This is a genomic window from Thalassobacillus sp. CUG 92003 (assembly GCF_013618635.1).
Classification (GTDB): Bacteria; Bacillota; Bacilli; order Bacillales; family Halobacillaceae; genus CUG-92003.
Genome location: NZ_JABLSJ010000003.1, coordinates 1 through 115343, shown reverse-complemented (window position 1 = coordinate 115343; position 115343 = coordinate 1). Strand labels below are relative to the sequence as shown.

At 44.9% G+C, this 115343-nt stretch carries 105 protein-coding genes and 1 pseudogene (1 of these 106 running past the window's edge); 78 read left to right on the top strand and 28 right to left on the bottom strand.

Annotated elements, in window-relative coordinates; translation table 11 throughout:
- From HOP45_RS20965 to HOP45_RS20650, 10 genes are all read left to right on the top strand, one after another.
- On the top strand, positions 1-139 hold the 3' end of the coding sequence (locus tag HOP45_RS20965; protein WP_181347888.1) for a LytTR family transcriptional regulator DNA-binding domain-containing protein. 905 nt of this gene lie to the left of the window's left edge; only the last 139 of its 1044 coding nucleotides appear in the window; its start codon lies off the left edge, out of view; its stop codon occupies positions 137-139.
- Positions 140-277: 138 nt separating this feature from the next.
- Complete coding sequence (locus HOP45_RS05330; RefSeq protein ID WP_181347887.1) at positions 278-1126, top strand: ABC transporter ATP-binding protein; 849 nt, start codon at positions 278-280, stop codon at positions 1124-1126.
- On the top strand, positions 1123-1833 hold the full coding sequence (locus HOP45_RS05325; RefSeq protein WP_181347886.1) for an ABC transporter permease: 711 nt from the start codon (positions 1123-1125) through the stop codon (positions 1831-1833). The genes HOP45_RS05330 and HOP45_RS05325 overlap by 4 nt, the downstream gene beginning before the upstream one ends.
- A gap of 74 nt (positions 1834-1907) precedes the next feature.
- A complete protein-coding gene (locus HOP45_RS05320) occupies positions 1908-2564 on the top strand; it encodes an AraC family transcriptional regulator (protein ID WP_181347885.1) in 657 nt (218 codons plus the stop codon).
- A 474-nt stretch (positions 2565-3038) separates the two neighbouring features.
- Positions 3039-3368 (top strand): PadR family transcriptional regulator, encoded by a 330-nt coding sequence (locus tag HOP45_RS05315; RefSeq protein ID WP_181347884.1) that lies wholly within the window; start codon positions 3039-3041, stop codon positions 3366-3368.
- Positions 3365-3766, top strand: coding sequence for a permease prefix domain 1-containing protein (locus HOP45_RS05310; RefSeq protein ID WP_181347883.1), 402 nt, complete (start codon positions 3365-3367; stop codon positions 3764-3766). The genes HOP45_RS05315 and HOP45_RS05310 overlap by 4 nt, the downstream gene beginning before the upstream one ends.
- Before the next feature lie 11 nt (positions 3767-3777).
- Positions 3778-4410: a hypothetical protein gene (locus tag HOP45_RS05305; RefSeq protein ID WP_181347882.1), complete on the top strand. Its 633-nt coding sequence runs from the start codon at positions 3778-3780 to the stop codon at positions 4408-4410.
- Between the two features lie 19 nt (positions 4411-4429).
- Positions 4430-5197, top strand: a complete 768-nt coding sequence (locus HOP45_RS05300) for a LysE family translocator (RefSeq protein ID WP_219914493.1) — start codon at positions 4430-4432, stop codon at positions 5195-5197.
- Positions 5198-5216: 19 nt separating this feature from the next.
- Complete coding sequence (locus HOP45_RS05295; RefSeq protein WP_181348161.1) at positions 5217-6194, top strand: glycerophosphodiester phosphodiesterase family protein; 978 nt, start codon at positions 5217-5219, stop codon at positions 6192-6194.
- Positions 6195-6221: 27 nt separating this feature from the next.
- On the top strand, positions 6222-6350 hold the full coding sequence (locus tag HOP45_RS20650; protein ID WP_255437498.1) for a hypothetical protein: 129 nt from the start codon (positions 6222-6224) through the stop codon (positions 6348-6350).
- Between the two features lie 104 nt (positions 6351-6454).
- Here HOP45_RS20650 and HOP45_RS05290 read toward each other — a convergent pair whose 3' ends face one another.
- Positions 6455-8041 carry a BCCT family transporter gene (locus HOP45_RS05290; RefSeq protein ID WP_181347881.1) on the bottom strand — a complete coding sequence of 529 codons (1587 nt, stop codon included), beginning with the start codon at positions 8039-8041 and terminating at the stop codon, positions 6455-6457.
- A 406-nt stretch (positions 8042-8447) separates the two neighbouring features.
- Here HOP45_RS05290 and HOP45_RS05285 point away from each other — a divergent pair, with 406 nt between their 5' ends.
- The 12 genes from HOP45_RS05285 to HOP45_RS05235 all read left to right on the top strand — a co-directional run bounded on the left by HOP45_RS05285 (position 8448) and on the right by HOP45_RS05235 (position 20362).
- A complete protein-coding gene (locus HOP45_RS05285) occupies positions 8448-8603 on the top strand; it encodes a DUF1540 domain-containing protein (protein WP_181347880.1) in 156 nt (51 codons plus the stop codon).
- Between the two features lie 779 nt (positions 8604-9382).
- On the top strand, positions 9383-10498 hold the full coding sequence (hisC, locus tag HOP45_RS05280; RefSeq protein WP_181347879.1) for a histidinol-phosphate transaminase: 1116 nt from the start codon (positions 9383-9385) through the stop codon (positions 10496-10498).
- A gap of 16 nt (positions 10499-10514) precedes the next feature.
- A complete protein-coding gene (gene pdhA / locus HOP45_RS05275) occupies positions 10515-11579 on the top strand; it encodes a pyruvate dehydrogenase (acetyl-transferring) E1 component subunit alpha (RefSeq protein WP_181348160.1) in 1065 nt (354 codons plus the stop codon).
- Complete coding sequence (locus HOP45_RS05270; RefSeq protein WP_181347878.1) at positions 11576-12577, top strand: alpha-ketoacid dehydrogenase subunit beta; 1002 nt, start codon at positions 11576-11578, stop codon at positions 12575-12577. Before pdhA ends, HOP45_RS05270 begins: the two co-directional genes overlap by 4 nt.
- Positions 12578-12599: 22 nt before the next feature.
- Positions 12600-13835 carry a dihydrolipoamide acetyltransferase family protein gene (locus HOP45_RS05265; RefSeq protein ID WP_181347877.1) on the top strand — a complete coding sequence of 412 codons (1236 nt, stop codon included), beginning with the start codon at positions 12600-12602 and terminating at the stop codon, positions 13833-13835.
- A gap of 106 nt (positions 13836-13941) precedes the next feature.
- Positions 13942-15375: a Na+/H+ antiporter NhaC gene (nhaC, locus tag HOP45_RS05260; protein ID WP_181347876.1), complete on the top strand. Its 1434-nt coding sequence runs from the start codon at positions 13942-13944 to the stop codon at positions 15373-15375.
- Between the two features lie 36 nt (positions 15376-15411).
- A complete protein-coding gene (locus HOP45_RS05255) occupies positions 15412-16272 on the top strand; it encodes a CE1 family esterase (protein ID WP_181347875.1) in 861 nt (286 codons plus the stop codon).
- 188 nt (positions 16273-16460) lie between these two features.
- Positions 16461-17195: a fumarylacetoacetate hydrolase family protein gene (locus HOP45_RS05250; protein WP_181347874.1), complete on the top strand. Its 735-nt coding sequence runs from the start codon at positions 16461-16463 to the stop codon at positions 17193-17195.
- Between the two features lie 19 nt (positions 17196-17214).
- The gene (locus HOP45_RS05245) at positions 17215-17952 is read left to right on the top strand and encodes a fumarylacetoacetate hydrolase family protein (protein ID WP_181347873.1); all 738 of its coding nucleotides are present in this window, start codon (positions 17215-17217) and stop codon (positions 17950-17952) included.
- Positions 17953-17967: 15 nt separating this feature from the next.
- Positions 17968-18348, top strand: coding sequence for a 5-carboxymethyl-2-hydroxymuconate Delta-isomerase (locus HOP45_RS05240; protein ID WP_181347872.1), 381 nt, complete (start codon positions 17968-17970; stop codon positions 18346-18348).
- 305 nt (positions 18349-18653) lie between these two features.
- Positions 18654-18770 (top strand): symporter small accessory protein, encoded by a 117-nt coding sequence (locus tag HOP45_RS20960; RefSeq protein ID WP_370457952.1) that lies wholly within the window; start codon positions 18654-18656, stop codon positions 18768-18770.
- Positions 18767-20362, top strand: coding sequence for a sodium:solute symporter family protein (locus HOP45_RS05235; RefSeq protein ID WP_181347871.1), 1596 nt, complete (start codon positions 18767-18769; stop codon positions 20360-20362). Before HOP45_RS20960 ends, HOP45_RS05235 begins: the two co-directional genes overlap by 4 nt.
- Positions 20363-20584: 222 nt before the next feature.
- Here the strand turns inward: HOP45_RS05235 and HOP45_RS05230 are convergent, their stop codons facing one another.
- Entirely contained in the window at positions 20585-21493 is a 909-nt protein-coding gene (locus HOP45_RS05230; protein ID WP_181347870.1) for a LysR family transcriptional regulator, read from the bottom strand.
- Between the two features lie 207 nt (positions 21494-21700).
- On the opposite strand from HOP45_RS05230, the gene hpaE reads away from it, so the two are divergent.
- From hpaE to hpaI, 6 genes are read left to right on the top strand one after another with little or no spacing between them, the layout of a single operon-like run.
- Positions 21701-23218 (top strand): 5-carboxymethyl-2-hydroxymuconate semialdehyde dehydrogenase, encoded by a 1518-nt coding sequence (gene hpaE, locus HOP45_RS05225; RefSeq protein WP_181347869.1) that lies wholly within the window; start codon positions 21701-21703, stop codon positions 23216-23218.
- A 21-nt stretch (positions 23219-23239) separates the two neighbouring features.
- Positions 23240-24715, top strand: a complete 1476-nt coding sequence (gene hpaB, locus HOP45_RS05220) for a 4-hydroxyphenylacetate 3-monooxygenase, oxygenase component (RefSeq protein ID WP_181347868.1) — start codon at positions 23240-23242, stop codon at positions 24713-24715.
- A gap of 11 nt (positions 24716-24726) precedes the next feature.
- A complete protein-coding gene (hpaD, locus tag HOP45_RS05215; protein WP_181347867.1) occupies positions 24727-25707 on the top strand; it encodes a 3,4-dihydroxyphenylacetate 2,3-dioxygenase in 981 nt (326 codons plus the stop codon).
- Between the two features lie 21 nt (positions 25708-25728).
- Positions 25729-26187: a flavin reductase family protein gene (locus tag HOP45_RS05210; RefSeq protein ID WP_181347866.1), complete on the top strand. Its 459-nt coding sequence runs from the start codon at positions 25729-25731 to the stop codon at positions 26185-26187.
- Between the two features lie 26 nt (positions 26188-26213).
- Positions 26214-27089, top strand: coding sequence for an FAD synthetase family protein (locus HOP45_RS05205; protein ID WP_181347865.1), 876 nt, complete (start codon positions 26214-26216; stop codon positions 27087-27089).
- Between the two features lie 47 nt (positions 27090-27136).
- On the top strand, positions 27137-28051 hold the full coding sequence (gene hpaI, locus HOP45_RS05200; protein WP_181348159.1) for a 2,4-dihydroxyhept-2-ene-1,7-dioic acid aldolase: 915 nt from the start codon (positions 27137-27139) through the stop codon (positions 28049-28051).
- Positions 28052-28180: 129 nt separating this feature from the next.
- Here the strand turns inward: hpaI and HOP45_RS05195 are convergent, their stop codons facing one another.
- The 3 genes from HOP45_RS05195 to HOP45_RS05185 form a co-directional block, all read right to left on the bottom strand.
- Positions 28181-28534 (bottom strand): DUF2200 domain-containing protein, encoded by a 354-nt coding sequence (locus tag HOP45_RS05195; RefSeq protein WP_181347864.1) that lies wholly within the window; start codon positions 28532-28534, stop codon positions 28181-28183.
- A gap of 168 nt (positions 28535-28702) precedes the next feature.
- Positions 28703-29137, bottom strand: coding sequence for a universal stress protein (locus HOP45_RS05190; protein ID WP_181347863.1), 435 nt, complete (start codon positions 29135-29137; stop codon positions 28703-28705).
- A 133-nt stretch (positions 29138-29270) separates the two neighbouring features.
- Positions 29271-31259 carry a YjhG/YagF family D-xylonate dehydratase gene (locus HOP45_RS05185; RefSeq protein ID WP_181347862.1) on the bottom strand — a complete coding sequence of 663 codons (1989 nt, stop codon included), beginning with the start codon at positions 31257-31259 and terminating at the stop codon, positions 29271-29273.
- 314 nt (positions 31260-31573) lie between these two features.
- On the opposite strand from HOP45_RS05185, the gene HOP45_RS05180 reads away from it, so the two are divergent.
- The 11 genes and pseudogenes from HOP45_RS05180 to gucD all read left to right on the top strand — a co-directional run bounded on the left by HOP45_RS05180 (position 31574) and on the right by gucD (position 45378).
- On the top strand, positions 31574-32851 hold the full coding sequence (locus HOP45_RS05180; RefSeq protein WP_181347861.1) for an extracellular solute-binding protein: 1278 nt from the start codon (positions 31574-31576) through the stop codon (positions 32849-32851).
- A gap of 69 nt (positions 32852-32920) precedes the next feature.
- Positions 32921-33889: a carbohydrate ABC transporter permease gene (locus HOP45_RS05175; RefSeq protein WP_255437497.1), complete on the top strand. Its 969-nt coding sequence runs from the start codon at positions 32921-32923 to the stop codon at positions 33887-33889.
- Positions 33890-34711 carry a carbohydrate ABC transporter permease gene (locus HOP45_RS05170; protein ID WP_181347860.1) on the top strand — a complete coding sequence of 274 codons (822 nt, stop codon included), beginning with the start codon at positions 33890-33892 and terminating at the stop codon, positions 34709-34711.
- A gap of 40 nt (positions 34712-34751) precedes the next feature.
- Entirely contained in the window at positions 34752-36338 is a 1587-nt protein-coding gene (locus tag HOP45_RS05165) for a glycoside hydrolase family 43 protein (RefSeq protein WP_181347859.1), read from the top strand.
- A gap of 40 nt (positions 36339-36378) precedes the next feature.
- Positions 36379-38484, top strand: a complete 2106-nt coding sequence (locus tag HOP45_RS05160) for a glycoside hydrolase family 52 protein (RefSeq protein WP_181347858.1) — start codon at positions 36379-36381, stop codon at positions 38482-38484.
- Positions 38485-38505: 21 nt separating this feature from the next.
- Positions 38506-39180 (top strand): annotated as a pseudogene (locus HOP45_RS05155) (ThuA domain-containing protein).
- Positions 39177-40307 (top strand): Gfo/Idh/MocA family protein, encoded by a 1131-nt coding sequence (locus HOP45_RS05150; protein WP_181347857.1) that lies wholly within the window; start codon positions 39177-39179, stop codon positions 40305-40307. Before HOP45_RS05155 ends, HOP45_RS05150 begins: the two are co-directional and overlap by 4 nt.
- Before the next feature lie 16 nt (positions 40308-40323).
- The gene (locus HOP45_RS05145; protein WP_219914490.1) at positions 40324-41505 is read left to right on the top strand and encodes a Gfo/Idh/MocA family protein; all 1182 of its coding nucleotides are present in this window, start codon (positions 40324-40326) and stop codon (positions 41503-41505) included.
- 167 nt (positions 41506-41672) lie between these two features.
- Positions 41673-42446: an IclR family transcriptional regulator gene (locus HOP45_RS05140; RefSeq protein ID WP_181347855.1), complete on the top strand. Its 774-nt coding sequence runs from the start codon at positions 41673-41675 to the stop codon at positions 42444-42446.
- Between the two features lie 66 nt (positions 42447-42512).
- Entirely contained in the window at positions 42513-43415 is a 903-nt protein-coding gene (locus HOP45_RS05135) for a fumarylacetoacetate hydrolase family protein (protein ID WP_181347854.1), read from the top strand.
- 502 nt (positions 43416-43917) lie between these two features.
- Positions 43918-45378, top strand: a complete 1461-nt coding sequence (gene gucD / locus HOP45_RS05130; protein WP_181347853.1) for an alpha-ketoglutaric semialdehyde dehydrogenase GucD — start codon at positions 43918-43920, stop codon at positions 45376-45378.
- 80 nt (positions 45379-45458) lie between these two features.
- On the opposite strand, the gene HOP45_RS05125 is transcribed toward gucD, so the two are convergent.
- The gene (locus tag HOP45_RS05125) at positions 45459-46637 is read right to left on the bottom strand and encodes an ROK family transcriptional regulator (RefSeq protein WP_255437496.1); all 1179 of its coding nucleotides are present in this window, start codon (positions 46635-46637) and stop codon (positions 45459-45461) included.
- 208 nt (positions 46638-46845) lie between these two features.
- Here HOP45_RS05125 and HOP45_RS05120 point away from each other — a divergent pair, with 208 nt between their 5' ends.
- From HOP45_RS05120 to HOP45_RS05055, 14 genes are all read left to right on the top strand, one after another.
- Complete coding sequence (locus HOP45_RS05120) at positions 46846-47964, top strand: M24 family metallopeptidase (protein ID WP_181347851.1); 1119 nt, start codon at positions 46846-46848, stop codon at positions 47962-47964.
- 29 nt (positions 47965-47993) lie between these two features.
- Positions 47994-49328 (top strand): xylose isomerase, encoded by a 1335-nt coding sequence (gene xylA, locus HOP45_RS05115; protein WP_181347850.1) that lies wholly within the window; start codon positions 47994-47996, stop codon positions 49326-49328.
- A 156-nt stretch (positions 49329-49484) separates the two neighbouring features.
- Entirely contained in the window at positions 49485-50984 is a 1500-nt protein-coding gene (gene xylB, locus HOP45_RS05110; RefSeq protein ID WP_181347849.1) for a xylulokinase, read from the top strand.
- Positions 50985-51452: 468 nt separating this feature from the next.
- Entirely contained in the window at positions 51453-52829 is a 1377-nt protein-coding gene (locus HOP45_RS05105) for a YjiH family protein (protein WP_181347848.1), read from the top strand.
- Positions 52830-53216: 387 nt separating this feature from the next.
- Positions 53217-54155, top strand: coding sequence for a DMT family transporter (locus HOP45_RS05100; RefSeq protein ID WP_181347847.1), 939 nt, complete (start codon positions 53217-53219; stop codon positions 54153-54155).
- A 66-nt stretch (positions 54156-54221) separates the two neighbouring features.
- Positions 54222-55133: a CBASS cGAMP-activated phospholipase gene (locus HOP45_RS05095; RefSeq protein ID WP_181347846.1), complete on the top strand. Its 912-nt coding sequence runs from the start codon at positions 54222-54224 to the stop codon at positions 55131-55133.
- A gap of 366 nt (positions 55134-55499) precedes the next feature.
- Positions 55500-57419: a 1,4-alpha-glucan branching protein GlgB gene (gene glgB / locus HOP45_RS05090; protein WP_370457950.1), complete on the top strand. Its 1920-nt coding sequence runs from the start codon at positions 55500-55502 to the stop codon at positions 57417-57419.
- The gene (locus HOP45_RS05085; protein ID WP_181347844.1) at positions 57409-58569 is read left to right on the top strand and encodes a glucose-1-phosphate adenylyltransferase; all 1161 of its coding nucleotides are present in this window, start codon (positions 57409-57411) and stop codon (positions 58567-58569) included. Before glgB ends, HOP45_RS05085 begins: the two co-directional genes overlap by 11 nt.
- A 16-nt stretch (positions 58570-58585) precedes the next feature.
- Entirely contained in the window at positions 58586-59692 is a 1107-nt protein-coding gene (gene glgD, locus HOP45_RS05080) for a glucose-1-phosphate adenylyltransferase subunit GlgD (RefSeq protein WP_181347843.1), read from the top strand.
- 92 nt (positions 59693-59784) lie between these two features.
- Positions 59785-61215 carry a glycogen synthase GlgA gene (glgA, locus tag HOP45_RS05075; protein ID WP_181347842.1) on the top strand — a complete coding sequence of 477 codons (1431 nt, stop codon included), beginning with the start codon at positions 59785-59787 and terminating at the stop codon, positions 61213-61215.
- 24 nt (positions 61216-61239) lie between these two features.
- Positions 61240-63657, top strand: coding sequence for a glycogen/starch/alpha-glucan phosphorylase (locus HOP45_RS05070; RefSeq protein WP_181347841.1), 2418 nt, complete (start codon positions 61240-61242; stop codon positions 63655-63657).
- A gap of 42 nt (positions 63658-63699) precedes the next feature.
- Positions 63700-65619 carry a glycoside hydrolase family 13 protein gene (locus HOP45_RS05065; RefSeq protein ID WP_181347840.1) on the top strand — a complete coding sequence of 640 codons (1920 nt, stop codon included), beginning with the start codon at positions 63700-63702 and terminating at the stop codon, positions 65617-65619.
- 193 nt (positions 65620-65812) lie between these two features.
- Positions 65813-66712 (top strand): formyltetrahydrofolate deformylase, encoded by a 900-nt coding sequence (gene purU, locus HOP45_RS05060; protein ID WP_370457948.1) that lies wholly within the window; start codon positions 65813-65815, stop codon positions 66710-66712.
- Between the two features lie 121 nt (positions 66713-66833).
- Complete coding sequence (locus HOP45_RS05055; RefSeq protein WP_181347838.1) at positions 66834-67739, top strand: RluA family pseudouridine synthase; 906 nt, start codon at positions 66834-66836, stop codon at positions 67737-67739.
- A 60-nt stretch (positions 67740-67799) separates the two neighbouring features.
- Here HOP45_RS05055 and HOP45_RS05050 read toward each other — a convergent pair whose 3' ends face one another.
- From HOP45_RS05050 to HOP45_RS05035, 4 genes are all read right to left on the bottom strand, one after another.
- The gene (locus HOP45_RS05050; RefSeq protein ID WP_181347837.1) at positions 67800-69332 is read right to left on the bottom strand and encodes an AbgT family transporter; all 1533 of its coding nucleotides are present in this window, start codon (positions 69330-69332) and stop codon (positions 67800-67802) included.
- A 149-nt stretch (positions 69333-69481) separates the two neighbouring features.
- Positions 69482-69625: a hypothetical protein gene (locus HOP45_RS05045; RefSeq protein WP_181347836.1), complete on the bottom strand. Its 144-nt coding sequence runs from the start codon at positions 69623-69625 to the stop codon at positions 69482-69484.
- Positions 69626-69952 carry a hypothetical protein gene (locus HOP45_RS05040; RefSeq protein WP_219914489.1) on the bottom strand — a complete coding sequence of 109 codons (327 nt, stop codon included), beginning with the start codon at positions 69950-69952 and terminating at the stop codon, positions 69626-69628. It abuts the gene before it with no gap.
- Positions 69953-70033: 81 nt separating this feature from the next.
- On the bottom strand, positions 70034-70795 hold the full coding sequence (locus tag HOP45_RS05035) for a VCBS repeat-containing protein (protein WP_181347835.1): 762 nt from the start codon (positions 70793-70795) through the stop codon (positions 70034-70036).
- Between the two features lie 192 nt (positions 70796-70987).
- Here HOP45_RS05035 and HOP45_RS05030 point away from each other — a divergent pair, with 192 nt between their 5' ends.
- From HOP45_RS05030 to HOP45_RS05005, 6 genes are all read left to right on the top strand, one after another.
- On the top strand, positions 70988-71665 hold the full coding sequence (locus HOP45_RS05030) for a GntR family transcriptional regulator (RefSeq protein WP_181347834.1): 678 nt from the start codon (positions 70988-70990) through the stop codon (positions 71663-71665).
- Positions 71666-71696: 31 nt separating this feature from the next.
- Positions 71697-72722 (top strand): TRAP transporter substrate-binding protein, encoded by a 1026-nt coding sequence (locus tag HOP45_RS05025; RefSeq protein WP_181347833.1) that lies wholly within the window; start codon positions 71697-71699, stop codon positions 72720-72722.
- Positions 72723-72735: 13 nt separating this feature from the next.
- The gene (locus HOP45_RS05020) at positions 72736-73242 is read left to right on the top strand and encodes a TRAP transporter small permease (RefSeq protein WP_181347832.1); all 507 of its coding nucleotides are present in this window, start codon (positions 72736-72738) and stop codon (positions 73240-73242) included.
- Complete coding sequence (locus tag HOP45_RS05015) at positions 73227-74507, top strand: TRAP transporter large permease (RefSeq protein WP_181347831.1); 1281 nt, start codon at positions 73227-73229, stop codon at positions 74505-74507. Before HOP45_RS05020 ends, HOP45_RS05015 begins: the two co-directional genes overlap by 16 nt.
- 23 nt (positions 74508-74530) lie before the next feature.
- Entirely contained in the window at positions 74531-75538 is a 1008-nt protein-coding gene (locus HOP45_RS05010; protein WP_181347830.1) for a proline racemase family protein, read from the top strand.
- Positions 75539-75684: 146 nt separating this feature from the next.
- On the top strand, positions 75685-76140 hold the full coding sequence (locus tag HOP45_RS05005) for a cupredoxin domain-containing protein (RefSeq protein ID WP_181347829.1): 456 nt from the start codon (positions 75685-75687) through the stop codon (positions 76138-76140).
- Between the two features lie 197 nt (positions 76141-76337).
- Here the strand turns inward: HOP45_RS05005 and HOP45_RS05000 are convergent, their stop codons facing one another.
- A complete protein-coding gene (locus tag HOP45_RS05000) occupies positions 76338-76682 on the bottom strand; it encodes a hypothetical protein (protein WP_181347828.1) in 345 nt (114 codons plus the stop codon).
- Between the two features lie 81 nt (positions 76683-76763).
- Between HOP45_RS05000 and HOP45_RS04995 the strand changes: the two genes are divergently transcribed.
- From HOP45_RS04995 to HOP45_RS04970, 6 genes are all read left to right on the top strand, one after another.
- Positions 76764-76850, top strand: coding sequence for a helix-turn-helix domain-containing protein (locus HOP45_RS04995; RefSeq protein ID WP_181348156.1), 87 nt, complete (start codon positions 76764-76766; stop codon positions 76848-76850).
- Between the two features lie 405 nt (positions 76851-77255).
- Positions 77256-78482, top strand: a complete 1227-nt coding sequence (locus tag HOP45_RS04990) for a CynX/NimT family MFS transporter (protein ID WP_181347827.1) — start codon at positions 77256-77258, stop codon at positions 78480-78482.
- A 62-nt stretch (positions 78483-78544) separates the two neighbouring features.
- Positions 78545-78871 (top strand): YnfA family protein, encoded by a 327-nt coding sequence (locus HOP45_RS04985; RefSeq protein WP_181347826.1) that lies wholly within the window; start codon positions 78545-78547, stop codon positions 78869-78871.
- Between the two features lie 21 nt (positions 78872-78892).
- A complete protein-coding gene (locus HOP45_RS04980; protein WP_181347825.1) occupies positions 78893-79681 on the top strand; it encodes an alpha/beta hydrolase family protein in 789 nt (262 codons plus the stop codon).
- Between the two features lie 24 nt (positions 79682-79705).
- On the top strand, positions 79706-80638 hold the full coding sequence (locus HOP45_RS04975) for a phosphotransferase (protein ID WP_181347824.1): 933 nt from the start codon (positions 79706-79708) through the stop codon (positions 80636-80638).
- Positions 80622-81413 (top strand): SDR family oxidoreductase, encoded by a 792-nt coding sequence (locus HOP45_RS04970; RefSeq protein ID WP_181347823.1) that lies wholly within the window; start codon positions 80622-80624, stop codon positions 81411-81413. The genes HOP45_RS04975 and HOP45_RS04970 overlap by 17 nt, the downstream gene beginning before the upstream one ends.
- Before the next feature lie 67 nt (positions 81414-81480).
- Here the strand turns inward: HOP45_RS04970 and HOP45_RS04965 are convergent, their stop codons facing one another.
- The gene (locus HOP45_RS04965; protein ID WP_181347822.1) at positions 81481-84534 is read right to left on the bottom strand and encodes an efflux RND transporter permease subunit; all 3054 of its coding nucleotides are present in this window, start codon (positions 84532-84534) and stop codon (positions 81481-81483) included.
- A 332-nt stretch (positions 84535-84866) separates the two neighbouring features.
- Here HOP45_RS04965 and HOP45_RS04960 point away from each other — a divergent pair, with 332 nt between their 5' ends.
- Both HOP45_RS04960 and HOP45_RS04955 read left to right on the top strand, forming a co-directional pair.
- Positions 84867-85571 carry an ABC transporter ATP-binding protein gene (locus tag HOP45_RS04960; RefSeq protein ID WP_181347821.1) on the top strand — a complete coding sequence of 235 codons (705 nt, stop codon included), beginning with the start codon at positions 84867-84869 and terminating at the stop codon, positions 85569-85571.
- Positions 85561-86946: an ABC transporter permease gene (locus tag HOP45_RS04955; protein WP_181347820.1), complete on the top strand. Its 1386-nt coding sequence runs from the start codon at positions 85561-85563 to the stop codon at positions 86944-86946. Before HOP45_RS04960 ends, HOP45_RS04955 begins: the two co-directional genes overlap by 11 nt.
- 281 nt (positions 86947-87227) lie before the next feature.
- Here the strand turns inward: HOP45_RS04955 and HOP45_RS04950 are convergent, their stop codons facing one another.
- The 7 genes from HOP45_RS04950 to HOP45_RS04920 all read right to left on the bottom strand — a co-directional run bounded on the left by HOP45_RS04950 (position 87228) and on the right by HOP45_RS04920 (position 93648).
- Entirely contained in the window at positions 87228-87608 is a 381-nt protein-coding gene (locus HOP45_RS04950) for a RidA family protein (RefSeq protein ID WP_181347819.1), read from the bottom strand.
- 156 nt (positions 87609-87764) lie between these two features.
- Positions 87765-88814, bottom strand: coding sequence for an SDR family oxidoreductase (locus HOP45_RS04945; protein WP_181347818.1), 1050 nt, complete (start codon positions 88812-88814; stop codon positions 87765-87767).
- Positions 88815-88852: 38 nt separating this feature from the next.
- Positions 88853-89650, bottom strand: coding sequence for an alpha/beta fold hydrolase (locus HOP45_RS04940; protein WP_255437495.1), 798 nt, complete (start codon positions 89648-89650; stop codon positions 88853-88855).
- Between the two features lie 270 nt (positions 89651-89920).
- Entirely contained in the window at positions 89921-90952 is a 1032-nt protein-coding gene (locus HOP45_RS04935; protein WP_255437494.1) for a C40 family peptidase, read from the bottom strand.
- Positions 90953-90973: 21 nt separating this feature from the next.
- Positions 90974-92038, bottom strand: coding sequence for a dipeptide epimerase (locus HOP45_RS20955; RefSeq protein WP_181347816.1), 1065 nt, complete (start codon positions 92036-92038; stop codon positions 90974-90976).
- A 19-nt stretch (positions 92039-92057) separates the two neighbouring features.
- Positions 92058-93224, bottom strand: a complete 1167-nt coding sequence (locus tag HOP45_RS04925) for a DUF819 family protein (protein WP_181347815.1) — start codon at positions 93222-93224, stop codon at positions 92058-92060.
- A 106-nt stretch (positions 93225-93330) separates the two neighbouring features.
- A complete protein-coding gene (locus HOP45_RS04920) occupies positions 93331-93648 on the bottom strand; it encodes a DUF3870 domain-containing protein (RefSeq protein ID WP_181347814.1) in 318 nt (105 codons plus the stop codon).
- Positions 93649-93913: 265 nt separating this feature from the next.
- Between HOP45_RS04920 and HOP45_RS04915 the strand changes: the two genes are divergently transcribed.
- The 3 genes from HOP45_RS04915 (at position 93914) to HOP45_RS04905 (ending at position 96082) form a co-directional block, all read left to right on the top strand.
- Entirely contained in the window at positions 93914-94843 is a 930-nt protein-coding gene (locus HOP45_RS04915; protein WP_181347813.1) for an alpha/beta hydrolase, read from the top strand.
- Between the two features lie 65 nt (positions 94844-94908).
- Positions 94909-95505, top strand: a complete 597-nt coding sequence (locus HOP45_RS04910; RefSeq protein ID WP_181347812.1) for a class I SAM-dependent methyltransferase — start codon at positions 94909-94911, stop codon at positions 95503-95505.
- A 76-nt stretch (positions 95506-95581) separates the two neighbouring features.
- Positions 95582-96082: a GNAT family N-acetyltransferase gene (locus tag HOP45_RS04905; RefSeq protein WP_181347811.1), complete on the top strand. Its 501-nt coding sequence runs from the start codon at positions 95582-95584 to the stop codon at positions 96080-96082.
- A 97-nt stretch (positions 96083-96179) separates the two neighbouring features.
- On the opposite strand, the gene HOP45_RS04900 is transcribed toward HOP45_RS04905, so the two are convergent.
- The 6 genes from HOP45_RS04900 to HOP45_RS04875 form a co-directional block, all read right to left on the bottom strand.
- On the bottom strand, positions 96180-96665 hold the full coding sequence (locus HOP45_RS04900; protein WP_181347810.1) for a DinB family protein: 486 nt from the start codon (positions 96663-96665) through the stop codon (positions 96180-96182).
- A gap of 771 nt (positions 96666-97436) precedes the next feature.
- Complete coding sequence (locus HOP45_RS04895; RefSeq protein WP_181347809.1) at positions 97437-98474, bottom strand: Gfo/Idh/MocA family protein; 1038 nt, start codon at positions 98472-98474, stop codon at positions 97437-97439.
- A gap of 11 nt (positions 98475-98485) precedes the next feature.
- The gene (locus tag HOP45_RS04890; protein ID WP_255437493.1) at positions 98486-99463 is read right to left on the bottom strand and encodes an ABC transporter permease; all 978 of its coding nucleotides are present in this window, start codon (positions 99461-99463) and stop codon (positions 98486-98488) included.
- On the bottom strand, positions 99432-100970 hold the full coding sequence (locus HOP45_RS04885; protein ID WP_370457945.1) for a sugar ABC transporter ATP-binding protein: 1539 nt from the start codon (positions 100968-100970) through the stop codon (positions 99432-99434). The genes HOP45_RS04890 and HOP45_RS04885 overlap by 32 nt, the downstream gene beginning before the upstream one ends.
- Positions 100971-101141: 171 nt before the next feature.
- Positions 101142-102095, bottom strand: coding sequence for a substrate-binding domain-containing protein (locus HOP45_RS04880; protein ID WP_181347808.1), 954 nt, complete (start codon positions 102093-102095; stop codon positions 101142-101144).
- 123 nt (positions 102096-102218) lie between these two features.
- Positions 102219-103208 (bottom strand): LacI family DNA-binding transcriptional regulator, encoded by a 990-nt coding sequence (locus HOP45_RS04875; protein WP_181347807.1) that lies wholly within the window; start codon positions 103206-103208, stop codon positions 102219-102221.
- 235 nt (positions 103209-103443) lie between these two features.
- Between HOP45_RS04875 and HOP45_RS04870 the strand changes: the two genes are divergently transcribed.
- The 5 genes from HOP45_RS04870 (at position 103444) to HOP45_RS04850 (ending at position 109797) form a co-directional block, all read left to right on the top strand.
- Entirely contained in the window at positions 103444-104412 is a 969-nt protein-coding gene (locus HOP45_RS04870; RefSeq protein WP_181347806.1) for a sugar phosphate isomerase/epimerase family protein, read from the top strand.
- Positions 104413-104832: 420 nt separating this feature from the next.
- On the top strand, positions 104833-105885 hold the full coding sequence (locus HOP45_RS04865) for a C45 family autoproteolytic acyltransferase/hydrolase (protein ID WP_181347805.1): 1053 nt from the start codon (positions 104833-104835) through the stop codon (positions 105883-105885).
- A 108-nt stretch (positions 105886-105993) separates the two neighbouring features.
- Positions 105994-107067, top strand: coding sequence for a CdaR family transcriptional regulator (locus tag HOP45_RS04860; RefSeq protein WP_181347804.1), 1074 nt, complete (start codon positions 105994-105996; stop codon positions 107065-107067).
- A gap of 190 nt (positions 107068-107257) precedes the next feature.
- Positions 107258-108382, top strand: a complete 1125-nt coding sequence (locus tag HOP45_RS04855; protein WP_181347803.1) for a glycerate kinase — start codon at positions 107258-107260, stop codon at positions 108380-108382.
- A gap of 59 nt (positions 108383-108441) precedes the next feature.
- On the top strand, positions 108442-109797 hold the full coding sequence (locus tag HOP45_RS04850) for a GntP family permease (protein WP_181347802.1): 1356 nt from the start codon (positions 108442-108444) through the stop codon (positions 109795-109797).
- Positions 109798-109927: 130 nt separating this feature from the next.
- Here HOP45_RS04850 and HOP45_RS04845 read toward each other — a convergent pair whose 3' ends face one another.
- The 3 genes from HOP45_RS04845 to HOP45_RS04835 form a co-directional block, all read right to left on the bottom strand.
- Positions 109928-110863 carry a bile acid:sodium symporter family protein gene (locus HOP45_RS04845; RefSeq protein WP_181347801.1) on the bottom strand — a complete coding sequence of 312 codons (936 nt, stop codon included), beginning with the start codon at positions 110861-110863 and terminating at the stop codon, positions 109928-109930.
- Between the two features lie 370 nt (positions 110864-111233).
- Positions 111234-111632, bottom strand: a complete 399-nt coding sequence (locus HOP45_RS04840) for a M67 family metallopeptidase (protein WP_255437513.1) — start codon at positions 111630-111632, stop codon at positions 111234-111236.
- A gap of 14 nt (positions 111633-111646) precedes the next feature.
- Positions 111647-112783, bottom strand: coding sequence for a hypothetical protein (locus HOP45_RS04835; protein WP_181347799.1), 1137 nt, complete (start codon positions 112781-112783; stop codon positions 111647-111649).
- A gap of 303 nt (positions 112784-113086) precedes the next feature.
- Here HOP45_RS04835 and HOP45_RS04830 point away from each other — a divergent pair, with 303 nt between their 5' ends.
- The 3 genes from HOP45_RS04830 (at position 113087) to HOP45_RS04820 (ending at position 115247) form a co-directional block, all read left to right on the top strand.
- On the top strand, positions 113087-113632 hold the full coding sequence (locus HOP45_RS04830) for a hypothetical protein (RefSeq protein ID WP_181347798.1): 546 nt from the start codon (positions 113087-113089) through the stop codon (positions 113630-113632).
- A 15-nt stretch (positions 113633-113647) separates the two neighbouring features.
- Positions 113648-113968, top strand: a complete 321-nt coding sequence (locus tag HOP45_RS04825) for a hypothetical protein (protein WP_181347797.1) — start codon at positions 113648-113650, stop codon at positions 113966-113968.
- Positions 113969-114056: 88 nt separating this feature from the next.
- The gene (locus HOP45_RS04820) at positions 114057-115247 is read left to right on the top strand and encodes a coiled-coil domain-containing protein (RefSeq protein WP_181347796.1); all 1191 of its coding nucleotides are present in this window, start codon (positions 114057-114059) and stop codon (positions 115245-115247) included.
- The last annotated feature ends 96 nt before the right edge of the window (positions 115248-115343 follow it).

Sequence of the window (115343 nt, the reverse complement as noted above, 5' to 3'; positions counted from 1 at the left end):
CAATTTGCAGAAGGTTCGGGAAGTCGTGACATGGACACGCAATAGCTACAGCTTGATTCTTGATGATCAGAAGAAATCCGAAATCCCTTTATCCAAGTCAAAAATGGCCGAGTTAAAAGGAATGCTCGGCTTAAATTGAGCTTCATTCATAGCATAATTGATACCATTTAACCTCTTGGCTTCTCCGTTCACGGGGAATATGCTGTCTTTTGTGGCTGTCTCCTTTACGCTAAATGTGTAGCAAAAACAGACGCAAGACAAAGGGGAGAAGGTATGAATGGACTCAATTATTACAGTCAGTTCGTTAGTGAAAGTATTCGCGAACCAGAAGGCGTTGGAAGATGTGAATTTTAATGTTGGGCATGGCGAGATATTTGGTTTTCTCGGACCGAGTGGATCGGGTAAAACAACGACCATCAAAATTTTGACGGGTCAGCTACATCCAACTGATGGCAAGGCAGAGGTGTTCGGGGTGCCGACGTCAGCGTTGAACAGTCCGTATTACCGGAAAAAGTTCGGCGTCCTTACGGATAACAGCGGTTTATATGAGCGGTTGTCCATATTTGATAACTTGAAGCTATATTGCGATTTGTATGATGTGCCAGTCCGGCGAATTGATGAAGCGTTGGATATGGTGAACTTGAAGGCCGAACAGAAAAAAATCGTTTCAAAACTTTCGAAGGGGATGCTGCAACGGGTACTCTTAGCCCGGACATTATTGCACGAACCTGACCTGTTATTTTTGGATGAACCAACGGCAGCACTTGATCCCGCCAATTCGCAGCACATCCATGAAGGCTTAAGGCAGTTGAACGCAAAAGGAACCACCATCTTTTTAACGACGCACGATATGCAGGAAGCAGAGGACTTGTGCGATCGTGTCGCCCTGTTAAATAAGGGGCGCGTGCAGCTGCTTGATCAACCAAAAGCGCTGCGCCGGCAATTTTCCGATGCTACTGTGACAGTGGAGCTGCGTGACGGCAGAGCGATCATCTTATCTACAGGTCCTGAAGCGGCAGAGACCATGCATACGCACATGGTTAACAACGAAGTCGCGGCGATTTATACAAACGAACCGACACTTGGGGATATTTTTGTAGAGGTAACAGGGAGGGAACTCATATGACTTACTCATTAAGACGGGTCTACGCCATTTTTCAAAAGGATTTAAAAGACGTACTGAAAAATATGTTCATAACCACGAGTCTGCCTGTTCCGCTCGTATTTGCTTTGATTGCAAGCAGGGACCCCAACCCGCCAGTCGAGGCCCATTTCATGTTCATCAATTTGGTATTAGTTATGATCACAGCGTTCCTGCAAAGTGCCATTATTGCTGAGGAAAAAGAAAAGAATACACTCCGCGGCCTGATGCTCTCCCCGGCAACGACCCTTGAAATTTTGAATGGCAAAAGTCTGCTCACCTTTGTTTTCACCATCGTGACGATTATGGTGGGAGCTGCGATTTCAGGTTATGAACCTGCCAACCTATGGCTCGTAGCAGTCGCCTTTTTGTTCTCTATCTTCTTTTACCTTGCATTGGGAACGCTAATCGGGTTGTACACGAAATCAATGATGGAAGCGTCTGTTCTGCTTATGCCTATCTTATTGGTGTTCGGCTTCGGAACGATGCACAGGGCATTTATAGAAGAGTACGCGTTTCTGTCATTCACGGAGTACTTCCCCAATATCCAGCTGTTAGAGTTGGCAGAGAATGTTCAAACAGGTGCGGGGATAGCTGACGTATGGCCGGCGCTTACCATTATTCTCGCTTGGAGCATCGTGATGTTCTTGCTCGTCATCATCGTATTTAAAAGGCGAGAAATTGATGAATAAATGGACATCGTGACATGTTTTTCTTGTACGATGTACTAGAGAAGATTTCAACATGGTTATGAGGAGGGGCAGGAATGGATGTTTCAGGTGAAGACGTATTGCATATATTAAATGGCCAGGTTATGTATGATGAGTTTAAGCGTAGTAAAAAGATGAATTCAGATTATGCTCCATTTAATGAAGCGATGTGTGTAAACGCCACGACAAAGCATGTATTTAGTGAGGAATTCATAGAGACACGAGCACTCGGCCATAATGACTCAGTTGAAGGCTATATGAACAAGGTCATTAGCCCGTTAAATCATCTCTTCAACGCCTCATATGAATGTATTGTGTTATGGTTTGGCGACGATATGTTTTGTCAAATGAACCTGCTGACACTTCTCGCTTATCTGGAACAATCCAATTACAAGGGCACCGTTTTATACAATCGTTTTAGAGAAGATGAATGTGAAGTGAAACAAATCGAACTTGAATTAGGTCATTATCATACTGTCTATGCAGACGTCTTATTACATCACAGTAAGCCTTCAGTTACAGTAGATCCAGTTATGCACCAGGCAATAGAGCTATACTTCATGATGCTGAAAGATGATAATCCAGTTATGCAGTATATCCAGGAGCATAAACATGTATCGACTGATGAATTGATCGAGAGGTTGATTGCCCGTTTTCCCACAATAGGATACGGAGATGTACAATATAAAAACCTGATTAATAGAATTAAATAAATCATCTTCTTATGGCATTAAACTCGACCTGGAATTGGCTCTGGTTGCAGTATTGGCCAGCAGCCAAAATATCGATCTTCGTGCACCAGATATCGGTCTAATTCTCGATATATCGGTCTCGGCGCTCCATATATCAGTCAAAGTTTAACACCGAGGTACCAGCAAAACTGGGCGGTCAAGTCCGTGAATTTGTATCGGCAAAACGTGATCGATTATTTCCTTGGTAATGACGCTAAAAGTAAAAAGGAGAGGGCAACTGGTAATGAATATTGCAGTGATGGTAGCAGTTTTCATTTGTATATTTTCTGGCGCATTTTATTCAATGAAAAAGAAGAAATAATTGAGCTCCCCTCTTGGTCAAGCTAAGAGGGGATTTTTTGTAAAAAAAACTTCGCAAAATTACTTTGACAGATAGAGTAGTTAACGGTATGATTACTCTATCAGGTAGAATAGTTAAAACAAGGACGTGTCAATGTGATAAGAAGTGATATTATCCGTGGTCATTTGGACTCGATTATTTTGCGTTTGGTCTTAGAAGAGGATCGTTATGGATATGAAATCTCAAAAGAGATCAGTTCGAGGACCGACAATCGTTTCCAAATCAAAGAAGCCACCTTGTATGCAGTCTTTCAGAGGCTGGAGAAAAAGGAATTGATTGAATCTTATTTCGGGAGCGTATCAAAAGGCGGGAAACGAAAGTATTACCGGATCACCACGCTCGGGAAAGCCTATCTCAAAGAAACGGCAGAAGAGTGGAAAGAAACGAAAGATATTATCGATCTATTTATGGAGGGGTTAAGTTGAAACAGTTAACACAGCATGTTCAAGCATTGTTTAGAGATGTTCCTGAGAGTGAGCAAAAAGAAGCTGTCAAACAGGAAGTGTTGCAGAATATGGAAGAAAAAGTGTGGGACTTGATGGACCAGGGCAAGACCGAAGAGGATGCGATCAATAAGACCATCGTGGATTTCGGCGATGCCAGTGATCTTACCAAAGAACTTGGTGTGAGCCTCCCCGTCAAAAAAGATATGTCCAAACTGAATCTGTGGTATTCGATTTGGGGCAGTTCCTTGATCATCGCATTGTTTGTTTTCATAAATTTCTATTATACGCCTGATGTGATTTGGTTCGTCTACCCGACCTTTGCGGTGCTGTGGTGGCCCCTGTCGATGTATTTCTATTGGAAACGGACGAATGATTAAGGAGGCATGACATGAAAAGAACTGACTTCAGTTTTGTTGCAGCAGGAAGCGTGATGACGATTGTATTTTTAATCACGGTCAATGTGTTGACGAGTACGACCCATATGTGGTCGATTTACCCTGCGATTGCCCTGCTACTATTCCCGATCGGGGTTTACAGCATTAATAAGAAGCGGTATACGCTGTTTACTTTATGGGCCAGTCTGTTGCTTATAGCGTTTCTGATTTTTGAAAACTACCGGGACACCCCGGATTATCCCTGGTTTTTATACGCTGTTTTCCCGCTGGCGGCTGCGCCTATTTTGGTCGGGTTAAGGAAGCGTGTATCTTCTTTAGGGTTAGCCATTATCATGAGTTTGAGCACCATAATCTATTACGTCAGCTTGAATATGTTCCTTTCGCCGCAACATCCTTGGGCGATGTTTCCGGCGTTTGCGGTGTTATGGTGGCCGCTTGCCGTGTACCACACTCAACGACGCACCTATTTTAGATTTTCGCTTCACGCTACCTTGTTATTAGGCGTGTTTTTCATTCTTGTGAATGCGGTATTTTCGCCTGATGCGATTTGGGCGGTCTATCCGATTTTTGGCGTACTTTGGTGGCCATTAAGCATGTACTTTTTCGTTCATAAACGTGCGGCTTGAATCGAGAAGATAATGCGTTATGATAAGGTCAGATGCCAAAAGGAGGGATCGTATCAAAACAACGTATTTAATATCAGGAGTGTTTCTCGTTTTGTTTGCTTCAGCCGTTTTCGTCTTAGAAACGGTCCACCTGACGCCTGCAGATCTGATTACGGGCGTGCATTGGTCAGCTTTGATACCGGCTTCTTTCCTCATGGCTGCGGTTCCGGGAGCGAATCAAATTTTATCCTTAAGGAATGGCATGAGAAAAGGGACGAAAGTGGCCATCATAGCAGTGACAGGACGATTTACAGCCTTTACCCTGATGATCATTGCAGTGGCGTTTGGATTAAGTGCGATCTTGCAAGCTTCCACAGTCGTCTTTAATATCCTGAAATGGGCCGGCGTTATTTATTTAGGCTGGTTAGGTATTAAAACGATTGTATCGAGCCGCCATCAGTATGAACATGATGGAGCTGCGTCTAACGAACAGGTTGAAACGTCGAGTGCCTGGGTGTTTGCTAAACAAGAATTGTTCGTGGCCGCTGCGAACCCGAAGGCATTATTGCTGTTTACGGTTTTTCTTCCTCAATTTATCGACGTGAAAGGCGGCGAAATCGGAGCGCAAATATTACTTGTTGGCGCGACCTATATTGCGATTGAATTCGTGTGTGCATCGGTTTATGCTTTGATTGGCGGGAAGCTGCGGACAATTGGCTTGAGTGGGAAAGTCAAACGACAATTGGATCGTGTAACAGGAGGCGTCATGATTGCACTCGCAGCCTGGCTTTCCACCGAACGAAAATAATGAAGAAGCCGGTGACCTGATGAAACGCTTGAAAAAAATCGTGAAGTTCGCCGTCATCGGTTTGACGGTGATGGCTGCTTTTATGTACCTGAATAACAGTTCGTTGTTTACAGAAGCAAGCGATGGGGAGCCGCTTCTCTTAGCTCATCGTGGCATGCATCAGACGTTTCCAATGGAAGGGATAACCGGGGAGACGTGTACAGCAGAACGAATTTATGAGCCGGACCACCCTTACCTGGAAAACACCATCCCTTCAATGGAGGCAGCTTTCGAAGCGGGAGCTGACATCGTCGAATTTGATATTCAACGGACGAAGGATGGCCAGTTTGCCGTGTTCCATGATTGGACGCTGGATTGTCGGACAGATGGAACAGGTGAAGTCAGGGCTCATACCATGGAAGAACTGAAGAACCTGGATGTCGGTTATGGCTACACAGCTGATGGTGGGGGAAGTCACCCGTTTCGCGGTAAAGGAGAGGGTATGATGCCTTCACTAGAAGAAGTGTTCACGGCTTTTCCGGAAGAATCGTTTTTAATTCATATTAAGAGTGATGACCCTGCCGAAGGTGAGCAGCTGGCAGAATTTCTTTCATCATTTCCAGAAGATCGGCTAGAACAATTAGCCGTTTATGGAGGCGATCAACCGATACGAAGCTTACAAGACGCCATGCCTGAACTGCGTGTCATGTCGAAAGCGACGCTAAAAAGCTGCTTGCTTCCACACATAGCTGTGGGCTGGACTGGCCATGTGCCCTCTGCATGTGAAGACACTCAAATTCATTTGCCTGAAGCCTATGCGAAGTGGATGTGGGGATGGCCGGATGTTTTCATCAATCGTTTGGAAAAGGCAGGGACACGTGTGATTGTAGTCGCAGGCGATGGTGGCTGGTCAGAAGGCTTTGATACGATGGAGGATCTTGATCGGCTGCCACCAGATTTTGATGGCGGAATCTGGACGAATCGGATTGACGTGATTGCGCCGGTTGTAAATGAATGATTCGTTGAGGTGATTCATATCAGTGGAATGGAAGTTGTATATATGGAGAAAGAAGAGAAAAAGCTTACATTGGAAGAATTGCTGGAGCAGTGCGAAGGGGAGAACCCTCATTTAGGATACTTTGACGATCCACCGGTCGGAATAGAACTTATCTGAAAAGAAAGCACCTCGTCAATACTGAGTTGCCCCACATGATGATATAACCGCATAGCAAACAAATCGCCCTCTCTTGAATGAGAGGGCGATTTGTATACAAGTTTTTAGATGGAATGGTCATTGTTGTTTTCGATTTGTTCTCTAATTTCACGTTGCCGATCTTCTTCCTCTTGTCGCCGGGCTTCGCGGTAATCTTCCCGAATCGCTTTCAGTAAGGAGATGCTGGCGACAAAGAGAACGATGGAAAATGGAAGTGCCCCAATTAATGATGCTGTCTGCAGCCCTTCTAAGCCAGCGCTGATGATCAATACGGTAGCGAGTCCCGCAATCAGAGTGCCCCAGATGACTTTGACAATCATGGAAGGATTCGTGTCGCCATTCGAACTCATCATGCCGAGAACGAACGTTGCCGAGTCCGCGGATGTGACCAGGAACGTGAACAACAGACAGATGGAAAGGACCGATAATATCGTGCCTAACGGTAAATGATCGAGCATCGCAAAGAGGGCTTTCGTTTCGTCCTGCGCTACGATGCCAGCTATATCCGTTCCTTGGAAGAGATCCAGATTAACGGCGGTGCCGCCGAAGATGCCGATCCAAATAATACCGATTAGCGGAGGCGAGACCATGACACCGAGGACAAATTCACGGACTGTACGTCCCCGGGAAATACGGGCCACGAACATCCCAACGAATGGCGCCCAGGCGATCGTCCAAGCCCAGTAGTAAATCGGCCAGTCTTGCACCCAGGTGCTGTCAGTATATTGATCCATCCTGAGGCTTGCCTGGAAAAAGTTTTGAAGATAATCCCCGACACCCATCGTGATGGTTTCTAAAATGAAGCCGGTCGGACCGATGAATAAGACGGCGACCATAAGGAACAAGGCGATTCCAAGGTTTGCGTTACTTAAGTATTTAATGCCTCGATCAAGCCCTGAAAGCGTCGAGACCATAAAGAAGAGGAACATGGCAATAACAATAATGATTTGCGTAGGCGTTCCGGATGGGACATTGAACACACTTCCCAGACCGCTGTTGATTTGAAGAACGCTTAACCCCAAAGTTGTCGCCACGCCCATTACCGTGGCAATAATGGCGATAATATCAATGGTGTTTCTGAGCGGTTTTTTACCTGTATCACCTATTACTGAATTCATCGTGTCACTGATCAGGCTGCGTTCTTCCTGACGATAGATAAAATAGGAAAGCGCTAAGCCCACAAACGTAAAGGAAGCCCATTGGTGAATCCCGTTGTTGAAAAAGGCGTTCCACATGGCAACTCTTGCTGTTTCGGCTGTTCCGGCTTCCAAAGTTGCATCAAACGGGGGAGGCGAGCCGAAGTGTGTCATCGGTTCAGCGACACCCCAGAATACGATGCTGACACCGAAACCACAACTGAATAACATGGCAATCCATGTAAAAAGCGGGTATTTTGGTTTCGCGTCATCCCCGCCGAGTCGAATTTTGCCATACTTACTGAAGGCTAAATAAAAGTTAAAAACAATAATAAAGAGCACAAATACTAAGTAAAACCAGCCAAACGTTCCAGCAATAAAATCGTAAATGCCGGTAGCCTGTGAGGCAAGTGTTTTCGGCGCAATGCCGCCCCATAATGCGAACAGAAAGATGATGCTGAATGAAACCCAGAAGATGCTGTTCATAAATTTAAATCTGCTCTTGTTTTGATCCATTACGATGTCTCCTTTTTTAAAATGGAATGCATGCATTAAAATTGGCCTATGTAGTCTTGAAGACGTCTAAACTTAAGTCGGGTATCAACTCCTATCTATTTTGCTATATCTATACCCGGTATTAAAAAAATTCATGTCGGTAAAATAAAAATTATTCTGAAAAATGTCTGATGTTAGGAAGACAATAGGGTCGAAATGTCATATTGTTCGCTCAAGCTAACTAAAGGAGGAAAAATTATCTATATGATTCGTTTAGTGAAACGCATAAGCAAGAAGTAGGTCTAAGCAAAGAGGTGAGTCCACTCAGATACACGATGTCGCTGGAGGAGAAAAGTTGGTAACCATGCCCTCCTCGTATCAATCCTTTTCAAATTGCGAACAATAACAATCGAGGGGGTGTTTGAAAATGGCTAAGGATGTATTATGTGAAGTTCATAACTGCAAATACTGGGCTCACGGCAATAAGTGTACGGCAGACGCGATTTATGTAGTCAGCCATACTGGAAATCAAGCCTCTCATAGTGAAGAAACAGACTGTAAGACATTTGAACAAAAAGCCTAAATAAAAAAGGGCAGCCCCAAACGGCTGCCCTTTTTTATACGCTATACTGATTCATTCCCCACATTACAAGCACCTCCGGATCCCATACCATGAAGGTGGTACTGACGACAGAAACAACAGCATCATTTCACAACCGTTGTTAAGTCTTTAAGACTGTGTATTTACTCGTACTTCATTTACTTACTCTCTCTATACGTGGCTGATCAAGACGGCGCCGCTTTTGGAGGGTATTGCGATTTTCAGGCTACCTCAATCGTGAAAATTGTATTGGTATTCTCTAGCCATTGTTAAGATGCATTCCACTATACTGAGGGTTCGTTTATTTCCTTTTTGAATGGATTGGATTTGAAACTGCTAGACCCCGCAGGGAGTGATAACGACCGAGAAGGCTCGCCGGTCCCCCGCAGGAAAGCGAGTTGTTTCAAATCCAAACCTATTCCTTATTAGGTAACGAACCCCGCTATTTCCTACCTGTTTGCTTCATTAGTCTAAATATCATATTCAAGAAACGGGCTTTTCTCAAAATCGGATATATAAGCTAAGCCACAGTATATAAATTTCGTATAACAACAATATGATTTAACGATATTTCAAACAGTCAAATTAAGCAGAAAGCCACGCTTTATAAGGCTTACCGTTAACAAATCCTCCTTTTCTCAGCCAAACGGTTTAGCACGTGAAAGTGTTGTTGCTTTAAATGATGTTCTTGAGAGAAAATTTGGATAATTCTAAACTGAAGATAGTGTCTATTTTTTACAGTCGAGAAGGGGGTAGTCAAAATGATTCAACCACGTCCTGAAATAGAAGGCATTTCCATGTACTCACCAGGAAAGCCGATTGAAGAACTGAAGCGGGAAAAAGGCCTGACCCATGTCTATAAAATGGCGTCCAATGAAAATCCGTTTGGTTTTTCTAAGCTCGCAGAAGAAGCGATGAAGCATGAAATGGCAGAAATCACCCGCTATCCAGAAACAACATCACCGTCTTTGGCCATCAAATTAGCGAACAGGCTGGATATATCTCGGGATCAGCTCCTGTTTGGCAGCGGTTCCGATGAAATCATTCGTCTCTTGACCCGGACGTTCCTTAATGCCGGAGATGAAGTGGTCATGGCTGGGGTAACCTTTCCCCGGTATAAAACGAATGTGCTGATTGAGGGTGGAAAGCCGATTGAAGTTGATATGGTGAACGGCACCCACGATTTAGAAGCAATGGCGGAAGCGATCACTGCGGAGACGAAAATCGTGTTCGTCTGCAATCCGAATAATCCCACAGGGACCATCGTGGAGAAAAAAGCATTGCGCCAATTCATTGAGCGCGTCCCTGATCATGTTTTGCTCGTCATGGATGAAGCATACTACGAATATGCCGATGATGAAGCGTATTTAGAAACCCTTCCGATGCTCAATGATCATCCCAATATGGTGATTTTACGCACGTTTTCCAAAATATACGGGCTCGCTGCTTTACGCATCGGGTATGGCATCATGCATCCTGACCTTGTCGGCCATCTGTTGAAGGTCAAGGAGCCCTTTAATGTGAATCGGTTAGCTGCCGCGGCTGCATCCGCTTCGCTGGATGATGAAGGATTTGTTGAAGATACGATCCGAAAAAATCAGGAAGCGCGCGATTATCTCATCCGTTCGTTTTCCAGAATGGGGCTATCGTATTTTCCGACCCAAACGAATTTCATTATGGTTGATACGGGTTTTCCTGCTGAAGAGGTGCATGAACATCTATTAAATCAAGGCATTATCATTCGACCTGGCCATTTGATGGGGTATCCCACGATGATTCGGGTGACGATGGGTCTGCCGGAAGAAAATGAAGCATTTATCACCCAACTGGACGCATTTTTGCAAACAAAACGTTCGGCAAGCAAGGAAACGCGATAGGAGGATGACGATGAATATGGAAGAGCAATTTCCAATATGGCAATATGTTACCGAAGAAGGGGAGCTTGTGCAGCCTGAGATTGACATCGATGAAGCGGTCAGTCGAGCGTTTTATCAGTATATGAGCCGGGCTCGTATGATGGACCAGAAATGTGTAAACCTGCAGCGGCAGGGCCGTATAGGAACGTATGTCCCGTATGAAGGTCAGGAAGCAGCTCAAGTTGGCAGTGCCCTGGCTATAGAAGACGGTGATTGGATGTTTCCTACTTACCGCGATCATGCAGCGACGATGACGCATGGCCAGTCTTTACACAACTTGTTGCTCTATTGGCGTGGCAGGTTGGAAGGAAGCGTGCCGCCTGAAGGTAAGAATATCTTTCCGCCTGCGGTTCCGATTGCTTCTCAACTCCTTCACGCAACGGGTGTGGCCTGGGCTGAAAAGAAAAAGAACAGCGACCGGGTTTCGATTGTGTATTTCGGGGATGGGGCAACGTCTGAAGGCGATTTTCACGAAGGTCTCAATTTTGCAAGCGTTTTCAAAACGCCGACCATTTTTTTGAATCAGAATAATGGTTATGCCATCAGTGTTCCAGTCGAGAAGCAAATGAACTCTAAGACGATCGCACAAAAAGGACTCGGCTATGATATCCCAAGTCTGCGCGTGGACGGTAATGATATTCTTGCTGTCTATTATGAAACGAGAAAAGCGGTTGAACGGGCCAGGCGCGGAGATGGGCCGACATTGATTGAGGCCGTAACCTGGCGCTACGGCGCTCATACAACAGCAGATGACCCGTCGAAGTATCGGGATCAACGTGAGAGCGAAGAGCGGCGCAGCTCTACGGATCCGTTGATGCGACTCGAGCGGTTCATGCGCAAGCAGGGCTGGTGGAGTGACGCTTGGAAAGAGGATATGGAAGCTGGTATTACCGAGGAAATTAATCAGGCTCTAAAAGACGTTGATCGTCACCCCAGATCTGAGGTGGATCAATTGTTCGACAATGTCTTTGCCAAGCCGACGTGGACGATTGAAAAGCAACGTCAGCACCACACCAACATAAATGAGGGGGCTAAGTCATGACGACAGTAGCAGCAGACGTAAAAAAACTGACGATGATCCAGGCGATTACTGATGCGATGAGGACCATGTTGGATGAAGATGATAGTGTCCTTGTGCTCGGACAGGATGTGGGGATCAATGGCGGGGTCTTTCGGGCCACGGAAGGCTTGCTGAACGAGTTCGGCGAGGATCGTGTCATTGATACACCGCTAGCGGAATCGGGAATTGTCGGGACCTCGGTAGGTCTTGCGGTAAACGGGTTCAAACCGATCGCCGAGATGCAATTTTTCGGGTTCATTTACCCTGCTTTCAATCAATTGATGACGCATGCGACGCGCATGAGGCAGCGGTCGCTTGGGCGTTATACTGTACCGATGGTCATCCGAGCGCCTTATGGGGCAGGGGTGAAAGCACCGGAGATTCATTCTGACAGTGTTGAAGCATTGTTCACCCATATTCCTGGACTCAAGGTGGTAACGCCATCGAACGGATACGACGCCAAGGGCTTGCTGATTGCCAGTATAGAAGACCCGGACCCGGTTCTGTTCATCGAGCCGATGCGTTGTTATCGTACCGGACGGACTGAGGTGCCGGCTGAAAAATATACCATTGAACTCGGTAAGGCCAAAACCGTGCGGGAAGGCGACGATGTTACGGTGCTGACGTGGGGCGCGATGGTGAATGATACCATGAAGGCCGTTGAACAGTGGGAAAAAGAGCATCAAGCGACATGTGATGTCATCGACCTTCGCACGCTTTATCCGCTGGACCGAGACACGATTAAAACATCAGTGGAGAAAACCGGGCGCGTTGTCATTGTCCATGAAGCTCCGGAAACAGGCGGCGTTAGTGGTGACATCCTATCTGTCATCAATGATGAAGCGTTATTTTATTTGAAAGCACCGGTGCAAAAGGTGACAGGCTTCGATACACCTGTCCCTGTCTATTCCTTAGAGAATGAGTATTTGCCAAGTGCTCGTAAAATAACCTGGGCTATCGAAGAGGCCTTACATTACTAAGCTGCATGAGGGGGGATATCTGATGGAAGTGAAATTGCATGATATCGGAGAAGGGATGCACGAAGCGGAAATTCTCCATTATTACGTCAAACCTGGCCAGAATGTAAAAAATGATGAACCGCTGGTCGAAATTCAAACGGACAAAATGACGGCAGAACTGACAGCACCGTCAGACGGAGTGATTGAGGAAATCAAATTTGCGATTGGTGATGTTGTAGAAGTGGGCACGACCATTCTTTTTTTGCGTCCGGCCAACGAAAACGATAAGCAGACGATGGTTTTGAATGAAGACAAACGTCAACAGCCGAATGCGGCGCGAGACGATCGACCGCAGACTGGTACTAACCCGCACAAGGCCGATCATCCTAAGAAACGTGTGCAGGCACCTCCTCACACCCGCCGGATCGCTCGTGAGAATGGAGTGGATATTGAGCAGGTGACGGGTACGGGGCCATCAGGCAGAATTACGGATGACGATGTTTACGCGTTTATGAAAGCAAAAGCGCAGTCTGTGAGCGAATCTGTCGGAGAAGCACAGCCCAAACTGGAAGCGGAAAAGCCGGCACAACCCAACGAATATATTCCCTTTCGGGGACGACGTAAGCAGATTGCTAAAAAAATGACGCAATCACTATTCACGGCGCCGCATGTCACGCATTTTGATGAAGTCATGATGTCAGACCTTTTACACATGAAACAAGCTTTAAAAGAAGATGGGGAATCGATCTCAGTGGCCGCTTTCTTCATCAAAGCCATTCAATGGGCGCTGCAGGAGCACCGCATTTTCAATTCCAGGTTGAACGAGGAAGAAGGGCGAATTGAACTCGCCACCGAGGTCAACATCGGTCTGGCCACGGCTACAGAAGACGGGCTGATCGTGCCAGTCTTAAAGCGGGTGGACCAAAAAACGATCAGCGAGATCCACACAGAAATGAAAGAGTTGACCACGAAAGCGAAAGAAAACCGCTTAGCTCATTCGGATATATCCGGCGGAACATTTACGATCAGTAATGTTGGCCCGCTCGGCAGCACAGGTGCCACCCCGATTTTGAACTACCCGGAAACAGGACTGATGGCATTTCATAAAACGAAACGCGCGCCTGTTGTCATTGATGAGGAGATTGTCATTCGTGATATGATGAATCTATCCTTTACCTTTGATCATCGGGTGGCTGATGGGGCACAAGCCGCTGCCTTTGCGAACAGCTTTATTCGCTACATTCAGCAGCCTCATCACATGATGCTGAAGTTGGTTTAATGGCTGAGACCGGCACCACGAGAGCACTCAACAGGAGAGGTGTAGTGTTTATCTCATCAATCAGGGGCATGGCTCCTGATTGAATCAAATTTTGAGGAGGCGTATCGTGGAAAAAAGAACCCCTTCGTTTTCGATGTCCCTTGCTGTCTTATGTTTGGTGATTGCTATTTTGGGTGTCAGCATTCTTGTATATGGGGCAGCTCCCCATATTCCAATTGTCCTTGTCGCTGTGGTCGTGGCTTTGTATGGCTTCAAGCTGGGGTGCTCCTGGAAGGATCTTGAGAAGGCGGTGACAAGAGGCGTCTCGCATGGCGTTCCAGCCATTTTAATTTTGAGCCTGATCGGCATCCTGGTCGGTGTCTGGGTGTTGAACGGGACGGTTCAAACGATTACATACTACGGGCTTCATGTCCTCTCACCATCGCTGTTCCTCGTCTCGACAGTGTTAATCACGGCTATTGTGGCCACTATGACCGGCAGTTCGTGGAGTGCCATCAGTACGATTGGTATCGCCCTTATGGGGGTAGCTTACGGCATGGAAATATCACCGGCTATGACAGCTGGAGCGATCGTCTGCGGGGCCATTTTCGGGGATAAGCTCTCCCCGTTGTCAGACACGACCAATCTGACCGCGGCCACAGCCAAAGTCGATATTTTCGTGCACATCAAACATATGCTTTGGACAACGATTCCGAGTCTGATCATTACGTTGCTCATTTTTGGCGTCATCGGCTTCATGACGAATCAAGATGCTGCCAGCACCGAGAATGTGGCCGCAATGATCACGACGCTTGAAAATGAGTTCATGTTGACGCCAGTTGCTCTTATATCGCCGTTACTGATTATCATTTTGGCGTTTCGGAAAGTGAATTCCATCCCGGCGCTTGTCATCGGGTTGGTCGCAGCAGTTGCGACCACTTTTTACACCGTACCAGGGGTTTCATTTGGGGAAATAATGAATACGGCTCATTTCGGCTACACAGCTGATACGGGTGATGAAGCGATTGATAGTCTATTGTCGCTCGGTGGGTTAGACAGCATGCTTTTCGGGGTATCGTTGATTTTGATCGCCTTATCATTTGGAGGCATCATACGTGAAATCGGCATTGCGCATGCCATCATTTCAGGAATGCGTGATTTCCTGAAAAGCCGCGGAAACGTGATAACCTCGACGGTCCTTTCGTGTCTTGGGATCAACATAGCCGTTGGGGAGCAATACTTATCGATTATTTTACCGGGCCAGATGCTAGAGGACAGTTATGAACATGCGAATCTTCATCCGAAAAACTTATCCCGAACCTTAGAGGACGCAGGCACGATTATTCATCCGCTGATTCCATGGGGGGTAACCGGGGCGTTCATCATGACGACATTGAATGTGGGCGTCGGGTATATTCCGTTCACGTTCATCAGTTTCATTACGCCGGTCATAGCCATTATCTATGGTTACACAGGCTTCACGCTCACACCGCTCGAAAAAGGCAAAGTGATTTCGTACGAAGAAGGTTGGGCGGAGCAAGAAGCATCCTCGGAAAGATAATAGCACAGACTTGAGGGAGTTTGAGGGGAGATCACAATGAAGACCTACACACAGACATTGGCCACAAAGGACGGTCAGCGAACCTTTTATTACGCCTGCCCGGATGATGTGACGAGGGGGGAGCGCCTGCCCCTCGTTTTCTGTTTCCACGGAGCGGGCAGCAGTGCCAAGGAACACATGGCGATGACACGCTTTCATCACAAAGTGGAAGAAGAAAACATAATTGTGGTGTTTCCAGAGGCAATCCAATTGGATGCCCAAAAACGCATGTCAAAACAATGGAATGAAGGTCGGGCGAAAAATCCAGTCTTTCAACACGGCATTGATGATGAACAGTTTGTCATGGATATGATCGACTTTTTTAAAGACACCATCAATGTGGATGACAAGCGAATTTTTGTCACAGGCTTTTCGAATGGTTCGGCCTTTTCGCTGAAGCTAGCGCTGCGCTATCAAGATGTCTTCGCTGGAGTGGGAGGGGTCGCCGGACCTGTAGTCAAGGATAGTGCTGAACGAACAAATTGGCGAAGACCGATGCCTCTCATCTTTTTTATGGGAGAAAAAGACCCTGTCGTACCTTATGACGGGGTTTTTCACCCGCCTTACGTGATTGATCAATTGCTTTCAGCAGAAGAGACAGCTGCGCATTTCGCACAATCTTTGACAGCCCCGCTTCAGAAGCGGGTGGAAGAATTAGACGCGGCAGGTCCTGGTTTTAAGCAGACCTTTTCCGGGCGAGAAGGTGATGCGGTTGTTTTTTACTCAATGGAGGAGGCTGGTCATACGTGGCCGGGCGGGCCAATGGCGCAGGAAACAGCTTATACAGGGAAAGTGAATACCCAATTGGATGCAACGTCGTTAATGTGGGAGCATTTGAAGGAAACAGCTGTGCCTTAGCCACAATAGCTTCGGGTGGCTGGGAAAACAACTCGCTTTCCTGCGGGGAACCGGCGAGCCGCCTCAGTCGCCTATATGATTTTCATATGATTGAGCTATGCTTTACATATTTTTCATCTATCAAGTCGAGTGTTACGTTTTAATTATTGAAGTAGTCTGAAAAATCAACCGATGAGGAGTGAAGTCAGATGCCAGTCGTACGCGCTCATCGAAGCGGCCGTTTACAAGCGGACTTTTTCGAAGTTGAAGAAATAAAATTGCTCCACAATAAAGACGTGTGGAATCCGCCTGTAACGGGTGCCGTGTATGGGACTCTGTTGAACTATCAAGGCACCTTGGATCAAATGGGAGCTGACTTGGATGAACCGCCTTATCAATCCCCTCCAAAAGCCCCGATCCTGTATATGAAGCCAGTTAATACGTTGATCGGTCATCTGGCGAACGTACCGATGCCGGAAGAGGAAGAGCAGTTAGAGGTAGGTGCAAGTATCGGGATTGTAATCGGAAAAAAAGCGACGCAAGTCAAGGCCGATCAGGCACTGGATTACGTGGCCGGCTTAACGATTGTCAATGATGTCAGCATCCCTCATGAGAGCGTCTTCCGGCCTGCGGTAAAAGAAAAAGCACGGGATGGATTTTGTCCGATCGGACCCTGGGTTATGGGCCTTGATCATATTCCTGAGCTTGGCCAATTGACCATCAAAGTCTACGTGAACGGAGAATTGATGCAGCATAACCATACGAGCAATTTGGTCAGGGCCATTCCTGATCTGCTGCAGGATGTTACCGAATTTATGACGTTATATGAAGACGATGTACTTATGGTTGGCGTACCTGAAAATCCGCCCCTCGCTAGAGACGGAGATACGGTGCAAATTGAAATTGATCCGATCGGGGTTTTGAAAAACAAAGTGACGAAATAGCAGATAGGGGGTATCACGTATGAAAACCGCACATGTCGCTTATGGCGGCGATATTCATAAAGCGACGTACGAGCAGGACAACACGATTCGATTGGACAATGGCCAGCATGTGGCTGAGGAGGACGTTGTCTGGCTTCCGCCTCTCGAACCGAAAACATGCTTCGCCTTAGGCTTGAATTATTTTGATCATGCTAGTGAGCTTGATTTTAAAGCCCCGGAGGAGCCGCTCGTATTCTTGAAAGGGCCGAACACCTTCATCGGCCACCTTGGGTACACGAAGCGACCGGAAGATGTGACCCATATGCATTATGAATGTGAGCTGGCCGTGATAGTCGGCAAGCAGGCGAAACATGTTTCAGAAAAAGATGCCTATGATTACGTCTCCGGGTATACGATTGCCAATGATTATGCCTTTCGCGATTACTTAGAGAACTATTACAGGCCAAACCTGCGGGTGAAAAACCGGGATAACAGCACACCCCTCGGGCCCTGGTTTGTTGATGCTGAGGATATATCTGACCCGATGAAATTACAGATACGCACCTATGTTAATGGAGAAAGTGTGCAAGAGGGGTCAACGCAGGATATGATTTTCGGTGTGCCTCAACTGATTGCCTATTTAAGCGGATTCATGACCTTAAATAAGGGCGATGTCATCTTAACGGGGACGCCGAAAGGAACTGTTGACACGAAAGTAGGCGATAAGGTCATAACAGAGATTGAAGGCTTAGGCGCGTTAAGCAATACCATTATTTAAAGGAGGAGGGTCCACGTGCCGCACGTCATCATCGAATATACCGATAACTTGGAAAATCATACGGATATCCAGCATCTCCTGAAAAAAATCAACGATATGCTCATGACGAAATCGGAGACATTCCCAGTCGGCGGCATCCGCAGCCGTGCCCACAAAGTGAGTCATTATCAAATAGCCGATGGTGCTGAAAATGACGCCTTTGTCCACGCTGAATTAAAAATCGGCAAGGGCCGCAGTGAAGCTGAAAAGCAAAATGCCTGTGACCAGCTATTTGCGGTAATCAACGATCACTTCGAAACGTATGCCAGCGACCATTATGTAGCTTTATCCCTGGAATTAACAGAGTTTCAACACGCGACGTATAAATCCAACAACATCCATAAACGTTTTAAATAGTGAGGCGAAGAACAACTCTCTTTACGCGTAATGCGGCTGGAACAATATTAAATGAAACATAATGCCGAACGATTCAGTGAATTGTTCGGCATTTTTATGTCGCATCCGCTTTTTCGTATACCTTTTTTGTTAGGTGAACCAATGTTTTTTATATTTATCAAACGTTTTATTCGGTGATAGGCTAAAGTTGTTTCATATTTCTGAAAAATTACAGGTTTTTATGAAAGCGTTTACTTAGGTGGTTTGTTACTATTGTTGCTGTTTGCCACATCCGTCTTATTTCAAGCACATAAAGGAGGAGAAGCATGCTTGGCTTTCAGGATTTTTGGGTTGGATTTGTGTGGTTCGGGGTCATTTTGGCTCCGATTGTGTGTGTAGCCTATGGTGCGGTGATGTGGAATAGAGGAGGGGAGGAAGAGTGAATGTAGCCATCTTAATTCCGTTGTTAATCCTCTATATCGGCATTATGTCGGCCCTGGCTTACTACGGCTACAAGAAAACGGTCACCCAGGAGGATTTTCTTGTCGGAGGGCGCAATACGAACCCGATCATCATGGCGTTGTCCTACGGCGCGACGTTTATCAGTACGTCGGCCATGGTCGGGTTCGGTGGGGTGTCTGCGGTATATGGCATGGGGCTGTTATGGCTCGCCTTCTTGAATATTGTCCTCGGCATTTTCGTGGCGTTTGCGGTGTTCGGCAAGCGAATCAGAAAAATGTCGACCAAGTTGAATGCCACCACGTTTCCCGGCTTTCTCGGTAAGCACTATGATTCCAAATTTATCACGGTGTTTTCAGGTCTGATGATCTTCATCTTCATGCCGGCTTATACGAGTATTGTGTTGATCGGAGGCGGGCGATTTTTACAAGAATCGCTAGCAATCAATTTCAACGTGGCTTTACTAGGGTTGGCCGTCATTGTGGCTGCGTATGTCATCTCGGGCGGTATTAAAGCTGTGATGTATACGGATGCTTTCGGGGCGACCATTATGCTGGTTGGTATGGCGATCTTCCTGTTTGTGACTTACCAGGCGGTTGGCGGGCTGGTTGAAGGGCACCAGGCGTTGAATGCTATGAAAAGTATGGTGCCGGAAGAGATGGCTGCAGATGGTCATAATGGTTGGCTCAGCATGCCCGCGTTCGGTTCGCCGATGTGGTGGACGCTAGTCAGTACGATGATTTTAGGCGTTGGCATCGGCGTGCTGGCTCAGCCTCAATTAGCGATGCGCAGCATGACCGTTTCGAGTGATAAGTCTCTGTATCGCTCCGTCATTGTGGGTGGGATTTTCATCTTTTTCATGGCCGGTGCGGCTTACATGATCGGGCCGTTAAGTAACGTTTATTTTATGGAAACGACCGGTCAATTGGCAATAGGAGCAGCAGAAGGTAACACGGATCTAGTCATCCCTCGGCTTATCAGCGCATTAATGCCCGATTGGTTCGTCTATCTGTTTACGCTGACGTTGATTTCGGCAACCTTGTCCACTGTCAGTTCGTTGATTCATGTTCAATCCTCTGCATTTGGGGAAGATATTCTGAAAAGCCTGGGGGTCACCTCCGTTTTTAACGGCAAGATCAGTCCTGCACGTTTAGGTGTTATCGTCGGGGTCATTCTGGCTGTTGTTTTAGCTTACGGTTTACCAGGCGGCATCATCGCTCAAGCGACTGCTTTCTGGTTCGGCATTTGTGCAGCGGGCTTTTTACCGGCCTTAACAGGCGCTCTATTTTGGAAGGGGGCATCTAAAATGGGAGCAAAAGTCAGCATCATGGTCGGATTTTCAGTCAGTGTGTTTGGGTTCCTATTTTTAAAAAGCTCGCAATCAACCGCATTCGGTCTCTCCCAAGCATTATTTGGTAAAGATTATTTGCTTCCATTTCCGTGGACGCATATTGACCCGCTCATTTATTCCCTTCCGCTTTCAACCCTTGTGTTTGTTGGCATCAGTCTCATCTCCAGCTCTAAGTCGCGTCAGGTAGAACGTGACTGGGAGGAAAACGTCAAAGCGACGCAATAATACAAGGCGGTACCACCGGAGGGGTGGCACCGCCTTGTTGTTTGCTTAGGAAATTATAAGATTTGGGCTCTGTGGATAACACATACCTCATAAGCCACGTCCGGCTCCAGCGCCCAGCTCCTCGCGACACAAGCAACCCCCCTGCGGAAGGAAAGACCACCTTCCTCACGGTGTTTTGCTTATGCGTGTCGGAGCTCCCGGTGCGCTTGCGCCTTTGTTCGATCATTCAGTGTGATTGGGCAAAGTGTACTGATCTTGAAACATGTGAATCAAGCGCTGGGAAGCTTTCGTTAAATAGCGATCTTTGTGCCAGATGACGACAGACTCGGCTCTAACAGTCGCATCAGCTAAGGTGTAACGCTTTATATTTTGGAACGAAAAGGCATCCAGAGTGGATTCCGGTACGATGGTCGCCCCGATTCCTTTAGCCACTAACGAAAGCAGCATAGTGGCATCAGGACATTCACAGAGGATGTTCGGCTCAATACCATGATGCCGGCATTCGTCTACTATTAATTCAAACTGCCCCCGACCGCTGATACGGTGAAGCAGCATCAACGGCATATCGGCTAAATCTTCGAACTTAATGGCTTCACGGTCATCGCGCGTTAAGTGCCAGGAATCGGGTGCCACAAGAATATAGGGTTCTGAAGGGAGCGGGAGGATATCGAATTCTTCTGACTGCAAAGGAAGCCGGACGACAGCGAGCTCGATGTCTCGATTTTTAATGCATTCCTCAAGGTAATAGGTATCCCCTTCGCGAAGTTGATAAGACATGTTCGGATGCTGGGCCTTGAATAAATGCAAGGCGCCATTCAAATACGAGAAGCAGGACTTGGTTGAACCGATATGCAGCTTTCCGCGCATGCCTTCACTCGTCTCGCGCACTTCCACCAGCGTTTCATCAAAATCGGTCAGCAGACGCCCAGCTTTTTCATATAAGATCTCGCCTGCTTTTGTTAATTCCAATTTGCGGCCATGACGATCGAACAATTTCAGATTCAACTCTTCTTCCATCAATTTAATTTGTTGGCTCAAAGGCGGCTGGGCCATATGTAATTTTCTTGCGGCTTTCGTCACTTGCTGTTCGTCGGCGACTGTTCTAAAATATCGTAGCTGTTTCAAGTCCACGATAAAACCTCCTTCTTTCATGCCTGTTCGATTTATCCATATCTTTCGCATATACAAAATAAATTTAATAGATATTTTCTATATATTTAAGGGTGTGATAAGTTGAATATACAAAGTTTATCGAAAATTTGCAAATCTTTATGAAAGGGTTTGCATTTTTAACACGTAAAAAGAAAGCGCTATCAAAAACGAATGAGGAGGTTTAGCATGAGTGAAATCAATTTATCAGTCGAGGCAGCTAAAGGTTACGTCGCCCAGATCGATGATGTGAAGTTGTATATTGACGGTTCGTTTGTCGAAGCAGAATCACAAGAACAGTTCGATAACATCAATCCTTATACGAATGAAAGGATCAACGCTGTTGCCTCCGGTGGAAAAGCCGATATCGAAAAAGCTGCCAAGGCGGCTAGAAAGGCCTTTAACGGAGAATGGGGCAGCATGTCGCAAAATGAACGCTTGGGTTATGTGAATAAAATCGCGGATTTGATTGATGAACATGTTGAGGAACTTGCGCCTTTAGAGGCCCATGACACCGGTCTTCCGATTAGTATTACAAAAAAAATGGTGAGCCGCGCGTCAAAGAATTTCCGCTTTTATGCTGAAATGGTTTCCAGCCGCATGGTCGGAGATGCTTACCAGGTAGATGATGAGTTTCTGAATTACACCATCCATAAGCCGGTGGGGATTGCCGGGCTCATTACTCCGTGGAATGCCCCGTTTATGTTAGAAACTTGGAAAATCGCCCCTGCATTAGCGACGGGGAACACCGTCATTTTGAAGCCGGCAGAATGGTCGCCTCTGACGGCCAACAAATTAGCTGAAATCATTGATCAGGCGGAACTTCCTGACGGTGTATTCAATGTCGTGCACGGCTATGGGGAGAAAGCCGGGGCTGCTCTGGTCTCCCATGAAGATGTCGAACTTATTTCGTTTACAGGTGAAACGTCAACCGGCTCTGAAATTATGCGCAATGGGGCTGATTCCTTGAAGCGTTTTTCAATGGAGTTAGGAGGCAAATCCCCGATCATAGTATTTGATGATGCGGATTTGGACCGAGCCCTGGATGCGTGCACGTGGGGTATTTTCTCGTTTAACGGCGAGCGCTGTACAGCCAATTCCCGACTCTATATCCATGAAGATGTGGCGGAGGATTTCATCAAAGCGTTAAAAGATCGCGTTGATAATATCCGCGTAGGAGACCCGCTGAGCGATGACACTCAAGTTGGGCCCCTGATCCATACGGCACACTATGAAAATGTCAGCCGCTACCTGCAAGTTGCAAAAGAAGAAGGATGCGAGGTGTATCAGGGCAACGTGCCGGAAGCGATGCGGAATGGCAATTTTATTCCCCCGACATTGTTACTCAACGCCGATCATTCGATGCGAGTGGTCAAGGAGGAAATCTTCGGTCCGGTTCTTGCTGTCATGACGTTTAAAGATGAAGCGGAAGTGATTGAATTGGCGAATGATGTCCGATACGGACTTGCCGGATATGTGTGGACGAAGGATATCCAGCGAGGGCACCGGGTTTCACAATCCGTTAATGCTGGTATGTTGTGGATCAACTCGCAAAATGTCCGCGATTTGCGTACACCTTTCGGCGGATCGAAACATAGCGGTATCGGCCGCGAAGGCGGGTATTACGCATTTGAATTTTATACAGAAATGCAAGTAGTCCATGTGGCTCTGGGTGATCACCGGATTCCACAATTCGGGAAAAAATAATTCACGTAGGAGGATGGTTGTATGCCTGCAAAGACAGGAGCCGAATACATTGAACGATTGAAGCAAGCCAATAACAATATTTACATTCACGGAGAACGCGTCGAGGATCCGACGACGCATCCAGCTTTTCGAAATGTGATCAATTCCATGGCAAAACTTTATGATAAACAATATGAAAAACCGGAGAAAATGCTGTACACATCTCCTCAGACAGGAGACAAAGTCGGGATGACCTTTTACCGGCCGGAAACGATTGAGGATTTGGTTAAGCGAAGTGAGGCTATCCAGGAGTGGGCCCGGATCTCAGGCGGCATGATGGGGCGATCCCCTGATTATTTGAACGCCGAAGTGATGGCGATGGGAGTAGCGAATGATCTGTTCGCTGAGGATGATCCCATGTTTGCCCAGAATGCGAAAAACTTTTACGACTATGCAAGAGAAAACGATGTGAGTTTGACCCATACCTTGATCCACCCCCAGGTGAACCGGGAAAAAGCCCAGCATGAGCAGAAGGATGCCAATGTTGCCTTACACTTAGTGGAGAAACAAACGGATGGCATTATCGTTGACGGGGCACGGCTGCTTGCTACGCAAGGTGGGATTACAGATGAAATCCTCGTCTTTCCTTCCACGGTCAAAAAGTCAGGAGAGCTCGACGATCCGTATTCACTGGCTTTCGCTGTGCCTAATAATACGCCGGGATTGAAATACTTCAGCCGCGAATCGTTCGATCACGGGCAGAATGAGTGGAACCACCCGCTCAGCAGCCGGTTTGAAGAAGGCGATGCGATCGTTTATTTTGACCATGTCTTTGTACCTTGGGAGCGCGTATTTGTTTGCGGCAACTCCTCGATTTGTAACCGGACCTTCTTGGAAACAAATGCAGTTGTGCATATGTCCCATCAAGTAGTCGCTAAAAATATCGTGAAGACAGAATTTGTCTTAGGTGTCATCTTGAGTGTGATGGACGCCATCGGCATTGATAAGTTCCAGCATGTCATGGATAAAGGGACCGAAGTGATGCTCATCTTGGAAAATATGAAATCGCATCTCTTTAAAGCCGAACACAATGCAAAACCAGATAAGTGGGGTACGATGACGCCCGATTTTGAAGCGTTGAATGCAGCACGAAACTGGTACCCGCGCGTGTACCCACGTATTGCGGAAATTTTGCGGATTCTCGGCGCCTCTGGCATGATGGGTATTCCGACAGAAGCAGATTTCCATAATGAAGACATTGGGCCGCTTTTAGACCGCGCCCTTCAGTCTAAGAATCTCCAGGGCTATGAACGTGTGAAACTATTCCGTCTCGCCTGGGACGTGACGATGAGTGCGTTTGGCAGCCGGCAGACGCATTATGAATATTATTTCTTCGGGGATCCAATCAAAATGGGGATGACGTACTTCGAACAATTTGATAAAGAGCCTTACAAGGCTTACGTGCAGGAGTATTTAAACTCAATCAAGTCGTCCAAACCTGACTTTACTAAAGTGTGAGGAGTGGGAGCGTGAACTTTGACATTATTCGGTGCGGAAGAGCGGTTCTTCATGTGACTAATTTAGAACGATCAAAGAAATTTTATGACACGTTAGGGTTCATTGAAACAGATTGCGATGACCAGCATCTGTATTTAAGAGGGATCGAAGAACACAATCACCATAGCTTGCTGCTCAAAGAAAAAGAAACGCCGGCGCTTGAAGTGATCAGCTATAAGGTTCGGACTGAAGACGATTTGGATCGATTGGCTGCAAAGGTCAAGCACGACGGTTTTGATGTGAAATGGCTTGAAAAGGGAGAACAGGCAGCGATCGGAAGAGCATTTCGTTATCAGGATATCTCTGGTCTGCCGGTTGAATTTTATGTCGAAATGGAGCAAGTAGACCGGAAACTACAGCAGTATCATCTTCATAAGGGAGCGAAAGTCCAGCGGATCGATCATTTCAATTGCATGGTCTCCGACGTGGAGAAGGCCCATAATTACTACATTAACGATTTAGGGTTCGCCTGCTCCGAATACACAGCTGGTGAAGAAGATAAAGTTTGGGCTTCCTGGCTTCATCGTAAGCCGAGTGTCCATGATGTCGCTTATATGAATGGAGCGGGACCACGGCTTCATCATGTCGGTTTCTGGCTGAAAGATCCGATGAGCTTGATTGATGGCTGTGATGTATTGGCTTCAATCGGTTATGGTTCCAGTATTGAAAGGGGACCGGGCCGCCATGGGCTTTCCAATGCGTTCTTCCTTTATTTAAGAGACCCTGATGGCCATCGAATCGAACTGTATAATGGGGATTATTTAACGAGCGATCCAGACTTCAAACCGATTCGCTGGGATTTGGATGATCCGATGAGGCAGACGTTTTGGGGGCATGAAGCGCCGGATAGCTGGTTTGACGAAGCGACCCACGTATTGAATGTCCACTCAGGCGAAAAGGTAACGACAAAAGCGGCCAAATTAAAGAAACGGAAACCAACGTTCGTGATTTAAAAACTAGATGAGGTGATGAATATGGATGATCGTATGTTCAGAACAGCTATGGGAAAATTTGCTACAGGGGTGACCGTGATTGTCTCCGAGTACAATGACGACATACGTGGCATGACAGCCAACGCTTTCATGTCTGTTTCCCTTGATCCGAAACTCATCCTCATTTCCGTCGGCACAAATGCGAAAATGAATGAAACCATCCAGAACTCGCAGCAATTTACGGTGAATATATTATCAGGGTCGCAAAAAGAGCTGTCCATGATTTTTGCCGGACAGATCAAAGAGGAGCGCGAGGTGGCGTTCGAGCAATTTGAGGGCATGCCCGTCATCGAAAATTCATTAGTCAGTCTAGCGTGTAATGTCTATGATTCTCACCGAGCAGGCGATCACATTCTTTATATTGGCGAAGTGCTCAATTTGAATGTCCAGGACGGGGAACCGTTAGCGTTTTATGAGGGCAAATACAAGCAACTGACGTAAATGCATGAAAGGGAAGGGGGAGTATGATGAAACACATCTATGTGGATTTTCCCATTCAGGAAGAAGTCAAAGCATCCAGTGAACCGTGTGTCATGGCAATGGGTTTCTTTGACGGCGTTCATTTGGGGCATCAGGAAATCGTCAAAACGGCTAAAAAGAAAGCAGACGAAAAAAACGTAAAATTAGCTGTCATGACCTTTTTTCCTCACCCTTCCTCTGTCATTCCGAAAGGGGAAAAGGTGACGCGCTATTTGACGCCGTTATCGGTTAAAGCGGATCGATTTGCCAGCCTGGGCGTCGACATCATGTATATCGTCGAATTTAATGAACGTGTGGCCAAAATTCCGCATGATCAGTTCGTCGAGGATTATCTGTGCGGATTGCAGTGCCGTCATGCTGTTGCTGGATTTGATTATAAATACGGCTTCAAAGGTAAAGGCGATATGGGCCAGTTAAGCACGGACAGCAAAGGGAGATTCGATGTCACCACCGTATCGAAGTTTACTCAGCAGGGGCGTAAGGTGGGATCCACATTGCTCCGGGAATTACTTGCAACAGGTCGCGTGGAGAAAGTCAAAGACTACTTAGGAAAAGATTATGAAATCGAGGGCACTTTGAGTGGAAAAGGAAGAGAAGTTGACATGACCTTGGATGATACCTATTTTCTGCCGTGTCGCGGAACGTATGAAGTCACGCTTTCAGATGGAACCTTTCAATCCAAAGGCTCGTGTGAGATTCATACAGCCGAGCACCAGAGCCACCTGACCATTAAATTGTTCAATGATTCCTATGTAGGGACCGTCCACTCCGGTTCACTCACCTGGAATGATTTTATGGCTGATTTTCATATGCAGGCGTTCCATGCGCAGCGGGATATGATGGAATCAGAAGCAACCCTATAGCGGTTAAAGAAGAATAAGTCATTTTTGCAAGGAGGATATGAATGACAATCGAGTATGCGGAAATTAAATCTAGACTGAGAGGATCGGTCACACCGGTGATCACTCCCTTTCAGGCCGATGGTGAAATTGATTTTGATGCGTTTAAGGCGTTAATCGAGTACCAGCTGGAAAATGGCACGCACGGCATTTCGGTAACGGGAACTTCAGGAGAACCCAGCTCGTTGACAATTGAAGAACGCGAGCTCGTGATGAAGACAGCACATGATACGATAAACGGGCGTGTGCCGTTCGTACCTGGTACAGGATCAACGAATCACCAGGAAACGATGCGGTTGACGAAGAAAGCCGAAGAAATAGGGGCCGATGCGGCGATGGTGATTGTGCCGTATTATAACAAGCCGAATCAGCACGCGCTCTACAAACATTTCAAGACAGTGGCCGATTCTGTAGACATTCCAATCATCATCTACAATATTCCGGGGCGCACGGCGCAAAACCTTCACGTCGATACGTTAGCCCAGTTAAGTAAAGATTGTCCCAACATTATCGGGGTGAAGGAATCCAATAAAGACTTTGAGCATGTCAATCGCGTTTTGCTTAAATGCGGGAGGGACTTCCTGCTTTTCTCGGGTATCGAATTGCTTTGCTACCCGATGCTCGCAATTGGCGGGGCAGGGTCTGTCAGCGCGACGGCCAACGTCCTGCCGGGTAAAGTGGCCCGCATGCACGATGCGTGGTTTGAGGGTGATGTGGCTACAGCGCAAAGTCTTCACTATGAGCTCATGGAATTGAATGATGTCTTGTTCAAAGATACCAACCCTGCCCCCGTCAAATCAGCGCTCGGGATGATGGGGAAAATCAATCCACATCTCAGATTGCCGATGGACGTACCATCTGAAGCCTTGCAAAATGAGATACGGGATACGCTGACAAAGTACGGTATCGCCTTGCAGCATGTCTAAAGCCTTCCTATATAATTGAAAAAAGGGCACAAAAAAATGCCGATCGCTGACATCAGTTCGGCATTTTTTTGTGCCTATAAAAGCGTTCTATGATCGCTTCGCTAAAAAACACAACAACCTCTTTACGTATTATGATTTCCGCAAAATCTTCTCCATCGTTTTCCCTTTTGCTAGCTCATCAATCATTTTATCCAAATAGCGAATTTCCTGCATGGTTGGTTCCTCGATGTCTTCTACCCGTAAACCGCAGATGACCCCTTTGATCATGGTCCGTGAAGGATTCAGTTGGGGAGCTTCCTCAAAAAAGGTCTCAAAGTCTGTCTTTTTTTCCAGTTGCGCTTCTAACGCTTCTTGGCTATACCCTGTCAACCAACGGATGATTTCATCGACTTCCGCTTTCGTACGACCTTTCTTTTCTGCCTTGGTTACATAATGGGGATAGACACTAGCGACACTCATTGTATAGATCTTATGTTTGGCCACGAATCAGTCTCCTTATCATGAGTATTTCATTACCTATGTCTCAATTATACCATTCCGGCGGGTACACATTTCGATGATCGTGTGAAACCGCAGCATGAAGCGTCAATAAAATAACCCCGTCCCGTTCAAGACAGGGCGGGGTTTAAAAATTATGACCATAGTAAGGCGTTATTTCATGACTAAGACCGGGCACGTGGCATTCTGTACAATACTGTTGCTGACACTGCCAAGGAAAATTTTCTTAACATTGCCAAGCCCGCGACTTCCTACAATAATGAGATCCATATCGTTTTCTTTCGCATAGTTACAAATGCTTATGCCAGGATTGTCATCCGGGTTTCCGACGACAACGTCTGTATGGACCTTCGTAACGTCTGTGTCGAATTCCTCTTTAATATGATTCAGTTGATCCTGGGATTCTTGGGCAAGTTCATCGCCAATGCTTCGTGAAATGGCCTTATTCGTCACTGGCCCAGTCGATTTGATGATAGAGATGACGTGGACTTCGGTGTCAGGAAGTTCCGATGCTTGCTTCATAGCTTCTTTGACAGCGTTTCGGCTTAAATTAGACCCGTCATACGCAACAAGTAATTTTCTGGTCATCATTTACCCTCCATTTCATCAAAATAGTGAAATGTTCTCACTCCTATTTTATCATACTGAGCGAAAAAAATCCGCATTTATAAGAGATAATCAAGAAGAGAGCAGCCGACGACCACTGTTTTTTACTACCTGTTTATGTTTGTGTTTTTTCGCGCTTCAAAGCGTGTTCGCCGGCCTCCAAAACATCGATGATGCGGTCGACATCATACACACTCCCGCGCCAGGTGCCCCCGCTTACTTTTTGCAAAGCAGCCCATAAGCGGGTATCATCAGGCAATTGCTCTGACGGGCGGATCTCCTCATTTTGTGGGCGATCAGCTAAGATGCTGCCACCTGTTGCAGGGTCAACCGGATGATCGTGCGTGCCCAGAAAATGAATACTCCCGGTCAGTTGGTGTGTGTCGATGGACACTTCTACGACATCTCCATTTTTTAACTTGCCTATCGGTCCGTTTGCTAACCCTTCCGGTCCGATATGCCCGATGCAGGCCCCGGTGGATACACCGGAAAAACGAGCATCTGTGAGTAATGTAACGTATTTCCCGTAAGACAAATGTTTCAAGGCTGAAGTGAGTTGATACGTTTCTTCCATTCCTGTTCCTAGAGGCCCGCAGCCTGTTACGACCATAATGTCACCTTTATGAATGTCCCCGTTTCGAATGGCTTCAATGCCTTGTTGTTCACTTGTAAATACTTTGATCTCGTTCTTGTGATAATACACGCCGTCCTCATCCAGCATGGCTGGATCGATGGAGGTGGATTTAATAATGGCGCCTTCTGGTGCGATATTGCCTATCGGAAAGGTGATGGTAGAGGTCAAGCCTCTTTCTTTGGCTTTCTCCGGCGATAAAATGACATCTTCAGCCCGAATATGATCGGCTGCTTCCAGTCGTGCTTTCATTTGTTTTCGTCTATCCGAATGTTCCCACCATGCCAGGTTCTCACCTAATGTTTCACCCGTAACGGTTAATACGTCCAAATCCAGCAGGTTAAGATCCCTTAAATGAAGCATCACTTCAGGAACGCCTCCTGCTAAATAAGCACGGACAGTCGGGTGGTAATCCGGTCCATTTGGGAGAACGCTTACAATTCTCGGAGTCTTGCGGTTAACATCGATCCAATCTTCTACAGTCGGTATATCACAGCCTGCTGCATGGGCTATGGCTGGAAGATGGAGCAGAAGGTTGGTTGAGCCTCCGAAAGCAGCGTGGACGACCATGGCGTTCCGTACGGCCGCATTCGTCACAATGTCCTTCGTCTTTATGTTTTGGTTAACCATGTTAATGACAGCACGGGCGGAGTGCTTAGCCATTTCTTTCCAAATATCTTGGCCTGAGGGTGCTAAAGCCGCATGGGGGATAGAAAGCCCGAGCGCTTCTCCGACCACTTGAGCTGAAGCCGCAGTCCCTAAAAATTGGCAGCCGCCACCGGGTGTGGCGCAAGCTCGGCAGCCCAATTCTGCAGCTTCTTTTAGCGAGAGTTCATCATTTGAATAACGTGCTCCGATTGTCTGGACTTTTCCGGCATCTTCGCCAATTGCGGGAGGGAGCGTTACGCCACCTGGTATGACAACGGTGGGGAGTTCGTGCATGGATGATAAGGCAATCATCATCGCAGGCAACCCTTTGTCACAAGTGGCAATGCCAATGACAGCTTTGCGGGTGGGCAATGAACGAATAAGTCGTCTGTAAACTTGGGCGGCATCATTTCGGTAAGGAAATGAGTCAAACATGCCGGTCGTTCCTTGAGTACGGCCATCACAAGGGTCGCTTACGTAAGCGGCGAACGGAAGCCCCTGAAACTGACTCACTTCTTGAGCTGCTTCTTTCATCAACATATCGACTTCCCAATGGCCGGTATGGTAACCGAGAGCAATAGGATCGCCGTTGCTGTCTTTCATCCCGCCTTGTGTACTTAAGAGCAATACTTGCTGGCCATCAAGATTGTTCGACTCCCAGCCCATGCCCACATTTTGGGACAACCCAAAAATATCACCGCTTGGTGAATGCCTCAACATATAATCCGTCAAAGGCAGTGAGCCTGATGGGCCCGAAGCTTTCGTGTCAATTGAACTGATATCCGTGACTGATAACTGCATCAAGTCTTCTAAATGATCACGCATGTTAACCCTCCTGAAAGTATGATGAATTTAGATCGTAATATGTTCAATAATTATGAATTTTCACACGCTATCTGTCAACTATATAAAACATAGTTTGATAATATAAAACAAAATAGAATGATAGCGATTTCAAAATACTCTTGCTATTATAAATTCTATAAGTTATTATGACATTAACCAATTAGTTTATCCAATGAACAAACTTAGTTTTGTGAATAAATGGTCCTAAAGGAGGTGGGTTGGAGGAGCCCATTGATGTGTAGAGGTATTTGCATTTTCGTTTTATGTAAACGCTAACAAAAGGAGAGGATTTAATGTTTAAACGAACGATGGGGCTATTAGCGATGATAGCACTTCTCTTTACGACAGCCTGTACGAACTCAGGCGGCGATTCATCAAGCGGTTCGTCAGAGGGTTCGGACACGCTGACCATGTGGCATATTGAAACAGGGGAATCAGAAAAAGCCCTTGAAGATGCCGTTAAACGATTTGAAGAATCGCATGACGGTGTCAATGTGAAACTGGTCAGGCAAGAGAATGATCCATATAAGACAAAATTATCGGTAGCCATGGGCGGCGGTTCCCCTCCTGATGTCTTTCACTCCTGGGGCGGGGGCTGGCTGGAAAATTTCGTGAAAGCCGATCAAGTTAAAGATATTTCCGAGGACATTGACACGGAAAACTATTTACCTTCAGCTCTGACACCTGCTGAATTTGATGGTAAAAACTATGGCGCACCACTGGCCATGGACATTGTACCGGTTTGGTATAACAAAGACATGTTTGAAGAGTATGGATTAGAAGAACCGGAAACATACGAAGAACTGTTATCGATCGTGGAAACACTGAGATCTAACGATATTATTCCGTTTTCACTTGCCAACCAATCTAAATGGCCAGGTTCCTTCTATTACATGTATTTAGCGGAACGGATTGGCGGACCTGAATTGTTTAACGAAGCATTCAACCGTGAAGGGCGAGGCTTTGATGATGAGGCTTATGTTAAAGCGGGTGAAAAAATCCGGGAACTTGTCGAAATGAACGCTTTTCCTGACGGCTTTAATGGGATGAACTTCGATACCGGGCAATCAAGGCAGCTTATGTATTCTGAGGATGCGGCCATGATTATTCAAGGTAACTGGATGCTAGGGACCACCAGAGCGGACATGCCTGAATTTGAAGAGAAGCTTGGATTCTTTATGTTCCCTTCTATTGAGGGAGGTCAAGGATCTAAACAAGATATCGTTGGTGGTGTGAGTCCGGTTTTCTCTGTCTCTAAGAAAACCGATAACCCTGACCTTGCCGCTGAACTCGTCAACGAGCTGACAAGTAAAGAAACGGCTCAGCAGCTCGCCAATGATGACGGAGCCATTTCAGCCGTTAAAGGTGTTGAATATGAAGATGAATATGTGCAGGAAATCAATACAGTACTCGAAGAAGCAGAATACATGCAGACTTTCTACGATCAGACGCTTCCACCAGAAGTGGCTGAAGCGCACCTGGATACGACTCAGGCTCTATTCGGCCAATCGATGACACCGGAAGAAGCAGCGAAAGAAGTGGAAGCCAAGGCTAAAGAAGTACTTGAATAATTCTATGAAAACTACATCAAGTAGATTGCTACTTGATGTAGTTTTCACATCATAGGCGAGGTGACAGGCTTGCAAAATAGTGCAAATAAATTAAATGCTGATGACGATCACGTTTACAATCCCCCGAAACCTGGTCGGTTATCAAAGCCTAAGAAATCGAGAAAAAAGCAGGATTTCTGGGTCATCATTGGCTTCTTAGCTCCTGCTATGGTCATATATGCCCTGTATGTTATCTATTCCATCGCGATGACCTTTTATTATAGTCTGTTTGAATGGACGGGCATTGATAGCACGTTAGTATTCAAAGGGCTGGAAAACTATATCACGCTGATGAGTGACGGCGTTTTTTGGACCTCATTACAAAATAACTTTTTACTTGTAGGTGCTTCATTATTCACTCAACTGCCGATCGGTTTGATCATGGCACTGTTATTGTTCAGTCCCGTAAAAGGCATGAGATTCTTCAGGTCCGTTTACTTTATGCCATTTTTGATGTCGACCGTTGCGATCGGTATATTATTCATCTATATCTATGACGGTAACTTTGGCATAATCAACCAATTTCTTGGTCAAATTGGGCTGGAATCGTGGCAACGAGGCTGGCTTGGGAATGAAGAGACTGCGATATGGGCGGTCATAGCCACGGTCTGTTGGCAGTTTGCTCCTTTTTATATGGTATTGTTCCGGGCAGCTATTGTGGGGATCCCCGAAGATCTCTATGAAGCAGCTGATATAGATGGGGCGAGTCCTCGAAAAAAATTCATCCATATTACATTACCCTTGTTAATTCCGACCATCATTACCTCATCGATTCTGTCTATCATTGGATCCTTGAAGTATTTCGATTTGATTTATGTCATGACCGATGGCGGCCCGAATAATTCTACAGAACTTATGGCGACGTATATGTATGAACAGACTTTCACCAATTTCAATATGGGGTACGGAAGCAGTATCTCGTTTACGATGTTCATCATCGCCTTTATTGTAACAGCGTTCATTGTCTTATTTGACCAAAAAAGGAAAGGGGCGAACTAAATGTTAAAGAAATTGAGACAAATTCCACTATATATGCTAGCTATCATACTCTTAATATTTACGGGGCTTCCATTCCTTATTATGGTGAGCGCCTCGTTCAAAGATCAGATGGAATTCATGAGTTCTCCTTGGGCCATTCCTGAAGAGTTTTCATTTGCCAATTACAAATTGTTGATTGAATCGGATTTTTTCCGTTTCTTCTTTAATAGTGTGCTCGTATCGGTCATTTCTGTTGTAGTCGTGATCATTTTGGCTGCGATGGCAAGCTACCCGTTAGCACGCATGAAATTTAAATTGAATCGACCGCTCTTTCTGTTGTTTTTAGTTGGCATGATGATCCCGATTCATACGACGTTGATTCCGATCTTTCTGCTAACGAAAAACCTCGGGTTGTACGATACGATTTGGGCACTCCCTGGCCCGTATATTGCGTTTGCTCTTCCCGTTTCCATCGTCATCTTCACTCAATTTCTGCAAGACCTGCCGAAGGAGCTTGAGGAATCAGCTAAGATGGACGGGTGCGGTCACTTTCGATTATTTTGGCGAATTTTATTTCCGTTACTGACACCTGCTGTAGCAACGGTCGCCATCTATAATTTCATTCAAATATGGAATGAATTCGTTTTCGCTCTCGTGCTGACAAATTCAGAAGGGAATGCAACGTTGCCGCTTGGGTTACGCGAATTCTACGGGCAGTTTTCAGTTAACGTGCCCGGTATCATGGCTGCCTTGACATTAGCAAGTCTGCCCTTACTCCTTGTCTACCTTGTGGCCCAGGAAAAAATCGTTAAAGGGATTGCCGCAGGATCCGTTAAAGGCTAATGCCTGTCTAAGCTTTTCGTATTAAAGAAGGGAGATGCTTATGAGCTCAATTGAGAACCCTATTTTGCCTGGTTATCACCCGGACCCTTGCATGATAAGGGTGGGGGAGGATTACTATATTGCGACGTCGACATTCGAGTGGTTTCCGGGCGTTCAAATTCATCACTCGAAAGATTTGATCAACTGGAAACTCGTTTCCTATCCTTTGACACGACCTTCACAGTTGGACATGGATGGAAATATTGATTCGGGCGGTGTATGGGCACCTGCCTTGAGTTACTCAGAAGGAATGTTTTATTTGATCTATACGGATGTGAAAAGCAGACGTGGGGCCTTTAAAGATACACATAATTATATGGTGACCTCTGAAAACATCACAGGACCGTGGTCTGATCCGATTTATTTAAACAGCAGCGGCTTTGATCCATCTTTATTCCATGATGAAGACGGCTCGAAATGGGTATTGAACATGATATGGGATCATCGTAAAGGAACCAACTCATTCGCTGGAATCGCCCTTCAGGAATATTCGGTCGCTGAAAAGAAACTCGTCGGTCCCGTCCGCAATATTTTTAAAGGTACAGATTTGGGCGTCACTGAGGCGCCTCATATTTATAAGCGTAACGGCCGTTATTATCTCGTCACGGCAGAAGGCGGTACGGTCTATAATCACGCGGTGACGATTGCGCGCTCCGATGATTTGACGGGTCCGTACACAGTGGATCCACAGAATCCTGTCTTGACGTCCGATCGAACTCAACATGACATGCTGCAAAAAGCGGGACATGCTAGTCTAGTGGAAACCCAAACCGGCGAATGGTTTATGGCGCATTTATGTGCGCGCCCTGTTAAAGATGGCAAATGTATTCTGGGAAGAGAAACAGCTTTACAAAAATGCTATTGGACAGATGATGGTTGGCTGCGCGTAGAAGGCGGGCCGCATCCTAAAACGACTGTTCCCGCTCCGGAATTAGCTCTTTTCCCGTTTGAACAAGAGGATTCGATCGATGAGTTCAATGGATCGCATCTGAATTTACATTGGAATGCTTTAAGAAGACCCTTTACGGAAGATTGGGTCTCGTTACAGGAACGAGACAACCACCTTCGTTTGAAAGGGCAGGAGTCGATGAGTTCGCTTCATAAGCAAAGTCTTGTGGCGAGAAGGCTGGAAAGTTTTCAGGTGAATGTGGAAACGAAGGTCGATTTTCACCCTGACCATTTTCAACAGATGGCGGGTCTGATTTTCTATTATAACACCACGGATTATGTCTATTTAAGAATCACGCATGATGAAGCGGACGGGTTGGTGTTAGGCATCATCCAAACGAAACACGGGGAATATGATGAAATTTTGCAGGAGGATATCAGTCTGCCGGAAGCGCCTTATTATTATTTGAAAGCCGTCTTAAACAATGAATGGCTGACATTCTATTATTCGCTAGACGGGGAGACATGGCATTTGGTGGCGCAAGGTATTGAGATCACGCACTTATCTGACGATGATGCCGATCTGATTCGATTTACAGGCACTTTTGTCGGCATGTGTGCGCAAGACTTGAGCGGCCAGAGCAAACATGCCGATTTTGATTACTTTATGTATCAAGAGCTTCCTCAGCCGCAAGCATAAGCCCGCTTCAGTGAAAATTAGCAAAGTGGAGGTTTATTAAATGGACAATCAATTCTTTAATGCCCATCATTCACCCATTGGCGCATTCGCCAGTTTTACGCTTGGGTTTAAAGGAGCAAGCGGAGGACTGGGGCTGGAGTTAGGCGAGCCAGCCAACGAGAATGTGTACATAGGTTTGGAAACGAGGGAAGGTGGCCGCTACCAGGCGTTCCCATTCTTTGGCGACCCCTCGGAAGACTTGGCAAGGTTTGCCGTCGGGAATGACCAGACCGCATCAGATGAAGAGCTCATTCATCATTTTGCCGATGAAGAGATCGAGCGGGAATTTCGGTTAGGGACGGATGCTTGGAAGGCAGGAGACTTAGAGTTCAAAGTCTATTCGCCCGTTTCCTCTGTTCCGGACCCTGAAACAGCGGATCAGGAGCACCTTAAAGCTGCCATACTCCCTGCTGTATTCGCTGAGGTAACGATAGATAATCGAGAGTGCGGCAGATCCCGGAAAGCTTTTTTCGGCTATCAGGGGGAAGATCCATATTCGGCGATGCGGCGATTAGATGATGTTACGGACGGGGAATTGACTGGTATTGGTCAAGGCAGGCGCACGGCTATTGTAACGGATAACCCGGACGTCGTTTCGGGTCTTGGTTTCACAATTGATAAGGTCGTGAATGCCACCCATGCATTCAACTTAGGGTTTGGACTCGGCCTTTGCGGCGGCCTGATTATGGAGGCCGCTCCTTATGAAAAGAAAACCTTTCAATTTGCGATTTGTTTTTATCAGGGTGGCTATGCAACAAGCGGACTGGATACGTCCTATTACTACACGCGGTATTTTGCTGATATAGAGGATGTCGCACGCTATGCTTTAGCCCATTTTCATGAACTGAGTGCCCGTTGTGAGGCGAGCAACAAGCTTTTAGAACGGGACCATTTGTCCGAGGCGCAAACGTTCATGATGGCGCATTCCATCAAGAGTTATTATGGCAACACCCAATTTTTGCATGAGGACGGGCGGCCGCTCTGGGTCGTGCATGAAGGTGAATACCGTATGATGAACACCTTTGACTTGACGGTCGATCAGTTATTTTTTGAGTTGAACATGAACCCCTGGACAGTCAAAAATGAATTGGAGCTGTTCATAGACCGGTACCGCTACGAGGATGAGGTGAAATTTCCAGGAGAGGATACGCTGCACCCTGGCGGTATAAGTTTCACACATGATATGGGCGTAGCGAATGTGTTTTCTAAACCTGGACGCTCAGCTTATGAATTTGCCGGGATCGACGACTGTTTTTCGTTTATGACCCATGAAGAATTAGTGAATTGGTTGTGTTGTTTCACGGTATATGTGTCTGCCACTGAGGATAATCAATTTGCTGAAAAACATGTATCCGTAGTGAAAGAAGCGTTCCGCAGCATGTTGAACCGGGACCACCCTGATCCTGAGCAGCGAAACGGAATGATGGCACTAGACAGCTCGTACACCGAAGGCGGGGCTGAAATCACCACGTATGATAGTCTCGACGTGTCGCTCGGGCAGGCTCGGAATAATATCTATCTGGCAACGAAGTGCTGGGCGATGTATATTGCCTTGGAAAAACTCTTTCTCTCCTTTGGATTAGACACGTTATCCCAGCAAGCTTGTGATCAATCGGAACGATGCGCTGCAACCATCGCCGGCGAAATGACGGAGGAAGGCTATATTCCGGCTGTGATTACAGAAGGCAACCATTCCAAGATCATCCCGGCGATTGAAGGTTTGATCTTTCCATATTACACAGGGTGTCGCGAACACTTGAGTGAAGATGGTAAATTCGGTTTTTTAATAAAAGCGCTGAAAAAACACACCCAAACCGTATTGCAGCCCGGTGTTTGTTTATTCCCTGATGAAGGGTGGAAACTTTCATCCACGAGTGATAATTCCTGGTTGAGTAAAATTTATCTTTGTCAATTCATTTACCGGGAGATTCTGCAATTCCCTTGGGACGAACAGGGAGAAGCGGCCGATCGGGCTCATGTCCGTTGGCTGACACACCCCGAACACTCATATTGGAGTTGGAGCGATCAAATTATCGCAGGGAACATATCTGCCAGTCGTTATTACCCTCGCGGCGTAACGAGCATTTTGTGGCTGCAGGAGGGTTAAGAACGATTCAACGCGGAAGGAGTGAGTCTTATAAAACAGGCATTGATTTTTCAGGGCGGTTGGGAAGGGCACGAGCCAGCTGAAGTCGCAGAGATTCTAGCCCGTATATTAAGAGAGGAACATTTCGACGTTAAAGTGACCGATACACTCGCTACGTTAGAAAATGATAACTTATCAAGCTATGATTTGATTGTGCCGAATTGGACCCAAGGTGAAATTTCGGACAGTCAATTATCCCCTTTATTGGATGCCGTAGCTGGCGGAACCGGGTTAGCCGGTTTACATGGAGGGCTGGGGGATTCATTCCGAATGGCCACTGATTATCAATTTATGGTTGGTGGTCAGTGGGTGGCTCATCCCGGCGATGATCACATTACCTATACCGTGAAAATAAGTGATCACGACCATCCGCTTACCAAAGGGATGGAAGATTTCATCGTGACATCGGAACAATACTATATGCATATCGATCCGGCGATACAGGTGCACGCCACCACAACGTTCCCGGTCGCTGAAGGGCCGCACCAGCCGAATGGAGAAGTGGAAATGCCGGTTGTGTGAACAAAAAAATGGGGAAAAGGAAACGTCTACTATTGCTCCTTAGGTCATGTAGCCGACATCGTGCGGATGCCGGAAGTGACGAAGTTGATGAGGAATGGCTTCAATTGGGCCGTTAGGAAAGAGGGGAAATTATGACGAAGCTGAAGGCGGGTTTGGTGGGATGTGGCAACATAAGCGATATTTATCTGCAAAACGCCGGGGATTTCGAGACGTTTACAATCACAGCATGCGCTGATTTGGATGTTGATAGAGCGGAGGAAAAAGCCAGGCAGTATCAGCTTCCGAAAGCGTGTACGACAACACAACTTATGGAGGATCCCGATTTAGATTTCATAATTAATTTGACGATTCCCTCTGCCCATGCGGATGTGGCGTTAGCTGCTTTAGAAGCGGGTAAACATGTATATGGGGAAAAGCCTTTAGCTGCCACACGTGAAGAAGCTGAACAGATGGTGGAAATGGCCGAGCGCAAGGGTTTGTTGCTTGGCAATGCACCGGACACATTTTTAGGAGGAGGCATCCAAACATGCCGGACATTACTGGACGAAGGGGCGATCGGGAGACCTGTCTCCGCCAGTGCTTTTATGATGTTACCTGGACATGAGCATTGGCATCCTGACCCGGCTTTTTATTACCAGGCGGGCGGCGGTCCAATGTTTGATATGGGGCCCTATTACCTCACGGCTCTCGTATCCCTGTTAGGCCCGGTAGCCAGAGTAACTGGATCTGCTAAAATCACGCACAAGGAACGTACCATCCAGAGCCAGCCGAAGCGGGGACAGACCATTCAAGTAGAGACCCCGACGCAAATTAATGGTGTACTCGACTTTGAAAACGGGGCTGTTGCCTCTATTATCACCAGCTTCGATACATGGCATCACCAGCTGCCGCACATTGAAATCTATGGAACAGAAGGCAGCATGTCCGTGCCGGACCCTAACCAATTTAACGGGCCGGTCTACGTAAGGAAAGCCAAGGAACCGGACTGGCAAGAATACCCGTTGACACACGGTTTCATAACAAATAGCCGCGGGCTTGGCGCAGCTGAATTCGCTCATGCTATCATCCATGGCGAAACGCCGCGCGCAAGCGGCATGATGGCTGCTCACGTTCTTGACGTCATGCATGGGATTCAAATTGCTTCCGAAAACGAGCGGCATTACCACGTTCAGTTTACGTGCGATCAGCCCAAGCCCTTGCCACCAGGCCTTAACAAGGACAACTTGAGCCGTTTGTTATACCGGGAAAGGACGCCGGAGTAATCGGAAAGGGGTGTGAATGGTTGTGAAAAAAGATGAAATCAGAATAGGAATGGTCGGCTATCAATTCATGGGAAAGATGCATAGTCACGCTTACCGTGATGTCCCGTTTTATTTTGATACCGATGCTGTGCCTGTATTGCAAGCTATCGCTGGAAGACAAGAAGGAGCCGTAAAAGAAGCAGCCGATCGAATGGGGTGGGTAAGCTATGAAACTGACTGGCGCAACTTGATTGAGCGCGATGACATTGATGTTATAGATATAGTTACGCCTAATCATACCCATGCCGACATAGCGATTGCTGCAGCAGAAGCGGGGAAGCATATTATTTCAGAGAAGCCACTTGCTCTGACCCTGGAAGATGCGAAGGCCATGCATCAGGCGGTGGAGAAAAACAACGTCGTCCATATGATTTGCCATAACTATCGTTTCGCCCCGGCGGTCCAGTATGCAAAACAGCTTATTGAAGAAAATGCGTTGGGCAGAATCTATCATATTCGGGCCAATTATTTACAAGATTTCATTATGGACCCATCGTTTCCGCTCATTTGGCGGTTGAAGAAGGAAGTATCCGGTACCGGTGCTCTCGGGGATATAGGCGCTCACAGCATTGATCTAGCAAGATTCCTAGTCGGCGAGATGACCGAGGTTTGCGGGATGATGGAAACGTTCATTGACGAGCGTCCCCTGGGCGAAATGAGTGGCGGATTGAAGGCTTCCTCGGATTCACAAGAATACGGGGAAGTGACAGTTGATGACGCGACAGCATTTCTGGCAAGATTTGAAAATGGAGCGATGGGAACCTTTGAAGCGACCCGGTTTGCGAACGGCAATCGCAATAAAAACAAGTTTGAAATTAACGGAGAAAAAGGGTCTGTGCGCTGGGATATGGAGAACATGAATAATTTGGATGTGTATTTTTCAGATGCCCCTCTAGGTCTGCAAGGCTTCAAAACAATCAATTGTACCGAAGAAGCACATCCTTACGCAGGCGCTTATTGGCCGCCTGGACACATCATTGGCTATGAGCACACTTTCATTAATTTAATGTACGAATTCGTGAAGGGTATTTCCAGCAACCGAGCTCCTGAACCCCATTTCGGGGATGGTGTTAAAAATCAGGCTGTCATGGAGGCAGTGGAACGTTCCGCAGCTACGAAACGTTTTGAAGACGTGCATGTCTCGTTTGGTGGCAGCTAAGTTCGATAACGTCGTTTAAGATTATTGACTGACGATTGCATAATGGATAGTTTTAAAGATAGTTGTCAGAATAGTCCAACTTGACTGGCGATTAATCTGGATATATATTGGACCTATTATCATAAAAAATTCTGAAACGAACGATATAAACATGAAGGAGTTTACCAATGCCTATTATCCAATCGGTCGATCGAGCATTCAAGATAATAGACTTATTCGACGACTTGAATCCAGAATTAAAAATCTCGGAGATTAGTACGAAACTGGAATTGAATAAAAGCACCGTCCATTCACTGCTTAAAACGTTGAAAGAACACGACTATGTAAGACAGGATCCGGAAACAGGAAAGTATAGTTTAGGGATGAAGCTAGTCGAACGCTCCAATTTTCTCATGAATAGCATTGACGTGCGTTCCATTGCAAAACCAACCCTGATCGAACTTTCTGTCGACACCGGACTGGCTGTCCACCTCGTTGTCTTAGATGGTAAGACTGGTGTTTACATTGATAAAGTGGAAAGCCCAACGGCCATCATCGGTTATTCCCGCGTTGGCAGGCGCGTTCCGATCCATTCGAGTGCTGTCGGAAAAGTGCTTGTCGCGTATCAATCGCACGATGTTCAACAGGATCTTCTCGCAAACTATGCGTACCATCAACAGACATCAAATACGATTACAACGGCTGACGCTTTTCATGCTGAACTTCACCGTGTGCAGGAGAACGGATACGCCATGGACGCTGAAGAAAATGAACCGGGTGTGACGTGTCTGGCCGTCCCGGTTTACGATCATGACCGGAACGTAACGGCTGCTATCAGTATTTCAGCTCCATCTACGCGTTTAGCAGGAGAAGAAACAGAGCGCATCATCGCCAAGCTAAAGCGTACAGGACTCACCATATCTGAAAAACTAGGTTATCCATCTACTTTTATGCACGTTTAAAAAGTAGATTGTTTTTCACCTATATAGCAAAACGAAGTTTTATAATATAAAACGAGAGGTGATGGAATGAATATAATCAAATTTATTAATGACGATGGCACCCGCCAATTGGCAGCTGTGACAGAGACGAACGACATATGGGCATTGCCCTACGATGATTTTCTGGAGGTGATCGAACAATCGACCGAACGAGATGAATCGTGCCTGAGCTTGATTAACCGAGCTATTCAAGATGCCCTTCCGCTTGATTTTAAACTGGAGGAACTGAACCTTACACTCCCTTTGAATGCTTATGAAGTGTGGGCGTCCGGCGTGACCTATTTCAATAGTAAGCAAGCCCGTAATTATGAAGCTTATGAGGGAGAAGAAGTGAGTGGTTCGTATTATGACAAAGTATACAGTGCCGCTCGTCCGGAGCTATTCATGAAGTCGACGAATCGGAGGACGATCGGGCCCAATGAACCGGTCTACTTGCGAAATGATTCCAATTGGCAGATTCCTGAGCCTGAACTGGGCTTAGTGCTGCGGCAAGATGGCGAGGTGGTGGGCTATACAGTAGGGAATGACATGAGCAGTCGGGACATTGAAGGGGAAAATCCGCTCTATCTTCCGCAAGCAAAGATCTGGAAGCATTCCTGTTCATTCGGTCCGTCCATTCGGCTGGCTGAAACGGTTGAAAATCCTTACTATCTGACCATTACGTGCAAAATTATCAGGAATGGTGTGCCGGTGTTTGAAGACTCAGCTAGCACATCGCAATTAAAACGGAAATATGACGAGTTAGTCTCGTATTTAGGCCGTGATAATGAACTGTTTGATGGCACAGTGTTGTTTACCGGAACATGTATCATCCCGGCAAATGATTTTACGCTGGAGCAAGGGGATGTGGTGGAAATCACCATCCCTGAAGTGGGCACGTTAAGCAACCCTGTCGAAGAATTGGTTAAGCCAAATAGCACCACCGTCTAACGTTGTTGAAGTATTATTCGATGGTAGGGCAAGTTTAGATAACACTAGATTTCGAGATTTAATAGCATGTTTGGTGCGGAAGTAGCGATTTTCTTTTTCGCGGGCGTGTGACGAGTCTTCTAAGCCTGTTGCCTATGCGGGGATCAACTTGCCCTTTGCTTTTTCCACAATTTAACGAAACCACTTATGTAAGGTCCTGTATTATGGCGAGGGGCCATTATGCAACACAGAACTATTTTCTACGCAGGGTATAAAAGGTTTCCCCCCTTTAGAAGGGGCATTTCTGCAAATATTGGAAGGGTTGGCTGGGAAATGACGAGACTCCCGCGGGAGAAGGAGCTCGGTGAGACCCCACAGGGAGCGAAGCGACTGAGGAGGCTCGCCGGTTCCCCCGCAGGAAAGCGAGTTATTTCCCAGCCAACCCAGGTCCTCATACCATAAAGGACCCAACCAAACTTGAAGGTAACAAAAGACAAAATCTAATTTTAGGAGGAATATTGTTATGAAAACGACAGCAGAAACTCAGAAGTATTTGAATTTTATTAACGGAACGTGGAGTAAGTCTCATTCAGATGAAGTAATCGAAAGCACCAACCCTGCTCATCCAACCGAGAAGATAGGGTATATTCAAAACTCGACGAAAGAAGATTTAGAAGAAGCGATTATCGCAGCCAAGACTGCTCAAACCAAATGGAAGAAAATGACCGGCGCTGAACGAGGCAACATACTGTATAAGGCCGCTGACCTTTTGGAACAGAACAGCGAGGACATAGCAAGGACGATGACACAAGAGATGGGCAAAACATTTCCGGAAGCCAAAGGCGAAACAGCCCGTGGTGCAGCGATTTTACGGTACTATGCAGGAGAAGGGATGAGAAAAGAAGGGGACGTTATTCCCTCGACTGATAGCGCGGCTCTCATGTTCTCCAAGCGTGTGCCACTCGGTGTTGTCGGTGTGATTACGCCATGGAACTTCCCCGTGGCCATTCCGCTTTGGAAAATGGCACCGGCTCTGATCTACGGCAATGCAGTCATCTTGAAACCTGCCACAGAAGCTGCCGTAACAGCAGCTAAAGTTATCGAATGTCTGGAGAAAGCCGGCTTTCCTTCTGGCGTAGTTAATTTAGTGACAGGGAAAGGATCTGTCATTGGCCAAGGACTTGCAGAGCATCATAATGTGACAGCTGTTACCTTCACAGGTTCAAACAAAACCGGGAATCACATTGGTCAGACGGTTGCAGCAAGAGGCGGCAAGTACCAATTGGAAATGGGCGGAAAAAACCCCTTGATTGTGGCGGATGATTGTGATGTCGACTTGGCCGTTGACGCGGCTATCAGCGGTGGTCTGAAATCGACCGGTCAAAAATGTACGTGCAGCAGCCGCGTAATCGTTCAGGAAGGCATCTATGAAACGTTCAAGCAAAAGCTGGTAGATAAAATGAGCCAAATTAAGGTAGGCGATGGGCTTGAAGAAGACTCCTTTATGGGGCCATGTGCTACCAAAGAGCAGTATGATAACGTCCAGCGCTACATTGAAATCGGCCAAAAAGAGGGAGCAGAGCTGATTTGGGGTGGAAGCACCCTTCGTGATAATCAAGACGGCTATTATTTAGAGCCGACGTTGTTTGATAATGTCACGAGTGAGATGACCATTGCACAGGAAGAAATCTTCGGCCCGGTTCTCACGTTAATGAAAGTGTCCAGTGTTGAAGAGGCCATAGAATTGGCTAACGATGTAGAGTATGGGCTGAGTGCTTCTATATTTACGAAAAACATTGATCAAATCCTGTCATTCATCGATGATATTGAAGCAGGGTTGGTCCGAGTCAATTCAGAAACGGCCGGTGTAGAATTGCAAGCACCATTCGGGGGTATGAAAGCCTCCAGTTCGTATTCCCGCGAACAAGGTGAAGCTGCGAAAGAATTTTTCACGACGATTAAGACCGTGTTTGTAAAAGGATAAACCATCAACGCTAGAAAGGCTGACTCATATTAAAGGTCTGACCCCGTCATGCGGGCCTCAGACCTTTACGCGTCAGCCTTTTAATTTGTTTGTGCGACCCCGCTCTCCAGGAACTGCTGTGTGCTAAAAGCCGCCATCCCGAAAGGAGCAGCGTGGGTGGATAAATGCGAGAAGGTAACTTCAATACCTTCCTGGTTGAACTCCTTTGATTGCAGCTGGATCGATTGGCAAATGGTCGGTTCTAGCCACTTTTGGGCCATGCTTAAACGATTGCCGATGATAACCTGCTCGGGATTAAACGTGTTGATCATATTAAGAATACCAACGGCGAGATATTTGCCGGCTTGTTCGAAGAGTTGGATGACCGCTTGATTCCCTTGTTCAGCAAGGTCAACTAAGTACTCCAGCGTGATCGGCTGAGGGTGGTCAGTAAATAATGACTTTGCTTCGTTTAGAATCGCCTGCTCGGAAGCATAGAGTTCCCAGCATCCGTGGCGCCCGCAGCGACATTGTTTGCCATCGAGGTCGACCACCATGTGCCCAATTTCACCGGAGAAGCCTTTCAGCCCACGGTACAACTCATTATTTAAAATGAGACCCGCACCAATTCCAATACCTGCGCTGATATAGATCAAGTTATCATGTTCTTGAGCGGTCCCGAAGAGTTTCTCCCCATAGGCACCGGCATTAGCTTCATTCTCGATTAGGATCGGGATCGAAAAATCCTGGGCCAACTGTTCCTTTAACGGGACGTTTTCCCACATAAGGTTTGGGGCAAGCAAGACATTGCCATCATGGTCCACGATACCCGGCACACCGATGCCAATGCCGACGATGCCGTTCGGACTTTCCGGCGCAACCGTTATCAATGTATGAATCATGTTTTTGATGTGACGAATAATATCCTCTGACGATAGGGTCTCCAAGGTAACTTTTCTTTCTTCCACGATCTGACCTTTTAAATCGGTCAGCACGCCAAGTAAATAGTTGACCCCTAAATCAAGCCCGATCGAATAACCTGCGAGTTGATTAAAAAGTAGAATGACAGGTTTGCGCCCTCCACGGGATTCTCCCATTCCGGATTCACTGATGAGTTGTTCTTCGATCAATTCGCTTACCAGTGACGAGACCGTGCCGCGGTTCAATCCAGCTTTTTGAGAAATTGCAGCGCGAGAGATCGGGGCATGGTTTCGGATCATTTTTAAGACGATCGATTTATTGATTTTCTTGACTAGTTTTTGGTTGCCTGTTTCTGGCATTTGTAACTCTCTCCTCATTGTATAGCTCATCTCCTTATAATTATAAACACTATGATTTAGAACTTCATTGGTTAGCGTGATATTTTTACTATTTTTATTATATACTTTGTTCATTAGTTAGACAAACAAAGAAGATTGATGATATAATGCACACTATAAACCAAAAGATGCTTTGTGAACATAAAAAGAAGAGAGAGGAGGGGATTTTTTGAAAGCGCTAACAGGAGCGGGTGAGGATATAGCTATTAAATTGAATCGTTTAAGAAGTTATATGAAAGAGGAGGGCCATGAGGGTGTCTTATTGCAACGTAAAGATAACTTTGCCTGGTTGACGAGCGGAGGCTTTAATGGTGTGCCTCAAAACAGCGACGCCGGAGAATGCGGATTATACATTACGCAGGAGCAAGTCTGCATCGTCACCAACACCATTGAGAAACCTCGTGTTACAGTCGAGGAACTCACCGGGTTATCCTATGACACTATCGAATATCCCTGGTACGAAACGATGGAAGACGGACTGATTCAAGCTGGGGTAAAGCATCGAGTGGCTTCAGATCTGCCGCTTGGCCAAATTGACCATTGCGTCGTTAATCTCGCTTCATTACGTTATGCCTTAACTACGCTTGAGGTGGAGCGTTTGCGATCGTTAGGCGCTAGAACCACTGCCATCATGGAAACCTTCTGTATGAAACTTACGCCTGGTATGACTGAAGTGCAGATAGCAGGCGATTTGAACAGAGCTTTCATGCACGAGGGGCTAACACCAACTGTTACCTTAGTAGGGGCGGACGAACGTATAGATCAGTACCGCCACCCTGTCGCAACGAAAAAGCCATTCTATCAAAAATGTATGGTCATTGCGTGTGTGCAGGCGTACGGTTTGACTGTCGCCTTAACCCGAATCGTCCATGCGGGAAGACTACCGGACTCGCTTAGGAAAATCCATGAACACACTGTCTGGATCGATGCTGAACTGATAGCGGCCACAAAACCAGGCGTGCGCGCTTCCCAACTCTTACATACTTTGAAAACAGCGTATCAAAGGGTTGGCTATCAAGATGAATGGATGCGCCATCATCAAGGAGGGGCGATTGGGTATGAAAACCGTGATTATTTGCTCACACCTTCAAGCACATTTGAGGTGCAGCAATGGCAGCCCTACGCCTGGAATCCCTCCATAACAGGAACTAAATCAGAGGACACGATGCTCGTTAACGGTAACGATAGTGAGATCATCACATCCACACAAACAACAGACTGGCCGATGATAACAGTCGAAACATCCAATGGGACAAAGATTGAGAGACCCGCGATTTATCAACTTTAATCTTTAAATATGATAAGGAGGAAACAGATATGGGATACTTTGATCATATCAACACAATTCAGTATGAAGGAGCGCAATCGCTAAACCCCTTTGCCTTCAAACATTACAACCCGGAAGAAAAGATCGGCGGCAAGACAATGGAAGAGCAGCTTCGTTTTTCGATCGCTTACTGGCATACGTTCACAGGGGACGGATCTGACCCGTTTGGTGCCGGTAACATGCAACGGCCATGGGATCATCTTCAAGGGATGGATTTGGCCAAAGCACGCGTAGAAGCGGCTTTTGAACTGTTTGAAAAATTGAACGTTCCTTATTTCTGTTTTCACGATGTGGATATCGCACCAGAAGGTCATTCCTTGGCTGAAACGAATCGTAACCTTGATGAAATTGTCTCCATGATTAAAGACTATATGAAATCAAGCAATACCAAATTGCTATGGAATACGGCCAACATGTTCAAGCACCCTCGCTTTGTCCATGGCGCAGCTTCCTCGAACAACGCTGATGTTTATGCGTATGCAGGCGCTAAAGTGAAAAAGGGGCTGGAACTGGCCAAGGAACTGGGTGCCGAAAACTATGTGTTCTGGGGCGGCCGTGAAGGGTACGAAACCTTGCTCAATACCGATTTGAAACTCGAATTGGATAACTTAGGGCGTTTTTATCATATGGCATTGGATTATGCGAAAGAGATCGGTTATAACGGACAATTCTTAATTGAACCCAAACCACAGGAGCCCACAAAACATCAGTACGACTTCGATGTGGCGAGCGGCATGGCTTTCTTACAAAAGTACGACTTGTCCGATCATTTCAAGTTCAACATTGAAGCTAACCATGCGACACTGGCAGGGCACACCTTTGAGCATGAACTGCGCTATGCCCGGATAAATGGAATGCTAGGATCTGTCGACGCCAACCAGGGCGACACGCTGCTCGGATGGGACACGGATGAATTTCCGACTGATTTATATTCAACAACGCTTGCCATGTATGAAATTCTGAAAAACGGCGGACTTCATCAAGGCGGATTGAATTTTGACGCCAAAGTACGCAGAGGATCATTTGAAGCTGATGATCTGCTACATGCCCATATAGCCGGCATGGATAGTTTTGCAGTTGGCTTGAAAGTTGCCCATCAGTTGATTGAAGATGGCGTACTGGATGATTTCGTATCGGAGCGCTACAGCAGCTTCACACAAGGCATCGGTCAACAAGTCGTGGAAGGGAAAGCTGATTTTCACGTCTTGGAAAAACATGCGCTTGAATTAGGAACAATTGAAAACCATTCCGGCCGTCAAGAATGGCTGAAAGCTGTCATTAACCAGTATTTATTGAATGTGAATGCTGATGGTGGTTTGAAGTAAAAGAAGGAAGCGCCCCAAGAGGTTATGTGGGGCGCTTATTACATCTTAGGCTCTGAAAAGTTGCAGTGCTGATGTTGCAAAATAAAGGGTCCCCGATTATCTCAACATTATGGAATAAGCACTGCCGTTTTTTAAGAAACGAAAGGGAGGATGAGCATGAGCTATGTCATTGGGGTCGATCTAGGTACGAGCGCCGTGAAGGTGCTGTTGATGAATAAACAGGGCGAAATCAAACAAGAGGTGTCTAAATCGTATCCGTTGATCCAGGAAAAGTCAGGCTACAGTGAACAGGATCCTGATCAATGGGTAGAGAAAACCGTAGAAGCTTTGCACGAACTCGTTTCACAATTTAATGAACCGGTTTCGACAATTGAAGGCCTCAGTTTTTCCGGGCAAATGCACGGACTCGTCTTATTAAATGAAAATCAAGAGGTCATCCGACCTGCCATTCTATGGAATGACACGCGCACGACCCGTCAATGTCAGGCGATTTATGACACAATCGGAGAAGACCAATTATTAGCGATTACCAAAAACCCGGCACTGGAGGGCTTCACACTTCCCAAGCTGTTATGGGTTAAAGAACATGAACCTGATCATTACAATCAAGCGTCTACATTCTTACTTCCAAAAGATTATGTGAGGTTCCGTTTGGCCGGGATGATTCACAGTGAATATTCTGATGCAGCCGGGACGCTGATGCTTGATGTTGCTCATAAAGAATGGAGCCAGACGATTTGCGAGGCATTTGAGATCGATGCGGCTCTTTGTCCGCCATTAGTGGAATCAAGTGAGCGTGTCGGAACCCTGACGCATGAAATAGCTGATAAGACAGGCTTGTCGGCAGCTACCAGTGTGTTTGCCGGCGGAGCGGATAATGCTTGCGGCGCCATTGGCACTGGGATTTTATCAGAAGGGAAGACGTTTTGCAGCATCGGCACCTCAGGCGTCGTCTTGTCGTATGAACATACAGGAGACCTTGATTTTGCAGGCAAAGTCCATTATTTCAACCACGGCAAGACCGATGCTTACTATACAATGGGGGTCACATTGGGGGCCGGGTATAGTTTGAATTGGTTTAAAGAGGTTTTCGCTGAACACAAAAGTTTTGAGGATTTAATGCAAGGAATTGGTGATGTCCCCATCGGAGCGAAAGGACTCCTCTTCACCCCCTACCTGGCAGGAGAGCGAACCCCTCATGCTGACGCAGCAATACGCGCAAGTTTCATAGGTATAGACAGTTCCCATCAATTAACAGATTTCGTCAGGGCTGTCGTTGAAGGCATCACATTTTCACTAAACGAATCATTGGAAATTTTCCGAGCCAACGGAAAATCCATTGATCGAATTATTACATCAGGCGGAGGCGCTAAAAACGAAACGTGGCTGCAAATACAGGCTGATATCTTTAACGCCACAATCGTCCGGTTATCCAGCGAACAAGGGCCTGGAGTGGGAGCAGCTATGCTCGCCGCTTACGGGTGTGAATGGTACCCTTCGCTGGAAGCATGTGCTGACGTTTTCACTCATGAAAAAGAAGAAATTGAACCGATTCCTGAACATGTAGAACGCTATCAGCAACTCTATCAACTGTACCAGGACATTTACGCCCAAACGAAAGATCTCAACCATCGTTTAGCTGATTTCAGACAATGATCTTCACAGGTCTTACAATTAATATAGAGCAGTTTCAGCTTGTAGAAAGCTTATCGTTTTCTACAAGCTTTTTTTGTGAACACGGTCAAAATTTGATATATCGGTCTGATCGCAGCGGATATCGGTCGAAGTGCCCCGGGTATCGGTCCGCCAGCCGATATATCAGTCAACGCGCCCCATATATCGTTCGCCCGAGACCACATATCGGTCCGCGACTCTTATATCGGTCCAAAACCAGATATATCGGTCCGCCAGCTGATATATCAGTCAACGCGCCCCATATGTTGGTCGCCCCAGTTATAAACAGTTCCCAGTTCAAAAACATAATCAACTTTCTAAATTATTAATGAATTCCAATTCTATCGTTGAATTTTTATACATTAAAATGTATCATTTATAAAATAGATAGCGTAATTATCGTTGCAATCATATTTTTATTCATTATTATGCAAAAAACGGAGGATATGTATGGAACTAGAAAATCACGAATCAAACGTCTCATCATCTTACACATCAACGCAATTATTGAAAGTCATCCTGCCCTCGCTCGTCGGGGTTCTGCTGTTTCTTGTGCCCATTTCGGTGGATGGCAGTGTAACGATCGGACTCGGCATCTTGGCGGATGGGCTTCAAGCTGCTATATCAGACTTCATTCCTTTATTTATGACGAGTGTCCTCTTTGCATCAGCCCTTGGCAGTGTGGCCATGAAGAGTATCAAGGCACCTGCTATTAGAGGAAACAGTTTTTTAGCTGGTTTATTTGATGTAGGTCTTCTTTGGATTATCTTGAGATTTGCCGGGGCTATTTTTGCCGCTATGACCCTTGCAGGAGTGGGGCCGGAGGTTATTACGTCTGAATTGACGGGCGGTGTCGTCCTTTATGATTTGATTCCGGTATTAATGGTATGGTTTTTATTTGCAAGTCTATTCATGCCGTTACTGCTGGAGTTCGGATTGATGGACTTTATCGGGACTGTTGTACGAAAAGTCATGCATCCGTTGTTTAAATTGCCCGGACGCTCGTCTGTGGATGCGATGGCTTCCTGGATGGGAAGCGGGACGGTCGGGGTCTTATTGACGACCCAGCAGTATGAAGGTGGTTATTATTCAAAGCGGGAAGCATCGGTAGTGGCAACGAACTTTTCGATTGCTTCAATTGCCTTCAGCCTTGTGATTGCTAAATTCATAGGAATCGATCACTTGTTTGTTGAGTTTTATTTTACCGTGGTTATATGCGGAATCGTAGCTGCTATCATTTGTCCGCGTATCCCGCCTCTTTCGTTAAAAAAGGACACGTATTACGAGCCAGTCGGAAAACAAATCAATGAAAAAGTGCCAAACGGAGTCTCTACTATTCGTTGGGCTCTTGATCGGGCAGTTCATAAAGCTGATCAAGTAAAAAGTGCTGGCGAAGTTGTCCGCAAAGGATTATTCAATGTGGCTGATATTTGGCTGGGATTGATTCCACTCGTTATGGCGTTAGGTACGGTGGCCTTGATATTGGCTGAATTCACACCGATCTTTTCGTTTATTTCGTATCCGTTTATTCCATTGTTAAATGTATTGAACATTCCTGAAGCGGAGGCAGCGGCTCCTGCTATGATCGTCGGGTTTGCCGATATGTTCCTTCCTGCAGTGGTGGGTAGCGGGATCGAATCGGAGCTCACGCGGTTTATTATCGGTGTGCTGTCCTTGACACAGCTTATCTATGTATCGGAAATCGGGATCTTGTTGATCAAATCGAATATTCCGATTAACCTATTGGAATTGTTTATCATCTTTCTGCAACGGACGATTATTACCCTCCCCGTCGCAGCCTTGATCGCTCATCTCTTTTTCTTTTAGCCCTATCAAACGTTGTCTCGTCGCTTTGGTTTGTTTATTAAGCGAGGCTAGGAAATTCTGGAGAATCCGTCTGCGGTTGATATACAATTTGTCAAAGGGAAAGCGGGTCTTTTAGGGGGGGGGATCTCATTTATGAAGGGGTGGCTTTGAAACCGCGAGACTCCCGCGGGAAGAAGGAGCTCAGGGAGACCCCGCAGGGAGTGATAGCGACTGAGGAGGCTCGCCGGTTCCCCGCAGGAAAGCGAGTGGTTTCAAAACCACCCCTCTCCTTTTACTGTGACGGACCCTAACATACCCTTCTTGAAACAGCAGAATAGCTTTATGGAAGAAAGTAATTGTATAATACAATGCACGAGACTGCTAAAGCGCGAGAAAGAGATGATGGAATTGTCGAAACCGTTGATATATACGTTGTTGTTCTTCGTCATGATGGTATGGGGATTTAATGTCATTGCCATTAAAGTGTTAGTCGAAAACTTTGCTCCCGTCACCATCACAGCTTTTCGTATTTTAGTAGCCGGAATCGTGGTAATGGGATTCTTAGCTGCGAAAAAAGAATTTCGCCGCCTCACCTGGTCCCAGTTCGGTTTTATTACGCTTGGTGCTATGACGGGAATATTGGGTCATCATTTTTTCTTGGCTACCGGTCTTACGGCTACGAACGCTTCTAACGCGGGGCTGATCTTAGGGCTTGTTCCGTTGATGACGGCGTTATTTGCTATTCTGTTTTTAGGTGACCGTTTGACGGTGTTAAAATCGCTCGGTATTGTCTTTGGCCTGGCAGGTGTAGCCTTTATCGTATTGAACGGCACGGGCAGTCTGGGCAGCATTTCCCGTGGTGATGTGTATGTGTTCCTGGCGGTGGTCACGCAAGCCATCAGCTTTATTACAATTAAGCGGGCCACGCAAACGATGGATGCCCGATTGGTGACGGGCTGGATACAGATGATTGGAGCGCTTTTTTTATTTGCCGTCAGTTTTCAAATGGAACCGGAAGGCATGTCCAGTTTGACCAGTGCGCCACTGGGGGTATGGAGTGTCTTCTTTGCGTCCGCCCTGTTGGCAACAGCGATGGGCCACATGGTCTATAATAAAGCGATTCATCAGATAGGAGCGGGCGAGACCGCCATTTTCATTAATCTGACGCCTTTTTTCTCATTGACTGGGTCATATGTCTTTTTAGGAGAAACCATTGTCGTTGAGCAGCTGATTGGGTTCATCTTTATTGTGTTAGGTGTCGTATTAGGCACAGGCGCTTTAGAGAAGAAACAACCTAAAGCCCCCTCCTTGCCTGACTCAGAGGAGCGTTCGCACGCAGCGAATTAAATAAAAGTTATGATTGCCGACTGTAACGGGCAGACTGTGGGAAAACCGTGGAGTCAGGTGAATATCATGAAAATGCTTTGTATCGATGGTGGGGGCATCCGAGGTGTGATGCCCATCGCTATATTACAAGCGATGGAAAAAGAATTTGGTCGGCCGATCAGTGAACAGTTTGATGTAATCGCTGGCACCAGTACGGGCTCTATCATTGCTGCATCAGCAGCGGTCAGTAAAAGCATGGAGGAATTGCTCGGCCATTATCAAACATACGGCAGAAAAATTTTTGTCCGTCAGGCTAAACTGGGGCTTTTCAAAAGTGTCTACAGTGACCGATATTTGCGTCGTTTGCTTAAGCAATCTTTCGGCGAACTCACGCTATTCGATATTCAAAAGCCGTTGTTTATTCCCGCCGTGGATATCACCCATGGACAGCCTTACGTGCATCGGTCCAACTGCGGTCACCCTGATAATGAGAATTTATCAACTAAATTGTGGGATGCGGTGCTTTCGTCATGTTCAGCTCCGATTTATTTTCCGCCTAATAATGTAAACAACGACTACTTGTCGATTGATGGTGGGTTGTGGGCGAACAACCCGTCCCTGGTGTGTGTAACAGAGGCGGTGCATTATTTTAACGAACCCTTAGCCGACCTCCATATTCTTTCGCTCGGCACAGGTAAGCAGAACATTAACTTTGCAGTGAGTCATGAGAAATACTGGGGATTGAAGCAATGGCTCCCTTTCCAGCTTCCGTCGATGAAAGTCACCCCTAAACTGTTGGATTTGTCACTTAATCTTTCGTCGGAATCCGTTTCTTATCAAAGTAAGCTATTACTGGGGGAGCGTTATTTGCGAATTAATGAGGAGCTAGGAGACGAAGTGACGTTTGATGATGTGACGGCCATCGATGAGCTGATTGAACTTGGCGCTCAAGCATTCAAACGCAGCCGTTCAGACATTGAGCAGTTTTTGAAGCGATGACTGTTGCAAGATTAAGATGAAAAGTGGCAAACCAAAACATATGGATTTTAAAGTCCTGAAGTGTTTTGGTTTTTTTATTGTCGTGAGTTAAGACATTTATGTCGAATGGTGGTTTCAAAGACGCTTAAATTAACCAATTTTTCCAAAAGGTTTTAAAGCTAAGCACAAAGGAAAAATGAACTATAATACAGAATAATGAATATCTATTCATTTTATCGTCAAACATGGATAGCGCTTTCTTGAGCAATTACGACACAAATTCGCAAAATTAGACAAAAATTTTCAGAAATTTATGACAAAATGCAATTGTGATAATGGCTGTAAGCACTTATGCTTGTTATAAGAAGACTTAAGGGGAGTGATAGTGTGTTAGATGACGCAACGTTAGAACATGATATTTATTTATTTCACCAAGGAAATCTCAGGTATAGCTATCAGCTTCTCGGGGCGCATATTACGACACAGGACGGAGAAAAGGGCGTGCGATTTTCAGTATGGGCGCCGAATGCTGAACAAGTGAGTGTTGTAGGTGTTTTCAATAATTGGGACGGAAGAGAGCATCCCATGAAAAAAGTCAATGAACATGGTATTTGGCAGAGGTTCATTCCCGGTCTAGCGACTGGTGCTGTTTATAAATATGAAATTTTAACACCTCATGGTCATTTGCGCTTGAAAGCAGATCCTTATGCGTTCTCAAGTGAGTTGCGGCCAGATACGGCGTCTGTGGTTTTCCCTTTAGAGGGATATCAATGGGGAGACGAGCAATGGTTGAAGAGGCGTGAGCAGATGAATGTGTATGAATCACCTGTCTCAATTTACGAACTGCATTTAGGGTCTTGGAAAAATATCGAAACGGAAGTCTATTATACATATCGTGAATATGCGGAAATGGTCATTCCCTATGTGAAGGAACTTGGCTATACGCATATTGAACTGTTGCCTTTGACAGAGCACCCTTTTGATCGGTCGTGGGGCTACCAGGCGACAGGGTATTATGCAGTGACGTCCCGGTATGGGAGTCCAGATGATCTCCGGTATTTTGTCGATCAATGCCATCAAAACGGAATCGGCGTGATATTAGATTGGGTGCCCGGCCATTTTTGCAAAGATGATCACGGTCTCAGACGGTTTGATGGTGAGCCAATTTACGAATATGAAAACCCGAGTAAAGCGGAAAAAACACAGTGGGGAACGCTGACGTTTGATTTTTCCAGGAATGAAGTTCAGAGCTTTTTGATCTCCAATGCCATTTATTGGCTGAACGAATTCCATTTGGACGGGTTGCGAGTCGATGCGGTAGCCAGCATGCTGTACCTGGATTTCGGGAAGGAAGCAGGCGATTGGGAACTGAATGAACACGGCGGCCGCGAGAACATCGAGGCTGTGCATTTTATAAAAAAAATGAATGAAGCGATTTTTGAAGAAGTGCCGAATGTCCTCATGATGGCTGAAGAATCGACCTCCTGGCCGTTGGTGAGTGCACCGACTTACATTGGCGGACTTGGTTTCAATTATAAATGGAATATGGGTTGGATGAACGATATGCTCACCTACATGGAAATGGACCCCATCCACCGTAAGCACCACCACAATCTTATTACCTTTTCATTGTACTATGCTTTCTCAGAAAACTTTGTATTACCGATTTCTCATGATGAAGTTGTTCATGGTAAGAAATCGTTATTAAATAAAATGCCGGGTGATTACTGGCAGAAATTTGCCAACCTCCGTGTTTTCTTAGGCTACATGTTTGCTCACCCTGGTAAAAAGCTGTTGTTCATGGGGAGTGAATTCGGTCAATTTGATGAGTGGAAAGATCTAGAGGACCTGGATTGGGAATTGCTTGAGTACGAGGCCCATTCTGCCACCTTCGATTACGTCAAGCAGCTCCATCAGCTGTATCAGGATATGCCGGCTTTATGGGAACTCGACCATAAAGAAGATGGCTTTGCCTGGATAGACCCCAACAATGTGGAGCAGAGCATCGTGTCGTTTGTAAGAAATAGCAGGTCTTCCGGGGATCAGCTCGTAGTTGTGTGTAATTTCACGCCGGTTGTGTATCACAGTTACAAAGTTGGTGTTCCGAAACAAGGACGTTATAAAGAAATCTTCACAAGTGATGCGACTCATTTTGGCGGATCTGGGCAGATCAATGGGTTAGAAATGGAATCGGTGCCGGTGCCGTGGCAAAGTCAGGACCAGCACATTACCATGACGATCCCCCCGCTCGCGATCAGCGTATTAAAAAGAACTTCTTCACAAAAGGAGGAGAACCATGAAAAATAAAGAATGCGTGGCAATGCTGTTAGCAGGTGGTCAAGGCACGCGATTAAAGTCGTTAACGAAACAAATTGCAAAACCTGCTGTGTATTTTGGGGGGAAATATCGCATCATTGATTTTCCGTTAAGCAATTGTACGAACTCGGGTATCGATACCGTCGGGGTGTTGACCCAATACGAGCCGTTGATTTTGAATGACTATATCGGCATCGGGTCGGCCTGGGATTTGGACCGAAAGCACGGTGGCGTCTCTGTGCTGCCGCCCTTTATGCAATCTGAAGGCGGCGACTGGTATGCCGGAACGGCGAATGCCATTTATCGCAATCTCAAATTTTTGAACCAATATGAACCTGAGCATGTGCTGATTTTGTCAGGTGACCACATTTACAAAATGGATTACAGCCATATGCTTGATTACCATAAAAACACAGGGGCTGATGCGACGATTTCAGTGCTCGAAGTTCCCTGGGAAGATGCCAGCAGATTCGGAATCATGAATACCGATGAGAACGGTCAAATCGTGGAATTCGATGAAAAACCGGAATACCCCATGAGTAATCTGGCCTCAATGGGTGTCTACATTTTCCGGTGGGATGTTTTGAAGCAATACTTGATTGAAGATGAAGAAAAACCTGGTTCTTCTCATGACTTTGGCAAGGATATCATACCGGCCCTTCTGCAGGATCAAAGGCTCTTAATGGCTTACACCTTCGAAGGCTACTGGAAAGACGTCGGTACGGTTGAGAGTTTGTGGGAAGCGAATATGGATTTGTTGAAAGTGGAATCCGAACTGAATTTAAATGATTATGCTTGGCGCATCTATTCTAAAAACCCCAACCAGCCTGCGCAATTTATTGCGCCCTCGGCTAACGTGCGAAATGCCTTGATCAATGAGGGGTGTCGCATTTATGGCACGATTGATACCTCGGTTATTTTCTACGGGGTACACATTAAAGAAGGTGCAATTGTTAAGGACTCTGTGATTATGCCTAACGTAAAAATTGGACGCAATGTCCAGATTAACCGGGCAATCATAGCTGAAGGAAGCGTCATTGAAGAAGGCGCGATAGTGGGCGATCCGGCCCCGACAAGTGACATCACGTTAGTTGCTGAAGAAGGCACGGTCATGGCAAAAAGTTATGTGACCAATAAATAATCAGGGAGGCCGATCCATGGATCGTATAGCTGGGATCATTAATTTAGATCATGAAAAAGATGTTTTAGGGGAATTGACGTATTTTCGGTGCGGGGCGGCTGTGCCGTTCGCCGGCCGTTACCGTCTGATTGATTTTGCAATCTCAAACATGACGAATTCCCGGATTGAATCGGTTGCTGTCTTCGCTCGTAAGAAATACCGCTCGCTGATGGATCATCTAGAGCAAGGGAAAGCGTGGGATTTGGACCGGAAATGGGGAGGTCTGTTTATTTTACCCCCGGATTGGAATGATCCGACAGATATTTCTCAAGGCGATCTCCAGCACTTTCATAACAATATCGACTTTATCAATCGAACCTTAGCGGATTATATATTGGTCACGGGTTCACAGAGTATCTGCAACATCAATTTTCAGGATGTATTAGCGGCTCATAAAGCATCTGAAGCGGATGTGACGGTCGTTTATAAGCAGGTAGACGAGCTTTATCCTGAACACCGTTTAGCGCATAAGCTCAGCATTGATGATGATCAAAATGTGATCGCCATACACAATGATCATCAGAACAGAAATGTGTATATGGACATGTATATTATCGAAAAGCATTATATGTATGATCTGATTGAAGAATGTATTGCGCATGGCTGCTCGAATTTCTTTTTGGATGGGATCAAGGGGAAACTGCCGGATATTAAGATTCATGCCTATGCGTATGAAGGCGAGTACGCTTTAATCAATTCGGTGGAAAGCTATTATCGGCATAGTGTCAGGATGTTGGACGAACAGGAGCATGATGGGTTATTCAAAGAGGATGCTCCGATTTTTACCAAGGTGAAAAATGAAGCCCCTTCTAAATATTCACCTGACTCGACCGTAACCAATTCGCTGGTGGCAAACGGTTGTATCATCGAAGGGCATGTAGAGGACAGCATTCTTTTTCGCGGCGTAAAAGTCGGGAAAGGGGCCGTTGTCAAAAACTCAATTATCATGCAGCGTTGTGACGTTGATGGGAAAGCAGTCCTCGAAAATGTCATATTGGATAAAAATTGTACGATTACAGAAGGGCGTACATTAGTCGGAGCACCAGAGAAGCCGTTTGTCGTCCCCAAGCGGAAAACAATGTAAAAACGTAAGAAACGGACTGTCTGAACTGCTATTCTGACAGTCCGTTTGTGTAAAAATATAAATGTGATCAGTTTGAAGGAGAGGGGAAATACGTGAATATATTAATGATTGGCTCAGAATGTACACCGTTCATCAAATCCGGAGGCCTTGCTGATGTGCTTGGCTCATTGCCGCATGCACTTCGGGAACAGGGCGATGACGTCCGTGTTGTGCTACCTAAATATGAAGAAATGGATGATGAGTGGAAAGAGCAACTCACCCTATTGGACACAATGTCTGTAGAACTCGGATGGCGTAACCAATATGCCGGAATCGAATATATAGAATACAAAGGGATTCCGGTGTATTTCATCGATAATGAGTATTATTTTAAACGCTCGAATCTTTATGGCTATGATGATGAGGCGGAACGATTCGTCTTTTTTAATCGTGCTGTTATGGAAATGATAAGTAGGCTCGATTGGCGGCCGGACATTCTTCATTGCCATGATTGGCAGACAGGATTGATTCCGGTATTTCTCCATACGCATTACCATGATCACCCCTTGTACCAGGGTATGAAAACAATCTTCACCATCCATAATTTAAAATATCAAGGCATCTTCGATGATAGTGTTTTGTATGATCTGATGGGGCTTGATGAGCACATGATGAACGTTGACGGTTTAGAGTATTTCGGTGATGTCAACTTCATGAAAGGGGCGTTGAACTTCGCTGACACCATTACAACAGTCAGTGAAACTTACGCAAATGAGATTCAAACCCCCTATTATGGGGAAAACCTAGATGAAGTCTTACGCAAACACGCTAACCGCCTGGTGGGCATCGTAAATGGGATTGACACCCAGGATTTTAACCCCGTCAATGACCAAGCATTAGCATTTCCATATCGAAGCGCGCTAACAAAAAAACAGCAAAATAAAATGTGGCTGCAAAATGAATTGGGGCTCCCTATCCGGGAAGACGTCCCCATGATCGGGATAGTTTCCCGGCTTGTGGAGCAAAAAGGCTTCGACTTGATTGGACGGGTATTAAATGAATTGTTACATGAGGAAGATATCCAGGTGGTGGTTCTTGGAACCGGGGAGTACCATTATGAACAATTGTTTATGTGGGCTCAAGAGCAGCACCCGTCCAAAATGTCAGCTAATATCACGTTTAGTGATTCTTTATCACGTCAAGTTTATGCAGCGAGTGACATGTTTTTAATGCCATCCCGATTTGAACCGTGTGGCATCGGTCAGATGATTGCGCTACGCTACATCACGGCTCCGATTGTTCGTGAAACAGGGGGATTAGTCGATACAGTCATCCCGTTTGTTGAGGAAACTGGGGAAGGTAACGGGTTTACCTTCGCTCACTATAATGCCCATGATATGTTGTTTACCATCCGTCGTGCACTCGAATGCTACCATGATCAGGACGTTTGGAAACAGCTCGTTAAGAATATCGTCAAAACACAATTTTCTTGGAAACGCTCTGCTCAAGAGTATCAGAAGGTGTATGAAACCACCTTCATGTAATGCAGCAGGAATGGAGGAAACGTAATGTTCAGCGATAAAGAGGGGTTCAAGGAAGCATTTTCGCATAAGCTTACAGCTTTGCTGGGAAAAAATGTGGAAACGGCAACAGAAGTGGATGCATATAAAGCGCTTGGATCGCTGGTTCGTGACCATATCAGTCCGGATTGGCTTTACACCAACCAGCAGAACGCCTCGTTAGGTAAGAAACAAGTCTATTATTTTTCAATGGAATTCCTGATGGGTCGATTATTAGGCAATAATCTGCTTAATATGCAAGCTCTTCATCTCGTTAAAGAAGGTTTAGCGGAGTTAGGAATCAATTTCTCAAGTTTGGAAGAAGAAGAAAGCGACGCAGGATTAGGTAATGGTGGACTGGGGCGTTTAGCTGCCTGCTTTTTAGACTCTTTGGCTTCATTGGGGCTTGCAGGTCACGGATATGGGATCCGATATAAATACGGCATGTTCGACCAACATATCAAGAATGGCTACCAAGTCGAACTCCCCGATTCTTGGTTGTCTCATGAGTTCATTTGGGAAGTGCGACGAGCAGAAGAGGCGGTTAATGTGCGATTCGGGGGATATGTTTCCAGCCGTGAAGATGACCAGGGCTGCCTCCATTTTGAACATCGAGATTATGAACAGGTACGCGCAGTGCCGTACGATGTTCCCGTGACGGGTTACGATAACCGCACTGTCAATACGCTGCGGTTATGGTCCGCAGAACCTACAGTCGAAGATACCTTGATAAGGGCATCCAAGCAGCATCATTTCGGGGATTTCCTGGACCATCAGCGTTCATTAGAAACCATCACCGAATTCTTATATCCGGATGATTCGCATGAAGAAGGCAAAAAGCTGCGCCTGAAGCAAGAATATTTTCTCGTTTCATCCGGCGTGCAAAGTATCATGCGTGATTTTGAACAACTAGAACGCCCATTGACTTCCTTCCCAGATCACGTTGCTATCCATATCAACGATACCCATCCCGCCCTGGTCATTCCGGAACTTATGCGCCTATTACTTGATGAAAAACACCTCGGTTGGGACGAAGCGTGGACAATTACCCAGGCGTCCGTCTCGTACACGAACCATACGACACTAAGTGAGGCGCTTGAAACGTGGCCTGTAGGAATGGTGCGCGAACTGCTGCCACGGATATTTATGATTATCGAGGAGATGAACGAACGTTTTTGTCAAGGTCTATGGAAAGCGTACCAGGGAGATTTCGACCGGATTGCCAGCCTTGCGATTATTGCAGACGGTCAAGTGAAAATGGCGCACTTATCAATTGTCGGCAGTCACAGCGTCAATGGTGTGGCTAAACTCCACACTGATATTTTAAAGAACAGGGAAATGAAAATATTTTATGAAACCTTCCCCGAACGTTTCAATAATAAAACAAACGGTATTACGCATCGACGCTGGTTAATGCATGCGAACCCAGATTTAGCTGATTGCATCAGTGCGTCAATCGGAGACGCTTGGAAGTCGCACCCTTATCGCTTGTCTGATCTCTTGAAGCACCAACATGATCCCGCCTTATTAGATCGTATTCACACGATCAAGCAGCACAACAAAGAAAAATTAGCCGCCTGGATTCATGAACACAAAGGCATCAGTATTGACCCAACCTCCATTTTCGACGTCCATATTAAACGCCTGCATGGTTATAAACGCCAATTGCTGAACGCCCTGCATATCATGCACTTATATAATGAAATCAAATCGGGGCAAGCGGCGGGCATGGTTCCGAGAACATTCATTTTTGCTGCAAAAGCCGCTCCGAGCTATCATTTTGCGAAAAAGGTAATTAAGTTGATCAATCGAATCGCTGAAGTGGTCAGCCGTGATCATGATGTGAACGATAAACTGAAAGTTGTTTTCCTGGAGAACTATTCTGTCTCACTTGCCGAACGCATTATTCCCGCCACCAATGTCAGTGAACAAATTTCTACAGCCAGCAAAGAGGCTTCAGGGACAGGGAACATGAAACTGATGATGAACGGGGCCGTCACGCTTGGGACAATGGACGGGGCCAATGTCGAAATCCATGATTTAGTCGGAGATGACAACATTTACACGTTTGGTTTGAGCTCAGAAGAAGTACTCGAATATTATAAGAACGGCTCATATCAGCCGCAGAAGCATTATGACACGGATAAGCGCTTGCGCCATACGTTAGATCAGCTTGTTCATTATAGTGCGTTCTCCCGGGGTGAAACCGAGTTTCAGGATTTACATGATTCTCTGCTCCGTCATCAAGATGAATTTTTCGTGTTAAAAGATTTTGATAGCTACGCTTTAACCCATTCTCTCATTAATGCAGACTACCAAAATACGCGAGAGTGGAGCAAGAAAAGTTTGGTTAATATCGCATGTTCCGGAGCTTTTTCGAGTGATCGTACGATTCAGGAGTACGCAAAAGACATCTGGGGTATATAACCTCTTAAGACAGGTCGTTGTTTTGAAGGAGGCCATTTAACGATGAAAGAACAGGATATTTACCATAATAGCTTTGAGTTGTCTTATAGAGAGCCTTTCGGTGCTGCACCGAAGGGCTCGAACGTTTCACTGAGCATCGATGTGAACAGTCATTTCCAGGTGTCCCATGTCATTCTTCATTACATTCATGACAGAACGGATGAGGCCGCTACAAAAGAAATGGACCTTTATAGTGAACAGCATCAGCTTTATTCCTACGAGACTACCGTAACGATGCCGACAGAACCGCAGCTCATCTGGTATTTTTTTGAAATTGTATTGGCGGATAAGACGCTCTATTACGGCCGTGAGAATATTGAAGAAAGCGGGGAGGGGCGCATGTATGATCATGTGCCGCCTTCCTGGCAGATTACTGTATATGACCCGGGATACGAGACCCCAAAGTGGTGGAAGCATGCCACCATGTATCACATATTTCCCGACCGTTTCCATCGCCTGAATGCCCCGCAACTCGATCAGGCCCCGAAATCTAGCTTGATGCACAGCCACTGGGAAAATGACCCTATTTATATTAGGAACGAAAACGGTGATGTCGTGCGTTGGGATTTTTTTGGAGGCACGTTGCAAGGGATCATTCACAAGCTTGATTACATTCGCTCTCTCGGGGTGGATGTCATCTATCTGAACCCGATTTTTGAAGCGGAGAGCAACCACCGCTATGATACCGGAGACTACCATCAAATAGATCCCTTGCTTGGCAGCAAAGCAGACTTCGAAGAGTTGATTAGCGAGGCTGTAAAGCGCAACATCGAAATCATGCTCGATGGGGTTTTCAATCATACCGGGAGCAACAGCATATATTTTAATGAACGGGGCGAGTATGACTCTGTAGGAGCCTATCAGTCGACCCAATCGCCTTATTATCCCTGGTATACGTTTTACAATCATCCTGACGAATATGAATCGTGGTGGGGCGTAGGTACGTTGCCCACCGTGAAAAAAGAGAACGAAAGCTTCCAAAAGTTCTTGATCCATGATGATGATAGTGTGATCAAAACATGGCAGCGTTCCGGTCTCAACCATTGGCGGCTGGATGTTGCGGATGAATTGACCGATGATTTGATCAAGCAGATCTATCGACAGTTAAAATCGGTCGATGAATCTAGTGTGCTGTTAGGTGAAGTGTGGGAAGATGCTTCAAACAAAATCGGCCATGGCAAACGCCGCGAGTATCTATTCGGAGGCGTCCTTGACTCCATCATGAATTATCCCTTCCGGAAACTGCTGCTAGGTTTTATGACTGGGGAAGTTGACGCCTACTTTGTACAGCGCAGGCTGCTGACATTAAGTGAACACTATCCGAAGCACTATTTTTACGCAGTCATGAACATGTTATCCACGCATGACGTGGCACGTGTTAAAACGCTGCTAACCCAAGCTTTGCCGACTGATTTCACGGAAGAAGATCAGATGGCAGCTGTGTCTGACCAAGTGAAATCGCTCAGTTTATGGCTCTACGCATTTCCAGGAGTCCCATCGCTTTACTACGGAGACGAGGCGGGCGTCACAGGCGGATCGGATCCTGATAACCGTAAGCCGTTTCCGTGGGGAAGAGAAGAACAGGAATTAGTAGCATGGTATCAACAGATTGGCCAATGGCGAAAGGATCACGTTGCATTACGGACGGGAAGTTGGCTGCCTCACGCCCTTCATAAAGATGTGTTCGGTTTTGAACGGTGGACACTCAACGGAGTCGATACGTTCGGTGATCCCGCGAAAGATGAACATATGCTATTTCTGACAAACCGCCATCTCCACGATTCACGCAACATCACTTTGAATGTCCGCAAAGGGAAGTGGCAGGACGTGAATAATAAGAAACGCATATTTAAAGCAAAAAAAGGAGCGTTGACACTCACACTAGCGCCGCGGGAGACACTTCTACTTCGACATATGCATTGAAAGAACCGATTTTCCTAATAAGCTGGAAGGAGATAAAACTCCGAACTGATTTTGACGAATGGTCCGGAGTGTTGTCTTTCATGCAGTTATGGTTTCATGATTTTGAAGGCTAAACCTTGTAAGCTATGTCTTTAAATTCGGACGCTATTATTCTATAATATGAGGCAATATTATGAAGAGAAGGAGACTTAGTGTGGCATCGAATCTACCAAACCATATCAATACATTCCAAGAAAGCCAGCAAAATCGTGGCCGTTTGCTGATCAGCTGCCCCGATCAGCCTGGTATCGTCTCGGCCGTCTCCACTTTTTTGGCTGAAAATAATGCAAATATCATAGAGTCCAATCAATATTCCACCGACCCCAGTGAAGGGACATTTTTCATGCGCATTGAATTTGAATGTCCTGAACTCCCGACGAAAGAAGACCAGTTAAAAAAGGAATTCCAGTCAATCGCAGAAACGTTTGCCATGGAATGGAATATTCGTTTCGTTTACGATATAAAAAAGACCGCCATTTTTGTTTCGAAAGAGCTTCACTGTTTACGTGAACTGCTCTGGGAATGGCAAAATGGAGACTTGATGACCGATATTGCATGTGTCATCAGTAACCACGAACATGCCAGAGAAATTGTGGATTCATTCGGCATCCCGTTCTATCACATTCCGGCGAGTAAAGAAAACCGGGCCGAGGTGGAAGCAAGGCAACTCGAACTGTTAAGAGCGTATGAGGTGGATCTGATTGTTTTGGCCCGTTACATGCAAATTTTGACGCCGGATTTCGTTGCCGCCCATCCGTTTCGAATCATCAACATCCATCATTCGTTTTTACCGGCCTTCGTGGGAGCGAACCCTCATAAACGCGCATTTGAACGCGGAGTGAAATTGATAGGGGCAACCTCTCATTACGTCACGAACGAACTTGACGAAGGACCGATTATTGAGCAGGATATCATGCGCGTCGATCACCGTGATGATGTGAAGAGCTTAAAGAAAATCGGTCGTTCAATTGAACGGACTGTGCTGAATCGCGGTGTGAAGTGGCATTTAGAGGATCGTATGATTGTGTTTGAGAATAAAACCATTGTGTTTTAATCCTTTTGAGCGTTCTGTTTAAGTGGACAACCCCTTTTTAGAAAGTTCTTCCCCAGTGGGAGACCTTGTGTTAAAGTAGTCCTAATGCGCTATGATCCCGATTAAAGGAAGGTCCTCATTCATGAAAAATAAGCAACAGCATCAAAAACGCCAAGCAAATCAGGCGCTGCAATACACGGTTCAAGAATCTTCGGAACTGCTCCCTTTTTTATTGAGTGTTTTATCCAGCCGAAGTCGTAATTCAGTTAAATCCGTTCTAAGACGGGGGCAAGTCTCAGTCAATAATAAAGTGGAGACAGCTCACAACTGTCAACTTAAGCCCGGCCAAACAGTGAAGGTCCAAAAAGATAAATCATTCAAGCAGTCCCCGTTAACGGGGCTCACGATCTTGCATGAGGATGATGACCTCATCGTTGTCGAGAAAGAGGCAGGGTTACTTTCGATGGCATCGCCAAAAGAAAAAAACCGGACGGCCCATAAGTACTTGATGGATCATGTTCGACTTCAAAATCCTGGTAACAGAGTGTTTATTGTTCACCGACTCGATCGTGATACATCCGGGGTGATGATGTTTGCTAAAAATGAGCATACAAAACACAAACTGCAGAACGCTTGGACAGACAAAGTAAAAGAACGGACGTATGTCGCGCTGGTAGAAGGCAAAGTCAAGAAGCGAGAAGGTAAGGTTTCCTCTTGGCTGAAGGAAAGCAAAACATTGAAAATGTATTCCAGCCCTAAAGAGGGTGATGGCGAGCACGCTGTCACACACTACAAGGTGCTGCAATCCAGCCCGTCTTATACGTTATTGGAGATTCATTTGGAAACAGGTAAGAAGAATCAAATCCGTGTGCACATGGAAGATTTGGGTCATCCGATTGCAGGCGATAAAAAATATGGGGCAAAAGGTAAGGGAATTGGACGGCTCGGCCTCCATGCTCGCGTGCTGGCGTTTTATCACCCCACTACAGGGAAATTCCTGCGCTTTGAAACGAAGACACCGAGCATTTTCTTGAGCAAATCCAAATAAATAGAAAAAAACAAGGTATCGGCGCTATGAGCAGCCGATACCTTGTTTTCATTGGTCCTGTTAATAATGGATAGGTGCACCTGGTCCCAAGTCAATACCTAACAGCATCCAGACAATCAGTAAGAGTGTCCAGGAAATTAGGAAAAAGATCGTGTAAGGGAACATGACTGAAATCAGCGTACCGATTCCCATTCGTTTATCGTACTGTTGCGTAAAGGCAATAATAATCGCGAAGTAGGTCATCAGCGGGGTGATGATATTCGTTGTTGAGTCTGCTACGCGATAAGCCATTTGAGTAAGTTCCGGAGAATAACCGAGCTGCATCATGATTGGCACGAATACAGGTGCCATCATTGCCCACTTGGCAGAGGCGCTGCCAATAAATAAGTTAATGAACCCAGCTACTAGAATGAACCCGATAATCAGGGGGATGCCGGATAGATTAACAGATTCTAAGAATTCAGCTCCGTACACGCCGATAACCAGTCCCATATTCGTCTCCGAAAAGTAAGCCACGAACTGACCGGCAGTAAAGGCAAGCACGATAAACATTCCCATAGAAGCCATCGTATCGGACAATTGATCAGCGACATCTTTATCGTTACGAATATTTTTCGTAGCAATGCCGTAAAACAGGCCGGGGATAAAGAAAAGAATGGCCAGAATCGGTACTAAGGAATCCATGAAAGGCGATTGGATGATTGATTCGATAAACCCGCCTTCATCCCCTCGCAATGGGGCATTGGACGGTAAAATGAGCAGGGAAGTCAAAATTAAGGAAACTGCGATTGAAATAGCTGCCCATTTCAACCCCTTTTTCTCATCAGCTTCAAGTCCTTTCAATTCTTCACGATAGTCTCCCTGATACTCTCCAAGTCGTGGCTCAACGAATTTTTCTGTAACCCAGGCCCCGACAAATGTAAGCAGGAAGACAGATACAATAATGAAGTAGTAGTTCATACTAATATTCATGTTTTCAGCGTAGGCCGGGTCAATAATGGAGGCGGCATCAATTGTGAGTTCACCGAGTAATGCGTCTGTCGCTGACAGGAATAAGTTAGCACTAAAACCAGCTGAGACACCGGCAAAAGCTGCAGCCAGTCCAGCTAAAGGATGTCGCCCAAGAGCAGCAAAAATCACCGCACCCAGCGGAGGCAGCACTACATAACCTGCATCAGAAGCGACACTGGACATTACACCAGCAAAGACTAGACCTGAAGTGATCAGCCGTTGAGGGACCGAAAGCACGAAGCCCCGGAGGCAGGCACTGATCAAGCCTGTCCGCTCTGCTAGTCCAATGCCGAGCATGGTTACAAGTACAACACCTAAAGGTGCAAAGCCTATGAAGTTATCGACCATACTAGAAAAGAGGTATTGCACGCCCTCAGCATTTAATAGGTTTTTAACTTCAACCATTTTCCCTTCTTCTCCTGGGTGTTCCACACTGATTCCAAGACTAGAGACCAAAGCTGATAAAGCGATTACAACTAATGCTAAAATAGCAAAAAGCGTGACAGGATGAGGAAGCTTGTTGCCTACTTTCTCAATCCCATCAAGAAATTTTTGAAACAAGCCATTTCGTTTTGATTCCAAGCTTGATAGCCCCTTTCGTGTATCATGATGTTATGACGATTCCTAGTATAAAGTGTCAAACCCATAAATTAAATATGATTACAAAAAGTAGAAATTTTGACTCAGTTCTGAATTATGGTACAGATAGAGGCTGGAAATTCAAAAGGAGATTACGATGGGTATGGGGAATTGGTGATCTCACTTAAGTTGACAGATCCAAATATAAGTAAAAAAAGAAAAACGACCAACAAGATACTGCTAATAAACCCATCACCATCGAAGCCATAATAGTCATCATTTTGTTGTCTGCTCATCTAATTGTCTCCTTTATCCAATCTTTGCTGAAAGGCTTCGAATATATCATCAATGGTTAGATCACCGTTTTCATCCAGAAATTCAGCTAAAGCATTGCTTTTATTTTTTTCCTGCGTTAAGAATTTACCTAACAATGTGACTTGCACAACGGGGGAGCCGCGATACAATTCCACAGAATCTACTTTTAATTTGCCCGTAAGTAATAAAGCAGCAGCAACGATGTCCAGATTTTTTCCGTTGAATAAATCATGAATGGAAAAATCTTTGGGAGGACGGGGCTGTGAGCCATTTTTTCGTCTTCTGTTGTGTTCATTTTTGCCATACATCGTAAAGAAGCACCCCCCCCTTTGATCATAATATGTTCGGAGGGGTGCCTTGTGAGAGTGATGTCTATAGAGGTGAAAAATTTATGCTGAAGGGTCAGCTCCGAGCACAGCTACATACTGGTTATCATTCACAACGTCAAACTGTTGATGATTCCAGCTGAGTGTCGTTTGGACCAAGCCAAGCTGATCAGCACTGTATTGCCCCGCTATTGGCTGAATGGCATATAGCTCGTAAATGCCGTCCCCCTGAAAATCGATGGGATAAAGCACGTTCAGCACAGAAACCCAGCCTTCAATCGGTTGTTTCAGTGTGCCATTCGGGTTATAAATTTCCGATAAATATGCTTCCCCTCTTGTACTAATGTCGATAATAAACACTTTGTCTAGTGTTTCGCTGACGATTTTAACCCGGTAATTAGGGAGATACGTGACCGAGTATTGATAGGTATCATTGAATACTTCGTAATCGAACAGAAGGGCGGGTTGATTATTTAAAAATGAATACACATAGTAAAAACCGAATCCACCGCTCCCGCCTGAGTTAATGCTGATTAAAATATCGTCTACGCGATCGCCCGTAAAGTCCCCAAGAAATAATTGAGGGTCGTATCCGCCATTTGACTTTAAAGGAACGCTATAAAAAAGATTTGTCCGCCCGTCTTGGATAATCAAAGTAATATGATCGATATATGGACTTTCGGTACCATAAGGTTTCTGTCCGACTAAATAAACGAGGTCAGGCACCCCGTCCCCATTCACATCCCCTTGAGCAAATGCAGAAATGTAGGTGTTCCCGTTGGCTGGTTCAGGACTCTGCCTCCTGTTATAAGGTAAGTGGTACATATTAGCCTCCGATCTTAATCTCCATGTATAAGAGATTGCATGAAGTGTGTTAGTGCATTCTATGCCAAAAGTAGGCAAATGGAAATATTTAATTGTAGAAATTTTGTGAAAAATAATTGAACTGGGATACAGTATCCCTTAAACTAAGAACTGGGATACAGTATGTCAATAAAAATGGGAGGTGGGGTAGCAGTGAGCAAAATTAATAGTTTATCCATTCGGGAAAGTGTTTTCGAGCATATTCGCAAAGAAATATTGAATCAGAATTTAGAGCCTGGGGAAAAATTAATCGAGTCTGAACTGGCGGCAGAATTAGGTGTGAGCAGAACACCTATTAGGGAAGCCCTTCACAAATTGGAGCTGGAAGGACTGGTTGCCATATTTCCCCGAAGGCACTGTCAAGTTGTTGGCGTAACCCATGAATCAATTAAAGAAATACATTTAATCCGCTCTCAACTTGAGCCATTAGCGGCACGTTATGCTGTTAATAATCTTTCAAATGAAGACTTAAAGTATCTGGAGTCTTTGGTTGATAAGTCAGTCAAAGCATCAGAATTAAGAAATGTAGAAGAGTTAGTAAAGGTCAATGATGAGTTCCATCAAACCATCACGAAGGCTTCCAATTTACAACGCATTATCAAAATATTAGAGAACATGCACGATTATGTAGTGTCCTTCCGTTACTCCTTTATGGCAAGGGAAGAGTTGGCTGAAAGATCTATAAATGAACATAGAGCGATCCTACATGCCTTAATGGAAAGAGACAAAGAAAAAGTAGAAGAGCTTGCATATAAGCACCTGAAAGGTATTTCAGAGTATGAAGACGTTATCTACGAAGACATGAAGAGGTCAATTCACAATCATGACTAATTTAAATTTTGGGGAAGGGGAGAACTACGGTATGAAGGTGAACAAGCGTATTGTAATAACTTTATCGACTTTATTGGCGCTATTTCTTGTACTAGCAGGTTGTTCTTCTGGAGGCGAAGGTAATGCATCTAATAATTCAGATTCTGTTACCTTGAGTTTTGCTTATGAATTGCCAGAAGATCACCCATGGGGGCATGGAGCTGATAAATTCAAAGAGATCGTTGAAGAAAAAACTGACGGGGCCATAAAGATTGAATTGCACGGCAATGGGCAATTAGGGGGTTCAGGGAGAGAAATCCAAGAAAGTGCTAAAGTAGGCACAATCGATATAGGAATCTCTTCTACACCTATGGCTCAGCTCAATCCATACATGAATATTTTTTCACTTCCATACATCTTTGAAAGCCGTGAACATGCCTGGGAAGTACTCGACGGTTCTATAGGGGACAAAGTGGGGAGTAAATTGGAAGAACAAAACCTTAAACACTTAGCATACTGGGAGGATGGCTTCAGACAGGTGACGAATAACACGCGTCCGATTGAGTCACCAGAAGATTTTGAAGGTTTGAAGATACGTGTCCCAGAAAGTGACGTCCGTTTAGAAACTTTTAAGGAATTAGGAGCAAGTCCATTACCGATGTCATGGTCAGAAGTATTTACGGCTCTGCAGCAGGGAACGATTGATGGACAAGAAAATCCATTATCCGTTATAGAAAGCGCTTCTTTTTATGATGTTCAAGATTATTTAACGATTACCAACCACGTTTATTCACCAGCTACACTTTTTATAAATAATGATACGTGGGAAGGCTTATCTGAGGAGAATCAGCAGATCATTATTGAAGCAGCAGAAGCGGGCAGAGATTTAAATAGGGAACTTAACAAAAAACAAGATGAAAAATTAATAAAATCATTAGAAGAAAAAGGCATGCAAGTATCTGAGATTGACGAGGTGAAGCCATTTCAAGAAAAGACGAAACCAGTATGGGACATGGTTGTGGAAGAATTGGGGGACGATGCCGAAACAATGATTCAAGAAATAAATCAAAATGAATAAAGGTTGATACGCGATGAAAAAAATCAGATTATTTACTTTTTATTCTATAAAGTATCTCAACATAACAATGATGTTTACAATGTTTATTATTCTACTTCTGCAAGTTATCACCAGGAAATTCTTAGATACTCCTTTATCATGGCCAGAAGAATTATCTCTTGTAACAATGATATGGATTACGTTTTTTGGAGCTTATCAATGCACAGTGGAAGAGAGTCATTTGAAAATGGACTTTCTCCAGAGTAAAGTTCCTGAGCGTTTGAAGCCTTTTATTCTTGTTACATCTAAGTCAGTTGTATTAGTTTTTCTTGGTGCTACCTGTTTTTGGGGATTTTCATTTATTCAAAATGTGGGTAGTTTGACCATGCCTGTAACCGGACTTCCTATGTGGGTGCCCTACCTCATTATTTGGATAAGCTGTATGTTAATGTTCATTGAATTCACTTTTCAAATATTAGGCCATATCTCCTCAGGATATAGTCATCGGGAGGAGGATGAAGAAAAATGCTCCCAGTCTTAATGTTAATCGTCATCTTAGCATTGCTGGCTATCGGCGTCCCCATTGCATTTACATTGGGAGTCACAGCATTATTGTTCCTTGTAGTTAATGCTGACATATCACTTGGTCTCGTTTTACAGCAATTGTACTTAGGCACGAACAGTTTTCCTTTGTTGGCGATACCCTTATTTATGTTAGCAGGCTCTTTGATGAATCATGGGGGAATATCAAAACGGTTAATCAATTTCGCCCTCTCGATCATTGGTATGGTTAGAGGTGGACTAGGAATGGTTAATGTTATGGCCTCCGTATTTTTTGGGGCTATAACAGGAACAGCCGCGGGCGCTTCAGCTGCTGTAGGGCAAATTATGATCCCTGCCATGAAGGAAAAAGGGTATTCAGCAAGTTTTTCAGCTGCAATAACCTCAGCTGGCTCCTCATTAGGGATTGTCATACCGCCGAGTGTTCCAATGATTCTTTACGGGTCAATATCAGGACTGTCAGTTGCTAACCTATTTCTTACAGGTGTTCCTATAGGTATCGCTATTGCCATTGGTTATATGATTGTGGTTTATATTATCTCAATCAGAAAGAATTACTCATACACTGAACAACCTTTTACTTTTAATCTTTTTTTCAAAACGTTCATTGGCGCATTGCCGGCGTTTTTAGTACCGGTTGCGATATTAGGTGGTATTATGAGTGGCTTTGCTACTCCTACCGAATCCGCTGCCATAGCAGTGTTGTGCGGGATAATAGCAGGGGTTATTTATAAAGAGTTAACCTGGAAAGGTTTTATAGACGCCCTGAATGAAAGTGTCATCAATACTGCTCTTGTCATGTTCATTGTTGCTACGGCCAAAATTTTAGGGTATTCATTTTCAGCATTAGGTATAGGCCAACAAATGCTAGCCCCACTGATGCAAAATTCCGAAAGTCCGATTATTTTGATGTTGATTGCAAGTTTGATTCTCTTCATTGGCGGGTTTATATTTGACGGTACTGTAATGGTGCTCGTTATAGTCCCATTGTTCTTGCCATTAGTACAAGCAACAGCTATTGATCCGCTACAGTTTGCAATGGTCGTCATCATCGTGTGGGCAATAGGTCAGCAAACTCCTCCTGTAGCTAGTGGTTTATATATTACCACTGCCATTGCCAAGGTGAGTATGCTTCAAGTAAGTCGATACAACATATGGTTTATATTAGTCTTGTTCTGCGCGTTAATGGGGATGATTTATTTCCCTGGAGTAATGCTATATATTCCTAATTTATTAATTCAATAGCTAAGCATAAGGAGATGTTATATATGAACTTTTCAAACGTTATACAAACAATTGAAACCCATACATTCGGAGAACCTACCAGAATAATAAATGGGGGATTAATGAAACTTAAAGGAACAACTGTTGCAGAGCAAAGAGATTATATGGCTGAAAATTATGAATGGTTCCGTAATGCGCTAATACAGGAGCCGCGTGGTCACAGGGATATGTTCGGAGCTGTTTTACTTCCTCCCGTAACCGAGGGGGTAGACTTTGGCGTCATCTATATGGATAACACGAATTTCTTAAATATGTGCGGCCATGCTACCATCGGAGTGGCAACAGCCATAGTTGAAACTGGCTTAGTGGAAGTCACTGCTCCTGAAACCGAATTAGTATTGGAGACGCCTGCAGGACTGGTGTATCCAACAGTGAAAGTAAAGAACAATCGCGTAGAAGCGGTAAGCTTTAAAAATGTACCAGGGTTTCTTGAACGTAAAGACGTAATAATCGAAGATAAGGAATTGGGTAAAATTACTGTAGACATCAGTTTTGGGGGGAATTATTTTGCCTGGGTTGATATTGATCAATTAGGTGAACAAATCCATGTTACCAATGGTTCAAAGTTAAAAAGGTGGGCTAAAATTATTAAGGACTTGGTTAATGAAGAGATATCAGTGAGCCATCCTACAAAACCATATATTAATAAAGTCGATATCGTTACATTTTACGGAAAACCAACCTTACCAGAAGCAACTTATAAAAATGTACATGTTTTCAGTGATCGCCAAGCAGACCGTTCCCCAGGAGGGACTGGTACTACTGCGATGGTGGCAAGAAAAATTGGAAGGAATGAACTTGATTTGGGTGAAGAGATTTATTGCGAAGGTTTTGTAGGAGGTATATTCAAAGGTAAAGCAATTGAACATACTAAACTTGGTGATAAGGATGCGGTTGTTACTGAAATTACTGGTTCCGCATTTATTACAGGGTTTCAAAATATATTAATCGATCCTAATGATCCTTTCAAACATGGGTTTATAGTAGATTAAATAATAACAAGTACAATCAAAGCAAAGGAATGACTCACGTCGTTCCTTTGTTTTTTGTTATTTTCCCGTAGAGGGTTAAGAAAGTAGACAAGTTCTCCTGGTTTCGTTGCATATACTTTATGTAACAAAACGGAAGGGAGAGTAACATGAGGATATTCTATTGGTCGCGGCGGAAGCTTCTTGTAGCGTTTGGGACATTACTTATAGGAATTGCAGCATTCTTTATATGGGGAGGAGGGGGCGACAAGCCGGTTACGACCTTTTCTGAAACGGCTAAACCGGGGGATCGTGTCATTAACCTTGTGACAGGCGAATTCAAAGCAAAGACGGCAGATGGCAAAGAAATCGAAGCATATCGCTGGGATCCCGGCACCATTTTTGTGGAGAAGGACGAGCCGTTCACATTAAGCATCTTTGGTGTTAACGGCAAAGAGCACCCTTTCGTTATTGAAGGGACAGATGTGAAAGGTGTCGTTAAGCAAGGTGAAGAGACCTTGATCGACTTAAAATTTAAGAAAGAGGGCATCTATCGATTAATCTGTACCACCCATGCCAACATCGAGTCAAATGGGCCGATGATTGCTTATATTGTGGTGGATTAGGTGAACTACATGATTACAAAGATTAAGGGGCCGGGGCAAAACTGAATTAAACACAAAAATGCCGAATTGTTCGGCATTTTTGTGTTTAAGAAAGGTGTTCCAGGACGGCTCCGTCAAAACACGTCGCTTTTCATGGGCGCGGCTGAGTTTCCTCCAAATACTGTTTTTCCTGCGGGGTGATTAGGGCATCTTAGAGTTTAATTCCTATTCAATGTGAAAATATCCCCAAATAAAAATAAAGGAGACAGAACAACACCTAACTCACTTATAGAAGGATTGATATCTAACCAGCTAAAATGTATTAAAACTGATCCAATTAACACCCCAACAAGCAGAGTTCGAATTTTGATTCTCAGTTCATCATGTTTAATTCTATAAACAAAATCACTGGCTCCAACTATACCAACGAATGCCCAAATAAACGAAAATAAATTGGAAGGAAAAGAAGCTAAAGGAAAAAAGAAAATCAAGAACAACCCAACACATACAAGCATCATACTTAGCCTTAACCAATTAACCATTGAGTAGTGATAAGTAAACACGCTGAAACGTCCTCCTTATATCTTCATATTTGGCGTGAATATCTTATTGAGATGTAATTTTCGTCTTCAGTAACGAAACGATTGCTTCTCAAAAATCTTGCCAAAATATGCGAAGTACTAGAGTGTGACATTACAGACATTTTGGACCTTAAAAAGAGCCTTCTTTAACCAGAAATGTATTTGGCAATTAAACCATGTATAAAATGGCAACATATTTTTTGCATTTAAAAAGACCTTTAATATATCACCGATGTATAAAATGACGGATATTGAAGGTTTTTTATTGATGGTATTTGTTAGAGGTATTCGGGCTGTTTCCATTATGTCTGAGGGGGGTCCGAGGAAATAATCGCTTTCCGTGGGAACTCCTGATTGAGTAGTTGGGCAACGAATTGATTCTATTAGTAAATACAGATGCGCTGGAGATAGTTAGCTCTTATGTGGGATATAGAATTGATTTTCCAAGAAAAAGCTGTTAAACATATGGCTGTTAGTGATTTGAACATAAAATGTGACGACCTATCCAATATGGGTTACGATAAGATTTAGAATAGGGAAAGGAAGTTCGGTTTTATGTTTTCTTTTGGAAACGCTGCGAGTAGACATGATCGATTTATACATAAACCCGCTGTGAAACATACATTGTTGATTATGGGCATTATATTGGTGGCTTTTAACTTAAGGCCGTCTATAACAGCAGTTGGTCCCTTAATTGGAGTAATACGGGATGATCTTGGTATTTCTAATGGAATGGCGGGCTTGTTGACCACGCTTCCATTGCTGGCTTTTGCTCTTTTGTCGGCTCTCGCGCCACGGATTGCGATGCGGTTTGGAAATGGGTTTGCGATTTTAATCGGCGTGACAGCGATTGGGACGGGCATTCTTGTTCGTTCGGTAGAAATGACCTTCACGTTGTTTTTTGGCACCATTTTAATTGGTATTGGAATCGCCATCGGGAATGTCCTCTTGCCGGGTATTGTAAAAAAGAATTTTCCTTTGAAAGTGGGCTTGATGACAGGGATTTATTCTATTTGCATGAGTGGTTGGGCGGCGATTGGTTCAGCTGTTAGTGTTCCGCTGGCGCAAAATTTTCAATCTGGCTGGCAGGGATCCATGGCTATCTGGAGTATATTAGCTTTAATCGCCTTTGTGGTTTGGTTACCTCAGGCGCGGATTAAAAAGAGTTCAATTAGACTGCCGAAGTTGGATCCGAAAAATAATCCCCTTTGGCGCTCTCCTTTGGCCTGGCAAGTCACATTATTCATGGGGCTGCAATCTTTCTTGTTTTATACGATGGTGTCCTGGCTGCCTGAAATCCTTCAGAGTCGTGGAATGGAGCCTGCCACAGCCGGGCTAATGCTCTCAGGAATGCAAGTAGCGGGATTGCCCGGCACATTTCTCAGCCCGCTTCTCGCCGGGAAGCTCCCACATCAACGCGGAATGGTAGCGGGTATAGGTATCATGTATCTAACCGGTTTAATGGGGCTGCTTATCGGAGGTAATTTTCTAATGTTGGTGATCAGTATCGCTTTAATAGGGCTCGCCCAAGGGTCATCTATTAGTCTAGCCCTTACGCTGCTTAGCCTTCGCGCATCAACGGCTACTCAAGCTTCGAATCTATCAGGTATGGCTCAATCAGTTGGTTATTTTCTTGCTGCAATCGGTCCGATTTCTATCGGGTTTCTTTACGATCAACTGCAAAGCTGGACGCCAGCAGTGCTCATTCTATTTGCCATAGTTACGCTGCTGGTGATCGCCGGATTAGGGGCTGGTCGGAATGACTATGTACCTGAATCATGATGTGGGACGAGTGATAGGCTTCGAGTTTGCATTGAGTCTTGTGATGAAGGAAGTGGGTTTTGATGTTATACGCTATCATGCTATTTGTTCTAGCAGGCTTAGCTGAAATTGGGGGAGGCTACCTCATCTGGTTATGGCTCCGCGATGGCGCGTCTATATACGTGGGGCTTTTGGGCGGTATGGCTCTCGTTTTATACGGGGTAATCGCCACCCTGCAGGTGTTTCCGTCGTTTGGCAGGGTCTATGCTGCTTATGGTGGTGTTTTTATTGTGCTGGCCGTATTGTGGGGCTGGTTAGTCGATAAGAAAACCCCCGATTTGTACGATTGGGTCGGGGCTGTCATCTGTATCATCGGCGTGTCTGTCATGTTATGGGGCCCGCGTCAATAAATCAACAAGGAGATGATTGGAATGATGGCTTTTGTTCGACATCAGGACATTCTCGGGGAATTATATCTCCCTGAACAAGCGCATCACAACGGAATTGGAATCGTATGGCTGCCGGGGCTCCCGAACAAACCGACAGCTGAAGATATGGGGCTCCCTCTATCAGAGGCAGGGTTTACTGTTTTTCAACCGCGCTATCCGGGGAGCTGGCAAAGCTATGGCTCATTCGGACCTGCTACATCTGTTGAAGGCGCACGATTAGGCTTGGAGCTCCTCGATCGTGGCCGTGCTATGAATCTAAATACCGAAACAGAGGTTACGTGGTCGGTGCAACATTTGGTGTTAATTGGAAACAGCTATGGCGGGGGGATTGCTGTGTCTGCACTCGCTGCTTCATCGCTTGCTGATGCTGCTATTGCTTTCTGTCCTTTGTTGGAACCAAGCCGACAAAATACATATCGTGCGTTGCCGGAAGATGATTTAACGACACTTTATCCTTACTTAAAGCGCGCCCATGAAAATGTGTTCCGGCATTTAGACGAAACCGAATGGCAGTCTTATCTTGAAGAAACTCATCCGCTCGCTCCATCTAAACGTTTACATGACTTAAGAGATAAGCGGTTGTTGTTCATCCATGGAACGGAGGATACGAGTATTCGAATTTACCACACCCAACATTATTATAATAAACTGACAGCATTTGACTCAGATCAAGTTCGTTTTATATGTGAAGAAGGAGCGGGGCACGGAAAACACTTGAGGCAGGCAACAAAAGACAAATGGATAGAGTGGTTATTACAGTCGCTTAAATGACAGATTGAAGGAGGTGATGCCAATATGAAGAACGACCCTTTGAATTGGCAAAGCCGCCTGCAGCACGTCCCGATGCTGGGGGACGCGGAGGATTGGGAGCTGTTACGTAAATGGTCATTGTCAGAAGTGTGGCGCGTCAGTTTTGCTGAGGGCCGCTCCGTTATTGTGAAATGTGGCCGTGGAGCAATGAGCAGGGAGCTTGCGGTTTATCTGGAAATTTTAGCGCCGTTTAATATCCATGCTCCCCGCCTTATTCACCATTTTCAAGACAAACATGCCAGTCTTTTAGTGCTGGAGGATTTAAAAGGTGTTGATCTGGAAACTGTTCCAGAAGCTCATCATTTTATAACCGCCGCAAAGGGATTGGCCCGCATTAGAAATCAGGCAACTAAAACGCTCCGGCAGTCGCGTGTCAAAAGGCAGTTTGTTTTATCCGAAGAGTGGTTTTTACGGGCGTTGCGGGGGATATTGCAAGCTGTGGGTCGTAAATGGGATGAAGCCTGCTCTATTTTTTCTTTTGAGTTGGCGATTCTGTTCCGGAATAGTCCAATGAATATTGTGCACAGCGACTTCCATGCTAAGAATTTAGTCGTGCGAGGTGAACAGATCTGCGCCATTGATTGGGCTAATGCATACGTGGCTCCGCATATGGGGGATTTATATTGCTTGGTAAACGAATATCAACATCATCACCCTTCGGCAGACATAGCTGTTTTACTGGATGCTTATTTAAACGAGAGGGAGGGCTGCTCATTCAAAGGCAAACACATGCAGTGGCACTTAGTAATGGGAGGGATTTGCTGGCATATTCAGGCAGTCGACTGGCTTATCAAAGAAGGGCGTCAGTACATTCCCGCTGCGGAAAGTTGGCTTCCTGAGATGTTTGATACACTTTTTCATTTAATAGATCACTTACAAGCAGAAGGAAGGGATGAGGTAAATGGACGTTCAACTTAAGGGCAAATCGGTGATTGTCATGGCCTCGAGTAAAGGCCTTGGAAAAGCGACGGCTGCAGAATTTGCACGTGAAGGAGCTCATGTTTTAATTTCTAGTCGAGATGAAGCAGAGCTGAAACAGACGGCCTCAGAGATTATTCACATGACTGGCAATAAGCAAGTGGATTACCACGTATGTGATATCACTAAGCCTGAGCGCATCAACAGCCTTGTCCAAAAAGCAGTGGATTGGAACGGGAAGGTTGATGTTTTGATTAACAATGCAGGCGGTCCGCCGGCTGGGACATTTGAGGATTTTACTGACGAAGATTGGCAACAGGCTTTTGAACTCAACTTATTGAGTTTCATCCGGGCAATTAGAGCTGTTCTGCCTTACATGAAAGCACAGAAGGAAGGGAAGATCGTGAACATCGCGTCGTCTTCGATTCAGCAGACATTGGACAATTTGATTTTATCGAACACGTATCGCGCAGGTATAGTCGGGTTGGCCAAAAGTCTTTCCCAGGAATTAGCTCCCTACAATATTTTGATTAACACAGTCGGACCGGGTAAGATTGCAACTGACCGGGTTGCTCAGCTTGATGCATCTCAGGCTGAGAAGATGAATCTCTCCACAGAGCAGGTGAGAGAGAAGGCTGAACAAGCGATTCCAATCGGACGTTATGGTGAACCGGCCGAATTTGCCAAAACACTCGTTTTCCTTGCTTCAGGGAGCAATACGTACATGACCGGGCAAGCTTTCGTTGTTGATGGTGGGTTAGTCAAAGCCCTGTAAATACTTCAAAAAAAAATAACCTCCCTAATCCGACTCATTCGGATCAGGGAGGTTTTTAATGAGCAGTTTATCCTGTGGCTTCCGTTTCTTCGTTTTCGCTGTGTTTTGAACGTCGTTTTTTTCGATACGTCCAAAATTTGAAGTTCGCTTTAGAGAATAAGCGATAGACAGCTGGAATGAGAAGCAAGGTAATGACCGTTGCAAATAACAAACCTGATATGATGACGGTCGCCATCGGTGCCTGGTAACTTCCTGTTGAACCTGTCGCAAGGGCTAGCGGCAGCATTCCGCCTGCTGTTGTCAGACTGGTCATAAATATCGGACGGATCCGGTTTTTACCGGCTTCAATCAAGGCGCCTTCTATGGAATAGTTTTCTTTACGAAGTTGATTGGTCCGATCTATGAACAGTATGGCGTTATTTAACACAATACCTATCAGCATCACAATCCCCATCGCTGACATGACGCTCAATTCTCTCTGGGTGATGAACAACCCGAGCAGTACACCGACAATGGTCATCGGGATGACAGACATTACGATCAAAGGATGAGCCAAATGATTAAATTGGACGGCCATGACGAGATAAACCAGGAAGATCGCTATCCCCAGAATCATGAGCATGTCTTGGATCAGTTCCTGCTGTTGTTCAAGATCGCCAGAGACCGATAATTCATAACCTGTCGGCGTTTCGAAATCGTCAATTACCGTTTGGACATCCCGGTTGATGGTTCCGAGATCCCGTTCTTCAATATCAGCGGAAATCGTGACAAAGCGTTCGCCATCGGTTCGGGTAATTTCATTTGGTATATCGACTTCAGTGAGCTCTATGAAATCCGATAGTGGCTGCTCACCCTCTGCAGTCGGAATGGTTAAGTCCATCAAATCATCTCGCGTTGCCGTTTTTTCCTCCCATCTGACCGAAAGGGGCACATTGTCTCCTTCAACCATGTTACCTAGTGGCTGATTCAGAAAGGCTTGCGCAATAAATTGCCTTATTTGTGTTTGCGAGAGTCCAGCTTCTTCGATGTTACCTTCGTTTAACGAAATTTCTTGTTCGATCGAGGTGCGTTCGATTGAATTGTTAACACCTACGATGCCTTCCACCTCATTAAGTTCGTCGGTGAACGCATCGGAAAGCGATTGAAGTTCCTCGAAGTTTTCCCCCGAAAGGGTTACTTGAACGGGGTTCCCCCCGCCGCCCGACATGACACTTTGCACACTTGTGATTGGGTGAGAATCCTGAAGATCACGAAGAGAAGTGAAGATGTCATCATTGATGTCATCTTGTTCTCGCGTTATGTCGTCCTCTTTTGTCATATTGATCAATGTGTAGAACATACTGCCATCATCGATAACGTAGCTCGATTCCACATCCTGAATATCTTCAAGAGATTCAGTGATCGCTTCTACAGCAGCTTCTTTATCCTCAGTCGATACGCCTGTTTCTAAATCAACCATCACTTCAGCATAGCGGTTAAAAACATCAGGCATGATAGTCATGGGAATTTTGTTAATCAACGTTAATGAGCCCGCGAACATGAGGAAAAAAATCGTAATGACAGCAAGACTGTGGCGCTTCTTCCTAACCGTCCAAGCGATGAGACTGCTGTATTTTCGTAAGATTGCCCCCTCGCGTTTGGCTTTTTTCGGCTCGCGATACTTTAGAATTCGTTCAGCTAGTGTTGGAATCAACGTAAAGGACACGATAACAGAACTGATGAGTGTAATGGCCACGACCACAGAGAGCATAATCATGAAGTCGGCTGTCTCCCCGCCAAGCAGACCGATTGGGAGAAACACGACAATCGTGGTGAGCATGGAGGCAATGACTGCGGTCATAACTTCTCTGGTGCCTTCCATAACTGCATTGAATTTTGCCAAGCCTTGCTCGCGCTTTCGATAAATGGATTCCAATATGACGATAGATGAATCTACCATCATCCCGATGCCGAGGCCCAGTCCGATGAGTGTTAACATATTGAAGCTGTAATCGAATAACCACATTGAAGCAAAGGTGAGCAATATCGATGTTGGGATGGCGAGTCCGATAATAAATGTAGCCCGCAGGTTGCGTAAAAACAACAGGAGGATGATGACAGCTATGATCCCGCCGATAATGATGTTTTTAGTGACGCTATTTACGGATTGTTCGACATAGTCGGCTTGAGCCACCATTTCATTTAATTCAAAGTTATCGACTAATCCTTCATCACGGATGGCTTGCACTTCCGCTCGTACCGACTCAGCCATTTCAATTTGGGTAGCGTCCGACACGCGCCCCACCTGGATGAACATGAAATCCTTCGTTCCATTTTTCCACACATAAGAGGAATTTTCTAACGGCTGAAGGGTCACGTCGGCAATGTCATTCAAGTCTACAAAACCATTTGCGGTTGGAATGGCCATCGCTTTGATATCCGCGACATCGTTGAATGGTGTGTTCCAACGAAGGGAAGGAGATGCTTGATCATCGCTTAATTCCCCGAGCGTCGCTTCTGTGTTTTGCTCTTGAATCGCGGCAATCACCTGATTAGCGTCCAGGTTGCGATCTGCTAATTCATCTCGATCGAATTCTATCGCGACCTCATGTTCAAGCGCGCCGTCAACCTGAACATCTCGGACTTCTGGCAAACCTTCCAACCGAGGCTCTAGTACATCTTTAGCAAAAGCAGTCATGTGGTCCATATCACCGCCGGAGACGTCCATGAAAAATTCATAGCTTTGCGTTGTACCGTATTGGCCTGCTTCGATATGATCGATCGCTTCGATTTCAGATGAAGAGGAATTGATGATGGACTCCACTTCAGGAAACACATCGTCTCCTTCACCACTTGCAAATGTTAATTGAAATGAGCTGTGCCCGACAGTGGTGGTCGTGTTAATGTCTTCCACGCCTTCAATCCCTTGGAGCTTGTTTTCAATAGGCGCTGTAATCTGTCGTTCCACTTCAATGGCCGGCATTTCACCGGCTTGGATGGAGGCGTAAGCACCGTCCATTTGTACAGGCGGCATCAGCTCTTTATCTAACTTCAAAAGTCCGTAACTTCCTAAGATCACGATGAGCATGACCATTAAACCCACTAAAATTTTTCTTCTTACGATAAAACGTAACCAACCCATTTAAATCCCCCCATATTCAAAAAATAATACTTATGAACGTTCTGGTTTCACCACCTTTGTATGTACGACTATGCAAACGTAAAGGTTTCGATAGAATTAATTTATAGCAATTCTTTTACAAGTCATTCTATTTTCTATCATAAATGTTAACCTTAAGTTTTGGATTGATCTGGAGATGTAACTTATGTAAGACCACAGACTTATATATGAGGGTGCTCGTTCTTTTAGACGTTAGGCGTCGTGAAAGAAAGGTGAAAAATATTCACGTTTAGCGAAGGGGTATCTGGTTGCGTGTCGTCTATAAGGTGGAATCGAAACAAGGAGGGGTCCTGATGATTGAAGTTAATCAGTTGAATCATTCATTTTTTATTGGTAAGAAAAATAAACGACAGGAGGTGCCCGTACTTAAGCAGATTAATCTCACCATCGATGAAGGGGAAATTGTGTCGGTCGTAGGACGCAGCGGTTCAGGGAAATCGACGCTGTTGAATTTGCTGAGCGGCTATATTAAACCGACGAGCGGGGAAGTCAGCATAAAAGGAGAAGAAGTCACGCATTTTTCTGAAGCGCAGTGGGCAGATTTCCGCGCGGCACATCTTGGGTTTATTTTTCAAAGCTTTCAACTGATTCCCAGTATGACCGCCTATCAAAATGTGGAGTTGCCATTGGTCATGAATGGGATGGCTGAGAAAGAGCGTCAGCAAGCTGTCGAAGCTATGTTTCAGCGTGTAAATTTACACGGTTATGAAGCCCATTATCCGTCTGAGTTGTCCGGTGGTCAGCAGCAGCGCGTTTCGGTAGCACGTGCTCTTATTATGAATCCCCCTATTATTTTGGCAGACGAACCTACGGGGAGCCTGGATATGGAAACGGAGCAGGAATTACTGACGTTCATAAAACAGCTTAATCAGGAAGAGAACATCACGTTTGTCATCATTACACATGATGAAGTCGTGGCTTCAATTGCTGACCGTACGATTCATCTAGAGGACGGCCACATTGTTAATGGAGAAGAGGAGGCATCTCATGAGGTTTAAAGACCGCTTAGGGTTCATTCGTCAAAATATGAAGAAGAATAAGTCCCGTGTTTTTATGACGATACTGGCCACAGCCATGGGGTGTGCGTTTCTGATTGTATTGGCTTCGGTGGGATTTGGAGCGCAACGCTTTATTGTCAATGACATCATGCAGGATCGTACAGTCACTGAAATTTCGGTGAATGGAAAAGAACAAGTTGAAGAAGGGGCGCCTCGAGGGATTACTGCACAAGACATCGAAAAATTAGAACAGTACGAAGATGTTCGGGCTGTATCCCGAAAACAGATTGTCCGAAATGATGGGTTTATTGAATATAACGATCATGTGGCTGATTTAGGCGTACAGGCAGTCCATTTTCCATCGGAAGTAGAATCCGGTTTAACACTCGATGAGGGGCGCATGCCTGAAGCCGACAATGAAATTATCATCGGTTCTGATATGGTAGAAGCCTTACATGAATCGCCCGAAACCGGTGAGCCCATCCCTGATGAGCAGCTTTATAATCAAGATGGGGAAATAAAAGAAAAGTACGCCTATGAAGGCTCCCGGGACGTGATTGGCGAAGAACTTCACTATAAGGTGCAACAGTACGAGGATGGGGAACTCCAAGAGAAAACGATCGCGCTTGAAGTAAGCGGCATAATGGAGGAGCCTGCTCGCGACTGGCAGCAAGATAAAAGCATCTTTATCTCGCAAGCGGTCCTTTCTCAGATTGAGGCATTTACGGGGACACCGTTGGGGCAGACGTTGGCGCCAGAAATGACAGAAGAACAAGTAGAGAAAGTAAAAACAAATGATCAAGGCGAGGTTTTTCAGGAAGTCAAAGTCATTGCGAGCACCATGGAAGAAGTCAAGGACATTTCGGCTGAATTGAAAAACGATGGTTACATGATCTATTCCGTTACAGAAGAATTAGATCAAATCAATTTGGTTTTCGCCGTAGTCAAAACGGGTCTCGTATTTGTGGGCATCATTGCTTTGTTGATTGCCTCAATCGGCATATATAACACGATGTCCATGGCCGTTACAGAGCGGACGCAGGATATTGGGGTGATGAAAGCGATCGGCGGCCATCCGCGCATGATCCGCAGTATCTTTTTATTAGAGAGTGGGTATATCGGCCTGATCGGGGCAATAGTGGGCGTAGCGGCGGCTTATGTCATCAGCGCCATCGTCAACCAGGCTTTTCCGCTTATCATCCAGCAAGTATTTGGTGAAACGCTGGACCGAGCGATTCAACTGTCTTATATTCCAGGGTACCTCGCGCTGCTGTGTGTTTTGCTGAGCATCGGGGTAGCTATGTTATCTGGATTGAAGCCAGCTCGAAAAGCCACGCGTATCGATGTGCTGCAAGCGTTGCGACGCGATATATAATGGGGATAACTGATAAAGGGGGCGAATCGCGATATGATTCGCCCTCTTTTTGGGCTCGATTTGAGCAAGTTGCTTGGAAAGAGCTGAAAGTTGCTTGCAAATGAGCTGAAGTCGATCATAAAATCGCGAACTTGCCTACAAATCTTGCCAACATGACGCATAACGCGGCGAACTTAACTGCAAGCAGATTCTGCTACAAGGGCATAAACAAACCGCTTGGATGTTAATAATCCAAGCGGTTGTTTTCACATACATAGTGTGACTGATTCCACGTTTGCAGACTAAGATTTGACGGCTACTGCTTCAATCTCGACTTTGGCGTCTTTTGGAAGCTTGCTGACTTCAATAGCAGCCCGCGCAGGGTAGGGCTCGCTTAAGTAGCTGGCATATACATCATTTACCGTGGCGAAATCGTCCATGGAGTCCAGGTAAATGTTCGTTTTCACTATATGTTTATAGGTCAGCCCGGCTTCACTTAAAATGGCACCGATATTATTCATCACTTGCTTGGTCTGTTCCTCCACATTAGCGGATTCGAACTTCATGGTAGATGGATTAAGTGGAATTTGGCCCGAGATGTAGATGAGATTTCCTAAACCTACTGCCTGAGAGTAGGGGCCGATCGCTTCTGGTGCCTGATTCGTATTAATGGCTTCGTACATGTGTGCTCACTCCTTTTCCAAGTTAGCTTCAATTTAATACTATCATGATATAACAAAAATGGAAATCCAGACAATAAATAAGAGCCTGAGGATTTAACGATACCTCAGGCTGTAAATGGGAGGGTTCCTTATGAAGTGAAACCACTTCTCTATATATTACGCAGAAAAGTATTCGTTTATTATCATTCGAACGGTTTCATGGGTTAAATTTAAATGGTTGATGTCTGAGTCACGTATCAATTCTTGCGTATTAGAATCTTCAAACTGAATGCTGCCAGCCAAGTATACTTTAAAAGGGACAATCATATTGTTAAGCTTCTCTTCCTCTGCACTCAATTCATAATTCTGGGTGTCCTCTACGATGGACAGGCGCTCAAAGTGGAGAGCTTGCTTGAACAAGTTTAAGATATCAATGTTATTAGGAGGATCAGGGTTGATGATATTATAAATTTTGTTCGGCTCTGCTTTTGTCAGCGCCAGACTGAGGATATCTGCTACGTAATCGACAGGGACAAAATTCGATGTCCCTTCTCGATTTGCAACGACACGATAGGTTGTATGAGCATCATCTTTTTTCGCTGTTCGCCGCTTGAAGATATCAAGGGCTCGCATAAAGCCGTACAATGTGAATTCGGAATCTGCTTCGCCGGTTTTAGAATCTCCAACGATGATCGAGGGGCGGAATATTGAGACATCCATGTCATTCCCATAAGCGAAAACAAGATGTTCCGAGGCTACTTTGCTTTCTTCGTAAGGATTGTGGTAAGCGTTGTCCAATGGGTAGAGAGCTTCCACACCGTGCTGGTGTTTTCCTACCGTGTATGCGGTACTGACGTAAAAAAACGTGTTGACATTCAAGGCTTTTGCTAAATCAAGCGCATGTCTGGTGCCTTCGTAATTAATGGCAAACAGTTCATCCCGTAAGTCAGCATCGAATTTAACCAGCGCCGCGGCGTGATAAAACGTATCAACCTGATTGGTCAATTGCTTGACGCAATCATCGGACAAACCAAAATGGGGTTCGGTAATATTTCCTGAAACAAGTTTGATTCTGCTTTGCTGCTCTTGGGGAAACGTTTGAATTAAAGCTTCTGCCTTTTCCACATTTCGGACAAGGACAATTAGTTCATGCTCTGTTCCCGTGAGCAAATTTTTCATTAACTTGCCGCCGAGAAATCCGGTGGCTCCCGTTAAAAAAATGTTCAATGTGTTCACTCCCGCTGTTCGTTCATGTGCGCCTGTGGTTACGAAATTTGTTCGATTTTTCTGCTGTGCGTTTTAAAAAAATCGAGTGTAATATCATTAAATTTCTGATATCCTTCAATATTACAAACATGGCCGCATTTTTCTATTATACGCATGACCGCGTTTTTATCTTTTTTTATATCCTCTTTAACAGAATTGAGGAACAAGTGATCTTCCCGTCCGGAAATATATAATTTAGGGATATCTTTTGCATGCTTGATCACTTCATCATAACTCGTTTTAACTTTACCAAAGGTTTTAAACCAGCCGATAAAATCTTCTCGGCGCATCTTTTGAGCTTCACGGATAAAAATGTCCCGTGATTTTTTATGATTAGGTTTTGGCATAATAATATGAGCAAAAAGCTTATAAATCCATGTGTGTGGCGTAATGGATTTGATCATTTTTCCAATTTGAAATAAAAATTTGGAGATGAACGTAAACCGTGTAATGGTGGCGGCCAATATAACACTTTGTACGCGCTCCGGCCGTTCTTTCAATAAGTGATGAAGGATGACTGTCCCAAGTGAGACTCCTAAAAAGTGAGCACGTTCAATATTTAAATGGTCCATTGTTTTTACAATTTCCTGTGCTACCACCGTGTAGGAAAACCCGTCTGTGTAACTTTCCAAACTCGGGGAGTTACCATGGCCGGGGAGATGCAAGGTAATCACATTAAAATGTTTGGAATAGTCCTTTATTTGCCTGTAGAAGATGTTAGAATTTCCTCCCATTCCATGGATGAGAATGAGATGGTCGTTGCTGGCAACATTGCTGTGGATCTTATATTCTAACAAGGAACCCCTCCTGCTTATTTGCATATCTTTTATGGGTAACGTCCAGCTGCATGTCAGCTGTATCGACAAGTAAGTGTACATTTGAATAAGTACCTGTATAAGAACAGGCTCCCTCCCATATTAACCGATATAAGCGTTTGTATCCAGCCAAAACATGCTGAAAACCGACTTTTTTTACGTTTTTATGAGCAGATGCTTGAATTAATCATACGCGAAAGTTGTTACTCCATTATAAAACCCGCTGAGATGGGATCTCAGCGGGCGAGGAGGTTAATCAATATAGCGTCGTGCTCCTGCGTATTCAGACGAATAATAATCGGATTCGAAGACGTCGATGATTTCGACCGTGCTCTCGGAATTCGGAGCATGAATCATTTCTCCATTTCCAATATACATGCCGACGTGATGGACTGATCCTTCGCCTTCATCATAGGCGAAAAACAGGAGATCGCCTTTTTTCAAGTTTTCTTTTGCTACAGGCTCACCGTTTTCAGCCTGAACAGAAGAGTCACGCGGTATCGTGATGCCATGGGCTTTATGGATCGTATGGGTGAAACCTGAGCAGTCAAACCCAAATCCAGAAGCCCCTGCCCAAAGGTAAGGCAAGCCAAGGAATTGTTTTCCGGTCTTCTCAAGGTCTTCGCCGTCCGGTTCAGGAATATCATCGTTTGAGTCATAGATAGAGACGGCGTCAGACGAGAGCCATTTCATCCCATCGCTGGGGGTGGCCACAAGCACTGCATTCCCTACGTTAGCGATAACCGGAAGACGCGTGTTAAAGCTGACTTCTTTGTAGCGTTCGTTTTGCCTCATGTTTTCATAAAGCCATGTGGTTTGTTCTTTAACGAGGGCAAATGACTTGTGTTCTTTCATGTGTTTGAAATAGCGCCTGTCCGAAAGTTGTTCTTTCGGCATCCAGGCAGGGTAGCCTAACTCATTTTTCGGAGTAGGCTGGCCATGGACAGCGACTTTAGCCCAATCCCCATCTTCTTCTAAAATCGTCACCTCTTGTCCGAATAAGGCCTGGGTCTGGAGATTCCCTACGAGCCAGAGTTTCTGATCAAGCGACATACTCCTCGTCCATTCCCACATATCAACGGGATTTCCAACAGAAGGTTCATCAATGGAACGTGTGATGTTCGGTTCGGACCAAAGCGTTGCCACAGAGACATCAACATAAGCGGTATCTTCATTTGCAGGTTTCTTATTTTCTTTAGCATCTGCGGCAGAAGGAACAAATAAACTGATCGTAAGGGTAAGAGCGATAACAGAACTTAATCCTAATGTGCGTTTCTTATTCAACGCATGCACCTCCATAAATAGTTAATTGAATCCTAGTCCGGGACCTTCGGCTAACAGCACATTTTTTCCATCGAATCGCATTCCCCCTTTCAATTCTTCATCTATCATCCACAAAGGAGCATCGAGGTCATAAAGAGTAATGTTTGAATGGGCGAACGCAAGATGTGCAGCTGCCGTGACTGAAATACGTGATTCCATCATGCTGCCGATCATGCATTTGATTCCGGCGGCTTCGCTCATATCAGCTATTTGCCTGGCTCCATGCAGCCCCCCGGTTTTCATCAATTTTATGTTGAGGAGATCAGCCGCCCTTGTCTCAAGAAGTTGAAAGGCATCACGAGGGGAAAAGACGCTCTCATCAGCCATTATCGGTGTTGCGACATGATCCGTTACGAATTTCAAACCTTCAATATCACGAGCAGGAACGGGCTGCTCCACAAGCTCAATTCCCAGGGATTCTTTCTCCAGTAAATTAATCATCTTGACCGCTTGTTTACGGGTCCAACCTTGGTTAGCATCCAGACGCAGCAGCACATTTGAACCAACTGCTTCACGTACTTGCTCAATTCGCTTCAAGTCAAGTTTTTCATCATTGCCGACCTTCAGTTTTAAGGTGCTGTAACCGTCATCCACACGTTTTTTTGCTTGATGGTACATAATCTCAGGTTCATCGATACTAACAGTCATATCTGTTTCAAGTGATTCAGTCCGCCCGCCAAAAAAAGTGTACAAGGGCAAGTTGAAATAGCGGCAATATGCATCATGGAGTGCCATATCTACAGCTGCTTTTGCGCTTGAATTCGCCTGGCAGCTTGTTTTGAGTACAGTAAGCAGAGCAGCAAGATCGAGAATATTTTTGTGCTGTAATGCGCGCTTGATCGGACCACTGATCGCTGCCCGGATCCCTTCTAAAGACTCGCCGGTAATTTGCCACGTTGCTGAGGCTGACCCTTTTCCGGTTATGCCGTTTTCTAATGAAATCGTTACATCAACCACTTCGATTTCAGTCACCTGTCTAAGAGCCGTCTTAAAGGGTTGCTGCAATTGAATGGTACGTTGCTCACATTGGATATCGATTATTTGCACGACATGTACTCCTTTTCAGCTACAAGAATGATAGTAATTTGGCTGTTAACAGTCCGTAGTAGGTTCCTAGGAATGATCCAGCGAGACCCATCAGTACGCCAATCGGTATGAGAGAGCGATGATAAGCACCGGCCAAGAGGGGCGCTGTTGCCATACCGCCGATATTGGCCAGACTGGACACACCAAGCGTGAAGAGATCCATTTTGAACAGTTTTGCTGCCAGCATAAGAATCAGCGCGTGAATGGCCAGGATGACGAAACCGGAAATGATGTAGATGGGAGCCTGAAGCAACTGAGAAAAGTCAGCCCGTGATGCAATGAGGGCGATGACAATATAGAGTAGGACATTGGCAACATCCATAGAGCCAGGGATCATTGACACTTTCGTCATCGCGAGCAGAACTCCGACAATGGACACGATGAAAATCGTCCACGTTGTAGCATTTACGATTTCACCAAACTGTGGAAGCAGACTAGCAATTTCCGCTGAGAATGCTGAAACAAAAATGGCGATTGAAATTAAGCCCATCAAATGAACAAAAGATATGGATTGTTGATCTTTTTCTTCCATTTCATTTTTTAAATCAGCACTGACTTCATCAAGGTGAGAGGTGTCTGCTTTCGCCCATCTATTAAAGGCAGCTGAGAACGGAACGAGCCAGAACATGATCATGACCCAAGTCGAGTAGTTGACGGTGTCCATGATCAAGGCATACCCGAAAATATTTTCTGGGACATCAAGCACACCTTGAATGATGACCATATTGGCAGACCCGCCAGTCCAGCTTCCTGCTAATGCTCCGAATGCCTGCCACGTTTCCGGGGCATAGAGAGATTGGAACAGTAAGAAGGTAATAGCAAAGCCAAGGACGATACTGAATGAGGCAATCACATAGCCTATGAGCATCTTCGGTCCTAGTTTTTTCAGTTTTCTTAAATCACAATTTAATAGCATTAATAAGATCAGCATCGGTAATAAGGCATCACGAACGTTGCCATATGTAGCATCAACCGCTTCGGTCGAGCCAATGATGCCTGTGGTCTTTAATAAGGCACCTCCAAAATAAATAAGCACGATGCCAGGGACGAACTTGAAAAATTTACTTGTCGATTGCTTTTCAAGCCAGGCGATAATGCCTGCCATCCCGATAATGACACCAAGATACAAAAAGCCTCCTTCGATCATTGTTAAAGTCCTCCTTTATTTTTTAATATAAAAAACCCAGCTGACAGGGAAATGAATGACCTGTCAGCTGGGTTTTATCCACGTTTAGTTAGATAAAGCAGCTCAATTATGTGTGCCTTGTATCTTTATATTTCGAATGCGCTTGTTTAAAAGCTACAATTAACGCTTTCTGGGATGAACCAAAGTAGCGAGCGTTCACTTCCTGTGCCGCTCCTTCGTAATCCATGATACTACGCCCCACAAAAAGGCTCCTTACGAATAAAACGGTGATCCCCATCATAGCGGTACACTCTGCATCGACAATGCGATGGTCAGTAGTATCCACGACAAAGCCGATAAAGAACGTGTCGTATTTTTTCGTGATTGGATTATTGCCAGGGGATTTTGATTCGCCTACAACATAGCACGTTTCCTTCGAATACATGATTTTTCACTCTCCAGGGAAACACCTTCAGATTCCAATCAGGGTTGCCTATCGGATAAATAGACGCCAGAATAGAATGGAGGTCGTTCCCATGATTCACTTGCGTCAGCAATTATAACACAATCATTGGTACAGTTTCAATCATATGTCAAAAATTTCGCGCAATTGTAAATTTTTTATAGCTGTATCATAATCCACGAACATATATGGTAAAATCTAGATACCGAATGACCAGAATTATTTCAGAAAATAGGAGGAGTAGAAAGTGTCAGTTCATCCCGTCATTAGGTTGACTTTACGCAGACTTCAAAAAGTAATGGGGTGGGGCGGCAAAGGCTGGGATGTTGAGCGCATGCGTCAAGGCATGAATGAGGCGACCGCTATCCCTCAGCCTAAACCAGACATCAAATATATAGAGAACCGCTTCATTCCTGGGCCGGAGGGGGAGGTCCCTATCCGTATTTATACACCCGAGGGAGAGAGGCCATTTTCCTTGCTTGTCTTCTTTCATGGCGGCGGATTTGTGTTGGGTAATTTAGACACACACGACATAGTCTGTCGAAGAATAGCCCATGACAGCGGATGCAAAGTGCTTTCAGTAGATTACCGTTTAGCACCAGAACATCCTTATCCAGCTGCGCTTGAGGATTGCTATGCAGCAGTTGAGTGGACAGAAGCACACGTCACTGAACTCAATGGTGATGCTGCCCGGTTGTTTGTCGGAGGTGATAGTGCTGGCGGCAATTTAGCAGCGGTCGTAGCCCTGAAAGCTCGTGACGAGGGAGGGCCGCGCATAGCTAAACAACTGTTGATCTATCCCGTGACCGATACCAATGAAGCGTATTATCCGTCACGTAAAGAAAATGCCACGGGTTATTTACTATCCATCGATGACATGAACTTTTTTAACCAAGCATACGTCCCATCAGGAACCTCAGCCGCTGATCCGTATGTGTCTCCGATGCAGGCGGAGCGGCTTGATAACTTGCCAGACTCACTGGTTTTGACGATGGAGTATGACCCGCTTCGGGATGAAGGTGAAGCATATGCTGAACGGATGAAGGAGAGCGGGGTGCCTGTGGAAATGAAGCGATACGGAGGAATGGTTCATGGCGTCTTTCAATTTCCGCTGCACATTGAAGAAATTCGTGATATTTTCAAGCGGATCAGCACCTTTTTACGCAAGCCTGTATGACGGTTGTTATTTGACGTTATTCTTGTAGGGAAGATAAAAAGAAATGGGTAGGGAAGGAGTCAAAAATGGACCATAATGTTTTTGAACAGATGGCGAAAAAATATGATACAGAAGAAAGAATTGAATTAGCTAACGTTATAGTAAAGGAAGTAAGACCAGAGTTGCGAAATTCTGAATCAAAGTCCTTACTCGACTATGGAAGCGGTACGGGTCTAGTTAGTTTGGAACTATCGGACTTAGTAGCTTCCGTTTTGTTGGTCGATTCTTCGGAACAAATGCTGGATGTTGCGAGAGCTAAAATCTCTCACAAAGGTATGTCGAACGCTAGCGTACTATATGCTGATTTTACTGAAGAAACACCTGACCATAAGGTCGACATCGTATTAATGTCACTTGTTCTTCTTCACATTCCTGATACAAAGAATATCTTACACAGATTGTTCGATTGCTTAAATGACGGCGGCAAGCTGATTATTATTGATTTTGACAAAAACGATAAAATCAATCACCCAAAGGTTCATAACGGTTTCTCACATGAAGAAATGCAAAGCGTTTTATTTGAAGTTGGATTTAAATCGATTGAAATGAAGACATTCCATCATGGAAATCGTATCTTTATGAATCAAGACGCCTCTATGTTTATGTCCAGTAGTATAATGTGAATGCTGAATTCCACAATTTTCTCGCTTCACAACGTTTCAAAAATAAACCACGAGAGGGAGATGGGAGCGCTGTTTTTTGATCCACATTATGAAAGCTGATGAAAGCCATGTAGAGGGAATTTCAAGTGTATGTACGAGGGCATATTGGGCTACATATGGGGAAACGCACTCAAAAGATTATATTGAAAGAGTAGTTAACGATTTTTATAATCACGCGAGAATATTGAGGGAAGTAACAGAATCCAATCGTAATTGGGGTGGATATTTTGTTGCTTTAGAAAATGGGGTAGTAGTCGGAGCAGGAGGCGGAGGAATGATAGCTGATGAAATCGGAGAACTGTTCGTCTTATACCTTGACCCTGCTAGAAGAAATGAAGGAATTGGCACCAAATTATTGGATGTTATAACGAAACAACAAAAAAATGACTATGGAGCAACTAAGCAATGGGTGTCTGTTCAAAAAGGCAATATGAAGGGGGTTCCTTTCTATGAAGCTAAGGGGTTCACATTTCAACATGAAAAAGTAACTCAACAAAATCCGATGTATGTTAAATTAAGATACGCGAGAGAGATTTAATTCAATTTTTTCTTCAACAAAAAGGGCACCTTGATGACCTTGGTAAGAAAACAGCATGCAGAGTCTGTATCTGCATGCTGGTGGATTAATCATATAGTCAGCTTACGTTTGCTTTGATTTCTTTTATTTGGTCAAGGTGGCGTAATTCATGCCAGCCAATAAACTCAGTCCATTGCTCTAAATCCATTTCGCCAAATGCCGGATGAGGGACGGTCCTGTTCTGCAGGATATCCTGGTCTTTATTATGGATTAAAAAATAGGTGGCCTCACGTGATTTCTTAAGACCCTGCTTGGCATCTTCAAGCGCTTGAAACGCTCCTCTCGGTTGGACGGCTCCCGGAGCTTCAACCTTATAGTCGCGGTTTGTAGCCCGATGGATGGGTTTTGACGTGGCATTCTTCTTGTCGCCTTGTTTAATAGCCTGAGACATTTGATGAACAATCAACTGTTCCATTAAATAAAGGTGTTCTAACACTTCGAGAATGGACCACGCATTTTCTTCTGGCTTTATCCGTGCTTCTTCATTCGTGAGCTCTTCAACAAAATCGAGGAGTTCTTGTCGTTTCTCATCCAAGCCGTACATGTCGTTCATCCTTTCTTGAATCATGATATAACGAGTGTATCACAGAGAGCGCTTTCATTCTCATCATCTACTCATCTATTAGAAAAATGACCCGGAGTATGGTGACATACTTTAATACTTTCCTAGTGGAACAAGCAGAAGCCCATTCATGTTTCATTGAAATGGAGAGGTAACATCGTATGCGCTGTTTCATGGGCCTGGTAGTCCTCATCATTGAGAACCGTGTTGGCGAGGTTCGTTCATTTCCATGTTGAAAGGGGTGGCTTTGAAACGGCGAGACTCCCCTCTGAGAGCGGAGGCGTCTTGACCAGCGGCGTATGGACTGGACTGAGCTGGAGGAGATAAAGGAAACACGAAGAATAACGTGATTCGATGTTGACTTATCGTACAGAAGCGAAGGAAGTCACACTAGCCGCTAGACGCCGAAGCTGGATAGTTCAAATACGGCTGACCTTTTAACTAAGGGAAAAATTATCAATAGTTAATAAGCGGGAAGAGGAGCTCGGCAAGACCCCACAGGGAGCGACGCGACCGAGGCAGGCTTGCCGGTTCCCCGCAGGAAAGCGAGTTGTTTCAAAAGCCACCCCTCTTCCATATAATGTAACGAACCCCTGTTAACTCGAGTGTTTCACGCTCTATAATGAAATAACACGAATATGATAAAGAACAGGTTGTCACTTATAATTTAGATATAAGCAAAAAACAAGGAACTTCCATCATTAGGAAGCTCCTTGTTTTTTGCTTGGAATAATAGATCTCATGATAGTACCGTTACCCGCGGTTCGGCAAGACGGACGATTCATCTTGAAGAAGCGCTACTATCACTTTAAGCGAGGTAAGAGCATCTTCTCCTGTGACGGGGGGATCGGTATCGTTCATGATGGACTCAATAAACGCGTCGATAACGCCGGTGGACGTTTGGTTATCGTTCGTCTGGATGGGCTCAATCGGGTATTTGGTGATATCCCCATCAATTGTTTCGACAATCAATTGGTTCTCGGGTTCGTGATAAAGTTTAATTACACCCTTTTCACAATAAATAGAGGTGCTATTATCTTCAGAGCCGTAGTAAGTCCAGGAAAATGAAGCAGTTCCTAAACGGCCTTTTTTCGTTTTAAGTGCGCACACAACGTTATCATAAACGGGAATGGGTTCGCCGTGTTCATTTACTTTATCCAGTGTGCCGCTGAACGAACGCGTTTCTGCAATTTCGTCATCTAAAAGGAAATGGAGAAGGTCGATTTTGTGGATGCCAAGATCGCCTGCAACGCCGAAATGCGAACGTTCTTTTTTAAAGAACCAGGTACTGTTTGTTTTGTTGATTCCCCAATGTTCCGGTCCCTTATGGCCGAACGAGGTCTTGAAGGTCAACACATCCCCTAGTTCTTTATTTTTTATCATCCTTTTTGCAGTTTGGTGAGCCTTTGTGAACCGTTGGTTATGATCCACCATCAACTTTTTACCGGATTTCGTTTGGGCTTCAAGGATAGATTCTGCTTGTTCAATACTTACGGCTATCGGTTTTTCACATAACACATGCTTACCGTTCAACAAGGCATTCGGGGTGTTGATGTGATGGTTTTCATTTGAGGAGCAATCACTGAGAGCTATAATGTCTGGGTTGTGAAGAAGATCTTCGATTGTGTCGGCGACATCGCCGCTAAACTCTGAAGCCAAGCGTTGTGCTCGTTCAATGTTTCGGTCATAAAACACAATGTTTTTTACATATGGGTTAGCTTTGTACTCCGGCGCATGACGGAAGCGCGTAATGGAGCCGCACCCAATAATTCCGACGGTGATTTGTGTCATGATTTACCTCCTTATTCTTTCTTTTGAAATAACACAGCAATGATGATAATGAGCCCTTTAACAAGTCCTTGAAGGTAAGGGGATACGTTCATCAAATTCATCATATTGTTTAAAACACCTAGCAGTAGTATTCCGAAAAAGGTTCCGATGATTTTACCTTTTCCTCCCGTCATGCGCGTGCCTCCGATTATGACGGCGGCAATGGCGTCCAGCTCGTATAGATTACCTGAGCTGGAAGAGGAGATGGAGTTCAAACGAGATGTTTCAATGATTGCAGCAACTCCGACTAACAAGCTGCACAACGTGTATACCCCGATTTTAATACGATCGACACGAATCCCTGACAATAGGGCAGCCTTTTCATTACTTCCTAATGCGTAAACATAACGGCCAAAGCGTGTTTTTTGCATTAGTATGTAGATAAGCGCTGTTAATATAAGAAAGATAAAGATGGGGTACTCGATGATACCAATGGCGTTATTCGAGATGTTTGTAAAGCCCTCAACTTCCCCTGATTCACTGCCTCCGTCTGCAATATACAACGCGATAGAACGAGCCGCAGCCATCATACCAAGTGTCGCAATAAACGAAGCGATTCTTCCTTTTGCCACCAACACACCGTTGATAAAACCCGTCGCAGCACCAACAAGCAATGCAACAAGAACAGCGACTAGAATACTACCTGAGGCGTTTAACGCTAATACAGAAACGACCCCAAGCATGGCGAGGACAGAACCTACGGAAAGATCAATTCCCCCTGATAGCATAACGACCGTCATTCCTAGCGCGATGATGCCGATCGTTGAAACCTGCATCAGAATGTTGGTCATATTATGAATATCAAGAAAACGATCATTCAGGATAGAGGCAAGAATGAATATGATTAAGAAAGCGATGACCACGCTGTACTCCGACCATATCCATGAGAGATTCATTTTTTGATTATTGTGCGCGGGTTCATTGGGTGGTTTTTTCTGTACTTGAGCCAATTTTAACAGCCTCCTTTTTTGAGCCTGTGGCATACTCCATGATCAGTTCTTCCGAGGCAGCTTCGCGAGGGAAGTGTCCGGTTATTTCGCCTTGGAACATGACATATAAGCGGTTGCAAAATCTTAATATTTCTGGAGCTTCCGACGAGAGAATGATGATGGCTTTGCCAAGGTCCGCCATAGCTATGATCTGTTGATAAATTTCATTTTTAGCTCCAACATCTATCCCTTGGGTAGGGTTATCAAAAATAATGACGTCTGAGTTAACCTCCAGCCATTTTGCAATGATGACTTTCTGTTGATTGCCTCCACTTAATGAATCAATCATGACACTGGGGTCGTGGACTTTGATGTTTAAATCTTGTTGATAATCAGAGAATTTTTGTTTTTCTCTTTTTGAATTAATCAACCCTTTGTTCTCAAAGTGACCTAAGGACGATAAACTCATGTTTTGGATAACATTCAGATCTTTAATGATCGCGTTTTCTTTTCGGTTCTTAGGTACAAAGCCAATCCCGGATCTCAAGGCTTTCTGAGGGTGGGTGATGGTCACCTTTCGGCCGTGTACATGGATGTCTCCATGCTGCTTTTTTCGGTAGCCGAAAATGCATTCAAACAGCTCGGTTCTGCCATCGCCGGCTAGACCTGTAAACCCGACCACTTCGCCTTTGGAAATGCTAAAGCTGATATCACGGAACTCACGCTCACGCGTTAAATTATTCACGTGCAGGACAGGTTCTCCCAGGGTCCTATCAACATCATAGGCTTCCGTATTAACAGATTTACCTACCATGAGTTGTGTAATCTTATCAATATCTATATCTTGAATCTTCCCGGTTCCAACTAAAGATCCGTCTCTCAGCACGGTATAACGGTCACAAACTGCGGTTATTTCCTTCAATTTGTGCGAGATATAAATGATCGATACGCCCGACTTTTTCAGGGAGCGCATAAGCTCGAATAAACGGTCAGACTCCTGGTCAGTGAGGGCAGAGGTCGGCTCATCCATGATAATGATGTTGGCTTGTTTGAGGAGTGCTTTAGCAATTTCAATCATCTGTTTATAGGAGGTTTCCAAACTCGACACATAGGCTTTAGGATCGATGTAAACACCCAATTGCGAGAGCACGTCTTGGGTCTGTCTGCACATTTCTTTCACATCAATTAAGCCCCACTTGTTCCGGATTTCTGTTCCAAGAAACATATTTTCATAGACTTTCAAGTCGGGTACGACATTCAGTTCCTGGTGAATGAAACTGATGCCCTGCTGTTGAGCTGCGTGCGGACCATCCATTTTCATAACGTGACCATGGCATTCAATCTGTCCATCATCAGGTTGAAGAACTCCGCCTAGAATATTCATTAAGGTTGATTTGCCAGCCCCATTTTCACCTAATAACGCGTGAATTTCTCCTCGTTCCAGTGAGAAATCCACACCGTGAAGCACGTTCACTTGATTAAAAGATTTTTTGATCCCAGTCATGTTTAAAACCGTTTCATCATGCACGACGTTGACCCACCTTTACTTTTCTATCGTAATTGCCCGCAATCAGTAGGCAGATGCTGAGTTATGAGAGGTGAGGGGAGGGGAGGACCCCCCTCAACCAATGCTGGAACTCAGTCATTTATCTGGGGATAAAAGAGGAAATACGGCAATAGCTACCGTATTTCACTGTGATTAGTATGCAGAATCTTCTTCATAGTGCTCATCAACGTTTTTATCCGTAATTTTAGTCGCTTCTTTCACTACTGTTTCTTCTTCGACCTCACCGCCATTGGCTAGGTCTGCTGCAATGTCCACTCCATCGTTGACCATAAGAGGAGAGTACAAAAAGGTAGCTTGAATTAATCCGTCATTTTGAATATTTTCATATACCTCTTTATGTCCGCCTGCACCTGTGATGAATTGAATGTCTGACCGGTCAGCTTCGTTAATCGCTTGCAAGACCCCTAAGGCCATTTCGTCATCATGTGTGTAAACAGCATCAATTTCTGGTTGGGCCTGAAGGATATTTTCCATTACTTTAAGAGAGGCTTCTGTTTGGAAATCACCTGACTGAGAAGCGACGACCTCAATGTCCGTGCCTTCAATCGATTCTTGGAAACCTTCGGAGCGGAGCGTGGTAACGGAACTTGGCACCCCTGTGATTTCAACTACTTTCCCGCTTCCGCCTAATTGGTCTGCTATGTACTTACCAGCATTAAGACCAATTCCTTTGTTGTCACCTTTAACGAGAACGTCTGATGAATCATTCGTGAGCTCACGGTCAACTACAACGAGCGGAATATCAGCTTCCTTAATTTTTGTTCCCATCGGCGTTAAAGCCTCTGATTCAATCGGGAGCATAACAATGGCATCGACGTCTTGGGCAATCAAGTCTTCGATGTTATTGGCTTGGTTGTTGGGATCTTCGGCGGTTGTGAACACGTAATCATCTATCGTTCCATCTTCTTTCAACGACTTGGCTTGATTTTCAGCGTTGTCAATAAGTGCACCCATCCAACCGTGATCAGCAGAAGGGAGGGCAATCCCCAGAACAACTTCATCTTCACTGCCTGAACTTTCATTCGAACACCCTACAATACTTACAACGAACAAACTGGCCAAAATTAAGGAAAGTACCCGTTTCATTCATAACCACCCCTTACCATTATTTGAAGCGACTGCTCTCTTTCACTTTGTAATCGATTACATAATTGAGAACAGTTTACCGGCATTAAATACATTTAATGCCGGTATGCTATTCTCAAGATATCAGCCCATTGTTGATTCGCGAATGACTAATTCATGATCCAATGTGATATTATCCACTGGCTGGCCTTTCATCTTATCAAGCAGCATCGTGGCTGCTGTACAGCCCATCTTATACATAGGTTGCGAGATTGTTGTCAGGGTAGGATTCGTCATGCTGGAGAATATGATCTTATCAAAACCGATCACTGCCATGTCGTTTGGAACCTGAATGCCACGTGCGTTCAATTCTTTCAAAGCACCAATAGCTAAAATGTCTGACACCGTGAATATAGCGGTAGGGGGATCGTGTAGGTGGAGCAGCTTTCGTACCGCCTGCTGCCCGTTCTCAAATCCTAACTGGTGTGTGTGGTAGATCCAGTCTTCTTGAATCGGAAGGTTGAATTCTGTTAAGGCTTTCTCATAGCCTTTTCTTCGCTGGCGGGCATATAAAAACGTTTCGTCGGAGTTGATCAAAGCAATTTTGTGATGCCCGATTTTGATTAAATGTTTGACAGCTTGATAAGCGGCTGCTTCATTATCAATGGTGACATAGGGGATCGAGCCATTTTCTGTGTACTCGCTGCATTGAATGATTGCGTGATGTTCAGCCAATTCATGAAGTTTTTCTCGATTCACTGCGGGGTCCATTGAAATGATGCCATCTGCAAGTTTCCTTCTCATGAGGTCAAAGTAAATGTTTTCCCGCTCAGGATTGGAGTCTGTATCACACAATAGAATGTTGTATTGATGGTTGAGGGCCGTGTCTTCAATACCGTTGATGATTTCGGTGTAAAACGGGTTTGAAATGCTCGGGATCAATACCAGCAGGAGACGACTTTCCGAGTTTCTTAAATTACGTCCCAGTATGCTTGGCTCATAGTTCAATTCTTTAATGGCGTCTTCGACTTTCAATTTCGTTTTACTGGTGACTTTTGCATTCCCATTAAGAAATCGAGATACCGTGGCCACGGATACACCAGCTTTTTGAGCGACTTGTTGGATATTTGCCATGACGTTTCCTTCTTTCAGTTGGAGAGTGTGAGCTAATTTGTAATCGTTTACATGTCAAATAATATAGCGATATGAAATAAATGTCAACACTATTTATCCATTAAATATCGACTATATATGACGTTTATTATTCGGCACTATTTTTAGTTGATTTTCTTTCCATTCTTATTTAAGCTAAAATGTAAAGGATTACATGTTTGTATTTTCTGAAAATTAACGAGGGGTGGGACGTAAAATGAAACTTGGTGTATTCACCGTTTTATTTTCTGAGAAAAGGTTTGATGACATGTTGGACTATGTCGCATCGAAAGGGTTGGAGGCAATCGAGCTTGGCACGGGCGGTTATCCAGGTGAGGCGCATTGCAAAATTGAAGAATTGTTGACCGATCCTGAGAAACAAGCTGCATTCAAAGAGAAAATTAACCGACGTGGCCTTATGATCAGTGCCTTAAGCTGTCATGCCAATCCACTCCATCCGCAGCAGGCGCTCGCAGAAGAAGCAGACCGCTTATTTGATAAAACATTAGAACTTGCCCATCAACTTGGCGTTCCAGTCGTTAACACATTCTCCGGGTGTCCTGGCGACCATGAAGATGCCAAGTACCCGAACTGGCCTGTGTCGCCTTGGCCATCTGACTTTCAAGAAATCTTAAAATGGCAATGGGAAGAAAAAGTGATTCCTTATTGGAAAAACAAGGCGGCTCGTGCAGAAGAAGTGGGTGTCAAAATCGGTTTAGAGTTACACGGCGGTTTTTCCGTACATACTCCCGCCAATTTATTATATTTGCGAAAAGCCTGTGGCCCCGCTATTGGGGCAAACCTAGACCCAAGTCATATGTGGTGGCAGGGAATCGATCCGGTAGAGTCGATAAAAATATTGGCCAGGGAAGGAGCCATTCATCATTTCCATGCTAAAGATACGGTGATTGACCAGCCTAATACGAATCGTAACGGGTTGACCGATATGACCCCATACTCGAATATGCAGGACCGTTCCTGGTATTTCCGCTCCGTCGGCTTTGGACACGATTCAAAAGTGTGGGCTGACATGATCAGCGCGCTTCGTCTGTATGGTTATGATTATGTCGTAAGCATTGAACACGAAGACGGACTGATGTCGATAGAAGAAGGGTTTACCAAAGCCGTCCACACGCTGGAGTCTGTCATGGTTAAAGAATCAGCCCCTGAGATGTGGTGGGCATAATCAGTGCTTCCTTGCTAGCGAACGCGGTCGATATCGTTCACATAATAAGCAGTCCGATTTGGGGCTGCTTATTTTTGTTGCGCAGATTTTGCAGGGAGACGTCGATGAGCTGCAAATTTTTGAGGCCAGAATACCGGAAATGCGTGGAAAGGACGCAAATTTGCAAAGAAACCTCACAAAGTTGCAAAGAAATGCGCGGAAGTTGAACGGAAATTCCGGAAAGGTGCTCAGAAACGCAACTGACGTTTTTTTAAGTCCATGTTGAGGTGAAAATCGCCCAAGCTCGGCCCAAAATCGCCAGCTAAGCAAGATTGTGAGGCGGCGAACCAGCGCATCAGGTCGGTTTTCTTTATCTGACGCTTTATTTTCCGTTAAGATGATTTTGTATCAGCATGAATTCAATAAAAGAAGGTGCACATAATGAAGGCGATCTATAGTGATGTATTACAATATCGAGGCACGCATTATGATTTCGGTTATTGGCAAGGTGAAATGCTGCGAGATTCGCTTACGGTCAGGAATCGTGAGAAACAGTGGAAAGTGAGGAAACCGCGTTTTACTGTTGAGGAAGAGGAAGTGAAAGCCGCGATCACACAGTTTGCACCTGGCCTTTGGGATGAGCTGATCGGTTTGGGTGATGCGCTGAATTGGTCGATGGAACGGACGATGATGGAATTTGGCGGGTATCGGGTAGAATATGAAAAATCAGGATGTTCGATATTAACAGGTGACGGGTATTTTGTCAGGAATTATGATTATCAGCCTAAGACATATGAAGGTCGTTATGTATTTTTTCAGCCGACCGATCAAGGCTACGCTACGGCTGGGCCAAGCCAACGTATTACGGGACGCATGGATGGGATGAATGAAAAGGGGCTGGTTCTCGGCTATAACTTCATGCATCGCAAGAAACCTGGTGATGGATTCATCTGCTGCACCATTGGCCGGTTGATCTTGGAATCGTGTGCTAATGTGACAGAAGCTGTGGCCATGTTGAAAGAGATCCCGCATCGCCATTCGTTCAGTTATACAGTATTTGATTCTTCAGGGAAAACGTTTATCGTTGAAGCATCGCCCCGTGACGTGGCCGTGCGGGAGTCTAATGTATGTACGAATCATTTTGAAACATTAACGCGGGAAAACCGGAATCATTTAACTGATTCTTATCAACGGATGAATGCCATGCAAGCGCGGCAGAACGAGATTTCGGAAGCCTATGATGCCTTCCGGTTGCTGAATGATACCGATCAAGGTGTTTTTTCCAAGAAGTATAAGAACTGGGCCGGGACGATTCATACCTCAGCCTATTTTCCACGTGAGAAAAAGATGTGGTTCGCCCTTGGCGGCGATCGGAGACCCATTGAGTTCGATTTTAATCGCTGGCTGGCTGGCGAAGATTTGACGGTGGTTCGTATCAAGGGTGAAGTGGACACTGATCTTCCTTTTCCTCATATAGATGAAAATGCGCGATGAAATTTGTCCACTGACAACCGCTTGGAGGTTGCAGTGGACATTTTATGTTTCTTGCAGATAAAGTTGATACAATAAATGTCACACTAATAGAAAGGGGGGGGCACAACCATGTTGACAAAAGAGTTAGGTAACGAAATTATTCAACGTCTGTCTGAATATATAGAATGTCCGATTAATTTGATGAATGCGAGCGGTAAAATCGTCGCGAGTACTGACAATGACAGGGTGGAACAATTGCATGGAGGCGCTGAAAAGGTGATTGAATATTTAGAGCCTCAAAGCATTAATCATGAGGATGTCGATCAATTCTCGAATGTAAAACCAGGTGTTAACCTGCCTATTTTTCATCGCGGTCAACTTGCTGGTGTTGTTGGTCTTACGGGAAAACCTGAGGAGGTCGTTCAGGCAGCGGGCATGACACGGGGATCTGTAGAGATCGCATTAGAGCAAATTTATGTTCAGCGCCAGTCATTTTATCAAGAAAGATTATGGAGTCATTGGCTGCAACAGCTTTTTCATCCTAGTTCATTCGACGAGCATCACGTGCAACAAGAGGCCACTTACACATTGAATGTTGAGACAGGAACGTGGTGGTGTGTGGTTGTTTTCGTAACGAAGAATCATTTTGACATGGCTGAACGGATACGATCGCTTTTTGAAGAGGAGCATTTAAATCCTTTATTTGTCATGCCTTACCAGGAAAGCTCAATTATTACGGCCCTCCCTGTGACAGAGGTGATGTCCTCATTGTATGAGTTGGGCCACAATAACGTAGGGCAGGATGTGAGGGTAGGCCTTGGCGATAGGGGCTACGGGATTCGGGGGATCCGTCAGTCGTATTTCCAGGCTTGGGAAGCCCTTGACTTATCGGATCAAGATGTCACAGTTGCGTATAGCGGAGATTATGAGATGGAACGGGTGCTGAACAGTGTCGATGAAACTGTCTATCAGGACGTAGCTGCCAAATACAGAGAACGTCTCGAGACCTTAGATCACCTCTATACGGCGACGTTGGATTGTTATTTTAAGCGTAATTTCAAGCAAAACCTTACTGCTGAAACATTGCATATCCATCGCAATACACTTGTTTACAGACTTGAACAAGTGAAGCAAAAAACAGGTTTGGACCCACGCGTATTCAATCAAGCGATCATATTGCAGGTGCTCTTGATTAAAAAGTGATGTTTCCCATAACCCCGATTATCCGAAAAACACAGCTGCGATATCGTCTGGTAACAACAAAGCAAGAGTATTTTTGTGCATATGCACAAGTATGCGTTTTCAATGTTCTGAAAATTTTGTCTGCGTTGCCGATTGTTTTTAACCGCATTTTTCGTTTCAATAGACATATCGAAGAGAAAGGAAGTCAGCCATGAACATTGTCGTTGCACCCGATTCATTTAAAGGTAGTTTATCTTCAGTTCACGTCTCTGAAGCAATGCGTGACGCTTTTTTATCTGTTAATCCAAAAAGCGAAGTCGTCCTGAAGCCTATGGCAGACGGTGGGGAAGGGACGCTCGATGCACTATCGAAAGCCACAAACGGCAGGAAGGTGCCATTTGCATGTACAGGTCCGCTTGGTGAAGCATCAAACAGCTGGTATGTCGAATTAGACAATTGTACAGCTGTCATCGAGGGTGCAATCATCGCAGGCTTGCCACTTGTCCCGGAAGCCCAACAAAATCCAGACTGGACGACGTCCTATGGTATTGGAGAGGCGATTATCCACGCTTTGGATCGCGGCAACACGTCGTTAATTTTGACATTAGGAGGGAGTTCAACCAATGACGGAGGGCTGGGTTTGCTGCAAGCCCTTGGCATGAAAGCGATGGATACAGAAGGCAACAAAGTGGGAAACCGCGGCAAGGATTTATTCGCAGTGGCGGACATAGACATCTCCCAACTGGATCCGCGTCTCCAGACTGCTGACATTCAGGTGGCTTGTGATGTGGATAACCCTCTTACAGGAGAAAATGGAGCAAGTTATGTCTATGGCCCACAAAAAGGGGCTGATGCCACACAAATTCAAGCGTATGATCAAGCACTTAACGATTATGGCCTGTTAATAGAAAAAGCCTTCGATCGAACGATTATGAATCATAAAGGAGCAGGTGCAGCAGGAGGGCTGGGCTTCGCATTATTAGCTGTAGGAGGGGGGTTCCAATCCGGTGCAAAACTGGTGGCAGATGCGATAGGGCTCCCGGCATCGATCCAGCGAGCTGACTTGATCGTCACAGGGGAAGGGGAAAGCAACCACCAAACGTTGTATGGTAAGGCGCCGGGCTACGTTGCAGAATTAGCACAGCGTTATAACAAACCTGTCCTCCTGATTTCGGGGAGTCTGACAGGAGACATCATCCCATTAAATAAAGTGTTCACCGGATGTTTTGGCATACCAAAGGGGCCGATGAGTTTGGAGAAGTGTTTAGATCAGGCCGATCGTCTTGTGTTTCAAACAACGCAGCAATTAGCTTTTGTTCTTGATACTTTCCGGTGAGTATAGGTCAAATGTTACGGGTGGTATCGGGAATAGTTTATTATTAAAGGAGTGACAACATGGAAGGTATTGGACTCATTTTAATCATTATTTTAGGCGTCTTGTTTGTCATTTTTGCGACGTCGAAACTTAATCTTCATCCCTTTTTATCATTATTGATTGCAGCATTTGCAATTGGTATTCTCTCGGGTTCACCGTTAAGTGAAGTTGTGGAAGCCGTCAATTCAGGATTCGGAGGTCTTATGGGCGGCATTGGGCTGGTCATCGTCTTTGGCACCATTATCGGCGTTATTTTAGAAAAATCAGGAGCTGCGTTCAGGATGGCTGAAGTCGTGCTGCGCATGGTAGGAGAGCAACGCCCGCAGCTTGCAATGAGTGCCATTGGCAGTATTGTCAGTGTCCCCGTATTTTGTGATTCAGGTTATGTCATTTTATCGTCACTGAAGAAAGCGCTTGCAAAAAGAGCGAAGGTCTCAATAGCCTCAATGGCTATAGCTCTTTCAACAGGGTTATTTGCCACCCATACGCTAGTTCCGCCTACTCCCGGACCCATTGCAGCAGCGGGGAATATTGGAGCGGAAAATTATTTAGGTACGGTTATCTTATTTGGAATCATTGTAGCAATTCCTGTCATCATAGCCGGATATTTATGGGCGATGAAAGCAGGGACACAAATTGAAGTAGAGGGGGAGCATGAAGGCGTTTATGATTATGAAACAGTCTTAAAAGAATTTGGCGATATGCCTTCGACCTTGAAGTCTTTCGCGCCTATTGTGCTTCCAATCTTATTAATCGGATGGAGTTCCATCATCACGTTTGCCGGATGGTCAGGCGCATTCTTCGATGTTTTTCTTTTCTTAGGCTCGCCAGTGGTCGCGCTGCTAGTTGGCGTATTAACCGCTTTTACCCTCCTTCCAAAGTTTGATGAAGAAACGTTGTCAGAGTGGATCGGTATCGGAATAAAAGAAGCAGCCCCGATCTTACTTATTACAGGAGCCGGAGGTGCGTTTGGTTCTGTCATTAGCTCGACAAACGTAGCTGAGCTCATTAAAGGGGTAGCCGGGAACGAGATATTGTCTGGAATCTTGTTTATATTCATCCCGTTTGTCATCGCTGCCGCCTTAAAAAGTGCTCAAGGTTCATCCACTGCAGCGATTGTCATCACCTCGACTTTGATTGCGCCTTTACTGCCTCAAGTTGGAGTCGAAGGTGCTGTGCCGCTTTCTCTGGTGGTTATGTCAGTCGGAGCTGGTGCGATGGTTGTCTCCCATATTAATGATAGTTACTTCTGGGTTGTGAAAGAATTTAGCGGGATGTCCATCACGCAAGCTTACAAAGCTCAGACGACAGGCACGCTTATCCAAGGGGTAGTAGCGATTGTCGTAACATCTATACTTTGGTTTATGCTTGCATAATACGTAAAACGTGACATAAATAATGTAAGACACAAAAATGCCAAACAATGTTCGGCATTTTTGTGTCTTATTTAGTAGGGTCCTGGTCTCTTTTCTGCTTATAGCAAACAATAAATACACGATCGGAATATTAGTTTTCGCGTTCCTTTTGTTTTCGGAAAATGGTAGCGATAATTGGACCGGAAATATTGTGCCATACACTGAATATCGCACTCGGAACAGCAGCTAGAGGACTGAAATGAGCAGCAGCTAAAGATGCACCAAGTCCGGAATTTTGCATGCCTACTTCGATCGAGACAGCTCTTTGTTTAGAAGGCTCCATGTTAAACACTTTGCCAAGACCGTACCCTGTTAAATAACCGAGGATATTATGGAGCACGACAATCGCAAATATGATGGCGCCTGTTTCAGCGATTTGAGACTGGTTCACACTGACCACAGCAGCTACAATTGCTACGATAGCTATGACGGAAACGAGGGGGAGTGCTTTGACACCAGCTTGAACTTTGCTGCCAAGTAAAGCTTTCACACCTAAACCGAGCAGGATTGGAATAATTACGATTTTAACGATTGACATGAAGAGCGCCCCAGCTGAAACCGGGAGCCATTGACTCGCAAACAAAAGGACGAGAGCCGGTGTCGCTAAAGGAGCAAGAAGGGTCGAGACGGCTGTAATGGACACCGAGAGTGCCGTATCTCCTTTTGAAAGGTAGGTCATGACGTTAGACGACGTTCCACCTGGACAACAGCCGACTAAAATGACCCCTACAGCCACTTCGGGTGATACAGGTAGCAATGTAGCGAGCGCGAAGGCGAGTAAAGGCATTAGTATGTACTGTGCACCGACACCTATAGCTACATCAAGTGGACGTTGAAACACGGCTTGAAAATCGTTGCGCGTTAACGTCAATCCCATTCCGAACATGATAATTCCAAGAAGCGGTACGATGTAGGGCGCAATCCATGTGAAACCCTCAGGCATTAAAAACGACAAAACGGCAAATAAGAGCACCCACACGGCAAATGTGTTCCCTACAAAACTGCTGATCCTTTCTAATAATTGCATAAAATTACCCTCCCATGAGCGATGTGTTAGTTTCAGATTATACAATGTCATCAACCTGGTTTAAAGCTTTAATACACAAAAATATTAACGCGGTGAACGTTTTGTTTACAAAAAACACCCCCTTCGCCTAATGGCTAAAGGAGGTGGAGTAGCTGTGATAAGTAGATGAATTAGTCAATTATTATGACTTTTTACCGCAGCCGCAGCCGCCTTTAATTACTTTTCTTCGTTTGGGTACAGAATGGATGACAGTCGGTTGCATATTTGAGACTCTATTGGATGCTGGCTGGGTTCTTCGAGAAGATTTAGCCCTCAAGATCATCATCTCCTTTTTCATATAGTATAAGCAAATCTTTGAGATATGAGAGGGCTATGATGTTGGTTTGATGAAAAAAGGGCATTCCCTATATGATTTTCCTGCGATGTCATAGCATTTCGCTTTTGGTGTCGTAAATTTATAGGAAACAATGAGCATCTTTATGTTCTGGTCCGCGTGACTGGCGAGATCAAACGAAGAAGGGACGGGCGCTGTGGAGGGGTGAGTGTGATAAATAGCGATGACATTTTCATTTCGTTGATTTATTTGATCTAACGTAGCTGATACGACCCGTTTATTGACAAAAAAACGCCGATCCGATTTAATTTCATTTTCGAAGGGCCAAAATGATAGGATCTCATAATCGATTCCGGCTAAGAGTCCGCAGCCTTCAAACGGAAGGCATGAATCCCCGTGTCTTACCATGGTTTCATAGACGTCAGCCGGAATCATCAATTGATGCTGGTTCACCATTTAAAGATGGAAAATAATGAGTTTTTTTGAGTTTTTTTATCCTTATTTTCGTTTTGGCTTTCTTCTTCTTTTTTTTCTTTTTTTATTTCTGCATTTTTTTCGATCTTGCGACTGATCCATTGTTGCTGAGTCTTGTTTCCATAATAAGAGGAACGCTCAGCATCAGACTGAATTGGCTTCGATTGCTCAGGTAATGCCTGATGGGTTGGGCTCTCCGTTTCTTTTGCAGGTGTATGGAGTGCTGGCTCCATTTGCGGTGATTCTTCCTGATGCGGATGATCGGTTTGGTTCTGGGTTAGCGGTAATAAGGGACGCTCATCCTGATCATCAGCGGAATCTTTATTTTTAAATTGAACTTTACTGGAACGCTTCGATTTCATGACATTTCGATTCAACTGTGAACGGGGATCCTGTGGTTGTTGATATCCCCGTTTCCTTTCGTTAATCGGATCATGCATCATCGGACGTGGGTTACTTCGGGGGGCAGGGTTGTTATATTGTGGCCGTCTACCACCTAAATTGTTTTTTTTTTCATTTGCCGAGTACTCGATATTGTTCGATGAGTCAATTAAATTTTGCAGCTTGCGAAAACTTGAAGGTTGATAATGCCCTTGATTTGCTTGCATTGGCTGCTGTGGAATCGGTTGCTGTTGAGGAGGCTGTTGTTGTGGCTGCTCTTTTGCATGGAGTGTCTGTTTTAATTGATAAATTTCTTCTTTGAGCGTATCTATTTCGTTGTTTTCCTCTGAGGATTTTTGAAATTCAAGCATGCTGTTCATCTTTTCGATCAAAAGATTGAAATTAACGTCATGCATTTTATTCATGAGAAATGTTACGTCTTGTTTGAGGTGATTGATCGAATCATTGACCGTCTGAATTTGAGCAGAGATATGTTCCACCTGCTGTTCATATTCATCGGTATGAAAATCTTTGTTTTCCTCCATTTGCTTCATTACTCCTTCTATTTGGGAAACTTGGGCTTTTATTCCGTGAACTTCACTTTTCATCAAAAGGTAATCTTCGACTGCATCTCCCGTTTTTAATGCTTCTAAGGTTTTTTTGTAAGTTTCAATTTTTTGTCTTAACGTATTAATGTCTTGAGTGTTGTATAACTTATACTGTTCCGTCACACTCATCACCCTTTTCAGCACACTATTATCTTATTGATTAACAATCAATACGTGACACGTGTGCCCATTTTTAATCATGTTCCCACTGTTGTTTAATTTCTACATTATATGTCAGTGATTAACGATTAATCCATTTTTATGGTTTTTGGTGGTTGATTGTAGCCAATTACGTGCGATTAGCTCATGCAGTGTTTCAAGATGCAATAACTTAGCGATTATCATTTGTGATGAAAAATAGAATCGTCTCATAAACATCTAGGAGAGTCGTATTCATATTCAACTCGATAAGGAGGTGAGACTGTAGTGAAACAGCAGAATGTGCATGCCCAAATCCTCCAATTGAATAGAGAAACGACCGATTGTCTGGAGAAAATTCGAGAAATGGCAGGAAAAGTGCCACTTCAACAAAGCATGAACGTCATTAGTTATTTCACCTATTCACTCAACCTCTCACATGATAACGAGATGGAAAATTTAAGTATCGGAAGCTATCATATCCTTAATGTAGGCACCGAACCTCTGAACAACCCCTTTATTTGCATCAAGCTTTCTCCCAATTCCATTTTTTCATTTTATGGAAAGTTTCTATATAGACAATCAAACCTCACGATGAATACGCCAGATGCCTGGGAACGGCTCAATGATAAAGAAGACAAAGAAGAATATTGGCTTAAACCCATTGGGACGGAAGTACTCGGCCCATCACAAATGATTTCTTTTTCAAATTTCCAAGTTAAATGGCTGCCTGAAGCTTCCTACTCAGAGAGCCTGATGGGGTTCACGTATGGAGATGAATTAAAAGACGGGCTTGCGGCGGTAAACCAAATTAATGTCAGTGGGACCGTTTAAGAAAGGAAGAGGTACATGAGTGATAAAGAAGCACACGATCCCGAAGTTTTATTGAAGCAATTGATACGTTATTACGTTAAGGATCAATTGTCTGATTTGAAAAATAGTGACGATAAACAAAATGGCTTCATTTTTTTAGAAAGCAAGACCGTTAATTTACTCTTGCTTTATTTAGTACTGAGTATGGAAAGAAAAAATCCATTGAGCAACGAGCGCACCTCTGAGGCAGCACCAATGGATAATGAAGCAATGGGAACCTTGTATAATGCAGCATCTGACCAAAAGGAGATCGCGGAAGAAATCCTCGGCTTATTCAAAGAGAAGATGAATCCATAAGTCAAGTAACCATCCTATCATTCTTACATATAGATAGTGTAAACGAGAGCCCATATGTGAGATGTACTCAAGTAAGGAGGTTACGGATATGAAGGTGGAGAACAATAAATCAGCCGATCCGATCCAGCTTCAGCAAAGTATCATTTATTACAAATCAGAATTAGCTAAGTATAAGGACAAAGTGCAAGATTATCAGGACAATTACCACTATAATCTTCTCGAAAAATTAAAATGGGAAAATGAGACGTACAGAAAAGAAAATGAAACACTCGCTCAACAATTAAACGAGAAAGATGCTGCCCTGGATAAACAGGTTAAGAAGCTGGAAGATCAAATTCAAGTACTGACGGTTCAGGAAGACATCTATGTATCTGTGTTGAAAGACCAGAAAGAAGAAATAGATGAGCTGGGCAAAGATAATTCCGCCTTGTTATTAGAAAATGCTGAGCTGTTAGAGCGGGAAATTGATTATCAGCTCAAGTTGGAGGAATTAAGTCAGGAAGTAGGGACGTTAAGCCGGCGTATTATTGAAAAGCAAGAGGAGATTACGAAGTTGGAAACGGAAGTCGGTTTACTACAAGAAGAAACCAAGAATCAAAATGAAACCATTTTGAATCAACACATTGAAACTGAACAATTATCGAACCAAGTTGAACAATTAACGCATGAAAATCAAACGCATTCGTATACTCTATCTGACCTTAAGACATTAAATCAGGAGTTACAAAAACAAGTTGAAGATCTTCACGCATCGATCTTTACATTGGAAGAGGAACGCACACAAACACAACGCGTTCATCATAATAGCGAATTGAAAATCGAAGCGCTTCAAAAGGATTTGCAAGGTTACGAGGATATGAAGCAGCAACTTAAGCAAATGCGTGATCAAGAATCCTCGCAAACTCGTGAGCTTCAAGCATTAAAGAGCCAACTTGAAACTGAGTCTGAACAGTTTGCTTCCCTGAAAAAAGACCATGATTATTACAAACAAGAAGCAGAAAAATTGCAAACCACGCATAATGAAGTGGCTGAAAAAATGGATAACTTTAAAGGTGATTTATCCTCCTTTTTCACGGATGGTTTACTGGTCAATGGGGAAGAAAGCGAAGAAGAATCAGCCGTGCTGATCACGTTGGATCAACAAATCAAAGAGCTGCTCCATCAATCATTTGATTATGAAGAAAAGTTGGATTCTAAATTTATCCTGATAAGTGAATTAGAAGATAAGCTTGAGGAACTGACCACTGAAATTGATGCGATTGAAGATCACATGTCGTGAAGAGAGCGAAAGAACGCTGAAATTATTCAGTGTTCTTTTTATGTGTGCCCGGCATGGGCATAAACTATAGGGTTCAAGTCCCGAACGGCGAAGGTC

What these genes read in the sequence shown, in the direction of transcription:
- HOP45_RS05330 (WP_181347887.1), top strand. Translation starts at nt 278, where the DNA reads ATGGACTCAATTATTACAGTCAGTTCGTTAGTGAAAGTATTCGCGAAC.
- HOP45_RS05325 (WP_181347886.1), top strand. Translation starts at nt 1,123, where the DNA reads ATGACTTACTCATTAAGACGGGTCTACGCCATTTTTCAAAAGGATTTA.
- HOP45_RS05320 (WP_181347885.1), top strand. Translation starts at nt 1,908, where the DNA reads ATGGATGTTTCAGGTGAAGACGTATTGCATATATTAAATGGCCAGGTT.
- HOP45_RS05305 (WP_181347882.1), top strand. Translation starts at nt 3,778, where the DNA reads ATGAAAAGAACTGACTTCAGTTTTGTTGCAGCAGGAAGCGTGATGACG.
- HOP45_RS05300 (WP_219914493.1), top strand. Translation starts at nt 4,430, where the DNA reads ATGATAAGGTCAGATGCCAAAAGGAGGGATCGTATCAAAACAACGTAT.
- HOP45_RS05295 (WP_181348161.1), top strand. Translation starts at nt 5,217, where the DNA reads ATGAAACGCTTGAAAAAAATCGTGAAGTTCGCCGTCATCGGTTTGACG.
- HOP45_RS20650 (WP_255437498.1), top strand. Translation starts at nt 6,222, where the DNA reads ATGGAAGTTGTATATATGGAGAAAGAAGAGAAAAAGCTTACATTGGAA.
- HOP45_RS05290 (WP_181347881.1), bottom strand. Translation starts at nt 8,041, where the DNA reads ATGGATCAAAACAAGAGCAGATTTAAATTTATGAACAGCATCTTCTGG.
- HOP45_RS05285 (WP_181347880.1), top strand. Translation starts at nt 8,448, where the DNA reads ATGGCTAAGGATGTATTATGTGAAGTTCATAACTGCAAATACTGGGCT.
- hisC (WP_181347879.1), top strand. Translation starts at nt 9,383, where the DNA reads ATGATTCAACCACGTCCTGAAATAGAAGGCATTTCCATGTACTCACCA.
- pdhA (WP_181348160.1), top strand. Translation starts at nt 10,515, where the DNA reads ATGGAAGAGCAATTTCCAATATGGCAATATGTTACCGAAGAAGGGGAG.
- HOP45_RS05270 (WP_181347878.1), top strand. Translation starts at nt 11,576, where the DNA reads ATGACGACAGTAGCAGCAGACGTAAAAAAACTGACGATGATCCAGGCG.
- HOP45_RS05265 (WP_181347877.1), top strand. Translation starts at nt 12,600, where the DNA reads ATGGAAGTGAAATTGCATGATATCGGAGAAGGGATGCACGAAGCGGAA.
- HOP45_RS05255 (WP_181347875.1), top strand. Translation starts at nt 15,412, where the DNA reads ATGAAGACCTACACACAGACATTGGCCACAAAGGACGGTCAGCGAACC.
- HOP45_RS05250 (WP_181347874.1), top strand. Translation starts at nt 16,461, where the DNA reads ATGCCAGTCGTACGCGCTCATCGAAGCGGCCGTTTACAAGCGGACTTT.
- HOP45_RS05245 (WP_181347873.1), top strand. Translation starts at nt 17,215, where the DNA reads ATGAAAACCGCACATGTCGCTTATGGCGGCGATATTCATAAAGCGACG.
- HOP45_RS20960 (WP_370457952.1), top strand. Translation starts at nt 18,654, where the DNA reads ATGCTTGGCTTTCAGGATTTTTGGGTTGGATTTGTGTGGTTCGGGGTC.
- hpaE (WP_181347869.1), top strand. Translation starts at nt 21,701, where the DNA reads ATGAGTGAAATCAATTTATCAGTCGAGGCAGCTAAAGGTTACGTCGCC.
- hpaB (WP_181347868.1), top strand. Translation starts at nt 23,240, where the DNA reads ATGCCTGCAAAGACAGGAGCCGAATACATTGAACGATTGAAGCAAGCC.
- HOP45_RS05210 (WP_181347866.1), top strand. Translation starts at nt 25,729, where the DNA reads ATGGATGATCGTATGTTCAGAACAGCTATGGGAAAATTTGCTACAGGG.
- HOP45_RS05205 (WP_181347865.1), top strand. Translation starts at nt 26,214, where the DNA reads ATGAAACACATCTATGTGGATTTTCCCATTCAGGAAGAAGTCAAAGCA.
- HOP45_RS05190 (WP_181347863.1), bottom strand. Translation starts at nt 29,137, where the DNA reads ATGACCAGAAAATTACTTGTTGCGTATGACGGGTCTAATTTAAGCCGA.
- HOP45_RS05185 (WP_181347862.1), bottom strand. Translation starts at nt 31,259, where the DNA reads ATGCGTGATCATTTAGAAGACTTGATGCAGTTATCAGTCACGGATATC.
- HOP45_RS05180 (WP_181347861.1), top strand. Translation starts at nt 31,574, where the DNA reads ATGTTTAAACGAACGATGGGGCTATTAGCGATGATAGCACTTCTCTTT.
- HOP45_RS05170 (WP_181347860.1), top strand. Translation starts at nt 33,890, where the DNA reads ATGTTAAAGAAATTGAGACAAATTCCACTATATATGCTAGCTATCATA.
- HOP45_RS05165 (WP_181347859.1), top strand. Translation starts at nt 34,752, where the DNA reads ATGAGCTCAATTGAGAACCCTATTTTGCCTGGTTATCACCCGGACCCT.
- HOP45_RS05160 (WP_181347858.1), top strand. Translation starts at nt 36,379, where the DNA reads ATGGACAATCAATTCTTTAATGCCCATCATTCACCCATTGGCGCATTC.
- HOP45_RS05150 (WP_181347857.1), top strand. Translation starts at nt 39,177, where the DNA reads ATGACGAAGCTGAAGGCGGGTTTGGTGGGATGTGGCAACATAAGCGAT.
- HOP45_RS05145 (WP_219914490.1), top strand. Translation starts at nt 40,324, where the DNA reads ATGGTTGTGAAAAAAGATGAAATCAGAATAGGAATGGTCGGCTATCAA.
- HOP45_RS05140 (WP_181347855.1), top strand. Translation starts at nt 41,673, where the DNA reads ATGCCTATTATCCAATCGGTCGATCGAGCATTCAAGATAATAGACTTA.
- HOP45_RS05135 (WP_181347854.1), top strand. Translation starts at nt 42,513, where the DNA reads ATGAATATAATCAAATTTATTAATGACGATGGCACCCGCCAATTGGCA.
- gucD (WP_181347853.1), top strand. Translation starts at nt 43,918, where the DNA reads ATGAAAACGACAGCAGAAACTCAGAAGTATTTGAATTTTATTAACGGA.
- HOP45_RS05125 (WP_255437496.1), bottom strand. Translation starts at nt 46,637, where the DNA reads ATGCCAGAAACAGGCAACCAAAAACTAGTCAAGAAAATCAATAAATCG.
- xylA (WP_181347850.1), top strand. Translation starts at nt 47,994, where the DNA reads ATGGGATACTTTGATCATATCAACACAATTCAGTATGAAGGAGCGCAA.
- xylB (WP_181347849.1), top strand. Translation starts at nt 49,485, where the DNA reads ATGAGCTATGTCATTGGGGTCGATCTAGGTACGAGCGCCGTGAAGGTG.
- HOP45_RS05105 (WP_181347848.1), top strand. Translation starts at nt 51,453, where the DNA reads ATGGAACTAGAAAATCACGAATCAAACGTCTCATCATCTTACACATCA.
- HOP45_RS05095 (WP_181347846.1), top strand. Translation starts at nt 54,222, where the DNA reads ATGAAAATGCTTTGTATCGATGGTGGGGGCATCCGAGGTGTGATGCCC.
- HOP45_RS05085 (WP_181347844.1), top strand. Translation starts at nt 57,409, where the DNA reads ATGAAAAATAAAGAATGCGTGGCAATGCTGTTAGCAGGTGGTCAAGGC.
- glgD (WP_181347843.1), top strand. Translation starts at nt 58,586, where the DNA reads ATGGATCGTATAGCTGGGATCATTAATTTAGATCATGAAAAAGATGTT.
- HOP45_RS05070 (WP_181347841.1), top strand. Translation starts at nt 61,240, where the DNA reads ATGTTCAGCGATAAAGAGGGGTTCAAGGAAGCATTTTCGCATAAGCTT.
- HOP45_RS05065 (WP_181347840.1), top strand. Translation starts at nt 63,700, where the DNA reads ATGAAAGAACAGGATATTTACCATAATAGCTTTGAGTTGTCTTATAGA.
- HOP45_RS05055 (WP_181347838.1), top strand. Translation starts at nt 66,834, where the DNA reads ATGAAAAATAAGCAACAGCATCAAAAACGCCAAGCAAATCAGGCGCTG.
- HOP45_RS05045 (WP_181347836.1), bottom strand. Translation starts at nt 69,625, where the DNA reads ATGAGCAGACAACAAAATGATGACTATTATGGCTTCGATGGTGATGGG.
- HOP45_RS05040 (WP_219914489.1), bottom strand. Translation starts at nt 69,952, where the DNA reads ATGTATGGCAAAAATGAACACAACAGAAGACGAAAAAATGGCTCACAG.
- HOP45_RS05035 (WP_181347835.1), bottom strand. Translation starts at nt 70,795, where the DNA reads ATGTACCACTTACCTTATAACAGGAGGCAGAGTCCTGAACCAGCCAAC.
- HOP45_RS05025 (WP_181347833.1), top strand. Translation starts at nt 71,697, where the DNA reads ATGAAGGTGAACAAGCGTATTGTAATAACTTTATCGACTTTATTGGCG.
- HOP45_RS05020 (WP_181347832.1), top strand. Translation starts at nt 72,736, where the DNA reads ATGAAAAAAATCAGATTATTTACTTTTTATTCTATAAAGTATCTCAAC.
- HOP45_RS05015 (WP_181347831.1), top strand. Translation starts at nt 73,227, where the DNA reads ATGCTCCCAGTCTTAATGTTAATCGTCATCTTAGCATTGCTGGCTATC.
- HOP45_RS05010 (WP_181347830.1), top strand. Translation starts at nt 74,531, where the DNA reads ATGAACTTTTCAAACGTTATACAAACAATTGAAACCCATACATTCGGA.
- HOP45_RS05005 (WP_181347829.1), top strand. Translation starts at nt 75,685, where the DNA reads ATGAGGATATTCTATTGGTCGCGGCGGAAGCTTCTTGTAGCGTTTGGG.
- HOP45_RS04990 (WP_181347827.1), top strand. Translation starts at nt 77,256, where the DNA reads ATGTTTTCTTTTGGAAACGCTGCGAGTAGACATGATCGATTTATACAT.
- HOP45_RS04985 (WP_181347826.1), top strand. Translation starts at nt 78,545, where the DNA reads ATGTTATACGCTATCATGCTATTTGTTCTAGCAGGCTTAGCTGAAATT.
- HOP45_RS04980 (WP_181347825.1), top strand. Translation starts at nt 78,893, where the DNA reads ATGATGGCTTTTGTTCGACATCAGGACATTCTCGGGGAATTATATCTC.
- HOP45_RS04975 (WP_181347824.1), top strand. Translation starts at nt 79,706, where the DNA reads ATGAAGAACGACCCTTTGAATTGGCAAAGCCGCCTGCAGCACGTCCCG.
- HOP45_RS04970 (WP_181347823.1), top strand. Translation starts at nt 80,622, where the DNA reads ATGGACGTTCAACTTAAGGGCAAATCGGTGATTGTCATGGCCTCGAGT.
- HOP45_RS04965 (WP_181347822.1), bottom strand. Translation starts at nt 84,534, where the DNA reads ATGGGTTGGTTACGTTTTATCGTAAGAAGAAAAATTTTAGTGGGTTTA.
- HOP45_RS04960 (WP_181347821.1), top strand. Translation starts at nt 84,867, where the DNA reads ATGATTGAAGTTAATCAGTTGAATCATTCATTTTTTATTGGTAAGAAA.
- HOP45_RS04955 (WP_181347820.1), top strand. Translation starts at nt 85,561, where the DNA reads ATGAGGTTTAAAGACCGCTTAGGGTTCATTCGTCAAAATATGAAGAAG.
- HOP45_RS04950 (WP_181347819.1), bottom strand. Translation starts at nt 87,608, where the DNA reads ATGTACGAAGCCATTAATACGAATCAGGCACCAGAAGCGATCGGCCCC.
- HOP45_RS04925 (WP_181347815.1), bottom strand. Translation starts at nt 93,224, where the DNA reads ATGATCGAAGGAGGCTTTTTGTATCTTGGTGTCATTATCGGGATGGCA.
- HOP45_RS04920 (WP_181347814.1), bottom strand. Translation starts at nt 93,648, where the DNA reads ATGTATTCGAAGGAAACGTGCTATGTTGTAGGCGAATCAAAATCCCCT.
- HOP45_RS04910 (WP_181347812.1), top strand. Translation starts at nt 94,909, where the DNA reads ATGGACCATAATGTTTTTGAACAGATGGCGAAAAAATATGATACAGAA.
- HOP45_RS04900 (WP_181347810.1), bottom strand. Translation starts at nt 96,665, where the DNA reads ATGTACGGCTTGGATGAGAAACGACAAGAACTCCTCGATTTTGTTGAA.
- HOP45_RS04895 (WP_181347809.1), bottom strand. Translation starts at nt 98,474, where the DNA reads ATGACACAAATCACCGTCGGAATTATTGGGTGCGGCTCCATTACGCGC.
- HOP45_RS04880 (WP_181347808.1), bottom strand. Translation starts at nt 102,095, where the DNA reads ATGAAACGGGTACTTTCCTTAATTTTGGCCAGTTTGTTCGTTGTAAGT.
- HOP45_RS04875 (WP_181347807.1), bottom strand. Translation starts at nt 103,208, where the DNA reads ATGGCAAATATCCAACAAGTCGCTCAAAAAGCTGGTGTATCCGTGGCC.
- HOP45_RS04870 (WP_181347806.1), top strand. Translation starts at nt 103,444, where the DNA reads ATGAAACTTGGTGTATTCACCGTTTTATTTTCTGAGAAAAGGTTTGAT.
- HOP45_RS04865 (WP_181347805.1), top strand. Translation starts at nt 104,833, where the DNA reads ATGAAGGCGATCTATAGTGATGTATTACAATATCGAGGCACGCATTAT.
- HOP45_RS04860 (WP_181347804.1), top strand. Translation starts at nt 105,994, where the DNA reads ATGTTGACAAAAGAGTTAGGTAACGAAATTATTCAACGTCTGTCTGAA.
- HOP45_RS04855 (WP_181347803.1), top strand. Translation starts at nt 107,258, where the DNA reads ATGAACATTGTCGTTGCACCCGATTCATTTAAAGGTAGTTTATCTTCA.
- HOP45_RS04850 (WP_181347802.1), top strand. Translation starts at nt 108,442, where the DNA reads ATGGAAGGTATTGGACTCATTTTAATCATTATTTTAGGCGTCTTGTTT.
- HOP45_RS04845 (WP_181347801.1), bottom strand. Translation starts at nt 110,863, where the DNA reads ATGCAATTATTAGAAAGGATCAGCAGTTTTGTAGGGAACACATTTGCC.
- HOP45_RS04840 (WP_255437513.1), bottom strand. Translation starts at nt 111,632, where the DNA reads ATGATTCCGGCTGACGTCTATGAAACCATGGTAAGACACGGGGATTCA.
- HOP45_RS04825 (WP_181347797.1), top strand. Translation starts at nt 113,648, where the DNA reads ATGAGTGATAAAGAAGCACACGATCCCGAAGTTTTATTGAAGCAATTG.
- HOP45_RS04820 (WP_181347796.1), top strand. Translation starts at nt 114,057, where the DNA reads ATGAAGGTGGAGAACAATAAATCAGCCGATCCGATCCAGCTTCAGCAA.